The organism is Silvimonas sp. JCM 19000, from assembly GCF_054652575.1.
Genome location: NZ_BAAIHC010000001.1, coordinates 1 through 112,427, shown reverse-complemented (window position 1 = coordinate 112,427; position 112,427 = coordinate 1). Strand labels below are relative to the sequence as shown.

General features: G+C 59.9%; 105 protein-coding genes, 1 other RNA gene and 1 pseudogene (1 of these 107 running past the window's edge). 48 read left to right on the top strand and 59 right to left on the bottom strand.

From position 1 onward, the window contains the following. A protein-coding gene (locus ACYQ1A_RS00535) for a hypothetical protein (protein WP_499359299.1) crosses the window boundary here: on the bottom strand, window positions 1–1,314 show its 5' portion. The gene continues 612 nt to the left of window position 1, outside the view; only the first 1,314 of its 1,926 coding nucleotides appear in the window; its start codon is at window positions 1,312–1,314; its stop codon lies beyond the left edge, outside the window. A gap of 254 nt (window positions 1,315–1,568) precedes the next feature. Between ACYQ1A_RS00535 and ACYQ1A_RS00530 the strand changes: the two genes are divergently transcribed. Both ACYQ1A_RS00530 and ACYQ1A_RS00525 read left to right on the top strand, forming a co-directional pair. Then, window positions 1,569–2,087 (top strand): DUF1993 family protein, encoded by a 519-nt coding sequence (locus tag ACYQ1A_RS00530; protein ID WP_499359297.1) that lies wholly within the window; start codon window positions 1,569–1,571, stop codon window positions 2,085–2,087. A gap of 66 nt (window positions 2,088–2,153) precedes the next feature. Further along, complete coding sequence (locus ACYQ1A_RS00525; RefSeq protein ID WP_499359295.1) at window positions 2,154–2,771, top strand: DJ-1/PfpI family protein; 618 nt, start codon at window positions 2,154–2,156, stop codon at window positions 2,769–2,771. 63 nt (window positions 2,772–2,834) lie between these two features. Here the strand turns inward: ACYQ1A_RS00525 and ACYQ1A_RS00520 are convergent, their stop codons facing one another. Together ACYQ1A_RS00520 and ACYQ1A_RS00515 are read right to left on the bottom strand one after the other, a co-directional pair. Beyond that, window positions 2,835–3,581: an SDR family oxidoreductase gene (locus ACYQ1A_RS00520; RefSeq protein WP_499359293.1), complete on the bottom strand. Its 747-nt coding sequence runs from the start codon at window positions 3,579–3,581 to the stop codon at window positions 2,835–2,837. A gap of 150 nt (window positions 3,582–3,731) precedes the next feature. Next, window positions 3,732–4,478, bottom strand: a complete 747-nt coding sequence (locus ACYQ1A_RS00515) for an SDR family oxidoreductase (RefSeq protein ID WP_062225193.1) — start codon at window positions 4,476–4,478, stop codon at window positions 3,732–3,734. A 100-nt stretch (window positions 4,479–4,578) separates the two neighbouring features. Between ACYQ1A_RS00515 and ACYQ1A_RS00510 the strand changes: the two genes are divergently transcribed. Beyond that, window positions 4,579–5,544, top strand: coding sequence for an AraC family transcriptional regulator (locus tag ACYQ1A_RS00510; protein WP_499359291.1), 966 nt, complete (start codon window positions 4,579–4,581; stop codon window positions 5,542–5,544). On the opposite strand, the gene ypfH is transcribed toward ACYQ1A_RS00510, so the two are convergent. The 4 genes from ypfH to ACYQ1A_RS00490 all read right to left on the bottom strand — a co-directional run bounded on the left by ypfH (window position 5,541) and on the right by ACYQ1A_RS00490 (window position 7,426). Beyond that, complete coding sequence (gene ypfH, locus ACYQ1A_RS00505; RefSeq protein WP_499359289.1) at window positions 5,541–6,167, bottom strand: esterase; 627 nt, start codon at window positions 6,165–6,167, stop codon at window positions 5,541–5,543. The two genes, ACYQ1A_RS00510 and ypfH, sit on opposite strands and share 4 nt — an antisense overlap. A gap of 100 nt (window positions 6,168–6,267) precedes the next feature. Beyond that, window positions 6,268–6,675, bottom strand: a complete 408-nt coding sequence (locus ACYQ1A_RS00500) for a type II toxin-antitoxin system VapC family toxin (RefSeq protein ID WP_499359287.1) — start codon at window positions 6,673–6,675, stop codon at window positions 6,268–6,270. Between the two features lie 8 nt (window positions 6,676–6,683). Further along, window positions 6,684–6,908, bottom strand: coding sequence for a type II toxin-antitoxin system Phd/YefM family antitoxin (locus ACYQ1A_RS00495; RefSeq protein ID WP_062224456.1), 225 nt, complete (start codon window positions 6,906–6,908; stop codon window positions 6,684–6,686). A 113-nt stretch (window positions 6,909–7,021) separates the two neighbouring features. Continuing rightward, entirely contained in the window at window positions 7,022–7,426 is a 405-nt protein-coding gene (locus tag ACYQ1A_RS00490; RefSeq protein ID WP_499359285.1) for a hypothetical protein, read from the bottom strand. 392 nt (window positions 7,427–7,818) lie between these two features. Here ACYQ1A_RS00490 and ACYQ1A_RS00485 point away from each other — a divergent pair, with 392 nt between their 5' ends. Beyond that, window positions 7,819–8,052 carry a SymE family type I addiction module toxin gene (locus tag ACYQ1A_RS00485; protein ID WP_499359284.1) on the top strand — a complete coding sequence of 78 codons (234 nt, stop codon included), beginning with the start codon at window positions 7,819–7,821 and terminating at the stop codon, window positions 8,050–8,052. A gap of 76 nt (window positions 8,053–8,128) precedes the next feature. Here the strand turns inward: ACYQ1A_RS00485 and ACYQ1A_RS00480 are convergent, their stop codons facing one another. The 5 genes from ACYQ1A_RS00480 to ACYQ1A_RS00460 all read right to left on the bottom strand — a co-directional run bounded on the left by ACYQ1A_RS00480 (window position 8,129) and on the right by ACYQ1A_RS00460 (window position 13,207). Beyond that, the gene (locus ACYQ1A_RS00480; RefSeq protein WP_499359282.1) at window positions 8,129–9,775 is read right to left on the bottom strand and encodes a DUF6119 family protein; all 1,647 of its coding nucleotides are present in this window, start codon (window positions 9,773–9,775) and stop codon (window positions 8,129–8,131) included. Between the two features lie 331 nt (window positions 9,776–10,106). Continuing rightward, complete coding sequence (locus ACYQ1A_RS00475; protein ID WP_499359280.1) at window positions 10,107–10,418, bottom strand: hypothetical protein; 312 nt, start codon at window positions 10,416–10,418, stop codon at window positions 10,107–10,109. 102 nt (window positions 10,419–10,520) lie between these two features. Next, the gene (locus ACYQ1A_RS00470; protein WP_499359277.1) at window positions 10,521–10,847 is read right to left on the bottom strand and encodes an ArsR/SmtB family transcription factor; all 327 of its coding nucleotides are present in this window, start codon (window positions 10,845–10,847) and stop codon (window positions 10,521–10,523) included. Between the two features lie 526 nt (window positions 10,848–11,373). After that, a complete protein-coding gene (locus ACYQ1A_RS00465; RefSeq protein WP_499359275.1) occupies window positions 11,374–12,462 on the bottom strand; it encodes a ribonucleotide-diphosphate reductase subunit beta in 1,089 nt (362 codons plus the stop codon). 133 nt (window positions 12,463–12,595) lie between these two features. Then, window positions 12,596–13,207, bottom strand: a complete 612-nt coding sequence (locus ACYQ1A_RS00460; protein WP_499359273.1) for a hypothetical protein — start codon at window positions 13,205–13,207, stop codon at window positions 12,596–12,598. A 396-nt stretch (window positions 13,208–13,603) separates the two neighbouring features. Between ACYQ1A_RS00460 and ACYQ1A_RS00455 the strand changes: the two genes are divergently transcribed. Continuing rightward, a complete protein-coding gene (locus ACYQ1A_RS00455; RefSeq protein WP_499359272.1) occupies window positions 13,604–13,939 on the top strand; it encodes a four-helix bundle copper-binding protein in 336 nt (111 codons plus the stop codon). Between the two features lie 114 nt (window positions 13,940–14,053). Here the strand turns inward: ACYQ1A_RS00455 and ACYQ1A_RS00450 are convergent, their stop codons facing one another. Continuing rightward, complete coding sequence (locus ACYQ1A_RS00450; protein WP_499359270.1) at window positions 14,054–16,987, bottom strand: PAS domain S-box protein; 2,934 nt, start codon at window positions 16,985–16,987, stop codon at window positions 14,054–14,056. A gap of 318 nt (window positions 16,988–17,305) precedes the next feature. On the opposite strand from ACYQ1A_RS00450, the gene ACYQ1A_RS00445 reads away from it, so the two are divergent. Beyond that, on the top strand, window positions 17,306–18,481 hold the full coding sequence (locus ACYQ1A_RS00445) for an AI-2E family transporter (RefSeq protein WP_499359268.1): 1,176 nt from the start codon (window positions 17,306–17,308) through the stop codon (window positions 18,479–18,481). A gap of 12 nt (window positions 18,482–18,493) precedes the next feature. Here the strand turns inward: ACYQ1A_RS00445 and ACYQ1A_RS00440 are convergent, their stop codons facing one another. Together ACYQ1A_RS00440 and ACYQ1A_RS00435 are read right to left on the bottom strand one after the other, a co-directional pair. Further along, on the bottom strand, window positions 18,494–19,927 hold the full coding sequence (locus ACYQ1A_RS00440; protein ID WP_499359266.1) for a HAMP domain-containing sensor histidine kinase: 1,434 nt from the start codon (window positions 19,925–19,927) through the stop codon (window positions 18,494–18,496). Between the two features lie 3 nt (window positions 19,928–19,930). Then, the gene (locus ACYQ1A_RS00435) at window positions 19,931–20,629 is read right to left on the bottom strand and encodes a response regulator (RefSeq protein WP_499359264.1); all 699 of its coding nucleotides are present in this window, start codon (window positions 20,627–20,629) and stop codon (window positions 19,931–19,933) included. A 230-nt stretch (window positions 20,630–20,859) separates the two neighbouring features. Between ACYQ1A_RS00435 and ACYQ1A_RS00430 the strand changes: the two genes are divergently transcribed. The 6 genes from ACYQ1A_RS00430 to ACYQ1A_RS00405 all read left to right on the top strand — a co-directional run bounded on the left by ACYQ1A_RS00430 (window position 20,860) and on the right by ACYQ1A_RS00405 (window position 31,253). Then, window positions 20,860–22,305, top strand: a complete 1,446-nt coding sequence (locus tag ACYQ1A_RS00430) for an efflux transporter outer membrane subunit (protein ID WP_499359262.1) — start codon at window positions 20,860–20,862, stop codon at window positions 22,303–22,305. Next, complete coding sequence (locus tag ACYQ1A_RS00425) at window positions 22,302–23,474, top strand: efflux RND transporter periplasmic adaptor subunit (RefSeq protein WP_499359260.1); 1,173 nt, start codon at window positions 22,302–22,304, stop codon at window positions 23,472–23,474. The genes ACYQ1A_RS00430 and ACYQ1A_RS00425 overlap by 4 nt, the downstream gene beginning before the upstream one ends. After that, window positions 23,471–26,632, top strand: a complete 3,162-nt coding sequence (locus ACYQ1A_RS00420; protein ID WP_499359258.1) for an efflux RND transporter permease subunit — start codon at window positions 23,471–23,473, stop codon at window positions 26,630–26,632. Before ACYQ1A_RS00425 ends, ACYQ1A_RS00420 begins: the two co-directional genes overlap by 4 nt. A gap of 88 nt (window positions 26,633–26,720) precedes the next feature. After that, on the top strand, window positions 26,721–29,348 hold the full coding sequence (locus ACYQ1A_RS00415; RefSeq protein WP_499359257.1) for a pectate lyase-like domain-containing protein: 2,628 nt from the start codon (window positions 26,721–26,723) through the stop codon (window positions 29,346–29,348). Window positions 29,349–29,407: 59 nt separating this feature from the next. Then, entirely contained in the window at window positions 29,408–30,664 is a 1,257-nt protein-coding gene (locus ACYQ1A_RS00410) for an arsenic transporter (RefSeq protein ID WP_062221007.1), read from the top strand. Between the two features lie 88 nt (window positions 30,665–30,752). Continuing rightward, on the top strand, window positions 30,753–31,253 hold the full coding sequence (locus ACYQ1A_RS00405; RefSeq protein WP_499359255.1) for a tetratricopeptide repeat protein: 501 nt from the start codon (window positions 30,753–30,755) through the stop codon (window positions 31,251–31,253). Window positions 31,254–31,297: 44 nt separating this feature from the next. On the opposite strand, the gene ACYQ1A_RS00400 is transcribed toward ACYQ1A_RS00405, so the two are convergent. Then, on the bottom strand, window positions 31,298–32,173 hold the full coding sequence (locus ACYQ1A_RS00400) for a helix-turn-helix domain-containing protein (protein WP_499359254.1): 876 nt from the start codon (window positions 32,171–32,173) through the stop codon (window positions 31,298–31,300). 134 nt (window positions 32,174–32,307) lie between these two features. On the opposite strand from ACYQ1A_RS00400, the gene ACYQ1A_RS00395 reads away from it, so the two are divergent. The 4 genes from ACYQ1A_RS00395 (at window position 32,308) to ACYQ1A_RS00380 (ending at window position 34,964) form a co-directional block, all read left to right on the top strand. Next, a complete protein-coding gene (locus ACYQ1A_RS00395; protein ID WP_499359252.1) occupies window positions 32,308–33,282 on the top strand; it encodes a phytanoyl-CoA dioxygenase family protein in 975 nt (324 codons plus the stop codon). A gap of 424 nt (window positions 33,283–33,706) precedes the next feature. Further along, entirely contained in the window at window positions 33,707–34,207 is a 501-nt protein-coding gene (locus ACYQ1A_RS00390; protein WP_499359250.1) for a CPBP family intramembrane glutamic endopeptidase, read from the top strand. A gap of 56 nt (window positions 34,208–34,263) precedes the next feature. Further along, on the top strand, window positions 34,264–34,497 hold the full coding sequence (locus tag ACYQ1A_RS00385; protein WP_499359248.1) for a hypothetical protein: 234 nt from the start codon (window positions 34,264–34,266) through the stop codon (window positions 34,495–34,497). 53 nt (window positions 34,498–34,550) lie between these two features. After that, window positions 34,551–34,964, top strand: a complete 414-nt coding sequence (locus tag ACYQ1A_RS00380; protein WP_499359246.1) for a hypothetical protein — start codon at window positions 34,551–34,553, stop codon at window positions 34,962–34,964. Window positions 34,965–35,251: 287 nt separating this feature from the next. Here ACYQ1A_RS00380 and ACYQ1A_RS00375 read toward each other — a convergent pair whose 3' ends face one another. Further along, a complete protein-coding gene (locus ACYQ1A_RS00375) occupies window positions 35,252–35,683 on the bottom strand; it encodes an EamA family transporter (RefSeq protein WP_062220998.1) in 432 nt (143 codons plus the stop codon). A gap of 403 nt (window positions 35,684–36,086) precedes the next feature. Here ACYQ1A_RS00375 and ACYQ1A_RS00370 point away from each other — a divergent pair, with 403 nt between their 5' ends. From ACYQ1A_RS00370 to ACYQ1A_RS00345, 6 genes are all read left to right on the top strand, one after another. Continuing rightward, window positions 36,087–36,623 (top strand): hypothetical protein, encoded by a 537-nt coding sequence (locus ACYQ1A_RS00370; RefSeq protein WP_499359244.1) that lies wholly within the window; start codon window positions 36,087–36,089, stop codon window positions 36,621–36,623. Between the two features lie 806 nt (window positions 36,624–37,429). Next, window positions 37,430–37,702, top strand: coding sequence for a hypothetical protein (locus ACYQ1A_RS00365; protein WP_499359242.1), 273 nt, complete (start codon window positions 37,430–37,432; stop codon window positions 37,700–37,702). Between the two features lie 60 nt (window positions 37,703–37,762). Further along, complete coding sequence (locus ACYQ1A_RS00360) at window positions 37,763–38,290, top strand: CPBP family intramembrane glutamic endopeptidase (protein ID WP_499359241.1); 528 nt, start codon at window positions 37,763–37,765, stop codon at window positions 38,288–38,290. Window positions 38,291–38,336: 46 nt separating this feature from the next. Continuing rightward, window positions 38,337–39,605 (top strand): HlyD family secretion protein, encoded by a 1,269-nt coding sequence (locus ACYQ1A_RS00355; protein ID WP_499359239.1) that lies wholly within the window; start codon window positions 38,337–38,339, stop codon window positions 39,603–39,605. Next, window positions 39,602–41,725: a peptidase domain-containing ABC transporter gene (locus tag ACYQ1A_RS00350; RefSeq protein ID WP_499359237.1), complete on the top strand. Its 2,124-nt coding sequence runs from the start codon at window positions 39,602–39,604 to the stop codon at window positions 41,723–41,725. Before ACYQ1A_RS00355 ends, ACYQ1A_RS00350 begins: the two co-directional genes overlap by 4 nt. A gap of 115 nt (window positions 41,726–41,840) precedes the next feature. Beyond that, window positions 41,841–42,596: a PEP-CTERM sorting domain-containing protein gene (locus ACYQ1A_RS00345; RefSeq protein ID WP_062220983.1), complete on the top strand. Its 756-nt coding sequence runs from the start codon at window positions 41,841–41,843 to the stop codon at window positions 42,594–42,596. Window positions 42,597–42,687: 91 nt separating this feature from the next. On the opposite strand, the gene ACYQ1A_RS00340 is transcribed toward ACYQ1A_RS00345, so the two are convergent. From ACYQ1A_RS00340 to ACYQ1A_RS00330, 3 genes are all read right to left on the bottom strand, one after another. After that, the gene (locus tag ACYQ1A_RS00340) at window positions 42,688–45,570 is read right to left on the bottom strand and encodes a ribonucleoside-diphosphate reductase subunit alpha (RefSeq protein WP_499359235.1); all 2,883 of its coding nucleotides are present in this window, start codon (window positions 45,568–45,570) and stop codon (window positions 42,688–42,690) included. An 812-nt stretch (window positions 45,571–46,382) separates the two neighbouring features. Continuing rightward, window positions 46,383–46,862: an FKBP-type peptidyl-prolyl cis-trans isomerase gene (locus ACYQ1A_RS00335; protein ID WP_062221019.1), complete on the bottom strand. Its 480-nt coding sequence runs from the start codon at window positions 46,860–46,862 to the stop codon at window positions 46,383–46,385. Between the two features lie 6 nt (window positions 46,863–46,868). Further along, window positions 46,869–47,339: a peroxiredoxin gene (locus ACYQ1A_RS00330; RefSeq protein ID WP_499359233.1), complete on the bottom strand. Its 471-nt coding sequence runs from the start codon at window positions 47,337–47,339 to the stop codon at window positions 46,869–46,871. Window positions 47,340–47,401: 62 nt separating this feature from the next. Here ACYQ1A_RS00330 and ACYQ1A_RS00325 point away from each other — a divergent pair, with 62 nt between their 5' ends. From ACYQ1A_RS00325 to ACYQ1A_RS00300, 6 genes are all read left to right on the top strand, one after another. Next, on the top strand, window positions 47,402–48,523 hold the full coding sequence (locus tag ACYQ1A_RS00325) for a ribosomal protein uL16 3-hydroxylase (protein WP_499359231.1): 1,122 nt from the start codon (window positions 47,402–47,404) through the stop codon (window positions 48,521–48,523). Next, on the top strand, window positions 48,495–48,977 hold the full coding sequence (locus ACYQ1A_RS00320; protein WP_062220980.1) for a DUF7931 domain-containing protein: 483 nt from the start codon (window positions 48,495–48,497) through the stop codon (window positions 48,975–48,977). Before ACYQ1A_RS00325 ends, ACYQ1A_RS00320 begins: the two co-directional genes overlap by 29 nt. A gap of 265 nt (window positions 48,978–49,242) precedes the next feature. Beyond that, window positions 49,243–49,569, top strand: coding sequence for a hypothetical protein (locus ACYQ1A_RS00315; RefSeq protein WP_499359227.1), 327 nt, complete (start codon window positions 49,243–49,245; stop codon window positions 49,567–49,569). 32 nt (window positions 49,570–49,601) lie between these two features. Continuing rightward, window positions 49,602–50,918: a TRZ/ATZ family hydrolase gene (locus ACYQ1A_RS00310; RefSeq protein WP_499359225.1), complete on the top strand. Its 1,317-nt coding sequence runs from the start codon at window positions 49,602–49,604 to the stop codon at window positions 50,916–50,918. After that, window positions 50,915–51,628, top strand: a complete 714-nt coding sequence (gene ubiG / locus ACYQ1A_RS00305; RefSeq protein ID WP_499359224.1) for a bifunctional 2-polyprenyl-6-hydroxyphenol methylase/3-demethylubiquinol 3-O-methyltransferase UbiG — start codon at window positions 50,915–50,917, stop codon at window positions 51,626–51,628. The genes ACYQ1A_RS00310 and ubiG overlap by 4 nt, the downstream gene beginning before the upstream one ends. A gap of 7 nt (window positions 51,629–51,635) precedes the next feature. After that, a complete protein-coding gene (locus tag ACYQ1A_RS00300) occupies window positions 51,636–52,322 on the top strand; it encodes an HAD family hydrolase (protein ID WP_499359222.1) in 687 nt (228 codons plus the stop codon). Here ACYQ1A_RS00300 and acuI read toward each other — a convergent pair. Beyond that, window positions 52,298–53,281, bottom strand: coding sequence for an acrylyl-CoA reductase (NADPH) (acuI, locus tag ACYQ1A_RS00295; RefSeq protein WP_062220968.1), 984 nt, complete (start codon window positions 53,279–53,281; stop codon window positions 52,298–52,300). The two genes, ACYQ1A_RS00300 and acuI, sit on opposite strands and share 25 nt — an antisense overlap. Before the next feature lie 144 nt (window positions 53,282–53,425). Here acuI and ssrA point away from each other — a divergent pair. After that, window positions 53,426–53,785: a transfer-messenger RNA gene (ssrA, locus tag ACYQ1A_RS00290) on the top strand. A gap of 122 nt (window positions 53,786–53,907) precedes the next feature. On the opposite strand, the gene ACYQ1A_RS00285 is transcribed toward ssrA, so the two are convergent. Continuing rightward, entirely contained in the window at window positions 53,908–54,204 is a 297-nt protein-coding gene (locus tag ACYQ1A_RS00285; RefSeq protein WP_499359890.1) for a terminase small subunit-like protein, read from the bottom strand. Window positions 54,205–54,384: 180 nt separating this feature from the next. Here ACYQ1A_RS00285 and ACYQ1A_RS00280 point away from each other — a divergent pair, with 180 nt between their 5' ends. Continuing rightward, window positions 54,385–54,702, top strand: a complete 318-nt coding sequence (locus ACYQ1A_RS00280) for a hypothetical protein (RefSeq protein WP_499359221.1) — start codon at window positions 54,385–54,387, stop codon at window positions 54,700–54,702. Between the two features lie 373 nt (window positions 54,703–55,075). On the opposite strand, the gene ACYQ1A_RS00275 is transcribed toward ACYQ1A_RS00280, so the two are convergent. From ACYQ1A_RS00275 to ACYQ1A_RS00250, 6 genes and pseudogenes are all read right to left on the bottom strand, one after another. Next, the gene (locus ACYQ1A_RS00275; RefSeq protein ID WP_499359219.1) at window positions 55,076–55,384 is read right to left on the bottom strand and encodes a hypothetical protein; all 309 of its coding nucleotides are present in this window, start codon (window positions 55,382–55,384) and stop codon (window positions 55,076–55,078) included. A gap of 38 nt (window positions 55,385–55,422) precedes the next feature. Then, a pseudogene (locus ACYQ1A_RS00270) lies at window positions 55,423–55,575 on the bottom strand (hypothetical protein); the annotation flags it as partial. A 371-nt stretch (window positions 55,576–55,946) separates the two neighbouring features. Then, window positions 55,947–56,369 (bottom strand): DUF4279 domain-containing protein, encoded by a 423-nt coding sequence (locus ACYQ1A_RS00265; RefSeq protein WP_062220961.1) that lies wholly within the window; start codon window positions 56,367–56,369, stop codon window positions 55,947–55,949. Window positions 56,370–56,418: 49 nt separating this feature from the next. Beyond that, complete coding sequence (locus tag ACYQ1A_RS00260; protein ID WP_499359218.1) at window positions 56,419–57,090, bottom strand: hypothetical protein; 672 nt, start codon at window positions 57,088–57,090, stop codon at window positions 56,419–56,421. 312 nt (window positions 57,091–57,402) lie between these two features. Next, window positions 57,403–57,633, bottom strand: a complete 231-nt coding sequence (locus ACYQ1A_RS00255) for a hypothetical protein (RefSeq protein ID WP_499359216.1) — start codon at window positions 57,631–57,633, stop codon at window positions 57,403–57,405. 1,261 nt (window positions 57,634–58,894) lie between these two features. Continuing rightward, window positions 58,895–59,221, bottom strand: a complete 327-nt coding sequence (locus tag ACYQ1A_RS00250; protein ID WP_062220953.1) for a LysM peptidoglycan-binding domain-containing protein — start codon at window positions 59,219–59,221, stop codon at window positions 58,895–58,897. Here ACYQ1A_RS00250 and ACYQ1A_RS00245 point away from each other — a divergent pair. After that, a complete protein-coding gene (locus ACYQ1A_RS00245) occupies window positions 59,220–59,375 on the top strand; it encodes a hypothetical protein (protein WP_499359213.1) in 156 nt (51 codons plus the stop codon). The two genes, ACYQ1A_RS00250 and ACYQ1A_RS00245, sit on opposite strands and share 2 nt — an antisense overlap. A gap of 108 nt (window positions 59,376–59,483) precedes the next feature. Here the strand turns inward: ACYQ1A_RS00245 and ACYQ1A_RS00240 are convergent, their stop codons facing one another. From ACYQ1A_RS00240 to ACYQ1A_RS00230, 3 genes are all read right to left on the bottom strand, one after another. Continuing rightward, window positions 59,484–59,768 (bottom strand): hypothetical protein, encoded by a 285-nt coding sequence (locus ACYQ1A_RS00240; protein ID WP_499359211.1) that lies wholly within the window; start codon window positions 59,766–59,768, stop codon window positions 59,484–59,486. A gap of 2 nt (window positions 59,769–59,770) precedes the next feature. Then, window positions 59,771–60,604 carry a hypothetical protein gene (locus ACYQ1A_RS00235; protein WP_499359210.1) on the bottom strand — a complete coding sequence of 278 codons (834 nt, stop codon included), beginning with the start codon at window positions 60,602–60,604 and terminating at the stop codon, window positions 59,771–59,773. Between the two features lie 90 nt (window positions 60,605–60,694). Beyond that, a complete protein-coding gene (locus ACYQ1A_RS00230; protein WP_499359207.1) occupies window positions 60,695–61,378 on the bottom strand; it encodes a hypothetical protein in 684 nt (227 codons plus the stop codon). Window positions 61,379–61,411: 33 nt separating this feature from the next. Between ACYQ1A_RS00230 and ACYQ1A_RS00225 the strand changes: the two genes are divergently transcribed. Together ACYQ1A_RS00225 and ACYQ1A_RS00220 are read left to right on the top strand one after the other, a co-directional pair. After that, window positions 61,412–61,780: a type II toxin-antitoxin system HicB family antitoxin gene (locus tag ACYQ1A_RS00225; protein ID WP_499359206.1), complete on the top strand. Its 369-nt coding sequence runs from the start codon at window positions 61,412–61,414 to the stop codon at window positions 61,778–61,780. Window positions 61,781–61,903: 123 nt separating this feature from the next. Next, window positions 61,904–62,173 carry a hypothetical protein gene (locus ACYQ1A_RS00220; protein ID WP_062220939.1) on the top strand — a complete coding sequence of 90 codons (270 nt, stop codon included), beginning with the start codon at window positions 61,904–61,906 and terminating at the stop codon, window positions 62,171–62,173. A gap of 192 nt (window positions 62,174–62,365) precedes the next feature. On the opposite strand, the gene ACYQ1A_RS00215 is transcribed toward ACYQ1A_RS00220, so the two are convergent. From ACYQ1A_RS00215 to ACYQ1A_RS00205, 3 genes are all read right to left on the bottom strand, one after another. Then, entirely contained in the window at window positions 62,366–62,758 is a 393-nt protein-coding gene (locus ACYQ1A_RS00215; RefSeq protein WP_499359204.1) for a hypothetical protein, read from the bottom strand. 490 nt (window positions 62,759–63,248) lie between these two features. Further along, window positions 63,249–64,484: a protein NO VEIN domain-containing protein gene (locus ACYQ1A_RS00210; protein ID WP_499359202.1), complete on the bottom strand. Its 1,236-nt coding sequence runs from the start codon at window positions 64,482–64,484 to the stop codon at window positions 63,249–63,251. Between the two features lie 510 nt (window positions 64,485–64,994). After that, window positions 64,995–65,339, bottom strand: coding sequence for a hypothetical protein (locus ACYQ1A_RS00205; protein ID WP_499359200.1), 345 nt, complete (start codon window positions 65,337–65,339; stop codon window positions 64,995–64,997). 452 nt (window positions 65,340–65,791) lie between these two features. Here ACYQ1A_RS00205 and ACYQ1A_RS00200 point away from each other — a divergent pair, with 452 nt between their 5' ends. Both ACYQ1A_RS00200 and ACYQ1A_RS00195 read left to right on the top strand, forming a co-directional pair. Continuing rightward, window positions 65,792–66,361, top strand: a complete 570-nt coding sequence (locus ACYQ1A_RS00200) for a TetR/AcrR family transcriptional regulator (protein ID WP_499359198.1) — start codon at window positions 65,792–65,794, stop codon at window positions 66,359–66,361. Window positions 66,362–66,470: 109 nt separating this feature from the next. After that, window positions 66,471–67,526, top strand: a complete 1,056-nt coding sequence (locus ACYQ1A_RS00195; protein ID WP_499359196.1) for an MBL fold metallo-hydrolase — start codon at window positions 66,471–66,473, stop codon at window positions 67,524–67,526. 38 nt (window positions 67,527–67,564) lie between these two features. Here ACYQ1A_RS00195 and ACYQ1A_RS00190 read toward each other — a convergent pair whose 3' ends face one another. After that, the gene (locus tag ACYQ1A_RS00190; protein WP_499359195.1) at window positions 67,565–68,005 is read right to left on the bottom strand and encodes a multidrug/biocide efflux PACE transporter; all 441 of its coding nucleotides are present in this window, start codon (window positions 68,003–68,005) and stop codon (window positions 67,565–67,567) included. 89 nt (window positions 68,006–68,094) lie between these two features. Between ACYQ1A_RS00190 and ACYQ1A_RS00185 the strand changes: the two genes are divergently transcribed. Continuing rightward, on the top strand, window positions 68,095–68,961 hold the full coding sequence (locus tag ACYQ1A_RS00185) for a LysR family transcriptional regulator (protein WP_499359193.1): 867 nt from the start codon (window positions 68,095–68,097) through the stop codon (window positions 68,959–68,961). 11 nt (window positions 68,962–68,972) lie between these two features. On the opposite strand, the gene cobF is transcribed toward ACYQ1A_RS00185, so the two are convergent. The 4 genes from cobF to cbiB are packed head-to-tail and all read right to left on the bottom strand — an operon-like array spanning window position 68,973 to window position 72,531. Then, window positions 68,973–69,734, bottom strand: a complete 762-nt coding sequence (gene cobF, locus ACYQ1A_RS00180; RefSeq protein WP_499359191.1) for a precorrin-6A synthase (deacetylating) — start codon at window positions 69,732–69,734, stop codon at window positions 68,973–68,975. A 39-nt stretch (window positions 69,735–69,773) separates the two neighbouring features. Beyond that, window positions 69,774–70,478, bottom strand: coding sequence for an arsenical resistance protein ArsH (gene arsH / locus ACYQ1A_RS00175; protein ID WP_499359189.1), 705 nt, complete (start codon window positions 70,476–70,478; stop codon window positions 69,774–69,776). Window positions 70,479–70,500: 22 nt separating this feature from the next. Beyond that, on the bottom strand, window positions 70,501–71,541 hold the full coding sequence (cobD, locus tag ACYQ1A_RS00170; RefSeq protein ID WP_499359187.1) for a threonine-phosphate decarboxylase CobD: 1,041 nt from the start codon (window positions 71,539–71,541) through the stop codon (window positions 70,501–70,503). 24 nt (window positions 71,542–71,565) lie between these two features. Further along, window positions 71,566–72,531: an adenosylcobinamide-phosphate synthase CbiB gene (cbiB, locus tag ACYQ1A_RS00165; RefSeq protein ID WP_499359185.1), complete on the bottom strand. Its 966-nt coding sequence runs from the start codon at window positions 72,529–72,531 to the stop codon at window positions 71,566–71,568. Window positions 72,532–72,623: 92 nt separating this feature from the next. Between cbiB and ACYQ1A_RS00160 the strand changes: the two genes are divergently transcribed. Next, complete coding sequence (locus ACYQ1A_RS00160; protein WP_499359183.1) at window positions 72,624–74,084, top strand: cobyric acid synthase; 1,461 nt, start codon at window positions 72,624–72,626, stop codon at window positions 74,082–74,084. A gap of 100 nt (window positions 74,085–74,184) precedes the next feature. Here ACYQ1A_RS00160 and ACYQ1A_RS00155 read toward each other — a convergent pair whose 3' ends face one another. From ACYQ1A_RS00155 to ACYQ1A_RS00145, 3 genes are read right to left on the bottom strand one after another with little or no spacing between them, the layout of a single operon-like run. After that, window positions 74,185–75,474 carry a cobyrinic acid a,c-diamide synthase CobB gene (locus ACYQ1A_RS00155; protein ID WP_499359182.1) on the bottom strand — a complete coding sequence of 430 codons (1,290 nt, stop codon included), beginning with the start codon at window positions 75,472–75,474 and terminating at the stop codon, window positions 74,185–74,187. Window positions 75,475–75,477: 3 nt separating this feature from the next. Continuing rightward, on the bottom strand, window positions 75,478–76,080 hold the full coding sequence (gene cobO / locus ACYQ1A_RS00150) for a cob(I)yrinic acid a,c-diamide adenosyltransferase (RefSeq protein ID WP_499359180.1): 603 nt from the start codon (window positions 76,078–76,080) through the stop codon (window positions 75,478–75,480). Then, complete coding sequence (locus ACYQ1A_RS00145; protein WP_062225712.1) at window positions 76,077–76,463, bottom strand: cobalamin biosynthesis protein; 387 nt, start codon at window positions 76,461–76,463, stop codon at window positions 76,077–76,079. The genes cobO and ACYQ1A_RS00145 overlap by 4 nt, the downstream gene beginning before the upstream one ends. 166 nt (window positions 76,464–76,629) lie before the next feature. On the opposite strand from ACYQ1A_RS00145, the gene cobW reads away from it, so the two are divergent. The 4 genes from cobW (at window position 76,630) to ACYQ1A_RS00125 (ending at window position 83,171) form a co-directional block, all read left to right on the top strand. Further along, window positions 76,630–77,703, top strand: a complete 1,074-nt coding sequence (gene cobW / locus ACYQ1A_RS00140) for a cobalamin biosynthesis protein CobW (protein ID WP_499359179.1) — start codon at window positions 76,630–76,632, stop codon at window positions 77,701–77,703. Window positions 77,704–77,707: 4 nt separating this feature from the next. Continuing rightward, a complete protein-coding gene (gene cobN, locus ACYQ1A_RS00135; RefSeq protein ID WP_499359177.1) occupies window positions 77,708–81,502 on the top strand; it encodes a cobaltochelatase subunit CobN in 3,795 nt (1,264 codons plus the stop codon). Continuing rightward, window positions 81,502–82,536: a magnesium chelatase ATPase subunit I gene (locus ACYQ1A_RS00130; protein ID WP_499359175.1), complete on the top strand. Its 1,035-nt coding sequence runs from the start codon at window positions 81,502–81,504 to the stop codon at window positions 82,534–82,536. Before cobN ends, ACYQ1A_RS00130 begins: the two co-directional genes overlap by 1 nt. A gap of 65 nt (window positions 82,537–82,601) precedes the next feature. Continuing rightward, the gene (locus tag ACYQ1A_RS00125; protein WP_499359173.1) at window positions 82,602–83,171 is read left to right on the top strand and encodes a vWA domain-containing protein; all 570 of its coding nucleotides are present in this window, start codon (window positions 82,602–82,604) and stop codon (window positions 83,169–83,171) included. A gap of 122 nt (window positions 83,172–83,293) precedes the next feature. Here ACYQ1A_RS00125 and cobJ read toward each other — a convergent pair whose 3' ends face one another. From cobJ to cobG, 4 genes are read right to left on the bottom strand one after another with little or no spacing between them, the layout of a single operon-like run. Continuing rightward, window positions 83,294–84,985 (bottom strand): precorrin-3B C(17)-methyltransferase, encoded by a 1,692-nt coding sequence (cobJ, locus tag ACYQ1A_RS00120; protein ID WP_499359171.1) that lies wholly within the window; start codon window positions 84,983–84,985, stop codon window positions 83,294–83,296. Next, window positions 84,973–85,710, bottom strand: coding sequence for a precorrin-2 C(20)-methyltransferase (locus ACYQ1A_RS00115; protein WP_499359169.1), 738 nt, complete (start codon window positions 85,708–85,710; stop codon window positions 84,973–84,975). Before ACYQ1A_RS00115 ends, cobJ begins: the two co-directional genes overlap by 13 nt. Continuing rightward, entirely contained in the window at window positions 85,707–86,333 is a 627-nt protein-coding gene (locus tag ACYQ1A_RS00110; protein ID WP_499359168.1) for a precorrin-8X methylmutase, read from the bottom strand. The genes ACYQ1A_RS00115 and ACYQ1A_RS00110 overlap by 4 nt, the downstream gene beginning before the upstream one ends. Next, on the bottom strand, window positions 86,333–87,706 hold the full coding sequence (cobG, locus tag ACYQ1A_RS00105) for a precorrin-3B synthase (protein ID WP_499359166.1): 1,374 nt from the start codon (window positions 87,704–87,706) through the stop codon (window positions 86,333–86,335). The genes ACYQ1A_RS00110 and cobG overlap by 1 nt, the downstream gene beginning before the upstream one ends. Window positions 87,707–87,839: 133 nt before the next feature. On the opposite strand from cobG, the gene cbiE reads away from it, so the two are divergent. The 3 genes from cbiE to cobM are packed head-to-tail and all read left to right on the top strand — an operon-like array spanning window position 87,840 to window position 90,567. Continuing rightward, window positions 87,840–89,117 carry a precorrin-6y C5,15-methyltransferase (decarboxylating) subunit CbiE gene (cbiE, locus tag ACYQ1A_RS00100; RefSeq protein WP_499359164.1) on the top strand — a complete coding sequence of 426 codons (1,278 nt, stop codon included), beginning with the start codon at window positions 87,840–87,842 and terminating at the stop codon, window positions 89,115–89,117. After that, the gene (locus ACYQ1A_RS00095; protein WP_499359163.1) at window positions 89,114–89,848 is read left to right on the top strand and encodes a cobalt-precorrin-6A reductase; all 735 of its coding nucleotides are present in this window, start codon (window positions 89,114–89,116) and stop codon (window positions 89,846–89,848) included. The genes cbiE and ACYQ1A_RS00095 overlap by 4 nt, the downstream gene beginning before the upstream one ends. Beyond that, on the top strand, window positions 89,845–90,567 hold the full coding sequence (gene cobM / locus ACYQ1A_RS00090) for a precorrin-4 C(11)-methyltransferase (protein ID WP_499359162.1): 723 nt from the start codon (window positions 89,845–89,847) through the stop codon (window positions 90,565–90,567). The genes ACYQ1A_RS00095 and cobM overlap by 4 nt, the downstream gene beginning before the upstream one ends. Window positions 90,568–90,646: 79 nt before the next feature. On the opposite strand, the gene ACYQ1A_RS00085 is transcribed toward cobM, so the two are convergent. Continuing rightward, window positions 90,647–91,387 (bottom strand): CbtA family protein, encoded by a 741-nt coding sequence (locus tag ACYQ1A_RS00085; protein ID WP_499359161.1) that lies wholly within the window; start codon window positions 91,385–91,387, stop codon window positions 90,647–90,649. Between the two features lie 12 nt (window positions 91,388–91,399). Beyond that, a complete protein-coding gene (locus ACYQ1A_RS00080; protein ID WP_062225576.1) occupies window positions 91,400–91,612 on the bottom strand; it encodes a CbtB domain-containing protein in 213 nt (70 codons plus the stop codon). Window positions 91,613–91,777: 165 nt separating this feature from the next. On the opposite strand from ACYQ1A_RS00080, the gene ACYQ1A_RS00075 reads away from it, so the two are divergent. Together ACYQ1A_RS00075 and ACYQ1A_RS00070 are read left to right on the top strand one after the other, a co-directional pair. Continuing rightward, window positions 91,778–92,341, top strand: coding sequence for a histidine phosphatase family protein (locus tag ACYQ1A_RS00075; protein WP_499359158.1), 564 nt, complete (start codon window positions 91,778–91,780; stop codon window positions 92,339–92,341). Window positions 92,342–92,492: 151 nt separating this feature from the next. After that, window positions 92,493–92,903: a hypothetical protein gene (locus ACYQ1A_RS00070; RefSeq protein ID WP_499359157.1), complete on the top strand. Its 411-nt coding sequence runs from the start codon at window positions 92,493–92,495 to the stop codon at window positions 92,901–92,903. On the opposite strand, the gene ACYQ1A_RS00065 is transcribed toward ACYQ1A_RS00070, so the two are convergent. From ACYQ1A_RS00065 to ACYQ1A_RS00050, 4 genes are all read right to left on the bottom strand, one after another. Next, on the bottom strand, window positions 92,888–93,577 hold the full coding sequence (locus ACYQ1A_RS00065) for a response regulator (protein WP_062225066.1): 690 nt from the start codon (window positions 93,575–93,577) through the stop codon (window positions 92,888–92,890). The two genes, ACYQ1A_RS00070 and ACYQ1A_RS00065, sit on opposite strands and share 16 nt — an antisense overlap. Further along, window positions 93,570–95,525 carry a type IV pili methyl-accepting chemotaxis transducer N-terminal domain-containing protein gene (locus ACYQ1A_RS00060; RefSeq protein ID WP_499359154.1) on the bottom strand — a complete coding sequence of 652 codons (1,956 nt, stop codon included), beginning with the start codon at window positions 95,523–95,525 and terminating at the stop codon, window positions 93,570–93,572. The genes ACYQ1A_RS00065 and ACYQ1A_RS00060 overlap by 8 nt, the downstream gene beginning before the upstream one ends. A 199-nt stretch (window positions 95,526–95,724) precedes the next feature. Next, on the bottom strand, window positions 95,725–96,741 hold the full coding sequence (moaA, locus tag ACYQ1A_RS00055; RefSeq protein ID WP_499359888.1) for a GTP 3',8-cyclase MoaA: 1,017 nt from the start codon (window positions 96,739–96,741) through the stop codon (window positions 95,725–95,727). A gap of 316 nt (window positions 96,742–97,057) precedes the next feature. Continuing rightward, window positions 97,058–97,753 (bottom strand): TetR/AcrR family transcriptional regulator, encoded by a 696-nt coding sequence (locus tag ACYQ1A_RS00050; RefSeq protein ID WP_499359152.1) that lies wholly within the window; start codon window positions 97,751–97,753, stop codon window positions 97,058–97,060. 109 nt (window positions 97,754–97,862) lie between these two features. Here ACYQ1A_RS00050 and ACYQ1A_RS00045 point away from each other — a divergent pair, with 109 nt between their 5' ends. Continuing rightward, window positions 97,863–98,996 carry an FAD-dependent oxidoreductase gene (locus ACYQ1A_RS00045; protein WP_499359150.1) on the top strand — a complete coding sequence of 378 codons (1,134 nt, stop codon included), beginning with the start codon at window positions 97,863–97,865 and terminating at the stop codon, window positions 98,994–98,996. Between the two features lie 67 nt (window positions 98,997–99,063). On the opposite strand, the gene ACYQ1A_RS00040 is transcribed toward ACYQ1A_RS00045, so the two are convergent. After that, window positions 99,064–99,507, bottom strand: a complete 444-nt coding sequence (locus ACYQ1A_RS00040; protein ID WP_499359149.1) for a bacteriohemerythrin — start codon at window positions 99,505–99,507, stop codon at window positions 99,064–99,066. Between the two features lie 255 nt (window positions 99,508–99,762). On the opposite strand from ACYQ1A_RS00040, the gene ACYQ1A_RS00035 reads away from it, so the two are divergent. Next, on the top strand, window positions 99,763–100,482 hold the full coding sequence (locus ACYQ1A_RS00035) for a PEP-CTERM sorting domain-containing protein (RefSeq protein WP_499359147.1): 720 nt from the start codon (window positions 99,763–99,765) through the stop codon (window positions 100,480–100,482). Window positions 100,483–100,662: 180 nt separating this feature from the next. Here the strand turns inward: ACYQ1A_RS00035 and ACYQ1A_RS00030 are convergent, their stop codons facing one another. From ACYQ1A_RS00030 to ACYQ1A_RS00005, 6 genes are read right to left on the bottom strand one after another with little or no spacing between them, the layout of a single operon-like run. Continuing rightward, a complete protein-coding gene (locus ACYQ1A_RS00030; protein ID WP_499359145.1) occupies window positions 100,663–103,791 on the bottom strand; it encodes a DUF6519 domain-containing protein in 3,129 nt (1,042 codons plus the stop codon). A 37-nt stretch (window positions 103,792–103,828) separates the two neighbouring features. Continuing rightward, a complete protein-coding gene (locus ACYQ1A_RS00025; protein WP_499359143.1) occupies window positions 103,829–105,982 on the bottom strand; it encodes a hypothetical protein in 2,154 nt (717 codons plus the stop codon). Then, window positions 105,979–109,125, bottom strand: a complete 3,147-nt coding sequence (locus ACYQ1A_RS00020; RefSeq protein ID WP_499359142.1) for a putative baseplate assembly protein — start codon at window positions 109,123–109,125, stop codon at window positions 105,979–105,981. Before ACYQ1A_RS00020 ends, ACYQ1A_RS00025 begins: the two co-directional genes overlap by 4 nt. Continuing rightward, window positions 109,122–111,596 carry a putative baseplate assembly protein gene (locus ACYQ1A_RS00015; RefSeq protein ID WP_499359140.1) on the bottom strand — a complete coding sequence of 825 codons (2,475 nt, stop codon included), beginning with the start codon at window positions 111,594–111,596 and terminating at the stop codon, window positions 109,122–109,124. The genes ACYQ1A_RS00020 and ACYQ1A_RS00015 overlap by 4 nt, the downstream gene beginning before the upstream one ends. Next, window positions 111,593–111,952 carry a GPW/gp25 family protein gene (locus ACYQ1A_RS00010; protein ID WP_499359139.1) on the bottom strand — a complete coding sequence of 120 codons (360 nt, stop codon included), beginning with the start codon at window positions 111,950–111,952 and terminating at the stop codon, window positions 111,593–111,595. The genes ACYQ1A_RS00015 and ACYQ1A_RS00010 overlap by 4 nt, the downstream gene beginning before the upstream one ends. A gap of 3 nt (window positions 111,953–111,955) precedes the next feature. Next, on the bottom strand, window positions 111,956–112,279 hold the full coding sequence (locus ACYQ1A_RS00005) for a hypothetical protein (protein ID WP_499359138.1): 324 nt from the start codon (window positions 112,277–112,279) through the stop codon (window positions 111,956–111,958). Window positions 112,280–112,427 lie beyond the last annotated feature (148 nt).

Genomic DNA, 112,427 nt, shown 5'->3' with positions numbered 1-112,427 from the left:
CAATTGCGCCACCGGCACACCGGGCACGCCGTAGACCGACCAGGTAAACGACTGCGCCCCTTCCAGCGCGATCTCGTCCAGATCCGGCACCAGCGTCACCGTACCCAAGCCCGAGGCCGGATTAAACCGGCAAGCCGACACCGTCCCCGCCGCCCGTGCCTTGCGCTCGGCCAGCTCTACCTGGCGTTGCAAGGCCGCCTGGCTAACACCCAATGCGTCTGTGGCATCGGCCAGCACCTGAACCGCACGTTGGGTGGGCGCGTCCACGCCCAGCGTGCTGGCGGCCGATTGCGATTTGACCGGCGTCGGCGCCAACAGCGCACTATTGGTCAACGCCAAGCCGCTGCTGCGCAAATCGTTGCCGACGCCGAGCAGCCGGGTCAGGTCGGGCGTGGTATTCAATACTTCAACATTCACCTGATCCTGGATCAGATTGGTGCGGCCGTTCAAGGCTGTTGCCGCGCCCTGGATATTGGCCTGGATCTGCAAGGCGCGATCAGTCAGCACACTGCCCGCATCGACATTCTGCTGGCCCAGCCCGGCGGCCGTTTCAAGCACGTCGCGGCTATGCGCCAGCACGCCCTGCCCCTTGCTGGCCGCGGCATTGTGGCTACTGCTTTGATTGCTGCAGACCTTGTCCTGCAAGGCGGCGATATCGGCCTGCCAATCGGTGGGCACGCCCGCCACTGGCGTACGCACGCAGCGGGCGGAGGACGGCGCGGCGCTGGCACTGATATGCGCGTCGGCCAGCGCTGTGGCCACATCCACCGCCTGTTGCAGCGCGCGCTGATCTTGCAGATAACGGTCGAGCGCAGTGTCGAGCTGGTCTTGTTCATCTTGCGTATACAGCCACGGTCGCGACGCCTGGATGGCACACAGCAAGGCGCTGGCGCCCGCCATATACAAATGCTGGCGCGTCGGCGAAATAAAGTTCTGCCCATACGCATACGCCGCCGCGCCGGTCAGCCCCATCGCCGCCAACTCCCGCGCCAGGTGATCGCTATTGGAGGTGACGCCTTTGTAGATGCCCGCCGCCGACAAGGCAATCAGCCCGGCCCCGATGGTGTTGTGCAAGGTGGTCTCGTCGGCGGCGGCCTCCAGATAACGCAAGCGCAACAAACTGGATTGGCAAATCTGCAAAGCCAGTTCGCTATCACCTGCCGCGGCACGATCGCAAGCGGGGTCGGTGGGCGGCTGATTCAACACGAGGTCTTTCTGGATGATTTGCGGACGGATCGTGGTGCAACCCGCAACGGCCAACGCCAGGCACACGATCACCGCGCCTGCTTTGCAGCTGCCCGAGTGTGGTGCCATGGCCAGACCTCCTTGCTGCCACACGCGTGACCGCAACCCCGCCTTGCACGGAGCCGTCGATGTAAAAACTACACGCTGATGCAGTTCTGACCAGAATAGAAACAAATTCAGCAAAATGAAGGCGTTAGCGCCGCCGATGCCGGGTTGGGCTGATGAACGTATTGCTCGCAACCAAAGCAATGGGGCTAGGGCAGGCTGGTTTTGCCTGGATGGCCGTAGAATGCAGCGGCCTGCCCCCTCCGATCAGAGCCGCCATGTCGATTAATCTGTATGCCCTCGCCGTCCCCACCTTTCGCCGTTATCTGGCGCAGTTAGCACAGTTGCTCGCGCTGGCGCAGCAACACGCCATCACCCATCCCGCAGCTGATCTGCTGGAGGCCCGTATCGCGCCAGACATGTTGCCGTTTGCCACCCAGATTGAAATTGCCTGCAATTTTGTCGCGCGTACCTGCCTGCCCCTGGCCGGGCAAGCAGTGCCGCCGCATCCGCCCACGGAGCGCAGCTTTGCCGGACTATTGCGGCGTATTGCCCTGGCCCAACAGTTGCTGGACACGCTGGACCCGGCTGATTTCGCCCGCGAGCGCCAAATCCGGGATCAAGCGGGCCAGGCGTGGGTGGAGTTGGCATCTGCCGATTTTTTGCTGCAATACGCTTTGCCCAATTTCATCTTTCACTTCAGCACGGCTTATCTGATTTTGCGTAGCCACGGCGTGGCGCTGGGTAAAGCGCAGTTTGATGGCTTCCACGTTTACCCGCCGGCCGCGGCGCATTAAGACATTGCTTAGCCCCGGCCGCCCCGCTACGCTGGCCGCTCACTCCTTCCCTGCCGAGCAAATGCCATGCACGTTGCCATCCTGACTTTTGAAGGCTTTAACGAACTCGATTCGCTGATTGCGCTAGGCATACTCAATCGCCTTAAAAAGCCGGACTGGCGCGTGTCGATTGCCAGCCCAACGCCGCAGGTTCGCTCGATGAATGGCGTCACGCTGCAAGCGCAAGCCACTTTGGCGGAAGCGGCGCAGGCCGACGCCGTATTGGTCGGCAGCGGCATGCTGACGCGGCAAGTGGTGGCTGACGCCGAATTGATGGCGCAATTGCGCCTGGACCCGGCACGGCAGTTGCTCGGTGCGCAATGCTCGGGCGCGCTGATCCTGGCCAAACTGGGGTTGTTGAATGACGTGCCGGCCTGTACCGATCTGACCACCAAACCGTGGGTGCAAGAAGCGGGCGTGCAGGTGCTGAACCAACCATTTGTGGCGCATGGCAATGTGGCGACGGCGGGCGGCTGCATGGCGTCGCAATATCTGGCGGCATGGATGATTGCCCGCTTGCACGGCGTGGATGAGGCAATCAGCGCCACGCATTACGTTGCGCCGGTGGGCGAGAAAGACGAATACGTGGCGCGTATGTTGAAGAATATCGAGCCGTATTTGCAGACTGCGTCGGTAGCCGCGTGAGTCGGGCGGGCTCATCAAGATTTAAAAGAACCGGGCCGCGCCCGGTTTTTTTTGGGCAAAGGGTTACAGCTCCTGCCGCGTCGGCCGGAACAGCACTTCGTTGATATCCACCTCGGGCGGCTGGCTCATCGCGAATTCCACTACGCGCGCAAACGACTCGGCGGGTATGGCGTATTCGTCGTAAAACTTTTTGATGTTCTCGGCCACATCGGCTTCGCTGATGCTGGTGGGCAGCTCAGTATCGATGGCGCCCGGCGAAATAACCGTGGTGCGGATGTTGTACGGTTTGACTTCCTGGCGCAGCCCTTCCGAGAACATCAGCACCGCCGCCTTGGTGGCCGCATACACGGCGCTGCCCGGTCGCACTTTGTGGCCTGCCACCGACGACACATTAATGATGTGCCCCGCCATTTGCGCCTTCATATGCGGCAGCGCTGCGCCGATGCCATACAGCACACCCTTGATATTGACGTCGACCATCTGGTCCCAGTCCGCCACTTTTTGCCGTTCCAGCGGCGAATGCGGCATCAAGCCCGCGTTGTTAAGCATCACGTCGATGCGGCCATAGGTTTTGACGGCGGTATCGACCAGGTTTTGCACTTGGGCAAATTGCGTGACATCGGTGACGAGGGCCAGCGCTTTGCCGCCTTGGGCATTGATCTCTGCGGCCAGTGTATTGATGCGATCAGCGCGGCGTGCGCCCAGCACCACGGTCGCACCCAAGGCGCTGAGATGCCGCGCGGTCGCCTGGCCCAGGCCTGCGCTGGCGCCGGTTAATACAACCACTTTGCCTGCGATATTGCTGCTCATGCTGCGTGTCCTTTTTTACTGTCGAAAAAAATTCCGGGTTCGACATGCAGTCTAGAAGGCACGCGCTGGCGCAACAATCCCGCAGCCGCTGCACAGACTGATGAGTACCACTCAGCAATCTGACGGCGGCAGCGGCATGGCCTAGCCGCGTCAGGCAAGGGGCAACAGCGCCTGCGCATCCGCCCCACCGGCGATGCGCATCGGGCTACTGGCATCGGTGGCGGCACGCCAGACTGCTTCTGCCACGTCTTTGGCGTAAGTCACCGGACCTTCCGCCTTGGCCCATTCGGCAAAGATGGATTGTGCGAGCGGTGCATACGCGTCAGGAATCGAGCCTTGCATGCGCGGCTGCGCGTTCTGGCCAAAGCTGGTTTCTGGCGCACGGCCTGGCAGCACAATATGCGCGCGGATATTGAAGGGCTGCAGTTCCAGCGCCAGCGATTCGGTAAACGCATTTACCGCCGCTTTGCTGCCCGTGTACACCGCCAGCAAAGGCAGCGATTTAAGCGTGACGCTGGAGGTTACGTTAATCACCACGCCCGACTGACGTTGGCGAAATTGCGGCAGCACGGCCTGCGTCATGGCGATGGTGCCGATGGTGTTGGTCTCAAAGATGTCACGCACATGGTCGATGCGTTGGCCTTCCAGCGCGCCCAGCATGCCAACGCCGGCGTTATTGACCAACACGTCAATCGGGCCTGCCGCTTGCACCGCGGCGGCGATGCTGGCGGCATCCGTTACATCCAGCGCCAATACGCGCAGGCGCTCGGATTGGGGCAGCACGTCGGCGTTGGGTGTGCGCATGGTGGCGATCACATTCCAGTCGCGCTCCAGAAAATAACGCGCGGTTTCCAGGCCAAAGCCGGACGAGCAGCCAGTAATCAAAACGGTCTTCATTGCGGATACTCCAGTGGGTTAGGCAATGACGTAACAATAGCCCCCACTGACCGGATTAACTACAATCAGGAATCCACCATTCTTTAGCCAGAGTCCGACAATGAGCGATCCGCTATCTGATGTCGTGGCGCTATTACAGCCCAGCGCCACTTTCTCAAAAATGGTCAGCGCCAGCGGGCCCTGGCGGGTAAGGCGCGAAGAAAGCGGCCAACCTTTTTATTGCGTGGTGCTGGCAGGCAGTTGTTTGTTGCAGGTGGACGGCCACGCGCCGGTGACCTTGCAAGCCGATGACTTTGTGCTGATTCCGGCCGCGCATGGCTTTAGCAATGGCAGCGTCGAACCCCTGCCCACTGATACGCCCGCCACCGTGCCGATCGCGATGGGCGACGGCAAATTCCGCATCGGCCCCGAGACCGATCAGCCCGACGCCGTGATGTTGATCGGGCATTGCCAACTGGGCTCGCCCGACGCCGCCTTGCTGGTGTCGCTGCTGCCGCAACTCATCCACGTGCGCGCCGAAAAACGCCTGGCCACGCTGGTGCAACTGGTGGGCGAAGAATCACGCCAGGACCGCGCCGCGCGTGAGGTGATCCTGGCGCGGCTATTGGAAGTGCTGTTTATTGAAGCGCTACGCGCCACGCCCACCGCCATGCAACCGGGCCTGGTCAGCGGCCTGGCCGACGCCCGCCTTGGCGCGGCCTTGCGCGCCATGCATCAACATCCGGCGCAAGCATGGACCGTGGCGCAACTGGCCAAAGTGGCCGCGCTGTCGCGCTCCACCTTCTTTGAACGCTTTAGCCGCGCGGTCGGCGTTGCGCCGATGGAATATCTGCTGTCGTGGCGCATGGCGCTGGCCAAGGATTTGCTGCGTAAACACACCCTGGCGATCGCGGAAGTGGCCGAACGAGTGGGTTACAGCTCGGCCAGCACGTTTAGCGTGGCGTTTGCGCGGCACGTGGGTTTGCCGCCGATGCGGTTTGCGCGCGGGCAATTACAAGGTGCGGCGCCTGGCGCCCCTGCTGACGTTGGAGTATGGGATGCCACGCCGCCGCTAACTACGCATTAACCAGCCAGGATTTCCAGCAAACGCTGCAACACGCGGCCATCAATGCCGTGGCCCAAACCGCCAAATACATCCAGCGTCGACACCGCGCCCAGCTTGCGTAATTGCGCATCCGCATCGCGCGCAAACTGCGCCGGGATTACGGGATCGTCGTCGCCATGCAGAAAATGGATCGCGGTGTGTGCGGGCGCATGTTGCGGCAATTGCGCAAACCGCCCCGCCATCGACACCACCCGCGCCGCCAACCCGTCGGCCACCTGCGTGGATTCCAACGCCATGATGGCGCCTTGCGAGAACCCCAGCAGCGTGGTGTTAGCGGCCGAAACGCCAGTGTGCTGCTGCCAGTGCCGCACGACCTTCACAAAATCCGGCATCGCCGCAGCAATGCGCGCCGGCCGCGAGGCCTCATCCACGCCCTGCACCGAAAACCACTGCCAGCCCTGGCCGAAGTCGGATTTGTGCGGCGAACGGAGGCTGATCATCCATGCATCCCGATGGCTCGGCGCCATGGCCTGGCCCAGCGGCACCAGATCTTCGGCGCTACTGCCGATGCCGTGGAACATTAACAAAAGCTCGGAGGCCGCGTTGCCAGCGGCGGGTTGGTGCACGATCAGGGCGTCTTGCATGCGGCGAGGTTCCAACGGGTTAGCGGCACATAAAGAAAGCAGCAGCGTGATGCCAGGCATGCGCACCGTTGGACGCATGGCGCCCTGGCAGGGCATCGGCTTAAAGACCGCAATTGATGACCTTAAAATGTCCTGCAGCGCCGTAGTCCAACAATTTGAGATCCGCTGTCATCAATGGGATTTCAAGCGCTCGTGCGGTCGCTACGATAATTCTATCCGCCGGATCACCGTGGAATTCCCAAGGCAAGCGTGTGCTGGCAATTGCAATTTTTGGATCAAGTGCTGCCAGTCTTATTCCGGGCAGCGCCATCGCATCCGCAACCCAATCACCCACGTCTTTCGCCAGTTTTAAACGGGACTTGCTTACCAACATTCCAATTTCCCACGGCGTAATCGCAGATACGAATAATGAATTTGCTGCTGCGGCATCCTCTAGCAAATCCACCGCGCGACTGCCGAGTTTTTCATCACCGCTTAAAAACCAGATCAGCACATGGGTATCTATCACCAATCCGCTCATTGGGCAGCTTCCCACTCGTCCTCAATAGGCGACACAAGGTCATCGGCCTTTATGACACTATCGCGCAAGGCCCCAAACAATTTCTGCCGCCCGGGCATGGGTACCAGCTTGGCCAAAGGCTTGCCATGCTTGGTGATGATCACAACGTCGCCTTTGGCAACTGCATCAATTGTCTTCAGGCAGTGAGTCTTGAAAACGCCTGCAGCCATAACAGTTTCCATTCCCGATTGCCTCCATGGTCACGAATCATGGTCATATTATCACCTCGCTCTTACGCAAGCGACGCTGGAATGCGCTCGCACAAGATGACCGGCCACCTACCCGTGCGCGAGCATTACAACGCCACGCCCATCGCAAACACCGTCACCACGCGCTCGCCAGCAAACCAAAGCTGCACGCCGTCATCTTCATAGTCATAAACCTGTTGCGCCGGCTGGTCTTCATCCACCACCACCTTGTACGGCGCGCCGTCGGCTTTGCCGAGTACTTTGGTAGCGGTGGCCAGATCCGCGCCGACCAGGTTGACGTCGCGATACCAGAATTCGGCGTCGGACGAGATGCTTTCCACGGCGTCATCGCGCAGATATACCGACAGTGAATCGCGTTCCAGCACCACCAGGCCCACTTCCGGTAGATAGCGTTCGGGGTTTTCGATAAAGCCTTTGGCTTTGAGGCTGGCGGCGTTTTCGCCAAATAAAACATCGGCGTAGCTAACGTCGGGGATGAACTGGGCGGTCATTGCGGTTTTCCTGAGGGTGCCTGCGCGCAGGCGCAAAGGCATCATGATACCGCCAACGACGTGAGGTGGAAGCGCTGTTTAAAGCGCAATCATAAATATAAAAAAGGGATTTCATACAATGAAATCCCTTTGTGCTTTTGTCATTTAGAAACAAAAAACGCTATCGAATTAAATAGATGTGAGATTGAATGTTTACCCAATTCATCTATTTAAATTGAACGTTCGTTCTGTTAGAGTGGTTTATCAATTCCGCTCCAAGACAAATCCGGATTGATATTTTTGTGCGCCCAACCGTATTGCCTAACGCAATACCGCATGAAGAGTAGCGCGAGCCAAACGTGTTCCTAGCACTTTTGACCCGCTAACCACAATCACTTAAGGAGCAAGTAACTATGGCTAAGGACGAGTATAAGTCACCCACCCGCTCGACTCAAAATATGATTCTGGTCACCGTCGAGGCAGAACACCCTGCAACGCTTTATCCCAAACTCGAAATTAAAGGCGGTCCATTACTGCGCGCTGGATTTGCGGTGGGAGATTTAATTCAGGTTTGCGTGCTGAATGGGTCGATTGTTTTGATGCCGCGCAAGGGGCACGCGGCCAATATTACAATTCAACCCGGTTAAAACTTAAAACTCCGCTCAGATCAACCGAGACCACACGGCCACATTAAGTAGCCGTGTTTTCGCTCTGAAAATCAGCTTAGGTTATGGGGGTTGCCATTTTTCTCTTAACCTTCGCCTTTGTCGCGGCGGGCTTAAACACCCAGGAAAATTCATACCGATATCCCAGCGCTTTTAATTCCATTGCAGCTTGACGAAAAGTGACCAAGCTAAAGAATGGCAGCCGCCTGCTTGCACCCGTCTTTCCACTGAGAACCGCCAGTACTATGAGATGCTTTTTTTCATCATAAGGCGTATTTGCATCAACGACTAAATCACGAAATCCGGTCAACGAGAACTCGGCCTCTCGGATTACAATCTTATCTCGCACTCGATCGCGAAAGGCAGCGTCCATTTTCATGACTCGCGCGGATACTGCTGCCTGATTGAAAAGGTGGCTCAGCCGGGATGATGATGTCTGATCTTTAATATGTATAAGAGCACCATCATCAGCAAGAAAATCGCACACTTCAATCGCGTGCGAAGCCCCTGTCGGAAACACAAGCTGCCGATCAAGGCAGAGCATCCCCGAGCCTGCACTGGCGATCCGGCTATTGTATTGCTCTTCGTTTTCATTTAGTAAAGCATCAGGCAAAGCACGCTCATCAACGCTGGCAAAAAAATCGCATACTGCCTCTGCCAAGTTTCGGTCTATTAAGTACCAGCGCCCGGCAGATAATACATATTTCTGTCCATTCAAATCAGTTTCGAATATTAAACATGCCTTTAAGCGCCACCCCAATCCACACTTTTGCCCATCACCATTACATTCGTATACGTAATGGCCATCTAAAAAATCGCTTTCATAGTCAAATACTTCTTTGAACCTTAAGTCTTCAATATAATTAGCGATTTCCATATCTGGATACACATGACTGCTTCGGTAGCCGCCAAATTTAATATACCTAACTTTTTCAGGTTCATAAATAACAGGATATGCGAGATTCATTAATTCTGAAGCCCCTCCTTTCAGATACCCGTCTAGAGCATCGACTATTTTCTCATCAAGCTCAGAAATCAAATTTTTATCTCTTACATGCTTTATTTGATCGATCCATTCAAAACTCGCCTTATAATCTTCCTTCTGGGATTCGGCCAATGCTTCGGCACATACACTAGGCAAATCCTCTACTCGCATTTTCCGAGTAATCGTAAGTCCGTCACTACCAGCAACTTTTGAAGCGAAATTGCTATCTTTAGGCTCCCCCGCAAGACCGCGAACAATATCTCGCTCCACATCAATACTGAAAGCAGTTTGATCCGACCGGCGCGCCGTCTGAGTTCGTCTGGAAGTTGTATTGTCATCTGGCGTTCGGATATCGGCGCTTCGCAATTTATCCGGGTGCACCGCATTCAGGACGATCCTTAGTCCGAAATCATGCTCAAAGGCATCGGGATCGAGCTTGGTATGGCCACAACCAAATGAAATTGCGAACCATCTTTGCGCAGCCGGAACAAAAAGCAACCCAAACGCCATCATGTTCTTCAAACGTGTCAGGTCCTCATCGGCCAACTCAAGAAACGGAGCCCATTTCGGTATCTGTGCCTTACTCGTACCCAAGGAAATTAATGAGTTCTCCAGCTTCGGCCAAGCCGAAAGCGTCAATCCGGAACGAAGGCTATCGGCAGGAGGAACGCCGTCGCGCAGCAGGCGAATGGAAATAGATTGGAAGGTTTTCTTTGCCATTTGGAACCTTAAACCATAGGTTAATTAGCGGAATCCAGTGGAAGGCGAAAACTAAGTGTGGTTTTACGATTATCGTAGGTCGTGTCCTACATTTCTGCAAGCAAGACTCCGCCTCGGATACGAAAAGTCCGAAAGGAGAAACGTTACGCTGCTATCAGACAATCAAGTGGCGCGCTTGGGGAGTGCGACATGGGCACCGATAGACAATCTATTTTATGAACCGCAGCGAAAAGGGCTTATTTAAAGCCTGATTTATAAATACAACAAAGGGGATTCGAAAATACCGAAATCCCCTTCTCGCTTTACCGATGCCCGCCTCAACCCCAACCCCTCACCCCGCAGGCGGCACATAATCCCGGCCATAAATAAACGGCACAAACGCCCGCCCCTGCCCGCGCACAATTGGTTCCATCTTGCGATATCGCGTCACGATTTCATCCAGCGCCGGTGCGTCGACTGAATCCACGCAAAGCAGCACAAATTCTTTGCCCGCGATCCCGCCCAAGGCCGTTAACAACGCGGCACATTCATGCAATTCCGCGCGCTGGTCTGATTGGTCCGGCGAAATGGTCGCTTGGCGCTGGCGTACTGATTGCAATATGTATTCCAGTTGCGGACGGCCAAGATTAATCATTTCCAGCATGGGCTTGCTCCTGCACAGCAATCGTGGCGACCAGTTTGAAGTTGTCGGGTAAGGGTGCGGCTGGGGTAGCGGCAAATGCGTGGGGCGTAGCCCCGTGCAGCCCTAATCCGCAAAGCCGCAAAACACATCCCGAAACATGGCAATCAGATCCACCGTTCTCGGATCACTGATCCGGTAATAGATATGGTTGGCTTCACGCCGGGAAATCAAAACGCCCTTCTCCCGCATGCTGGAAAGATGTTGCGATATATTGGATTGAGTAGAGCCAACCAGATTAACAATGCCCTGCACGTGGATCTCTTCGGTCTCACCCAACATGCACAAGATCTTCAGGCGCAATGGATGTGACATGGCCTGTAGCGCCCGGCTGACCCGATCCAGGTCTATGGGCTCGGCAATTAACTGTTCGGCCTGCGGCATTGGGGGCATGGCGACTCCATAGGCATTGGGCAGCAGCCTGGTGACCCATTAGAATTCGCGTCAATTAGCTCAGTCTGTGCGCTACCGAACATAGCATGTATTTCTTTGCAACTGCCGCACCCAACAATGCGTGGGGCGAATTCCTGCCAGCCCGGACTCGCTGGCGTGATCACGGCGCGGCAAAACGGCCCGTGCAGGTCTCTGTCGCAAGTTACCCAGGTGAATCGAAGATGGGCACTGGTGGCAAGGACGCGCGCAGGCAAGGCCAAAGACACGAGGCAGAGGCAATGGCAGCTAGCCTCTCTCCCACTCTCGATGTCGATCAGCCCAGCGCGGTGCTGGCGCAATGCCTTACCGCACACTAGAGAACCTGATTGATGGCGTGGTGATTACGTTTATGAATATGACTGAGCTGCACCAACTCAAAGCCAAGCTGAGCAGCGAATAAGGCCAGGTTCAGGCGCAAAAAAACCTCGCATTGCTGCGAGGTTTTTTCTTGGCCAGAGCGACATTTCTGCCGCTCAAATTCGACCCCTCAATCCCAGCTCAACGCCCCACCCGTTTGATATTCCGTCACGCGCGTCTCAAAGAAATTCTTCTCTTTCTTCAAGTCAATCATTTCGCTCATCCACGGGAACGGATTGGTCACGCCCGGGAACAATTGGTCCAGACCAATCTGTTGCATACGGCGGTTGGCAATAAAGCGCAGGTATTCCTTGAACTGGCTAGCATTCAAACCCAGCACGCCGCGCGGCATGGTGTCTTCGGCGTAGGCGTATTCCAGGTCGACTGCTTTTTTAAACAGCTCGGTAATCTCAGCCTTGAAGGTTTCAGTCCACAATTCCGGGTTTTCTTGTTTGATGGTGTTGATCAGATCAATACCAAAATTGCAGTGCATCGATTCGTCGCGCAGGATGTATTGATATTGCTCGGCGGCGCCGGTCATTTTGTTCTGACGGCCCAGCGCCAGGATTTGAACAAAGCCGACGTAGAAGAACAGGCCTTCCATGATGCAAGCAAACACGATAATCGAGCGCAACAGGGTCTGGTCGGTTTCCAGCGTGCCGCTCTTGAATTTCGGGTCGGTCAGCACGTCGATAAACGGAATCAGGAATTCGTCTTTATCGCGGATCGACGCCACTTCTTGATAGGCGTTAAATACTTCGCCTTCGTCCAGGCCCAGGCTTTCCACAATGTATTGGTAGGCGTGGGTGTGGATGGCTTCGTCAAACGCCTGGCGCAGCAGAAACTGGCGGCATTCCGGCGAAGTAATCTGGCGATACGTGCCTAGCACGATGTTATTGGCGGCCAGCGAATCGGCAGTCACAAAAAAGCCCAGGTTGCGTTTGACCAGACGGCGTTCGTCTTCGGTCAGGCCGTTCGGGCTTTTCCACAGTTCGATGTCGCGCTGCATGTTTACTTCTTGCGGCATCCAGTGGTTGGCACACTGCGCCAGATATTTTTCCCACGCCCATTTGTGTTTGAACGGCACCAGCTGGTTGACGTCGGTCGTGCCATTGATCACGCGTTTGTCGGCGGCGCGCACGCGATTGCTGGTGTTGACGCCAGCGGGTACGTCGCTGCTGTGTTGCGGGGTGGCGATTTCGTCGTCGAAGTTCAGCATGGTGGTGTTCCTGTTATCTGTTCGGTAGAGAGAGTTCTAAAGTTCGGTATTTCTGTGGAGGGGCGGTGCGCCCTGGTGTTTTGCCAGCGCGCTCACCGGCGCGCTGTTTTCAATTCAATCCATCAGCCGTCGCTCAATGCGCCGCCGTGGCGGGCAGTTGCAGCGGTTGCAGGGGCAGACGCTGGATATTGCTGGTGTCCGGCACTTTCCAGATCGTCTTGATATGGTTCATGTCACGCGCGCTGCTATCAATCACGCTCACGCTGGCCTGGTAATTCAGTTTGGCGTGGATATCGCCCAGGTACACCACCTGGCCCGCGCTCACATCAAATTGCTGGTTCAGCGGAATCTTGATCACATGATTGCTGAAAATAATCGTGTCACTGCCATCGCGCCAGCGGGCCCACACCGAGGGCAGCACATAATGGCCAGGCGTTAGCGTCAGCAAATGCAGCTTGCCGATGCTGTCGGGAATATCGCCGACGTCGCGGATATAGTCCGTGGTCACCTGGGCAAAGTATTCGCCGCTGCTGCCATCCGGGCCTTGCAGCACAAAGCTGACATTGGAGGTGTCCTTGTCCCAGCTATCAAACGTCAACGCAACAATGGCGTAGGCCTTGCCCGGTGGTGGCGTCATCTGGCCGCCGCTGGACATCACCGGCGCGGTGCCACATGCGCCAACCAGCGCCAGCATACTGAGGGCCACTGCGCTCTGGATAATCCGACGGGTGCGTTGCTTCAGCATCGTGCGCTTCCTGGTTGTGCCGACCGGGTTCGACCTGGCGTGGCGGCGTTGGTTTGACGTCTCGTCAGTCCGCAGCGGCCTGGATTGACCTTGCAATGCAGCATGCAACGAGCGTTCACACCGGGGGCAAAGATAGCATATCTAGTGCGACGTGTTAAACCTGAACACTAGATATAGTGATTTGTGCATCACCACCCCGACCCTCACCGCCCACGGGCGGGGCCGTATTATAAGCGGCTTTGCGGCCGCTTGCAGGTCAAATGCCGCCCGCTTGGCGCCCGCGCTTTCAGCCCGCGGCGCGGCGATGGCTGACGCGGCTTTCAGTGACGCTGCGACGGTGATGTCAGCGCGAATATCCAAAAATAGCGTGAGTTTGCCGGAGCAAGGAGCAGCACCATGACCATCACCAGCTACGCCGCGTGTATTTCTGCGTGCTACGGCTGCGCACAGGCGTGCGATCAGTGCGCACAGGCCTGCCTTGATGAGCAAGACGTGGGGATGATGGCCGATTGCATCCGGCACGATATCGATTGCGCCGAGGCTTGTCGCTTTGCCGCCGCTTTGTTGGCACGACACAGCGGCTTTGCCGTGGAAGCGTGTGAATTGTGTGCGGCGGTATGCGACGCCTGCGCCGCAGTGTGCGGACAGCATCAAGTGGCACATTGCCAGGTCTGTGCGGCGGCTTGCTCGGTGTGCGCCGAGGCTTGCCGCAGCATGACGGTGGGCGGCTGATGTTGCCGCGCCAGTTGGCATGGCGCCGGGACGGCTCGCCACGCACGGCCCCCAGCGTAAGCACCCCCGCCCCGGCGGCCACGCGGCCCGGGGCTGATTCCGACGCGGCGGCTGTTAGCGCAGCAGACGACCGAGCGGTTCCGGCCGGTGATACAAATAGCCCTGGGCGTAATCGATGCCCATATCACGCAGCATGGCGGCGGTCTCTGCGGTCTCAACAAATTCCGCAACCGTCGCTTTGCCGACCGCACTGGCGATCTCGCGGATACAACGCACGGTGGCTTGATCGACCGCGTCGCTGGCCAGTTCTTTAATAAATTGGCCGTCAATCTTGAGCACATCCACCGCCAACGATTTCAGATAACCAAAACTGGCCGCGCCGCTGCCAAAGTCATCCAGCGCAAAGCGGATGCCGCGCGCCTGCATGGCCGCGATAAAGTCAGTGGCCTCGCGCAGATTGGTGATGGCGGTGGTTTCGGTAATCTCAAAGCACAGCTTGCTGGTATCCACCTGATTCCGGTCCAGGTATTCCACCACAAAGCGGTGGAAGGCCCGGTCGCCGATCGATTGGCCCGACAAATTGACCGACAGCGTATCCACCTGGCTTAAATCGGCCACGGCCATGGCTTCGCAGACTTTACGCACTACCCAGCGATCGATCCGGCTGGCCATATGAAAGCGTTCTGCTGCCGGCAAAAAAGCCCCCGGCGGCACGATGCTGCCGTCGTGTTCGCGCAGGCGCAGCAAGACCTCGCAATACAGTTTGCCGGTGGGCGAACTCAGCGGCGTCAGCCGTTGCGCGTACAACTCAAAATGGTCTTCGTCGATGGCTTGTTCCAGCCGCGCCGCCCAATGCGTTTCGCCCTGGCGGCTTTGCAGGCTCTGGTCGTTGTCCAGCCACATCTGCACGCGGTTACGCCCGGCCTCTTTGGCGGTGTAGCACGCGGTATCGGCCGCATGCATGATGGCGGCGGCACTGGCCCAGTTGGGGTCGATGCGCACCAGGCCGATGCTGGCGCCTATGCGAAAGCGTTGGCCATCGTGCATAAAGCGGAACTGGTCAATCTGATCCACCATCTGCTGAGCAATGCGCATGGCCTTGTCCACCGCACAGAATTGCAGGATGACGCCAAATTCATCACCCCCCAGCCGCGCCAGTGTATCGGTCGCGCGCACGCAGCCTTGCAACATGGTGCTGACCTGATGCAGCAACTGGTCGCCCACGCCGTGACCACAGGCGTCGTTCACCACCTTGAACTGATCCAGATCGATATACAGCGCCACATGTTCGCCCTCGCCGGCTTTGGCGTCGTGCAAGGCGCGATGCAAACGCACGTCGTATTCGCCACGATTGAGCAAGCCAGTCAGCGGATCGTGCGAGGCGCGATAAGACATTTCGCTGCTCATTTGCCGTTGCCGTGTGACATCGCGAAACACCAGTACCATGCCGATTGCTTCCTGCTGGTCATTCAGCAAGGGCGCCATGGTTTCTTCGATATCGTATTCGCTGCCGTCGCGCGCAATCAGCACGGTGCCTTCACGGGGCACGCCGGGCAAGGCGTAGCGTTTGCTGTGCTCAGCGGCCAGCTTGAACAACTGGCTAAGGTGCTGTCCGCGCGCATCGGCGTTGGGCCAGCCGGTCAGGCGCTCGGCCACCGGATTCAGATATTCAATCTTGCCGTCGACATCGGTGGTAATCACCCCATCGCCGATCGATTGCAAGGTCACCCGCAGGCGTTCGTTCTGCTCGGCCAGCTCGCGCTCAAAGCGTTTTTTCTCGGTGACGTCCTGCATGATGGCGAGCGAATGCCAGGCCTTGCCTTCAACGTCACGTTCCAGCCGCGCACTGAGCAAAACATCAATAATGCCGCCGTCTTTGCGCTGATATTGATAATGCACATCGTCGCAGCGGCCGGTTTCAAACAAGCGGGGTATCACCTGCTCGCGCGCATCCCGGCGTGAGGTCGGCGTCAGAAATTCCCAGGTATAGCGCCCTATCACCTCGTCACGCGCATAGCCCATACGGGCCAGCCAGGTGTCGCTCACGGTAATCAGTCTGGCGTCGGCGTCCATGGTGTGCATCATGGCTGGCGCAATGTGATACAGCATTTGATGCCGCGCCAGGGTGCGATTCAATTCTTTATCAATGCGTTTGCGCTCACCCACATCGCGCGCAATCTTGGAAACGCCAATAACCCGGCCCATCGCATCCCGAATTGCCGAAAGCGTAATGGCCACGTCCAGCCGGTGCCCGTCTTTATGCAGACGCACCGTTTCAAATTGCGAAATCGAGCCATGCTGCAATACATGGCGGATCAGCATGCATTCTTCCTGCACGCCATCATTGGGAAACAGCATCGAGATATGTTGGCCCACCGCTTCTTGCGCGGAATAGCCAAACAGTTTTTCGGCGGCCTTATTCCAGTTATGGATGATGCCGTCCAGCGATTTGCTGATGATGGCATCGCTACTGAAATCAACAATGGCGCGGTAACGGTCTTCGCTATCCATCAGATCGCGGCTCAAGGCCACGCAACGTTCGCGCTCTTGCAGGCAATCGCTAACGATCTGCGCCAGGCATTGCAGGGTATGGCGTTGGCTGTCGCTTAATTGATGGGCTTGTCGGTCAATAACGCACAGCGTGCCGGGACGGGTGCCATCGCGCAGCGTAATCGGCGCACCGGCATAAAAGCGGATGCCGAGCGAGCCGGTCACCAGTTCATTGTCAACAAACCGCGGATCTTGCGTGGCGTCGTTAATTTCAAACAAGCCGCCTTGCGCGATGGCATGCGCGCAAAACGAAATATCGCGCGCGGTTTCGCTAACGCCTTCCAGACCATAGGTGGATTTAAACCATTGCCGCTCTTCGTCCACCAGGCTGATCAAACTGATCGGCGTGCCGCAGATTTGCGCCGCCATGCGCGTGACGCTATCGAACAGCGCTTCGGGCGCGCTATCCAGAATGTCGAGCTGGTTTAATCGCGCCAACCGGATTGCTTCGGTCATCGCCTGATCTACCACCGTGGAATAAGTTGGGGGAGCACCCATTATTCAGCCCCGCGCACCGAGCGCTTATAGGTTTGATTAGGCGCAAGGATACTGACCGGACGGATGGACCACTACGCGTAGCACTCCTGGGGCAATGCGCCAGCCTGCGGTGGCGTGGCCTTGCCGCGTGGGTACGGACGTCCCGTCCCAACCCTGCCATGCCGCGCTGCAAAACGCGGCGCCATCCTACGTGCTTGCAAGACGCGCGCGCACAGCGCTGGCGCGGCCTGGCGGCTATTGTCAGGGTGCGGCTCGTGCCAGACGGGTTCGCACTTTGCCGAAGCCCCATTCGCTACAAAACCAACGGAAAACCGCGCCATGTTCGGCTTTGATGTACGCACCGCCCGTATCGTCTGGACCATCCTGCTGATCGCACTGCTGGTCTATATCGTCTATGCCGTTTCCACCACGCTGCTGGTGGTGGTCTTTGCTGTCTTTTTCAGTTATCTGATTTACCCGTTGATTGATCTGGTGGACCGCATCCGGCCAGATCGGGTGCCGCGTACGGTTTCAATTGCAGTGGTCTTTGCCGCGGTCATCAGCATTATCGCCACCCTGGGCGCAGTATTCGGCACCCAGATTCAGGACGAAGCCGTGCATTTAAGCCAGCAATTGCCTGGCCTGCTTAATTCCAACCATATTTTTGAACGCATCCCGCTGCCGGATTTTCTCAAGCCGGTGCGTGGCCGCATCTTTGCGTTTATTCAAAGCCATATCACCGAAGGCGGCGATAACGTTTCCACCGCCAAACAATTCGGTATCGGCGTGATGCACGTAGCCAGCAATCTCATCTATCTGGTTCTGGTGCCCATCCTGAGTTTTTTGCTGATCAAGGAAGGCCCGGATATCCGTAATACCGTCTTGCTGTGGCTGGATCGAAAACAACGCAAATTGTGGGCCGGCATTATTGAAGATCTGGATGTGCTGCTGTCACGCTATGTGCGCGCCCTGCTATTGCTGGCCATTGCCACCTGCATTTCGTACAGCATCGGCTATTCCTTGCTCGGTGTGCCGTATGCCTTGTTGCTGGCGAGTGCGGCCGCGATGCTGGAATTCATTCCTTTTGCCGGGCCGCTGGCAGCGGCGGGCCTGGCCATCGTGGTGGCGGGGTTCAGTGGCTACGCGCATATGTGGTGGCTGATCGTGTTTATTGGCTGCTATCGCATGTTTCAGGATTACGTGCTCAACCCGTTCTTGATGAGCGAGGGGGTTGAAGTCAGCCCGCTGATGGTGATTATTGGTTTGTTGGCAGGTGATCAATTAGGCGGCGTAGCGGGTATCTTTTTGTCAGTGCCGTTAATGGCGGCGCTCAAGATCATCTTTATTCGCGCCAGTGCTGCGCAAAAAACCCGACTTGAGGTCATGCGCAAAAAAGATGAAGAAGCGCTGGCCCGCGCCACCTTGCCCGCTGAATTGCCGCCGGATCTACCAGCCGAATTAAAAGACGATATGCGCGATGTTGAGGCGCCGGTGCCGAGCCCCTTGCGCCAGTAACAACGGCAAGTTCTAGGACGCGCCGCCGCCGCGTTGGGTCCACGCCACCCATGCGCCCCACCACGGTCGCGGCGCATCGAGCGTACGCCCCAGCACCTGATGTTTGCGCACCAGCGCGGCGCGACTTAGCGTCAGGGTAAAACTCAAACCCCCGGCGGCATTGCGCTCCACCTGAATGGCCCCGCCATGGGCTTCCATCGCGCGTTGCGCAATCGCCAGCCCCAAGCCAAAGCCACTGATTTCCGGATCAGTCTCAAAACGGCGGAACGGCTCGAAGATGGCCTGCAACACATCGTCCGGCAGGCCCGGGCCATGGTCGACAACGGTCACCACCATTTCCGCCGCCGTCGCCACCGCCGATACCTGCACCGCCGTATCCGGCCGGGTGTATTTGACGGCGTTGCGGATGACGTTTTCAAAGGCCCGATACAACAATTCGGCGCTGACACTGGCGACAAACTCGCCCTGCGTCTGCAACAGTACATCGCGACCTTTGCTGCGCGCTTCAAACTGCGCGTCATCGGCAATGGCCACCACCAGTTCCATCACATCAACCCGCGCGCGTTTGATGGTTTCGATGCCATTCTCCAGCCGCGCCAGCAACAGCAGTTCGCCCACCAGCATATTCAGGCGCTGCGCTTCGCGAGTAATACGGGCCATTTCAGGTTCGGTCTCGGCATTGCCACGCCGGCGTTCAGCCAGTTCGATGGCGGCTTCCAGCCGCGCCAGCGGTGAGCGCAATTCATGCGAAACGTCATGCAACAGCCGCCGTTGCGCATCAACCAGCAATTCCAGCCGCTGCGCCATGCTGTCGAAGTCCTCGCCCAGGCGGCCGAGTTCATCGCGGCGCTTGCCCATGCGCGGCATGACCCGGGTGTCGAGGTGGCCCTTGGCGATATTGTGCAAAGCCCAACGTAGCGCCCGCAGCGGCCGCGCCCAGTGCCAGGCCAGCAAGGCGCTGAAGAACAGCCCGACCAGCGAAGCAATCGCCACCAGCCACTGCCACGTCAGCCGGATGCCGGTGTGGTACGACATATACATGGCGCGCGTTACATGCGTGGTCACCGCATAGCGATCGCCATCGGGCGTGCTTAACCATTGCACAAACGGTTCGGCTTGCTGATCGGCGTGGCGGGCAAAGGCCAGATCGTCGGGCGACAGCGGCCGGTTGAGCAGTTCGGCACCCGCTTCATCAATTACAAATACTTCGGGATCAAGCCCCTGATTGCGCCAGTGTTGCAGCAGGGCCTGCGCAGCCCGGATATCCTCGCGCGCTAGCAGCGTGCTGACCTGTTTGACCCGTTCGCCCAAGGCATCGGTCTCGGCGTTTTGCTCCGGAATATGCTCCATGCGCCGCACCAGATCCGAACCCACCACCAGCGTCAGCGCCACCGCAAACATGGCCAGCCAGAAGGCAAACAGAAATTTCCAGAACAGCCGCCCCATGGCTCAGTCCTCGCGCAGCAACTGATAGCCGACGCCGCGCACCGTCAGGATCACCGTGCGCGCCGGGTTGGGGTGCACCAGCTTTTGCCGGATGCTGCTGATATGCACATCGATATTGCGATCAAAGCGCGTCAGCGGCCGGCCCAGCGCTTGTTCGGACAAAGCTTGCTTGCCCACCACACGGCCGGCATTGCGCGCCAGCTCGGCCAGCAGGCTGAATTCGGTACTGGTCAGATCCAGCGCCTGCCCGGCCCAACTGGCGCTGCGATCACCCGGGTTCATGCTGAGCAATCCAGCCACGATCAGGCGGGCGCTGGCGTTACCGCCACTGGACTCATCCGGCTGCAAGCGCCGCAGAATCGCACGTAACCGCGCGGTCAGCTCACGCGGCGAGCAGGGTTTGGGCACATAATCATCGGCGCCCAGCTCCAGCCCCAGAATGCGGTCGATATCGTCACCGCGCGCGGTCAACATCAGCACCGGGATCCGGCTGTGCTGGCGGATTTGCCGCAACACTTCAACGCCATTCAGCCCTGGCATCATTACATCCAGCACCACCATGTCGTGCGCGCCGCTCAAGGCGGCTGCGGCGCCCGCCTGGCCGTCTGCGGCAAAGGCCACGGCAAAGCCCTCTTGCTCCAGGTATTCACCCAGCAAGGCGGACAGCGCGGTGTCGTCGTCGATCAATAGCACTCGGGTCATCTGGGATTCTGCAATCAAGGAGGTGGCACGGCCTGAGTATAAAAGCGCCCGCACGCGAGCTGGCAGGGTTTACCTGAATTTACCTGGCATTAACCACCCCCCGGGCGCAATCAGCGGTATCGGTTTGTAGCGTCTACGTCATCTTTACGCGTTTTTACATTCGGTTTACTGCGGTTAACCTGACCACACGACAGAATCCTGCCGTAGACAAACACCGGATTGCTGCTGCCATGTTCAAGCGTTGTTTCTGCCGACTCAGCCCCCCGCTGCTGGCCTTGCTGCTGGCGGGCTGTGCCGTCGGCCCGGATTATCACGCACCGCAGCCCGCCATGCCGCCGGGCTGGCAGGCCACATTGCCGCATGCGGGCAATACACAACAGTTGCTGGCGTGGTGGCAACAAGCGGGCGATCGCGTGCTGACGCAATTGATTGCCACGGCAGAAGCTGACAGCCCGACGCTGGATCAGGCTTGGGCCAATATCGAAAACGCCCGCGCCACGCTCGCCAGCGATAACGCCGCTTTGTGGCCGCAAATCAGCGGCAACGCCAGCGTGACGCGAGCGGGCGATAAACGCAGCGAGGCAGTGCCCGCCAGCACCAATCGCAGCGTCGGCGCCGATGCCTCGTGGGAGCTTGATCTGTTCGGCAAAATCAAGCGCAACCAGCAAGCCGCCAACGCCCGGATTACCGCCCGCGTGGCGGACTGGCACGATGCGCGGATCAGCCTGGCCGCTGAAGTTGCCACCGATTATGTCGACTATCGTGCTTGTCAGTTGCAGGTCGACGTGTATGCGCGCAGCGTCAAGTCGTATCAAGAAACCGTGCGCCTGACCGGTGTCAATACCGCCGCCGGTTTGCAACCGCCTTCCGAACTGGCTCAGGCCCGCGCCAACGCCGCCGCCGTCAGCATTGCCCTGACCAGCACCCGCGCCAGTTGCGATCTGACGGTTAAATCGCTGGTGCGGCTCACCGGCATGGACGAACCGCAATTGCGCACCTTGCTGGGGGCGGCGCCGGATGCCCTGCCCGCGCTGGGCGAGGTGGCGGTAAATAGTGTACCGGCGCAATTGCTGCAACAACGGCCGGATCTGGCCTCGGCCGAACGTGAACTCGCTGCCGCCAGCGCCGAGATTGGCGCTGCGCAAGCGGCCAAATACCCCGACCTGACTTTAACCGGCTCGATCTCACTGTCGTCTTTATTGCAAGCCGGTACGCGCAGCACCTTGCTGCCGTGGTCGATTGCCCCCGCGCTCACGCTGCCGCTGATTGATGGCGGCGCCAATGACGCGGCCGAACGCGCTGCCATTGCCCGTTACAACCTGGCGCTGGCCAGCTGGCGCGGCAAAGTGCGTAGCGCGGTGCAAGAGGTGGAACAAGCCATGGTCAAGCTCAATAGCGCGGCGCTGCAGCAGAACGATTACGCCGTCAGCGTGCAGGGCTATCAGGATTACGAAGACGCCGCCACCACCAACAACAAGGCTGGCCTTGGTAGTGCGCTGACGCTGGAACTGGCGCGGCGCGACACGCTTAACGCCCGCGTCAATCTGATCGGCGTGCAGCGAGATCGAATCGAAGACTGGATTGCCCTCTACAAAGCGCTGGGTGGCGGCTGGACCGCCGACAGCGAGGCCACCGCGCCGACACACAACACCGTTACACCCGGAGCCGCACTATGAAGCCCGCCGTTAAATATCTGATCGTTGCGGTGGTGGTTGTCGCCGCTGGCGCTGCCACTGTTTTATTAAAGCGCTCGCATGCCGAGGCCAAGCCCGAGCCCAGCAGCGCCACGGCCAAAACCGCGCTGACCGTGCAACTGGTACGGCCGCAGCAACGCGACTGGAACAGCGCCATCCGTGCCACCGGCGTTTTGGCCGCATGGCAAGAAGCAGTGATTGCGGCCGAGACCGGTTCGCTACGCATCACCACCGTGCAGGCCGATGTCGGCAGTCAGGTTAAACGCGGCCAGGTACTGGCCACGCTGGATACCGCCGCCATCGGCGCCGACATCGCCAAGCACGAAGCGGTGGTGGCGCAAATGCAGGCGGCCTTGTCACAGGCCAGATCAGATGCCGACCGGGCGCGGGTGGTCAAAACCACGGGTTCTTTATCAGAACAAGCGATCACGCAATATCTGGTGGCGGAACAAACCGCGCAGGCCAATCTGGCTTCGGCCCAGGCCGATTTGCAGAATGACCGTATCCGCTTGCAGCAAACCGAAGTGCGCGCCGTGGATGATGGTGTGATTTCGTCGCGCAGCGCCCTGCTGGGCAATGTGGTGTCCACCGGCTCGGAATTGTTCCGCATGGTGCGGCAGAACCGCATCGAGTGGCGGGCCGAAGTGGCGCCCAGCGAGCTGCCCGGCATCGCCAGCGGCCAGGCCGCCGTGGTCACCCTGCCCGGCGGCGTGAACGTGCACGGCAAAGTGCGCATCGTCAGCCCCACCTTGAGCAACGACACCCGGCTGGCTCTGGTCTATGTCGATCTGGAACGCGCTCCCGGTGTTAAAGCCGGCCTTTATAGCAGCGGCAGCATCACCACCGGCCAGCGCAACGCGCTCACCCTGCCCGCCAGCGCCGTCACCGCGCGCGATGGTCAGCATTATGTGTTTACCCTGCTCCCGCGTACCGATGCCAACAAACCGGCACAGGTACGGCAGACGCTGGTCAGCACCGGCCGCCAGCAAGGTGATCTGATCGAAATTACGCATGGCCTGCCGGCCGATGCCCAGGTCGTCGCCAGTGGCGGCGCTTTCCTTGGCGATGGCGATCTGGTGACGCTGGCGGGGTCCGCACCCGCGGCCGCCGCGCTGCAAACCAAAGCCGCCACCACCGGTAAAGCATCATGAATATTTCCGCCTGGTCCATCCGCAACCCGGTGCCCGCCATCCTGCTGTTTGTGATGCTGACATTGGTGGGTATATACGGCCTCAAGATGATCGACGTCGCCGAAATGCCCGACGTCAATCTGCCTATCATTCTGGTCAGCGCCACGCTGGAAGGCGCCGCGCCCGAACAACTGGAAAACGAAGTCGCGCGCAAGCTGGAAGACAAACTGGCCACGGTCGGCGGCATCGACCATATGAGCAGCAGCATCAGCGATGGCAACGTCAGCGTGCGCGTGTCGTTTGATATCGAAAAGAACTCCGAAGAAGCGCTCAGCGAAGTGCGCAACGCGGTCGACGCCGCGCGCGCCGATCTGCCCAGCACGGTGGAGCCACCCACGGTCTCCAAGATCACCACCAGCGGCGAAGTATTGCTGGCCTACACGGTGAGCGCGCCTCATATGAGCGAGGCCGATGTGTCGTGGCTGATCGACAACGACATCTCCAAGGCCTTGCTGGCAGTCAAAGGCATTAACGCCATCACCCGTACCGGCGGCGTACAGCGTGAAATCCAGGTCAGCCTGGATCCGGCGCAACTGGCCGGGCTGGGCATTACCGCCGCCGACGTCAGCAATCAGATTGCGCAAATCCAGAAAGATGATTCGGGTGGGCGCGGCACCGTCAGCGGGCAAAACCAGTCGCTGCGCACGCTGGGTGCATTGAGCATGCCGGAGCAACTGGGCGCGTTGAGCATCCCGGTTACCGTCACTGGCACCGCCAACAGCAGCAGCAATCTGGTGCTGTCCAGCGCCACGCATTTGCGCCTTGATCAGATTGCCAAAGTCAGCGACACCCAGGCCGACCGCTTTGCCTGGGCGGCACTGGATGGCAAGCCAGTGGTGGGTTTCCAGGTGACGGCGCTACTGGGCTCCAGCGAAGTGGAAGTCGCCAAAGGCGTGCGCAAAGCCGTCGCCAAATTCAACCAGACGCATCCGCAAACGCAGATCCACGAAATCTGGAACTGGGTACAGCCCACCGAGGACAACTACACCGGCTCGATGCACTTGCTGTACGAAGGCGCATTGCTGGCGGTGCTGGTGGTGTGGTGGTTTCTGCGCGACAACCGCGCCACGCTGGTGTCCGCCGCCGCCCTGCCGCTCTCCATCATTCCGACCTTTGGCGTGATGTACTTTGCCGGCTTCACGCTCAACATCCTTACCTTGCTGAGCCTGAGTCTGGTGGTGGGCGTGCTGGTCGATGACGCCATTGTGGAAGTGGAAAACATCGTGCGGCACTTGCGTATGGGCAAATCGCCGATGCAGGCCGCGACCGACGCCGCCAATGAAATCGGCCTGGCCGTGGTGGCGACGACACTGACGCTGGTGGCGGTTTTTTTGCCGACCGCGTTTATGAGCGGGATTATCGGGCGCTACTTTATCCAGTTTGGTTTGACCGTCTCGGTAGCCGTGGTGGCCTCGCTGATGGTGGCGCGCCTGCTGACGCCGATGATGGCGGCCTATGTGCTGAAGAACAACCCCAAGCCCGAGACCGACAGCTGGCTGATGCAGCGCTATCTGAAAGCCGTGGCGGCGTGTCTTAAATATCGCGGCCGCACCGCCGCGGCCGCCATCCTGTTTGTGATTGGCTCGTTGGCGCTGGTGCCGTTGCTGCCGACCGGCTTTATTTCGCCCAGCGATGACAGCATGACCACGGTCTCGCTCAAGCTCGCCCCCGGCAGCAAACTGGAAGAAACCGAAGCCGCCGTGCTCGAAGCCACACGCCGTCTGCAAAAGGTCAACCACGTCACCCAGGTGTATGCGGTAATCGGCGATGCCACCAGCGACGCGGCCTCCAGCGCGGTGAATGAAGCGACCTTGACGGTCAGCCTGACCCCGCGCGCTGATCGCTCGCGTAGTCAGTCTCAAATTGAAGGCGACATCCGGCAGGCCTTGTGGACGCTACCCGGCGTGCAAGTGGCCATCGCGGCCGAAAGCAATGGCCAGGTGATGGAAGTGACCATTACCAGCGATGACTCGACCGCACTGGCCACCGCCGCCAACAACATCACGCGCGATCTGCGCAGCCTGAAAGACCTGGGCAATGTCAGCAGTAGCAGCAGCGTGGTGCGCCCGGAAATCCATATCACGCCCGACCCGGAAAAAATGGCCGAGCAAGGCGTGACCACCGAAGCACTGGCCAGCACCATCCGCATTGCCACGTATGGGGATTTTTCCACCAGCCTGGCCAAGCTGAACCTGCCACAACGCCAGTTGCCGGTGCGGGTACAGGTGGACCCGGCCGTGCGCAACGATCTGGAAGCGTTAGGGCAACTGCGCGTCACCGGGCGCGCCGGCGGCGTGCCGTTGTCTTCGGTAGCCACGCTGAGCATGGATAGCGGCCCGACCGAAATCCATCGCCGCAATCGCCAGCGTTACGTCACGCTGAGCGTGGAAACCAATGGCCGGCCGATAGGCGATGTGGCGGCAGAAGTTAAAGCGCTGCCTTCCATTCGCAATCTGCCTGCAGGCGTTACCCGTCTGGCCACCGGCGATGACGAGCAAATGGCCAAGCTGGCGGTGAGCTTTGGTCTGGCGCTGCTGATTGGCTTGATGTGTATTTATGCGGTGCTGGCGCTGCTGTTCCATGACTTTTTGCAGCCGTTTACCATTCTGGCCGCGCTACCGCTGTCGATCGGCGGCGCCATGCTGGCTTTGCTGATTACGCATAACGCGATTGGTTTGTCCTCGCTGATCGGCATTTTGATGTTGACCGGCATCGTCACCAAAAACTCGATTTTGCTGGTGGAATACGCGGTGATGGCGCGCAAACATTACGGCCTGAGCCGCTATGACGCGCTGATGGACGCCTGCCACAAACGCGCCCGGCCAGTGCTGATGACCACGCTGGCCATGGGCGCGGGCATGATGCCGGTGGCGATGGGCATCGGCACCGATCCGTCGTTTCGCGCGCCGATGGCGATTGTGGTGGTGGGCGGCTTGATTACCTCGACCTTCCTCAGCTTGCTGGTCATTCCCGTCATCTATACGTTTGTTGACGGACTGGGCGTGCGCCTGCGCAAATTGCTGGGGCGTGATGCCACGGGCCCTTATCTGCATGACGCCGCCGCTGGCCATGGCGACGGTCTGGGCGTGGACCCGCCCAAACCGCTAACGCTGGACTAAGCGTGGTGGCCGCCGCCCGGCTTGCAAAAGCAGTGGGCGGCGGCCTAACCTACGGGGCGCCCGTGTGGGCGAGCCGGGATCGCGATTGATGAACTGGGGTTTGAAGCTGCCATCCACTGACTGGATTACGAGCACGCGCCGCGGCTTGCTGCTGCTGACGTTTACCGGCTTGAGCGCCACGGCAGGTTTGTTGTCGGCAGCCCCCGCCGCCCCCACCAGCAAAAAACCCATCCCTGCGGCGCCGCTAGCCACGGCCATCGAACCCGGCGCCGCCGGGCAATTGCGCTTTGTGGTCGCCGACGCCTCCGCCGTCGCCAGCCTGACCTGGCGCATCAATAACGGCCCCAGCCAGACCCGCAAACTGAATGCCGATGGCGCGCGCCAGAGCCTGCTGCTCACTGATCTCAAAGACGGTGCGCGCATTCAATACAGTTTTAGCGTGACGCGGACAGACGCCAACAACAAGGTCACCACCCGCCGCACGCCACGCCAGAATTTGATCGTAACCACGCCGGCCCTGCTTGCCGACCCCGCCAGCCTTGCCCATATCGACAGTGGCGCGCAACAACTGGCCAATGGCGCCGTGGCCTTCTACGCCAATGGCACGCCGTGGGCCGAGCTGGATTACCGCATCAACGCCAGTGCGCCGCATAAAGTGCGGATGCGCCGCGACGGCAAAACCAATACCTGGCAGATTGCGGGCGTGCCCAGCGGCGCTACGGTGCAGTATTCGTTTACCTTTGGCGTGGCCGGATCACCGCGCGCCACCCCGGCGCAGCAACTGGTTTATGGCACGCCAGACGCGGCCACCACGCCCGCGCCGGTCAGCGTAGCCGCCGCGCCCGCCGCCACTTACACGCAAGTCTCAACCTATGTACGCCCGGCGCCCACTTATACGCCGCCGGTATCCGGCGGCGGAGGCGGTGGCGGTGCTGCCGGCAATGCGGGCGGCACTGCCTCGGCCCCCACCAGCGCCGATGGCAGCAACAACAGCAACGTCAACAACGGCGCCACCGCGTCCAGCCCGGCCAGCATCAATAGCGGCGGCGGCGATGGCACCACCACGGTGGTCGACCTCGGCCCCAATGTGACGGTGATCGACCCCAGCGCCAACACCGCCACGCTGCAAACCCAACTCGACGCGCTGTACGCCCAGCAAAAAACCAATGAATTCGGCACCCAGCGCTATGCCATCCTGTTCAAACCCGGCACGTACGCGCTGAACGTCAATGTGGGTTATTACACCACGGTGCATGGCCTTGGCATGACCCCGGATGAGGTCACCGTCAACGGTAGCGTCCAGCTCAAAGCCGATGCCGCCAGTGGGCTGGACCCGGCCCGTGGCAACTGGCGCGCGGTGGAAAACATGGCCGTCGCCCCCACCGCCGGCATCGCGCGCTGGGTGGCCGCGCCGGGAGCGCCGTGGCGTCGCATCCACGTTAAAGGCGGCCTGGATTTATGCGGCAACAATTGCGCCAACAGCGGCAGCGGCTACATCAGTGACAGCCGCATCGACAACCAGATGATTGCCGGACCGGGCCAGCAATGGTTGAGCCGCAATTCCTTGTGGGGCGCGTGGCCGAATATGAGCGGCAATGTGGTGTTTGTCGGCAATGTGTCGCCGCCGACCACGCCGGTGTGGCCTGCCGCGTTGTACACCAGCGTGACGCGCACCCCGGTCATGCGGGAAAAACCATTTCTGACCATCGATACCAGCGGCAATTACAGCGTGTTTGTGCCGCCACTGAGCAGCAACAGCAGCGGCACCAGTTGGGCCTCGGGCACGCCGCAAGGCACCGCCATCCCCATTGCCAATTTCTTTGTCGCCCTGCCTGGCGTGACGGCCGCGCAACTGAATGGCGCGCTGGCGCAAGGGCTGCATCTGCTGTTTACGCCGGGCGTGTACCACCTGAACCAGACGCTGCATGTGAGCAAAGCCGATACCGTCATCCTTGGCCTCGGCCTGGCCACGCTGGTACCGGATACCGGGCTGGATGCGATGGATGTCGATGATGTGGATGGCGTCAAGATCGCTGGCTTGTTGTTTGATGCCGGGCCGGGCAATTCGCCCGTGTTGCTGAAACTGGGCAGCACCAGTCTGGGCCACTCGGCCGACCCCACCTCTTTGCATGATGTGTATTTTCGCGTGGGTGGCACGGCCAATGCAGCCGCCACCACCAGCCTGACCATCAACAGCGGCAACGTCATCGGTGACAACGTCTGGCTCTGGCGCGCCGACCACGGCACCGCCGCCAATATCACCGGCTGGACCAGCAACACCGCCGCCAATGGCGTGATCGTTAACGGCGCCGACGTCAGCCTGTATGGGCTGAACGTCGCCAACTACCAGCAATATCCCGTCCAGTGGAATGGCGCGCGCGGCCATGTGTACGGTTATCGCGGCGAAAGTCCCACCGACATGCCGGACCAGGCATCATGGCAAGACGGTGAGCAAAATGGGTACGCGGATTACACGGTGGCCAGTAGCGTGCTGACGCACGAGCTGTGGGGCGGCAGCGTATATTGCGCATTCGCGGCCGACACGCCCATCAAACAGGCCATGGCATTCAAAACGCCCAACAATTCGGGCGTGACGTTCAAACACTTGAGCACGCAATGCCAGAACACCAAGGGCGAGATCAGCCACATCGTTAACAGCAGCGGCGATAGCGCCAACACGGCCAAACCACTGGCGACGCTGACGCAATTTCCGTAACGCGCGCGCCGATCTGCCCGGGCCGCCGCTGCACATAACAACAACATCGAGACCTTGCTGTGACCGCATCTCATCTGGCCTGGCTGATCTGCCTGATTGCCACTGCCGGCGTCATCCTGCGCCCGCTGCGCTGGCCCGAAGCCGTATGGGCTTGCGGCGGTGCGGCGCTGATTGTGCTGCTGGGCTTGCTGCCCATTCCCGCGGCCCTGCATGCCATTGGCGAAGGCACCGATGTGTACTTGTTTCTGATCGGCATGATGCTGTTATCAGAAATCGCCCGGCGCGAAGGTCTGTTTGACTGGATTGCCGCCTATGCCGTCAACCACGCGCGCGGCTCCACGACGCGCCTGTTTGTGCTGGTGTATGTGCTGGGCGTGGGCGTCACCGCTTTGCTTTCCAACGATGCCACGGCGGTGGTGATGACACCGGCCGTATTTGCCGTGGCGCGCAAAGCCAACGCGCCCGCCTTGCCGTTGCTGTTGATCTGCGCTTTGGTGGCCAACGCCGCCAGCTTTGTGTTGCCGATTTCCAATCCCGCCAACCTGGTTTTATACGGCAACCATATGCCGCCGCTGGGGGCGTGGTTGCGCAGCTTTGCGCTGCCGTCCTTGCTCGCCATCGTGGCGACATTTGCCTTGCTGTGGTTAACGCAGCGGCGGCAACTGGGCGGACGCTGCAATCAGGCGCCGCAGATTCCACCACTGAGCAGCCACGGCCGGGTGGCACTGGCCAGCATCGTGGTCACTGCACTGGTGTTGCTGGCAGTGTCGGCGCTGGATATGCGATTGGGCCTACCCACAGCCATCCTTGGCTTGCTGACTTTAGTGTTTGTGTGCACGCAACAACGCAGCGCGCCATGGCCGATATTGCGTGATATTTCGTGGAGCGTTTTGCCCTTGGTGGCCGGTTTGTTTGTGCTGGTGCAGGTGCTCGACCATACCGGCGTTATTCAGGCCCTTGCCTCCTGGCTAGTCACACAAACCCAGACCAACGCCCCACGCGCCGCCGCCTTCGCCGCCGCCGCCGTAGGCTTGGGCAGCAATGCAATCAATAACTTACCGGCAGGATTGATAGCCAGTTCTAGCTTGACGCAAGCGCACAGCCTGTCCGCCGTGGTGGATGCAGTGCTGATTGCAGTCGACCTGGGGCCCAATCTTTCAGTCACCGGTTCGCTGGCGACCATTTTGTGGCTAGGCGCGTTAAGGCGAGAAGGCATGAGCGTCAGCTTCTGGCAGTTCTTTAAAGTGGGCGTGGTGGTGATGCCACCCGCGCTACTGCTGGCGGTGGGCGCGCGATTGTGGCTCGGCCAGTTTTGAGGAGCACACGGTAGCGGAACAATCCGCTTTGCCGCGCCGCCCCGCGCTTCTACACTGATCGCCCTTCACTATTGCGCGAGTCCGACTTATGGCCTCTCTCGAATTGCCGCACCAACTTGCGGCCGCCGTCGCATTACGCGAAAGCGGTGCAACTGCGGCCGCGAATCAGGCGCTGGTCGAACTGGCGGCGCAATACCCCGATCACGCTACCGTGCAGTACCAATGCGCGTGGAGCTTTGATGTTCTGGGACTGGAAAGCCAAGCGGTGCCGTACTACCAACGCGCGCTGGCCGGCACCTTGACTGCGCCCGACCGGCACGGCGCATTCATCGGTCTGGGCAGCACCTTGCGCACACTGGGGCGCTATGCCGAATCGGCCACCGTCTTTGAGAATGCGCTAGTCGAATTTCCCGACAACGCGGCACTGCGCGCGTTTTACGCGATGACGCTGCACAACCTGGGACGGCATGCGCAGGCGATACAGCTGTTGCTGCACACGCTGGCCGATACCAGCGCCGACGCGGAAGTCATGCAATATTGCAAGGCGCTGCATTTTTACGCGCCGCAACTGGATCGAATCTGGTCCTGACCCGCGCGCAACCCGGCAGTGACGCCCGTTATTGCCCTGCCCGATCACTGTCCCGCCAACACGGCCTGATGCCGCTTCCGGAAGGCGCTGGGCGCCTCGCCTTTGACGCGCGCAAATTGGCGATTGAATAAAGACAAGTTGCTATAGCCCACCGCATTGGCTACAAGCGCAATCGGCCGCGCGCTGGAAATCAATAACGAACAGGCGCGGCCGATGCGCAAGCGGGTGACGTAATCCACCAGCGTCGTGCGGGTATGACGCTTGAACATACGATGCAAACCCGACGTGCTGACACAGGCCAGTTGCGCCATCGCCGTGGCGCTGATCGGCTCGGCAAAATGTGTGTGCAGATGCTGCAACACGCGCGCAATGCGCGGCTCGGCCGACAACTGGGCGGGATCATCGCGCGCGATATTCGAGAGCGGCGTGGCAGCATGGTCCAGCGACAGCGCGTGCAAGACTTCCAGCAGCAATAACAATCGCGCTGCGGGTGTCGCGCCGCGCATCTTGATCATTGCCTGCGCCACCGCCATTCGGGTGGCTTCACCGAAGCTGAGCCCCTGCGCGGCACGCGCCAGGATGCCTTGCACCGGCTGCAATTCCGGCAATGAGCGCGTTAGATTACTGATCCACTCTCGCGTAAACCACACCACTAAAGCCACATGCGGCTGACTGCCATCAATGGCCTCACGCGATAACCAGCTGTGCGGCATACCCGGCCCCACCAACACCAGATCGCCATCGTCGTAAGGTTCCACGTCATCGCCAATATAACGATAGCCACGGCTGTTGAGCGTCAACGTTAATTCGTATTCCGGATGGTGATGCCATTCGAACGGGATGCCGTCGTCCAGACGCCGGTCCAGAAACGCCCACGACGCACCGGGGTCGGGAATGATGGCTTCAAAAAATGCACGCATGGCGGCCCCGTTGTTGATGCGATATCACTACAAACGCCCGAATAGTATCAGTGCCAGCGCCTACCTGTACGTGCCGCAAGTCAGCGCCATCCGCAGAATAGTGCTTCCACAACAAGGCGTTGGAGACACACATAATGAATATCTACGCACCGGCCATCGCGCCCGCCACCGACGCGGACGGCCATGGCAGCCACCCTGGCGCCCGCGGCGCCACCACCCAGTTGAAAGACATCAAAAAGACCCGCCCACTGCGCGTGTTAAGCGCAGCCGATTGGCAGCACTGGATCAGCAAAGGCTATGTGATCGTGCGCCAGGCAGTGCCGCAAGACCAGGTCGATGCCGTGGTCGAGATGCTGTGGCAATTCCAGGAAATGGACCCGAACGATGACAGCACCTGGTACAAGCCGCAGCTGCGTGATCACAAAATGAAAGAGCTGAACAATACCGGCATGGTCGAGGTGTACAACCACCCGTCCATGTGGGCCACGCGCCAGCATCCGCGCGTTTACGACGCCTTTGTCGATATCTGGGATCGCGAAGATCTATGGGTGGCGGTCGACCGCGCCAACCTCAATCCGCCCAACAAAGGCGCGCGCGCCGCGGGCAAGATCAATGGCTTTGTGCACTTTGACGTAGATGTGTCGCAGCGCCCCCTGCCGGTGGCCGTGCAAGGCGTGCTGTCGCTGAAAAAACAGGACGCAGAGACCGGCGGCTTTCAATGCCTGCCCAGCATTTTTGCCGAAATTGAAGACTGGTGGAGCAAGCAGCCGCCGGGCTCGAACCCGTTTGCACCCGACATCACCGGCCATGAGCTGGTCAATACAGAAATGGAACCCGGCGACTTACTGATTTTTAATAGCTTGCTGGCACATGGCGTGCGCCCGAACCGTTCTGAGAATCGCGTGCGCATGGCCCAGTACATTTCGATGTTCCCCGCGGATTACGATAACGAGCCGCTACGCCAGGCGCGCATTCATACCTGGGCTGCGCAAACGCATCCGCTGGGCGATGCCTTTCCGGGCGATCCGCGAGAATGGGAGAAACACCATTCCGCCGTGGCGCAGCTGAATCCGCTGGGCCGCAAATTATTGGGGCTGGATCGCTGGTAATCGCCCCCACGCGGGCCGTGGCCTGCCCGTGAGCCAACGTTTTCCTGCGCCCAAGGAAACATTTACGCCGACCGATCTGTTTACAGGCTTGGTCGGCGTTTTTTTATTCCGCAGGGCATATCTGCAAGGCGCGGGCATCTTTATCAGATAAGACCAATTTCGATGATCGTAATCTCCAACCCGAATATCCCCAATTAAAAACCTGCAACACCTGAAATGCGGCAATTATTCCAGCAAATAAGGAATCATACTCATCTCCAACTGGTGTAGATTTTTTTAAGACACGGCAATGCGATTGCCCACAAATTGCGATCGGGGCTGAAGCCACATTCGACCCGCTACCAGAAGAAGGCGCTGTTAAATACTGAACCAAACTGAACCTGTTATCACCATGACAAAACGCTCTCTATCAAAGATAAACAGAATGAAGCTGGCGTTGGTAAGGGCATGGTGTTATCTGCAACCGCGAAATGAAAAAATATCGGCATTCCTTATTCAATGGACACTCATAGGATTTTTGCTGCAGATTTTGGCCCTGACGCCATTTTTGATAAGCGGCACATTAGATGTGGGCAATAACGCTCTCGACATGTCGAAGAAAGAAATTATCGATGACGCATTCTATATTTTGCTGTGGGCGCCTTTGGTGGAAACCATTGTTTTTCAATTAGCCTGCTACGAATTGAGTAAAAAATTCCTGCGCAAATTTCAATACTGCGTGCTATCGGCTTTGCTGTTTGGCATGGCCCACCTTGCAACAGGAATGCAATCAGCGATAAGTGCAACGGCGGCTGGAATGGTGTGGGCATATAGCTATGCCACCTGGCGAGATGCCTCGGTATTCAAAAGCTTGTGCATAACCTGGGCGCTGCACGCGATCAGAAACGGCCTTGCCCTGACTATCGGCTTTTTAGCAGCAGATTGATAGCTGATCTGTGCAAATCGGGCAGCGCGAATCCGCTGCATTTCAGGAGAACCACCATGCGGGAATTAAGCAAAGAAGAAATCACAAAAATGGGCGGGGGTGGCATTGCCTGGCAACGCATGCGCTCCAGTGCCTATATCGAAGATTGCCGTTATGCGCGCAGGCCCGGCAAATCGCCGGGCTATAACGGTGGCAGTGGTCGCAGTTTACTTAATGGTGCGGGACCGGGTTTTGGCGGATATGGCGGGAACGTGACAGGCGCCGGTGGAATTAACGGACGGGCGTGCTAATGCGCAGAAGGCGGGCCTTTTGCGAACGCAAATGGCCGCTGCGCCATGAAAATATGAGAAAGCTAATTCTTGTAATTATGGTGATTTCTACATACACATATGCAATCCCGCAGCGTGACGACCCGGACAAGATTGCGGCTGCCCTCTCTGGCGTAACGCTATATGGCATGTCGTTGTCGGGCTTTATTGCGCATGAACTACCAGGAAAAATCATCTACGACAGAATCATGAAAAACAAAAACGCCCTCGCCGTTTTCAGCGCTGTCATGCAAGATAAAAACGCCACGCCTGAGGCAAAAGCATTTGCATTGTGCGGCATGCAGGCATTGCACGCCCCTCAGTTCGGTCAATATCTGGCAAAACTAAAACAATCTGGCGATAAAATTTCCGTAATGCAAGGCGATGTGATGCTGCAAATGCGCGCCAGCGATTTCGCCACAGTCATCATTAACCATGGGTGCTTTTGACATATTCCAGCGCACTGCAAGTACAGGAAAGCGAGCAATCCGCATTTCCTGCAAGCGCCAGGCATATATAGCCCGCGCCAGCACGCCCTGTCGGCCCGCCGCGCTGCTCGCTTTCATCACGCCTGGCCGCGACATCCGTAAATCGCGGCTAGCCGGATGGGTTGTGTGATTAGCAGGCGTCATCGGAGCAATGGCGCAAGCCGAGAGGCGCGTTGAACTATTGTTTCGTTTGCCCAAGGGGGTATCGCGCCGCGCCAGTCTGTGCGCTGATTCCGTCGCACACGCAATCAGAACACGATAATCACGATAGACCCGGCCACAATCAGCCCGCCGCCCACCGCCACCGGCCACGTCAACTTCTCCCCCACAACAAGCACGCCCAACAAGATCGCGATCGCCACGCTCAATTTGTCGATGGGCGCCACCTTGCTCATCGGGCCGATCTGCAAGGCGCGGTAATAACACAGCCACGACAAACCGGTGGCTACGCCCGACAACAGCAGAAACACCCAGCTATAGGCCGGAATGGCCCCCGGCTTTTGCCACTCGGCGCGTAAGGACAGAATGCCGGCGGTGACGATCAGAATCACGATGGTGCGAATAAAGGTGGCGAAGTTCGAGTTGACGCCAGTTACGCCCAACTTGCCGAACAAGGCCGTCAAAGCGGCAAAGAAGGCTGAGCCCAAGGCAAACCAGACCCAGGCGGGGAAGAGTTTCATGCAAGGCTCCCTGGTGTAATGCGCGGCCACTGCGATCCGGCATCGTGTCACCGACAGCGTGCGCTGGTCTGCATTATTGATGCAGCAGCTTTGCCGATACTTAGCAGCTGGAACATTTTGCTGCGCGGCTGACTGCGCTGCCTTTACCAGAGGGGCCTCGTTTCGGATGAGAATTTTCTCGATTTCTAATTAATATAATTGCGCATTTCTGCAATCGAAATCCAATACCGCTGCTTGCGGAAATTGGCGCAGTTCAATAACAGATTCGTCCAAATATTCCCGCAAATTAAAAAACCAAGTACCGCAAAAGTAGGTGTAAATTTTTTGCCGAAGCAATCGATGCGATTGCTCCGAAAAGACTTTATCGTTCACGACGATCGGCCCGCCTCGGAAAAAACCGTCCATGCCTAATGCAAGCCTACCTTCCCACAGCAGCGAGAAACCACCGGGTTGGCGCGATGTTATGCGCACTTTGGGTAATTACATTATCGCGACCGTGATGTGCTATATGGTGGTCCAGAATTTTTTTCGCGCGCTCGATTATTTCTACCCGCAACCCGAACAACAAGTGGGCGAAGCGAATAAACAGAAATTCGACTCCGCACTCATTGATCAATTGGCCAAAGTCACGATCTATAGCATGTCAGATATTGGCTTTGCCTCGCAGCCTTCGGCCGGCAAGAAAATCTACGATCAGATTTTTCGCCGGGAGCAAGCATTCCAGTCCTTTAAAGCAATTCTCGACAGCAATATAGCGACGCTGGAAGCTAAAGCCTTTGCCCTGTGCGGCGTAAAAGAATTGCGCTTCGACCATTACCTTGTTTATCGAGACATATACGCTTCATCCAGGGGCAGTGTGTCCTATATGCATGGCGACGTAATGGAGTGGATTCCGGCAATAAAGCTGGCATCAAATATAGATGAGCACGGCTGCGTTTAATGGCGAATGGCGCAGCACCACCGAGAGGAGGAATTATGCGCGAATTGAGTCGTGACGAAATTCAACAAATAGGCGGTGGCGGCGCCCAGGCGTGGCTGGACCCACTAATGGGCGTGACCAAACAGGCCCGTCGTGTCGCCCGCTCCACAATCAATAAAGCCAGGGCGCAGAAAGGTCCAGCACATCATTTGGCGGCAAATTCAAATCGGCTGCACCAACGCGCTTCGAAACATTAAAAACCAACCCAAAGTGTTTGCTATTCGCCCACGACAAGAAGCATTTCAGAGGCAGCAGCATAGATGAATGAAAACACCACCCCTGCCGTGGAGGCATCAACTGCACTCAGCACAAAAGCTTGCGCAGCTCTCAACGCGTTTGCCCGTGCCGGTCTTGCGTTTATCGGATTGTGGTTTTTGGCACAGGGAGCCTATGACCGCTGGCGGCCGGAACCACCTGCGGCACAAAGCACCGATTACTGCGGGCCACCGGCCTACTACGGGACTAATCGCGGCACAGGGGCTGGCCCGGGGCATGGTGGCTATGGCAGTGATGTGACCGGTGCTGGCGGGGTTAATGGTAGTCGTTGAATTGATAAAACGGGCTTAAGCGGGGAGTCCATGTTTTTTAATAATTGCTATCGACCCGGCTCTTGCGCGGTTCAGAAAAGCAGCGGCAATGATCTTACCCGGGCGACTCCTCGACTTGTGTATGGCGTTTCAGCAACGACGGTCGCGTGGATGCCGCTAGGCTCTTAATGAGCAATTAGATCGGGCAGCGCGAATCCGCTGCATTTCAGGAGAATCACCATGCGTGAATTGACTCATGTGGAAGTATTGCAAATTGGCGGCGGAGGAAATGTAGCCAGAGTAGCAATAGGACTCGTACGAGGGGGAGTTCGCCTGCTGGATAATAGCAGTCGCGGAATCACGGCATATCAAATTGGCAAATGGATAGCCTCAGGGTACAAAAATCATACCCCGCATAACGGCCTGCCGAAGGCGACGCTCGGCTCGGGTTATGGCGGCTATGGCCAGAACAGCGGGCGGATTCAAGTCCATATCCACGGGCAAAGCAAATAGCTGAAATGAGGGGGCGCTACCGCCCCTTTACCTTGTTGTTTTGGCATTTTCTGATTAGAAATGAAAGCACTTTACAGCGCTAAACTTATACAAAATTCAATCTGGGACAAGCTCTATTCATGGCGCGGACGATCAAAATCTATTTTCTTGATCAAATGCATCATAGCCGCCCTGATTCTCAGATTTATATTCGCAATTTTTGCCGATCTTATAGGCATTCCAGCGGAGATAGGGCGGGGTAATATGACCACGCTATCAGATGAAGAACTCAAGTCCGAGCTCTTCGATATTGTTATTTTTGCGCCGGTCATCGAGACCCTACTCACTCAGCAATTAATCTATGAGGCGTTAAAAAGATATTTAAATATCTCTTTCATCCTTCTAATCTCTGCGGCCATTTTCGGAGCCATCCATTTTCAGTATGGACTCTATTTCATGATTGAAGCGTCCGGCACCGGCGCGGTGTTGAGTTACACCTATATCGCATGGCGCCCCGAATCTAAAAGCCAGGCGTTCTGGATGACGGTAGCGCTGCACGCCTTATTAAACGGGATCGCCGTTACCGTGGGCCTTTGCTTTAACGATTAGTGCACGCAGCCATTTTCAAGTCCCGCGTAATCCAGATGGGAACGCTATGTCCGCGCCCGAAACACCTCTCTATCGCCAAGGTTATCTCGACGCTCAGCGCGCCCGATTGGACGGCGTCATTTTGATCCCCGCCAGTCTGCCCATCATTGCCCTGGCGTGGGCCAGCATCACGCTGCTCGCCGCCTTGATCGCTTTTATCACCCTGGGCACTTATACCCGCAAAGCCAGACTGGATGGATTGGTCATGCCCTCGGCTGGCGTCATCAAAATCACGGCGCAAACCGAAGGCCGCATCGAGCAGCTATTTGCGGCTGAGGGCCAGACGCTCGCTAAAGGCGCCCCGCTCTATCAATTAAGCGGGGAGAAATACGACGGCAATCGCGTGGGGGCGTTGGCGGAATTGCGTTTATCGTTGGCGCGACAGCAAGAGATGTTGCGCGCTCAGCAACAGCAGCAAGCGGCATCGGTAAATGCGCAATTAACGGGTGCCGCGCTGCGCCTGGTCAGTCTCAAGACTCAATTCGATAGCGCCGTTACTGCGCATGGACTAGCCGGACGGCAGGCCGAATTATTGCGCGCGTCGCAAGCGCCCTATGCCGAATTAGCTGAAAAAGGATTTATCTCGGCACAGGATTGGCGGCAAAAGCAGATCGACCTGGCCGGCGCCGATGCGCGGGTGGAAGAAACCGCGCAATTGCGGCAACGGCTGGAACAGGAAATCAGCAGCGTACGCACTGAGCAAACCCGTCTGCAGCAAGATGGCCTGGTGCAGCAAACCGAACTGGCGCGCCAGTTGCAAAGTATCGGCCAGCAGCAAACCGAACTCGCCAGTCGCGCCCATAGCACGGTTACCGCGCCGATTGCCGGCACACTGGCTGCCGTCATGGCGCGGCCGGGGCAGATGGCTGCGGCAGGCGAGGCATTGGCCATCGTGGTCCCGGCTGGCGCGCAGATGCAGGTGGAACTGTATGCACCAAGCAAATCCGTCGGCTTTATCAAGATCGGCGCCCGCGTCGGGCTGCGCTTTGCGGCGTATCCGCATGAAAAATTTGGCGTGCAATACGGCAAAGTGCGGTCGATATCGCGGGTAGCGCTCACCCCTGCCGACGTCGTTTTACGCGCCCCGTTTTCCTGGCAAAGCCAGGAGGCGCACTACCGTGTGGTGATCGCGCTGGAAAAACCTGGCGTCACCGCCTATGGCCGCGAGGAACCATTGACTGCCGGCATGGCGGTGGCTGGTGATGTCGCGCTCGATACGCGCCGCCTGTATGAATGGGCGCTGGAGCCGCTGTGGAGCTTGCGCGGCAAATTATGAGCGAAGCGGAAAGCGTGGCACTGAACTGGAGCTGGCGGCGGCAACTGCCTGTGATCCGCCAGACCGAGGCAGCCGAATGCGGCGTGGCCTGCCTTGCCATGGTCGCGAGCTGGCACGGCTACCGGGTTGACTTGTCCAGCTTGCGCACGCGCTTTGGCGTCACCCAACGCGGCATGACCTTCGCCCGTCTGGTCGATTGCGCGGCGCAATTGAATCTGGCGGCCCGACCACTACGGCTGGAGATCGACGATCTGCCGCAACTCGCCACGCCATGCGTGCTGTATTGGGATCTCAACCATTTTGTGGTGCTGAAGCAGGTGCGCGGCCAACGCGTGGAGATCCACGACCCCGCGCGCGGCTGCGTCAAGCTGTCGCTGGCCGAGGTCAGCAAGCACTTCACCGGCATTGCGCTCGAACTGACGCCCACGCAAACCTTTGTGGCGCAGGACCAGCGACGGCGTATTCGCCTGCGCGAATTGATCGGCCGCACTGCGGGCCTTAAAGCCGCGCTGGCGCGCATCTTTGTGTTTGCCCTGGTACTGGAAGCGCTGGCACTGCTGGCGCCATTTCTCAATCAGATCGTGATTGATGAAGTGTTGGTCGCGCATGATCAAAATCTGCTGGTATTGATTCTGATCGGCATGGCCTTGTTGACCGCAACACAAACCCTGATCGGGCTGGTGCGGGAATGGGCCACGCTCTCGATGGCCGTCAATTTCAATATGCAGTGGACCGCCAACGTCCTGCATCATCTGCTGCGGCTGCCACTGGCGTGGTTTGAGAAACGCCATGTCGGCGATATCAGTGCCCGCTTCGATGCGGTCGACACCATACAGCACACCCTCACCCACAGCAGCATGCAGGCGCTGCTCGACGTGCTGCTCGCGCTCGGCACGCTTGCCATGATGTTGCTATACAGCCCGAAACTGGCGGCCATCGCGCTGCTGGCGGCCGCGCTGTATGCGCTGTTGCGGGCGCTCTGCTTTGGCCCTTTGCGCCGGGCTGCGGATGCAACCTGGCAGGCCAGCACGCAGGAATCCAGCCATTTTCTGGAAAGCTTGCGCGGCATGCTAAGCCTGCGTGTCAACGCCGCGATTGCCCGCCGCGAAATGGCGTGGCGCAATCTGAATGTGGCGCGGCGCAATGCCCAACTGCATCAGAACAAGCTAGAGATGGCCTATCACGTCATCGATACGCTGCTGGCCAGCGTGGTCGCGGCCGCCACCACCTGGTGGGGCGCGCAAGCGGTGCTGAGCAATGCGTTTTCGGTGGGCATGCTGGTGGCGTATATGTCTTTTCAAGGACGGTTTACCGCCAGCATCAACTCGCTGATCGACAAAGTCGCCGAATTCAAGATGCTGGCCGTCTACAACGAGCGACTGGCGGATATTGTGCTGACGCCGGTCTCAGCCCTGGAATATGGCGACGCCCTGCCCGACTCCGCCCATCTGGCGACGGATGCCGTGTTGGTCGATGTGAGCGCGGTCAGCTTTCGCTACGGTCCCGGCGAGCCCGACATTCTGCAAAACGTTAACCTGCAATTACGCGCCAACGAAATCGTCGCCCTGGTCGGCAGCTCGGGCGGCGGCAAAACCACCCTGCTCAAGCTCATCCTGGGCCTGTATCAGCCCGATCAAGGCAGCATCCGCGTACTCGGCCATGACAGCCGCCACGGCTATGCCAGCATTCGCGCGCAAATCGGCACAGTATTACAAGACGACGCGTTGTTCAGCGGCTCCATTCTCGACAACATCACCTTGTTTGCCGCCGACAGTGATGTGGCCTGGGTTCAGCAATGCGCAGCCCGCGCCCGCTTGCATGCCGAAGTCAGCGCCTTGCCGATGGGTTACCAAACCATGGTCGCCGAGTACGGCGCCAGTTTGTCCGGCGGACAGAAACAGCGCCTGCTCTTGGCGCGTGCCTTGTACAAGCGGCCGCGCTTGTTATTGCTGGACGAGGCCACCAGCCATCTCGATACCGATAAGGAGCGGCAGATCAATCAGATGCTGCGCGAGTTGGGCGTTCCAGTTTTGTTGATCGCACACCGGCCGCAGACCATCGCTTCTGCCGATCGGGTGCTGCAGCTTGCGCATGGGCAGATTGTGCAACAGCAGATTTAAATCCCGGCAGAATCCCCCGCCCAACCATCCGTCGGAAGCCGTTTACTGACGCGAGCATAAGACAATATCTGTTCTAAATTGACCGTACACTTAAATAAAACTTAAGGACGGTACTATGTCTTACTTTGTTCGCACCCTGTTTTCTGCGGCCTTGTTAAGCGCTTCGGCGTTGGCGAGTGCCAGTGTGCACTCGGCCCATATCGGCTTTGATATCACTTACGAGAACGGCGTCACCGCTGGCGCAACCACATATTACGGCGGCGGCAACGCCCAAGATGCTTCCAGCGACGTCGTTAATGGCCAATATGCGGCCTACGGCGGCGACGGCTCGTCCAGCACACGCGTAGAAACGTTAAGCAGCAGCGGCGTGCACACCGATATCGATGCAATCTCATATGGAAATGCAAGCTCTGCGGCCGGTGGCTCGCTGTTTATCCAGGCATTTACCGTGGGCACAGCAGGCGGCTGGGTGGACTTCAGTTATCAACAATCTATTTACTCGGATGCCAAAACCTGGCCCACGGGCAATCAATTTGTTGATACAGACCTGCACTTTGACATTCAGGCAGCCGGCAGCAGCGAATCAACGGGCTATCTGTTCGAGCCCAGCATTCCGCTGCTATCGGACCCGCCTGCCGGGCAAACTTTGTCCGACAGCAATTCGTTTCGCTACTTTATTGCCGGCAATGATGCGCCCACCACCTATTACGTTTATATCAATGCCATCCTGAATGCCAGCGAATACACCTACGACACCAACCCGCCCACTGGCCCGACCGATCCTCTGCCGGTGCCAGAACCCGAAACCTGGGCGCTGATGGGTATCGGTGCGGTAGCGCTGGTCGTGCGTGGGCGTAAACGCAGCCAGTGACGGTTCAGGTTTGACACCGATTTCCACACATAAAAAAGCCCGACCGGTTTAACCCGGTCGGGCTTTTTGCTGGATGACTTAACGCTGCCGCTTACTGGCAGGCCTCGCAATCCGGATTGTCAATCGAGCAAAATTTGGCGTCGGTGGCGGGTTCAGCCATCACCGGCTCGTAGGCTTGAGTCTGGGCGCTGGCCACCACGGCCGGAGCAGCGGCGCTGGCGGCGGCGATGCCACCATCAACCGGCACCGAGTTCAGTTCGCCACCGCGGCCGGTCGATTTCTCAGCGCTGGAAGCCGACAAGGTGCGGAGATAGTAGGTGGTCTTCAGGCCACGCAACCATGCCAGCTTGTACAGATCGTCCAGCTTTTTGCCCGAGGCGCCAGCCATGTAGATGTTCAGGCTTTGCGCCTGGTCCAGCCACTTCTGACGACGCGACGCGGCTTCAACCAGCCACTTCGGTTCCATTTCGAACGCAGTGGCGTACTGTTCGCGCAGATCTTGCGGGATGCGATCGATGCGGGCCACCGAGCCATCAAAGTACTTGAGGTCGGAGATCATCACTTCATCCCACAGGCCGCGTTCTTTCAGGTCGTGCACCAGATGTTCGTTGATAACCGTGAACTCGCCCGACAGGTTCGATTTAACAAACAGGTTCTGATAGGTCGGTTCGATCGAAGCATCCACGCCCACGATGTTGGAAATGGTCGCGGTCGGCGCAATCGCCAGGCAGTTGCTGTTGCGCATGCCGTACTTGGCGATGCGTTCGCGCAGCGGCGCCCAGTCCAGTTTTTCGCTGGTATCCACTTCCAGATAACCACCGCGCTCTTCCGCCAGCAACTGGTTGGAATCTTGCGGCAGGATGCCACGATCCCACAGGCTGCCCTTGTAGCTCGGGTAGGTGCCGCGCTCTTCCGCCAGCTCGGTCGAAGCCCAGTAAGCGTGGTAAGCGATCAACTCCATCGATTCATCAGCAAACTGCACGGCAGCGTCGGATGCGTACGGAATGCGCAGCGTGTGCAGGCAATCCTGGAACGCCATCAGACCCATACCCACCGGACGATGCTTGAGGTTGGAATTACGCGCCTTGCGTACGGCGTAGTAATTGATGTCGATCACGTTATCGAGCATGCGCATCGCGGTCTTGACGGTGCGGCCGATCTTTTCAGCGTCCAGCTTGCCATCCTTAAGATGGTTAGCCAGGTTCACCGAACCGAGGTTACATACCGCGATTTCGCTATCGTTGGTGTTGAGCGTGATTTCGGTGCACAGGTTGGAGCTGTGGACCACGCCGATATGCTGTTGCGGGCTGCGGATGTTGCACGGGTCTTTAAACGTGATCCACGGGTGGCCGGTTTCAAACAGCATGGTCAGCATCTTGCGCCACAGCGTCAGCGCCGGCAGCTTTTTGGCTACGCGCATTTCGCCACGAGCAGCCTTGGCTTCGTATGCGGTGTAAGCCTCAGCAAATTCTTTACCGTATTTGTCGTGCAGATCCGGGGCTTCAGCGGGCGAGAACAAAGTCCATTCGCCAGCTTCCATCACACGCTGCATAAACAGATCGGGAATCCAGTTGGCGGTGTTCATGTCGTGGGTACGACGACGATCATCACCAGTGTTCTTGCGCAGTTCGAGGAATTCTTCGATGTCCGCGTGCCAGGTTTCCAGGTAAGCGCAGACCGCGCCCTTGCGCTTGCCGCCCTGGTTTACTGCAACGGCGGTATCGTTCACTACCTTCAGGAACGGCACCACACCTTGCGACTTGCCATTGGTGCCCTTGATATGGCTACCCAGCGAGCGCACCGGCGTCCAGTCATTGCCCAGACCACCGGCAAATTTCGACAACAAGGCGTTTTCTTTCAGCGCCTCGTAAATGCCTTCCAGGTCATCGGCCACGGTGGTCAGATAGCAGCTGGACAGCTGGCTACGACGCGTGCCGGAGTTGAACAGGGTCGGCGTGCTCGACATAAAGTCGAAGGTCGACAGCACGTTATAGAACTCGATGGCGCGCGCTTCGCGATCTACTTCGTTCAGCGACAGACCCATCGCCACGCGCATAAAGAACACCTGCGGCAGTTCGATGCGGGTGCCGTGCACATGCAGGAAATAACGGTCGTACAGGGTTTGCAGACCCAGATAGCCAAACTTGAAGTCACGGCTGTGGTCCAGCGCTGCGCCCAGACGGGCCAGATCAAACTGGGCCAGCTTTTCGTCCAGCAGTTCGTTCTCGATCCCCTTCTTGATCAGCTTGGGGAAGGCTTCGGCATAACGAGTGGCCATGTCTTCATGGCTGGTTTCTTCACCCAGTACTTCGCGGCGTGCGGTATCAAGCAACAGACGCGCAGTTACAAAGCTGTAGGCCGGATCGTTTTCGATGCGACCACGCGCTGCCAGAATGGCGGACTTGCGCACTTCTTCTGCCGGTACGCCGTCGTACAGGTTCTTCAGCGTTTCGGCCAGAATGGCGGCGGCGTTGGTTTCTTTTTCCAGACCCTGGCAAGAAGACGCAATCAGCGCCTTCAACCGCGCCACATCCAGCGGACGACGCGTGCCGTCTTCGTACACCACATTGATGGCCGCGCCCGGGGCTTCGGCGGCATCGGCCGGCTTGGTCGAAGCGCGCTCTTCTTTACGCGATTCGCGATACAGCACATAGGCGCGTGCAATGTCGTGCTCGCCCGAACGCATCAGGGCCAGTTCAACCTGGTCCTGAATGTCTTCGATATGGATGGCGCCGCCTTCCGGCTTGCGCCGCATCAGCGCGCTCACAACCTGCTCGGTCAGCGCTTCAACGCGCTCACGCACGGCCGCGCTGGCCGCTGCCTGGTTGCCATGAACGGCGATATACGCCTTCGTTACCGCCACCGAGATTTTCGACGGCTCAAACGGCACCACCGCGCCATTGCGGCGGATGGTTTTGTATTGCGCGAAGCGGCTGTAGTCGGTGGTCACAGTGGGGTCGAGGGTATCGTTCATACGGCTTCCTGCAGTGCTTTCCAGCGTGGCATACATTGCGCGAAATTCCTTCTGGTCAGGGATATTTGCCGCTCTTTTCCCCGCAAATCAAGGGTTTGAACTGGTGTCAGAGCGGTTGTGAATAACTTGGGGGCGGTTTGTGCATAACCACTACATCTTGTGGTCAGCCCGCCTGATGGACACAAATACTAGGGTAAAGCGCCCCGCTAGCGCAACTGTGAATCGCTGTGATATGCCATGCACCGAGACGATAAACGGATGCGCCAGACCAGGGCATCCGCTAAGTTCTTGTTTTGCGCGGGATAGCGCCAGATGACCCCTTTACGACAGCCCGCCGAAAGGCAAAAACGTGTCGCGAAAGTGCAAACCCACCCCAATCAAGACACCCCCACCCATCGCCCCCGGCACGCTTTATGCAAGCCCCGCCAAAAACCCGCAACAGCGAAGCGCATTGCAGCAACCACCTACTGCCCCGGGCAACAGCGAAGCGCCTTGCCCAACCCGCACCACCACCCCGGCAACAGCGAAGCGCATTGCCAAAACCCGCACCACCACCCCGGCAACAGCGAAGCGCCTTGCCAAAACCCGCACCACCACCCCGGCAACAGCGAAGCGCCTTGCCGCAGCAGCAGCCCAAAAAGAACAAAGCCCCGAGCAGACAGTGGTTTTACCCAAAGCCGCGTCGGGGCTGGTGCAGTGCGGTCAGTTTGCGGACCGCCGGAACGGAGCAAGCGCAGTGGGCTCAATGCCCATGAGCATTGCGAGTACCGCCGGGCCGCGAAATGACCGTGCTGCGGCAGACCAACAGCTAATTAATGGTGGTGGCCGTGTTCGCCGTGGACATGCCCATGCGTCACTTCTTCAGAAGAAGCCTCACGCACATCCTCAACCTTGCCCACAAAACGAATCTTCACGCCCGCAAACGGGTGGTTCGCATCCACGGTAACCTGATCGCCTTCGATCTTGGTCACGCGGAACAACAGCACGTCGCCGGTCTCAGGATCATCGGCTTCAAACATCATGCCTTCCTCGACTTCCATCGGGAACACATCACGCGCTTCAGTACGGACCAGTTCGGCTTCAAATTCGCCGAACGCATCTTCGGGTTCCATCGTCACATCGATGGAATCGCCAACGCCCTTGCCCTGCAGCGCTTCTTCAACCAGCGGCAGGATGTTGTCGTAGCCACCGTGCAGGTAAGCGATAGGCTGCTCGGTTTTGTCGAGCTGCTTGCCATCCATGTCGAACATTTCGTAGTGCAGTGTTACGACAGTATCTTTAGCGATTTGCATCAGGGTTCATCCTAGCTGTTTGACAAGAGTGAGAATTTCTTCGGCGTGCCCTTTCGGGGACACGTGATAGAACGCATGGCGTATTACGCCGTCGCGGTCGATTACAAACGTCGATCGTTCGATGCCGGATTTTATCACGCCATTGCGCTCCCATTGGCGTACGACGCGATAAAGCTTGCAGACTTGTTCGTCCGCGTCAGATAGCAACTCGAATTCCAGACCGTGTTCGTCGATAAACGCCTCATGGGCCAGACAATCGTCCGGACTGATGCCCAGCACCACTGCACCATACTGGCGGAAGGCCGCCACGCGTTCGCTGAATTCAACGGCTTCGGTCACGCCACCCGGGGTGTGATCGCCATTAAAGAAGTAGACCACGACGATCATTTTCTGCGCTGCGTAACCGGACAGGCTGACCGTCTCCATTCCTGCCGTCGGTAGTGAAAATTCCGGAGCCAGCTCCCCTTCTTTCAGCATGTGTATTCCTCGTCGCGGTGGGATAATGCGGCCTCTGCTTTTTTAACGTTATAGCCAGGCTTATGCACAAACAACTTCTCGGCGGCTTGTCGGCACACCAGTTTCTGACTGAGTACTGGCAGAAAAAACCTTTGCTGATCCGCCAGGCGTGGACTGATTTTCCGGAGCTGATCGACCTGCCGCGCCTGATCGAACTGGCCGCGCGTGAAGACGTCGAATCACGCCTGATCGAATATCGCCAGGGCAAATGGCTGGTCGAGCGCGGCCCCATACGCCCCAGCCGGTTTGATCGTCTGCCTGAAACCGACTGGACTGTGCTGGTGCAAAGCGTTAACCAGCATGTGCCGCATATTGCCGACTTGTTATATCAGTTCAATTTCCTGCCGTGGACGCGACTGGACGACCTGATGATTTCGTACGCACCGCCGGGCGGCACGGTCGGCCCTCACTACGACTCATACGACGTGTTTTTGTTGCAGGTGGGGGGGCGCAAACGCTGGCAGATTTCCAGCGACGATGCCGGCAACTTTGTCGAAGACGCGCCTATCCGTGTATTGCGTGATTTTGAGAGCCAGCAAGAATGGGTGCTCGAACACGGCGACATGCTGTATTTGCCGCCCAAATACGCGCATTACGGTGTGGCGCTGGATGAAGGCATGACCTATTCGATCGGTTTTCGCGCGCCCACCAGCCAGGAAATCGTCGGCAAGTTTCTGGAGCATTTGCAGGACGAGCTCAAGCTGGAAGGCATGTACAGCGACCCCGAGCGTTTGCCGGCCGAGCATCCGGGTGAAATCGACCAGATGTTTGTCGACAAGATCAGCGCATTGATCGATCAGTTGCGCTGGAATGAAGGCGATATCCGCCAGTTTATTGGCCGCTATTTCAGCGAACCCAAAACCCATGTGTTCTATGAAGCGCCGGAAGACCCGCTTGATTACGATGAATTTGCCGACGCCGTCGCGACGCGCGGCGTGGTGCTCGACCTTAAATCGATCATGCTGTACGAAGGCGCGCATATATATATCAATGGCGAAACGTTAGAAGTCGCTGATTCGGCGCTGCCCACTTTGCGCCAGCTGGCCGATGCGCGCAGCCTGCCCGCCGGTGACTATAACGACGAAGTGATCGCAACATTGTTTGACTGCTATGACTATGGCTACCTGGCTCCCGCACAAATTTGATCGCTACCCCGAATACCAGAATGCCTGGCTGGCCCTGTTTGAAACCGCCGGCCAGCATCTGGTTTTGTATGAAGACGATTATTCCGTTACCGGACTGGACAGCCGCGCTGCTTATGATGCATTGGTGGCGTTTTTAGTACGAAATCCAGCGGCAACGGTGCGCTTGCTGGCGCGGCGGGCAGGCTGGATAAGCAACCACTGCCCGCGTCTGCTGCAATTACGCGAAAGCCGTGGACATCAGTTTTCAATGCGACTTATGTCAGAGAATTCATCGCCATTGCCTTGGCCGTTTGCCATGGCTGATATGCAACGAATTGTAAGAAGAAACCACTTTGATTGGGCGCGCGGAGAAACGGCGGATGATGCCCGGGAATGTGCAAGGGCATTGCAAGCTTTTGAAATTGCTTGGGAAACCGCTATTCTGGATAGTAGTTGGCAACGTCTGAGCTTATGACGTCTATATTGATGTTGCGAAAATCTCTATGTGTACTGCAAGCGGCGTTCCGCGGGTCTATCTTTTTGTTTGAATCGTGCTAGAATTTCGCCCGTCGGTCGTCAATGATGTAACTGGTTCCAAAATAGCCATCGATCAACGGTCGATTGCGATATATTGCTTTCAATTACTTGTCCAACCATTCTGCTAAAGGTAAGAAGAATGAAACAGTCTCTGCTCGTTGCTGCCCTGCTGGCCCTGGCCCTCACCGCTTGCGGCAAGAAAGATGAAGCTCCTGCTGATGCTTCCGCTCCTGCTGTTGCTTCCGAAGCTGCTGCTGCTCCGGCCGCTTCTGACGCTGCTGCTGCTCCGGCTTCGGACGCTGCTTCCGATGCTGCTGCTGCTCCGGCATCCGACGCTGCTGCTGCATCCGACGCTTCCGCTGCCAAGTAATTCGCAGCTCAAGCATCAAAAAGCCGACCTTCTGGTCGGCTTTTTGTTTTTCCGGCGCCCAGAAATTGACCATCTGGTCCAGACCATTCACGCATCAATCAACACCGCCACCTCAATCAATACGTGCCCCACGGTTTGCCACCGCGCCTGTTGCACGTAAAATCACGGCATCCTCTCTTTTGCGATCCCCGCATGCCGACTTCCGTACTCCTGCCCCGCTGGTTAATCCCGATCGAGCCGCGCGCGCGCGTTTTGACTGATCACGCCCTCGTTATCGAAGGCGACCACATCGCCGCCATCCTGCCCGCCGCCGAGGCTTTGCAACGTTATGCCACGGCCGAAGTCATCCACTTGCCCGATCACGCCCTGCTGCCCGGCTTGATCAATCTGCACGCCCACTCAGCCATGACCTTGCTGCGCGGCTATGCCGATGACCTGGCGCTGATGACGTGGCTCAACAACCATATCTGGCCGGCGGAAGCCAAACATGTTTCCGATGGCTTTGTATACGACGGTAGCGCGCTGGCCATCGCCGAGATGATTGCGGGCGGCACCACCTGCGCCAACGATATGTATTTCCACCATGGCGCCGTCGCCCGCGCCGCCATCGATGGCCATTTCCGCATGATGGTGGGTTGCTCGATTCTCGAATTCCCCACCCCCTACGCTAACAACGCGCAGGACTATATCGACAAGGCCTTAAGTTGCATCGACGAATATCGAGGCGAAACACGGGTGGGTTTCACCCTCGCACCGCATGCACCCTACACCGTTAGTGACGACACTTTCCGCCTGGTAATTGAACACGCCGACGCACTCGGCATCGGTCTGCATTGCCACATCCACGAAACGCAGGATGAAATCGATGCTAGCCTGAAAAACCACGGCGTACGCCCACTGCAACGGCTGCACGAACTGGGCTTGCTGCAACAAAAGTTGGTCGCGGCCCACATGGTGCACACCACCGACGCCGAGATTGCGTTGCTGGCCCGCCAGGGCGTCAATGTTTCGCATAATCCAGCCTCCAATCTGAAGCTGGCTTCCGGATTTGCCCGCATTGCCGATCAAGTTGCGGCGGGCATCAATGTTGGCATCGGCACCGATGGCGCCGCCAGCAATAACAAACTGGATATGTTTGCCGAACTGCGCCTGGCGGCGTTGGTTGCAAAAGCCCAAAGCAGCAATCCCGAAGCGCTGCCCGCGTTGCAAGCGCTGGAAATGGCCACCATCAACGGCGCCAAAGCCCTGGGTTGGCAAGATCGCATTGGCAGCCTGGCCGTCGGCAAACAAGCGGATCTGATCGCCGTCAATCTGGCCAGCGCGGGCACACAGCCTTGTTATGATCCGGTGTCGCACCTGGTTTATGCCGCCGATCGCACCCAGGTCAGCGATGTCTGGATTGCCGGCCAGCCCGTGTACCGTCAGCACGCTCACATCGGCGCCTTTGCTGCCACCGCCCTCGCGCGCGCCCATCATTGGCAAAAGCAGATACAGGAAACCAACGCATGAATGAATCGACCGTATTGAACGCAGACGCCTCCGAAATCGCCAAGTTCTCGGCGCTGGCGCACAAATGGTGGGACAAGGACAGCGAGTTCAAACCCTTGCACCAGATCAATCCTTTGCGGCTGGGTTTTATTGATGAGATCGCAGGTCTGGCCGGCAAAAGTGTGCTGGATGTGGGCTGCGGCGGCGGGATTTTGTCGGAAGGCATGGCCAGCCACGGCGCGCAGGTCACAGGCATTGATCTGGCCGAACGCTCGCTCAAGATTGCGCGTCTACATCTGCACGAATCCGGCCTTAAAGTGGATTACCGCTTGATCGCGGTCGAAGATCTGGCGGCCGAAGCACCGGGCAGTTTTGATGTGGTCACCTGCATGGAAATGCTGGAACACGTGCCCACGCCTGCCAGCATTATCGAAGCCTGCTCACGTCTGGTTAAGCCGGGTGGCTGGGTGTTTTTCAGCACGCTCAATCGCAATGTCAAAAGCTATGCCCTGGCGGTGGTCGGCGCCGAATACATCATGGGCATGCTGCCGCGCGGCACCCATGATTACACCCGCTTTATCAAGCCGTCTGAATTGTCACGCATGGCGCGCAATGTCGGTCTGGAAACCGTTACGCTCACCGGCATGAGCTACAACCCGCTTACCAAGGTGTATGCGCTGGGCGCTGATAGCGACGTTAACTACATGATTGCTTGCCATAAACCCGCCTGAGCCCCCCATGACCCATCACGCACCGCGCGCCGTATTGTTTGATCTGGACGGCACTCTGGCGGACACCGCCCCCGACCTCGGCGCAGCCCTTAACCGCTTGCTGGCGGCCGAAGGCATGGCGCCGCAGCCCTACTCCGCCATCCGCCCGATTGCATCGCACGGTGCACGCGGGCTGATAGGCCTGGGCTTTGGCGTGACGCCGCAACAACCTGGCTTTGTCGAGCTACGTAACCGCTTCCTCGATTTCTACGAACAGCATTTGTGCGAAGAAACGCGTTTGTTCGACGGCATCGCGCCCTTGCTCGAAGGCCTTGTCGCGCGCGGCTGGCTGTGGGGCATCGTCACCAACAAACCGATGCGCTTTACCGATCCGCTGGTGGCGCAACTGGTCATGCCAAGCCGCCCTGGTGTCGTGGTTTCCGGCGATACCGTGGGCGTGCCCAAGCCTGATCCGCGCCCCATGCGCCATGCGGCAGCGCAATTGGGCGTCGACCCCGCGCACTGTATTTATGTGGGCGATGCCGCCCGTGATATCGAAGCGGGCCGCGTGGTGGGCATGCAGACCGTGCTGGCAAATTATGGCTATATCAGCAGCAATGACGACCCAGCCAGCTGGGGCGCCGATCTGAGCATCAACACCCCGCTGGAACTGCTGGATTTGCTACCCGACTACGCGTTGACGTCCACCACATAACGCCCTTGATGCTGGCCCGCCATCATGCGGCCAGCCGCTTCGATCACGTCTCCCAGGCCGATCCGCTCGGTCATCTGCGCCAGTCTTGCCCGGTCCAGCGTGTCGGCCAGGCGCTGCCAGGCTTTAATACGCAACGCCTTGTTTGCCATCACGCTGTCGACGCCGCGCAAGGTGACCGCGCGCAAAATAAACGGCGCCACCGAGCCCGGCAATTCCAGCCCTTGCGCCATGCCGCACGCTGCAATTACACCGCCGTAACGCGTCTGCGCGCACGCGTTTGCCAGCGTATGGCTGCCGACGGTATCGATTACGCCAGCCCACTGTTCTTTCTGCAGCGGCTTGCCCGCAACGGCAAAGGGCGCGCGATCAATCACAATAGATGCACCGAGTGCACGCAGATAGTCAGCTGATGCCGATTTGCCCGTCATCGCCGCCACCTGATACCCCGCCTGCGCCAGCAGGGTCACCGCCACTGAGCCCACGCCGCCGGTAGCACCGGTCACCAGAACCGGCCCGGCACCCGGTGTCAAACCACTCTCTTCCAGCGCCATCACACACAACATCGCGGTATAACCGGCAGTGCCCAAAGCCATCGCTTGTTCCGGCGTAAACGTAGAGGGCAATGGCACCAGCCAATCCGCCTGCAAACGCGCCTGTTGCGCCAGGCAGCCCCAATGCTTTTCGCCCACGCCCCAACCGTTAAGGATGACCTGATCGCCCGGGCGGAAATCGGGATGCGCCGAATCCAGCACGGTACCGCAGCCATCCACGCCCGGCACCAACGGCCATTGCCGCACAATCGGGCCCTTGTTGGTAATGGCCAGCGCGTCTTTGTAATTGATGGTGGAATAAGCGACTTGCAGACGGACTTCGCCAGCGGGTAAATCGGATTCGGCGAGCTGGGTGACACGGGCGTCAAAGCTGTCGTTGTCTTTATTGAGCAGGATAGCGTTAAACATTGCGGACCTCTTTTTGCAGGAGATTGCCCGCTAGCCTTACACCCCCGCCGCCTGATTGCAAATGCGCGCTACTACACGCGCCGCTTGAAAAACCGTTCGCCGGGCCATAGCTGCTTGTGTATACTCGCTTCTGCTTCATCTTCTGGGTCCGCCATGGTTTCGACGGGGGTTACAAAGCGGATGGGGGCATGCCGGGTTCTCAGTTACCCGTAAAACACTGAACCAAGATAGTCGCAAACGACGAAACTTACGCCCTAGCCGCCTAATCGCGCTAGGCTCTGCGCCACTTCTCCTCTCGGGTGGGCCTGGCAACAGGTAGCAGAGTCATTTAGAGAGGATCGCGCTGCGTAGGGTCACTTTACGTAGTGTCAAAAATAGGTGACTCGCTGGAGACAAGCCTGCCCGTCGGCTCGTTGAAGGTTAAATCCAGTAGACACGGCTAAGCATGTAGAACTCTTCGTAGAGGGCTTCCGGACGCGGGTTCGACTCCCGCCGGATCCACCACACACTTGAAAGCGCTCGGCGCCCCTAAGCGGCTCCGGGCGCTTTGTTTTTGCGTGTTTGCGTCGTTATTACGTCGCCTGCTGCCGCCACGCTCCGCCCACCATATCGCACAGAATTTGCACTCAATTCGCACAAAATCCGCAGACGCCGATTAGACCAACTCGCATAGTCACTCCTGCACCACAGCGCGCCCGTCCTGGGTGAGCTGATATCCCATCCACTTCATTCGCGTTGATGTCATCCGCGATATCAAGTATCTCGTCGGCTAAAGTGTCAGCCTGGACCTCGCGCACCTGCGCGTACTGCTTTCGGAACCCTTCGTTCTGGTTAAGCCAGCGAAACACGGTCGTTTTTCCGGGCATGGATTGGTCTAAGCAAATCTTGCGTAAGCTGGATCCAGCCATCAGCCGCTTGCAGATGCGCTCATCTTAGGCGGTTGTATAGCGGGTAGGACGACCCATTTGTTTTTTGCTCTCAATCACTCGAATTTAGATGCCATGGACAACATCCAGAATTTCAACAGAACGGTCGGGACTGTTTTGGCGGAACTATTCAAACGTTTTCCGCAACGCTGGCGACTAGCCGTGACGGACATATGCATGAACTTCGATTTCAGCGTCGAGCGCTACGATGCGCTGACCGATCATGAACGAAGCTTTACATACGACACGCTTCTTTGGCTCGTCGACTTCGGCTTTATTACTGGCGACAAGATGGGTTGGGGCTTGTCCGAGTCCACACTCACGCCAACCGGCCTTGCACTAATGAACACAACGATTTCGACGGAGACAAGGGGCCTACAAACCGGCAGTTATGGTAAGTCACTGCTTAGAGCATTTGCAGACAACGCGCAGGATCAACTGGCAGAACTCGGCGGCAAGGCGCTGGCTGAATACACAAAAGCAGTAATGCGATGACTGACTCCGAGGTAACCATGCAAGATACCTTCTCGTTCTTGATAAATGGAATACAACGCAGCGAGCAATCCGGGTGCATTACCTTCAGTGCTAAACTGCGCAGCACTCGCTAGCAAGCGTTTTTTGTGTTGCTATCGTCATGAAGTGCTGCATAGGTAACTATGCTAGTTACAAGACGCGATCCGGCCCCTGCTCCTTCGGCAGTTCCTCGGGATTGCAACGTATACGAGCCCAGGAAAACGTACGCACTCTGATGGGTCAATGTTCAAAGCAAATTAGCACACTCTCCTGACCTGCCGGCGAGCCCTCAGGATTGCGACGTTCACAAGTCTGCAAAGTGTCTCGCATTCCCTTGGCTCAGCTCAGATTTAAATCAACCAAATACGGACCGATACCAATATTTTTCCGGATTATTAAACCATTCGCTAAATGATTCGTCGTCAAATTTTCTTAATTGACCCATTTCTATACCGTAGCGATGAAACAATGCGATAAGATCGCGCAGCATATCTTCATCAAGCAAGTCCCGTTTTACATACAAGAATAATGTATCCCCGCGACCTGAATACTCCTCAACGCAAGGGATCTTTTTAATCCATTCAAAGAAAGATTGTTCATCATGAGTGGAGTAAAAAATTATTTCACGGGCGGCCAACTCAACAATATTTTTAGATTCGGTCACCTTTGCTTGCCTCCCGGATAACATTTACATAGCCGCCATTAGGCCTCTGAACATCCCGATGGGGCCTCCATGAGCATAACCACGCCCCGGTGTTTAAGGTCCCGTGAAACCCGCACATTTCCTTTCGAATCCTTCCAGCCGCTTCCTCGGCCATCGGGATTCTTAAGCCAGTCCTCCCCGCCCTTCGGATCTACAAACCCTTCCGCCTAACCCGGTTCTCCCAGGGCTTTCGCTCTATCGGGATCATGAGCGTCAACTGGGGGCTTGGAGAATATGAGATTTTTCATCTTATCAAATCCTTCCGCCGCCCCTTGCAAAAGTCCTGCCATTACTGCGGAATCGATTCAGGAGGATTAACGAATCTATTGGATCGCTGGTGCATCGATAAGCAATCCCCAAGGGAAAAGCAATCCACTGGCAACTCAATCCACCAGGGTCTATCGCGGAAATCGGATTCCCGCCCACATAAGCGTAGATGTTGATGCCGACAGCCAACTCGATGGCGTCCGATTGAACACACATGTTGTCGTTGGCTTTATAAGGCTGCGGCATGCCGTCGTATCTATGGTTTGCCCATTGCGACCGTGACTCGAACCGGCAAACCATACGTCGATAAGGCATTCACCTGCCCCACTGGCAGTTCTAGCGAACAGGTCCCATCTCCATCTTCGTCAGACACGCCGGCTACGAAGACGTCGAAGTACGCTTCTTCAACATGCGGCAATGTCGCCATTCCGGGTTGTGGACCAAGAGCTTGAAGTAATTCGTAAATAACCGCCGAAACGTCCACCGAATCCCTTTCCACAACTACAGCCCAAAGCCCGGTCTTAACAGTAAACGCGGTGCCTGATGAAGTGACACGCGCTTCTCCGCGTACCTGCGACGTCGTCGGCAGGATACCCAACGCTGCACTGACATCCTGCGGCATTAGCTTGTCGCCCTTGATGTACAGGGCAGCTATGACTTTCATATCAGATTCTGTCATTTCGACTTCATATCCCCAAGGTTTCCAACGATGTCTCCATTCGGGTCAACTACATCGCCTGCCTCGGGATTAACACCGAACACGTCAGTGGCCCTACTGCCCGGGCAACCTTGCTTGATGCCATGGAAACGCCCTCTGCCTTCTCGGGCACCGACGCCGTTTCGGCTGCCCTCTGGCCGATCCAGTTTAAACAGCGGCACCCCACCATTTTGCCGGTAGAAGAAGCACATTTTTGCACCTCCGGCCTGATGCTGTACAAACGAAACAGCAGCAAGCTGTGCATCAAGAATGCGCCTGCTTTCCTCTTGCGGTGAGCTTTGCCATGCATCAAACACCAGTCGTTCATAAGGCAGTAGCTTTTTTGCCGGCGAACTGGCGATTCCACAAGCCCGCCACCCAATTCAGAATTGATCCACTCGTCATTTGCACAACCATTCATAGCAGCGCCGCCCGTGCCAACAGCAATACCGGCAGCTGCGCCCTTATAGCCGTACGGAACCCGATCAAGTTGTTGTAGCCACGCGGGATATTTAGAACCCGAATCGCGCCAACCGCGCGGATACCGGTGTGGATTGTGATAGTAGTGCTGAGCTGGCGTCACAAAATTGCCATTCCACTTCAAACGCGGCCCACTCATGCGATTTGGAATCCAGTGAGAGAACTCCTTCCCCGCACCTTTGGCCCCAGCAGCGAAAGGCACGCCAACGCTGATTTTTATCATGCCGCCCGCTTAAATGGTTGCCAACCCTCAAACAATAGAAACAACAACGCCCGTGCAAGACGGGCGCCGAATATCTTCAAAAAGGGGGTTAGCCTATTCCGAAAAGAGAGTCCCATATGTTTTTCAACCACGCCTTTATGTCGGACCAAGTCATTTTCTTCTTTTTAAAAGAAGATACCAGCAATGATCCGGTAAACCACACAACCAGGCCCAAACCCACGATGATTGTTATGAATTCATACACCGACATTAGAACCCCAAAGTTCCCGGTTTACGCAGAAGCTCGCCAAGCCTGGAGAGCGGAGCCTATGCTTATAAGTCGCTGCTAAATTTTCTGATCTCGTCGGCTGTCAGTTCGCTCTGGGATACGCACATATGCTTTTCGCCTGAAGCGGTTACAAAGTTATAAATATAGCAATCGTCATAGGGGCTATATCCGCCGCTGCTAAAAGTTACGGCATCTCCTGTATTGAATGCACAATTTCCAATCCTGATGTTTTCTGTCAGTCGATAGGCGACGCCAGGAATTAGGGAGATAGTCATCGTTCAATGTCCTGAAGGCTGAAATACATTGCGGTTGTTCGAAAAGAATCGGGTGTCCCCACCAGCGCTACGGGCATTCTTCGGAAGACTAAGATTTGTGGACATATCAGCCGCAGTAGAACGCAGAACGGAGACATCCTCTATCGTCACATGGCGTTGTTGTATCAACGATATTCGGAGCCAAACCGCCTTGATTCAAAGGATTGGCTCGATAGAAGTCCTGGGAAAGCGCATTTTCCTGGATAAATGATCCAGCCACGACGGGATGTCAAACGAGGTCACCGTGCTGTGGGGCGCAACGACTGGAAATACTCTGCATGCGACGCATCCCCAATACTGATGTTCAGCATCCCATTCTGAATAATCGGGTTGCCGCTAGCATCAAGCGTGATCAGCGTCTTACTTGCGTTAGGCATCACGCCGCCCTGCACACGGTACACAGTCGAAGTGCCGCTGCTGGCCGCAGCGTCAGCAACACTATTTGGCGCGACACTAAATCCCGAGACCTTTCAATGCCGACTTCTCCCTAATCGCATATTCCGCTCGAAAGATATCAACTTCAGAAAATAGCCCTGCTCTGTGGGACAACAGGAACACTAGAAGCTGTTCAATAGCTAACGTAACGTAAGCAAGAAGACCTTCTTCTCGCAATCGCGGATCGGCACTTGGATCATCAATCCCGTACCGCTTCTTCAGAACCTCTAATTCTGCCGAATCTCTCTTAAGCTGATCGGGCGCCAAAATCTCTCGAATAATTCTTACCGAATACTTCCTGCCGAGGTCATCTATAACGCGCGTAATTAGCGCTTGGGTAGTAGTGTTTTTCTATGGCGATTTCGATGGAATTTCTGCCGTCTGAAAAAATCACAGAATAGTCAGATTCTTGCAACTTCGCAAAACCAATTTTCGAGAACTCATTAAGAGCCGAGTTCACCGTTGTAGCATATGGTTCGATCATTATGTTCACCATTATGTTCACCATTAGTTGTGGGCCATCTTGCCCGTTGCCGGATCATAGTGATCGCCGTTTTCTGTGAGATGCTGAACTTCCCTACCGAAACCAGTGAGTGAGCCATCATCTCGATACAAAACATCAGCGGTTGGCTTGGTTGCGAGAGGAATCTCGCTAGCCCTTTACCGGAATAGCCACTAAACATGTTGATATAAATCTCAACTTTCTTCATTTGTAGATATGGGCGAGCGCGCCTATCGCCGACCTCATATCTACTTATGTCCTCTTGGCACATTTGAATCGTGGCCTTTACGTGCCGACGTTGTTGTGGATGTTGGTGACCTTGTTGGGGATCACCAGGGTGGTGTTGGGCTTGAGTTCTTCATTGCCCAGCAGGCCGTTCACATCGGCAATCAGGTACCACATGTCGCCATCGCCCCACAGGCGCAGGGCAATCAGGCGCAGGGTGTCGCCCTGCTGCACGGTGTAGGTGCCAGGGGCGGTGCCGGGATACAGGCTGTTGATGGGCCGATAGTTCTCGTCAAAGTCCGCCACGGCCACCGGGGCGAAGCGTTTATGGCTGTTGTCGCTGTTATTGCTGGCGGCATGCTGGGCCAGATCGGTGGCGTAATCCATGTTGTTTGAAACCGGTGTAACACTGCACTTGTTAGTGCAATTGCTGGAACACTACGACATGCCAGAAGTGTCAACGCTGGCTATCCATGGTTTGCTGGCACCATTGCAAACACAGCTTCATCAGGCCAGCCGGGGGATTGGGGCGTTGCTGTGAATGTGAAAAAAACCGGGGTGGGTGCCCCGGTTTTTGTTTGCCATGTCTGGCTGAGATCAGGTGGAATGGCACTAACGCGCCGAATCCACCATAGGTGTGCTACAGGCGTTATCGTAATTTCTCAATTTGAGAATTATAAATTTCTAGTGCTATTTTCTTTCCAAGCGCTTTATCTCCCGTATTAAAAGCGATAAGCATGTCCTTGATCTTGTGCTCTACCCATTCTGCTTTCTCTAAATCTCGTTTCAAGTTTACTTTGATTTCTGGCCATAGATCCATGATGTCTTGTGTCCAAGACACATAGCTGCGCCATGATGGAAATTCATCAGGAGCATAGTTAATTGCAGATACAATTGAACCGGCTAAATCTTCCAGTTTTTCTTTCAGGTTCATTGTCAATAGCTCCTGGTTTTTGGTTGTGGCATATAAGGCAAAATACTTGTGCGTGGAATCGCGTACGCGCCACCCAGCGAGGTTGGTCTGATGATCATCATGTTGCCTTCAGGGATGATGGTATTCCACTTTCTGATTTGCTCCGTATAGCCGTTCTTTCTTGCCAACGTTGTATCATGGAACAAGTTAGAACCCATCATTGCATCGGAAATACCATAGCCATCAACCTTGTTACTGGCAATGCGGCGATTAACTGCCCAGATACTAGAAGCTGTACTATCAGGGATGCCCTGTATTTTTGCAAAGACACGGAGATCATCTCTTACTTGCCTGTCAATAAATGAACCCAAGTCGCGAGCATAATTGCCTTTGCTCGTGGCCAAATCACCGGATGCGATCAGCTCAACGCCTTTTGTGTAAGCCGTATCCGTAGCTTTCTGGTGAATATCCAGCACCGTCTTCTCAAAATCCTGCACCGTCATCTGTGACTTGCCAATTCGGATGTCCTTGTAGTTGGCACCCCAAGTGTCGGTCAAGCGTTGGTCCTCAATGAAACCAGCAGACACCTTGTCCAGCCTGTCCATAGTGGCGCGGTAGTCGGGTACTTCCATACCGTTGCTGTTGAGTGCTGTGATGTAGCCTGGTACATCTTTTACCCCGGCTTTGGTCATCTGCTTTTGCCAGTCAGCGATTTTAGCTTCGGTTTGTAGCTGGTTGAGTTTGGCCAGGTCTTCCATGACGCCCGGGATTTCGCCCAGCAGGCCAAGCGGGTCGGCTGCTGCATTGAGTGCGGCATCCCAGTTGCCATTGGTGACCATCTGTACGGGTGCACGCATGGGGCCGCGTGCCGGGCCGCCGGCCTGGAACCATTCAGCACCTTCAACAGAGTCCGCCTGGGCTTGCTGGGTTTGCAGTTCCCAAGCCAGCTAGGCTTTGACTTCATCAATCTTGTTTTGATCAATTGTTGAAGCCGTCGTTGGCGCCGGATTACTACTGGCCATCCCCTCCGCAATCTGGTTCGACTCAGGACTCGAAGCCCCACTCCACCATGCAGGTCGGGGTGACGACAGTGATGGTTCAGGCATCAGCGTGGCTGTATCCGGCGGAGCATACGTTAACTCTCCGGTTGTTTGATCAATCTGGAATCCACCGACCGAATAAGGTTTTTCCAGATCGCTTTTACCCGTCGATGACTTCATGTTCATGCTGCTTTTGCCGTCACCACCGGCCTGCGCGTCTCCATCTGAAGTGACCTGTCCCGCAATCGCATTACCCAGCGCGCTTTGCACCAGTTGGTCCGTGCCGGGCCGATGCCCGGCTACCACACCCGCAGTCTCACCCGAAGCCACGCCAGCTATAAAACTACGCGCCAAGGGGTCACCGACGATCTTGGTCAGGGCCCCACCCACGGTCGACCCCACGTACGCTCCCGCGCCTGCTGCCGCTACGCCACGCCAGTCGAAGTGGCTCTGCAAACCGGTTGCCACCTCAAGCCCCTGCGTAATGGCGCTATCGGCCATGGCCATCACGATGGCCTGTTTTGCTGTCGCCTTCGCCGCGATATCTGCGAAGCTGGTAAAGCTTTGTGTCTCATGCAATACCCAGCCCATTTCGCGCCAGGCGACGGCGGCCAAGGCTTTGTGGTGACCTTCCGCGATATTGCGGAGGCGATCACCCAGGGCGACGATGAGGCCGACGCGCTCGATATGGCAGCCGACGTGCTGCTATCCGCGATGGATTTCTACTTTGACGACAAGCGCCCAGTGCCGATGCCGTCTGCGGCACTGCCTGGCGAACGTTTGATCGAGTTGCCGCCAAGCGCGGCAGCCAAAGTGCTGTTGCTCAATGAAATGCTGGCGCAGAAGGTCAGCAATTCAGAGCTGGGGCGGCGCATTGGCGCATCGCCGCAGGAGATGAACCGGGTCATCGACCTGAAGCACACAACCAAGATCGATACGATCTGGCGGGCGATGGCGGCATTGGGAAAAAAGCTGGAAGTCATTGCAAAATAGGCGGCATTTCGATGCATGCCGCTTTTAGCCTGAACGGCAATGACGGTCAGCCGATATGTCGTTGAGCGTGCCCTTTACTCATACCTTGATTAACTCAGAGTCCCCGCAAAAGCGGGTCTTCTTATGAAACAAATAAAAAACTACGTCGCCCCCTCCCCGGCCGATTTGCAGGCGCTCAAGGAAAAGTTGGGATTTACCGGTGAGCAAATGGCGGAGATGGCCGGGCTGGCTGGCAACAACCAGTGGCGCAAATACACCGGCGGCAACTCGCCGCGCGAGATGAGCCAGCACATGCTGTTCTATATGGCGGCGCTCAGTGTGCTGCCAGACCAGCAGCTTGAGGATGTTTTGCAAGCGATGCGCAGTATTGGCGCCACTTTCGATGGCACCTGATTGGCATACCCAACAATTTCGCTTTTGCTTCAAAAAAAACTACTTCATTTGCCCCTTGGAAATACAAGCGCCCGGTTCTGTGCAGCGCCGGTGCGAGGACAATTCCGCAAAACAACAGTCCCGGTTTTAGCCGGCAGCGTTCTAGCTATGCAAGCGCTCTACAACACCCTGGGTAATCAAATTGGGTTGCTATCAAGGCGTGGATGCTACGCCCCACTGCCTGGAAAACGACAATGCCTCTTTGTGTTGATTTGGATCGGGGCTTTGATTGAGCGCGTCCAGCACATAATGCTGCGCGCTCTTATCTCCCAGTGCGGCAGCTTTTTTCATCCAGGGGAGGGCAGAAATCTCGTCATTCCTGGCAATCAGGTAATACCCAGCCAAACGCTTCGTTGCATTCAGATCGCCTTTATTGGCCTGTGCGATTACCGCAGGAAGTTCGGTGGAGGGTATTTCATGAGTAATGCCAGGGCTAACTTCAGCCCGTACCGGCCGCAGATATCGCTCCCCTGTCACAAAGACGAGCAACAAAGAAACCGAAGCCAACAGAAGGATGCTCGCACGTTTGACACCAGATTCAGTCATTTCAAATCGCTCCAGTCGCCGAACTGACGCCATTCACCGAGTTCCGGGATATCCAATGTCTATTAGAGATGTCCGGGGATATTTCTGTTTTTTAAATGCCGCGTTTTCTGGCCTTCGGATGACTACCAAAGCTGGGGCTTAGGTAAGAGAACCGGGTGGGCCTAATGCACAGCAAAGTGAGAAGCGAACGGATTGTCTGCTCCCCCGTAATGCATCTTCAAGAATAACCGGCGCCCCGGGTTTCCATACAGCCTTGCGTGAAATGGCAGGCAACGTAGAGGCAAAGTCTGAAACCATCGCTGCCTTCCAGTTGTGGCCGCCAGAATCCCGCCTCACTCGGAGCGAGTTATCGGTAAACGCCGTAGAGAGTTTGCCCTTCCCGACCCCGCAGCCATGCGTATACACCGTGCGCAATTCCCCCGCGGTGAACAAGCCAATATTTGCCACCGTAACTACGCAAGCGTGAATCGCGCGCTAGCGGGCTGCTACATCAGTAATGATCGCGCTGCACCGCGTCGTGTCGCGGGGATGCAACTTCCGAATCCTCATCGTTTTGGTCGGATTCATCATCGACGACAGAGGATGCCGAGCCACGTCGAAGACCCAGGTTAACAACATAGGCCGCTGGCTTTAGCGTCTCGAGCTGATATACCTCAGATGCAAGTATGGGCAGCAAATACTCGGGGCCCGTTTGACCAAAAACGACCAGATAGAAATAGTAGGCGCTGGCCTTCTCTTTCGAACGTGACGTTTGATATTCGTTGTCCGAAAGGAAAAAGCGGAAGTCTTCGCTATTTGGCACTCGTCCAACAGCTTTTACTTCGATATATCGCTCTTCGCCAAGTCTGGTGTGCGAAAGAAAGTCGTATCCATAGCCCGGCCGATCGGTCCTGTTCTGCATTTCCGGCACAAGCGCGCTCTTGCCGTCTCTCTGCAGGCGCTCAACCTCCCAATTCCATGCAAATTCCTCAGCTTTACCCCCTATTATCCGCCGTGCCGCTTCGATCATTTCAAAATCAATCCGCCGCGGCTGCCGTGTTTTTGGTGGCTCGACAGCGACTGGCGGTTTCCCCAACGCTGGGCCAAAGGCCCAATACAGAAAGGACATGAATTTGGGATTACTCCAGGCGGCAGTGAGAGAGTTCTCCTTCTTGACGGTCAGCAAAAGGTGCTGCATTTGGGCGGTAGATTTCAACCCAGTCAATCCCATGACTTGCGCGAAACCCGAAATATTTTCGCTACTGCAAACGTTGACGAATTTGTCTGGAAAATAAAGGCTAAGGATCTTTGCCTTAAACATTTGTGTTAGCGGATTAGCATCAATCGCAGCAAAATCCAGAAGGTGAACAGGCGCGGCGCCTAATTGCGTCAATTCCAGCAAGCTATGACGAATGTTTTCCCATGCCTCTGGCAAAGTTGTGCCCCACCTTTTCACGAAGCGATACTTCGGCTCCATGTCTTTGCCCAGCGTTCCGAAATACACGCCGAACTTGCTTGACGTTGCCCCCTGAATGTTTGCCCAGTCTCTGGTTCGGCTCTCGACCCAATTACAGAAGCCATCCTTGGCGACCATTCCGACCACATATTGATCGAGGTCCAGCGTAGTGAGACTTCCCATGGGGAATCGCTGCAGGAATTGTTCTCGCACCGAGTTGCTTTTAGCTTCATTCTCTGTCGAATACTCTTCATTGAATGCGGTGACGAGTGCCGCGAAATCTAAAGGCATGCTTCGCTCCAAAGCGATAAGTGCTAAATATGTGTGTCGGGCTTATCTGGCAGATAAGGGATTTTTTGACGTCGGTACTGCGCTACCGAGCTGGCATCTTCGGCGCGCTCTGACGATGGAAATGCGATTGTAGGACTACACCTACCTTTCGTCTTCCATAAGTAACCGGTTACTTCTTTTTCGCAACATCACGATGGGCTGATGCCGTGGTGGGCAGTCGAGGAAAGCAAAATGTGGCGCGTATTGCTTTAAAGGGACTTCGATAGAATCCCCACCTAGATGGCGGCTTTCGGATGGGTGCCTTGATGCCGGGCATCGTAAAACAGACCGGCAAGCCGCAACCTCATCCGTGCGATGCAGGGAAAAGTATTAGCGAACAGGCAATCGGATCTAAATCCCGGCTAAATGCTTGAACGCTCTGCCCCCGCCCCCTCGCTGGTCGATGCGGCTGTCGACGGCGAGCAAATTCAGGTGCTGTTTCCAGCCCTTGGCCGCAGGCGCGGCAGCGCCCTAGGGTGCCGCAGCGTCCGGAGCCGCGGCAGCGTCTGCGTCGCGCTCGCGCTCGCGGCTTTCCAGCAACATGCGCACCAGATGTTCCGACCATGGGCGCGCGCCATTAAAGCCACCCAAGGTATCGGCTAGACCAATTTGCAATAGCGCGAATTTGCCGCCATCAACCCGGCTTTCCGGAATATTGGAATCGGGCCACCTTACGCAAATTTCATGGCAGCCATAGCGCTCGTTGCCTTTGATGCAAGAGACTTCGCAGCCGTTGTAAAGACTCACCGCGACATTGCGCGCGCCGTCGAATTCGAACTGGGGCAATAGCCCCAGGAAGTTGATATAAACTTGCATACAAATCTCCAGGTAATGACCTGGTGTACGCGCTTTAATCCGGATTAGATGCCAGTGTTTCGGCATTCTGATTAGCGGTTAAATAATCCCCGCATCGATCACGGCCAGGGCGGCCAGAATAGCGGTGCTCATTGCGCAAAAACCCCATCCCAGCAAGGCGCCCGCCCACCCCATTACTTCGTCAGATTCGTCGCTCATATAGTTATGATTCGTTGTGTTGACCCGAGTGAATTGTCGTCTGGCGCAATCCATTACAAAACCAGGTCGGGTCCCGAGGAGGCCGCCTGGGCTGGCTCTCCGGGCGCGGTCATTGCTGGCTTTTGCTCGGGATTTCGTTCTCAAACTGCGCGCCGTTGCCGTTACCTGCCCGGCCGACGCGATAGCCTACGCTTGTAATCGGGCCCGACCGCCCCTATTATTGAGCGACCACTCACTCATCGGTTTTGCCAACCATGGCGCGCCCACTTAGCGAAGACAAACAATTTGCCCTGCTCGACGCTGCAACGGAACTCGTTGCACAACAAGGCGTTGGCGCGCCGACGGCGCAGATTGCCAGGCAAGCTGGCGTGGCGGAAGGGACCTTGTTTCGCTATTTCGCCACCAAAGACGAGTTACTTAATCAGCTCTATCTCCATCTTAAAACCGGGCTATGCGCTGCCATTGCCAACAGCGATGTGACGACGGGATCGCTCAAGCAGCGCACGCATGCCTTATGGGATTTGTATATCGATTGGGGCATAGCGCATCCGCTGGCCAGCCGGGCGATGAGCCAATTGCATGTCTCCGACAAAATCCGCCCGGAAACGCGTGCCCAGGCACATGCGATGTTTCCGGATATCAGCGAGATTGTCGGCAAAGTATTTGCCGGGCTTTCCGCCGAACAATCGACGGCGTTTTCTGAAATGCTATTGGGCAATCTGGCCGAGGCCACCATGAATTTCGCTGCAAACAATCCGGCAGAAGCCCAGCACTACAAGGCGGCTGGATTTGCTTTTTTATGGGACGGTTTGTCGCATCTTTAAAAACCTGATGGCGCCCTATGAGTGGCGCCAAAAATGCATGTTTTAAATGAGTGAGTAGGCGCTTAACAATGGCCGCAAGCGCTATTCTCCGCCACCTGGAGCCTTAACAATGAACGCCCGTAACCCTGTCCAAGCCACCAGAACATCGCCGCGTTTCCAGAATGCCGAGCCAGCGCGTCCGATCAAATTCAGTTTTACCGATGTGTTTGATGTCATCCACAAATTGTTTTTCGATGCCAGCACACGCCCACCGGCGCCATTGCCGGTGGCATCCGTAGATTGGAGCGAATTTACCCAACGCGCGCCCACGCTCAAATTGATCTGGCTGGGGCATTCGACGTTTGTTTTGCATATGGCGGGCCGCACGATTTTGCTGGATCCGGTTTTCTCCGATTCGGTCTCGCCGATGGGTTTTGGCTGGAAGCGTTTTCAGGCGGCACCAGTGGCATTAGCTGACTTGCCGCAGATCGATTTCATCGTGATTTCGCATGACCACTACGATCATCTTGATGAAAAAACCGTGCGTTGTTTCGCCGACAAAAGCGCCGAATTTATTGTGCCCTTGGGCCTGGCAGACGTATTGCAGCGCTGGGGCATCGCATCCACGCGTATCAGCGAATTAAATTGGCATGACAGCGTGCAACGCGGTGATTTGCATTTTGTCGCTACGCCGGCACGGCACGAATCCGGCCGCGGTCTGTTTGATCGCGCACGCACGCTTTGGGCATCGTGGATTATCTCCACCGAACAAGAAAAACTGTTTTATAGCGGCGATTCTTCGTATGGCAAACACTTTGCCGATATCGGCGAGCGCTACGGCCCGTTCGACATTAGCCTGATCGAGAATGGGCAATATGATCTGCGCTGGGCCGATTCGCATATGCAACCGGAAGAAACCATTCAGGCCGCCATTGATTTGCGCAGCAAGCTATTTGTGCCCGCGCATTGGGGCATGTTTCAGCTTTCGACCCACGCCTGGGATGAACCGGTGCGGCGCAGCTTTGCCTTGGCACAACAGCGTGGATTGCCGATGGCGACGCCGAAATTGGGCGAGGTATTCAGCGCGGGCCAATTCCCGGTCTCGGCGTGGTGGCAAGCCGTCAAGCGGCCGGAAACCGCTGCACGCGGCTGCGCTTTATGGCGTTGCGCCGGGCAAAACGGTTAACGCCGCCCAGTCGGCACAGCGGTGAAAAGCGGCGCCCATCATGCCGCCGCTTTCCTGCGCCGACTCCACCATACTTCTCTCAGCCGGTCGTAGCCCAGGTTATACAAATAGGCATACGGCAAAAAGAACAGCAGCAATCCAACTTCCATCGCCAGCGCCTGCAGCAAAGTAATCGACAGCCACCACGCCGCCATAGGCAATACCACCGCCATCAAACCAGCCTCAAAGCCCAGCGTATGCCACACCCGCACCCACCAGGTCCGCTTGAAGCCCCAGCGCTGTTGCAGGCGATCAAATAGCGTGTTGTACGTCATATTCCACAGCGTTGCGGTCAGCGAAATTGCCAGAGTCAGCGTGCCCAACGCCAATGGCGGCTGGTCCATCAGCAGCGTGAGCGCAGGGACGCAGATCACCAGCGCGATCGCCTCAAAACAAACGGCATGCAGCACGCGCTCCAGCATACTTTTGTCATTCGACATCACAAAAACCCTACTTATTTGCAACGCTGGACTATAGGGCTTACATTTATGTCGATCAACCACCAATATCAAGCCACCGGGTTTCATATATGCAACGCGTCGACTGGGACAATATTCGGGTACTGCTGGCGGTAGTGCGCGCGGGCAACTTGCGCATTGCGGCAGAGCGCCTGCGCCTGAGTAGCGCCACCTTGTCGCGGCGGCTGGATACGCTGGAAGAACAGCTCGGTGGCAAGCTGGTGGAACGCACGTCCACCGGCTGTGAAGCCACCTCCTTGGGCCTGCGCATCGCGGCGTGGGCGGAACAAATGGAAGGCTCTGCCAACGAAATCCTGCGCGAGGCCGATACGCCGGAAGAAATCGAAGGCACGGTCCGGATTAATGCGGATGAGTGGCTGTGCTTTTTACTGACCTCGTTAATTCCGAGCATCCACCAGCGTCATCCAGCATTGCATCTGGAGATATTGGCCTCGCAATACCCATTTAATCTGGCCAAACGCGAAGCGGATATCCTGTTGCGCTATGGTCCGCCGGAAACTGGCGATTTACTGGGTAAACGGCTGGGGCAAATCGAATTTGGCTTGTATGCCAATCAGACTTATGTCGATGCCCATGCCGACGCCATTGCCCGGCGGCAATGGCAGGCGCTGGATTTTATCGGGCTGGATGAATCGCGCGCCGACCAGATGATGGATAGCTGGCTGAATGCCCTGCCCGGTGCGCCGCAGCCATGGTTGCGCGGCAATAACGCATTGAGCATTTATGACGGAGTGCATGCCGGCGCAGGATTAGGCTTGATGGCGGAATTTACCGCGCATATCAGCCCCTCGTTTTGCCGGGTGCTGGATGCGCCCGAATTAGCGCGCGAAGTCTGGTTATGCCAGCACCGCTCGCTGCGCGATAACCCACGGGTGAATGCGGTGATTGCCTTTCTGGAAGAAGTCTGGCCGGGATAAGGGCTGTACCCTTACTGTTTGATACGCTTCAATAAATACGTATCCATAATCCAGCCGTGCTGCGCGCGCGCAGCGTTTCTGACTTGTTCAATTTGCGCGGCAACGTCCTTCACCCGGCCGTGGATCAGAATTTCATCGGGCGTACCGATATACGCGCCCCAATAAATTTCATATTCGTCGCCTGGCACTTTGGTATAGCTGTTTTCAGCATCCAGCATCACCACCATGGCCGAACCATAGCCGACCATGCCGTCGGATAATCTGCGCCCGGTGGTAATTTCCACGGCACCGCCAATTTCGTTCAAAGGCACTTTATGTTGGGCGGTCAAAGCCTGAATGCTGGTAATACCGGGGATGACTTCATATTCCAGCTGCAGGCCACGACGCTGGATCAGTTGGTTCAGGATACGGATTGTGCTGTCGTATAAGGCCGGATCGCCCCAGACCAGGAATGCGCCGCATTGCCCGTCCGCTAATTCATCATTGATCAGTTGTTCAAACAATTCTTCTTTGGCCAGATTCAGATCAACCACCGCGCCGTGATAGTCGGGCACGCCGCGCGTGCGTTCCGGCAGGGTGGCCTCCACCAGGCGGTAGTCATGCTGCTGGATATAACGCTCGCAAATCTCTTTGCGTAACTGGGTCAACTTTTCTTTGGCGCTGCCTTTATCGAGGATAAAAAACACATCGGTGCGATTAAGCGCCTTTACCGCCTGCATGGTGATGTATTCCGGATTGCCCGCACCGATGCCGATGACCAGTATCTTTTTCATTTTGTTGTCCTGCTGCCAATCGGGCGTGGGCCCGCGGATTTAATCGGTTTTAGCCGCTTTTTCGGCGCGTTTTTTACGCTCGCTATAGCGGTCGGTCAAATACGGCGAGACCGCACGCGTCAACAAAGTAAATTTAAGCAATTCTTCCATCACATCCACGGTGCGATCGTAATACTCGCCCGGCAGCATGCGGCCAGCCTCATCAAATTCATTAAACGCGGCGGGCACCGAAACCTGATTCGGCACCGCCAGCATGCGCATCCAGCGGCCCTGCTGGCGCATCTGGTTAACGGCGTTAAACGAATGCACGCCGCCGCAGACTTCCATCACCGCCAGCGTTTTGCCTTGCGTGGGCCGCGTGCCACCGGCAAACAACGGAATCCAGTCGATTTGCGCTTTCATCACCCCGGTCAAGGCGCCGTGGCGCTCAGGCGAACACCAGACCATGCCTTCACACCAGCGCGCCAGTTCGCGCAATTCCAGCACTTTCGGGTGGTTTTCTGAAGCCTCGTCCGGCAACGGCAAGCCGCTAGGGTTGAACACGCGCACCTCAGCACCCATGGCGCTGAGCAAACGGGCGGCTTCTTCGCTCAACAAACGGCTGTAGGAACGCTCGCGCAATGAGCCATACAACATCAGAATGCGCGGCGCACGCGTGCTTGCGCCGGGCAGCAGCAAGGCGGCGTGCTCGGGGGCGGCAAAATGGTTCAGATCAAGGTGTGGCGGCAGTTCGGAATGGGTCACGGTCGGGCCTGAAGATCAACAATCAAAGAGGGAAAGCAGCCAGCGCCTGCGCCAGCCGTTGCCAGCCCGCTGCATCGGGCGGCAGACCAAAGCGCAGACTGGGTACGTGGTCAAAGCGGCGTACCCAGATGCCCTGCTCGGCCAGAAGGTGTTGCCAGGCGGCAGCGTCCGGCGTGCGCGTCCAGGCAAACAACGGCGTGGCGGCCACAGGCCAGCCACGTGCGGCCAGCAATTGCGCCAGGCGGGCGCCGCTCGCGCGCAATTGCACGGCGGTTGCAGTGTGCCAGGCATCATCCAGTAGCGCCTGGCGCACGATGGCGCGGGCCGGACCGGAAATCGTCCATGGCCCACGCAGCAAAGCCAGGCGTTGCAACACATCGCCCGAGGCCAGCACAAAGCCCACACGCGCGCCCGCCAGGCCGTAAAACTTGCCCACCGAGCGCAACACAATCAAGCCTTCCAGCGCGCTGTGGGCCGCCATGCTGCTGGCGTCCAGCGCATCGAAAAAAGCTTCATCGATAATCAAGCTACCGCCGCGCGCGCGCAGTTGCGCATGCCAATCCAGCAGTACGGCGCTGGGGTAAAGCTCGGCAGTGGGATTATTGGGATGGACCAGCACCAGGTGGCGCAGCGCGCTGGGCAATGCGCTGCCGGGTCGCAACACAAAGTCGGCATCGGCGGCACAATCAAGCACGGCAGCGCTTACAAAACGCTGCACCGCAAAGCCAGCGGCGGCGAATGCAGGTGCATATTCGCCATAGGTCAGCAGGCCAATGCCAACGGCACCCACCGGCAGAACGAACGGCAGCATCCGAATGGCCGCTTGCGTGCCCGCTACGGCCAGGGCTTGCGCTGCGCCATAATGCGCGGCGGCGATTTGCTCCAGATCATCGCCGTCGTCGGGCAAGCGCAACCATGCTGCGGCATCCAGCGCGGGCACTGGATAGCCGTGCGGATTGATGCCGGTGGACAAATCCAGCCACTGTGCGCGCGGGCGGCCGTACTGCGCGATGGCAGCGCCAAGATTGCCGCCATGCGCTACGGGGAAAACGGGTTGCAACATCGCGTCCTTTAACGGGGTCTGCATTTAGCGGGTGATTACAACAACAGCCAGCGCCAGCACGGTTTGCAGCGCCAACCACAGCAGAACCGCGCGTTTTACCAGATTTATCGCCCGAACTACATCCTGCGCTTGCGGTGGCTGGCCTTCTCCCAGCGTGGGCCGGGCTTCGATGGCACCGTGATACCACGCTGCGCCACCGCATAAAACCTGCAAACTCCCCGCCCCGCTTGCCATCACCGGCCCCGCATTCGGGCTGTCCCAGAGCGGCGCCTGTGCCTGCCAGCAACGCCAGGCGCTGCGCGCATTGCCGCACAAGGCATACGCCGCCGCCGTCAGCCGTGCTGGCACCCAGTTAAGCGCGTCGTCGATGCGCGCGGCGGCCCAGCCGAAGTGCAGCAAGCGTGGTGTGCGATAGCCCCACATTGCGTCCAACGTGTTGGCCAGCCGGAACGCCAGCGCGCCCGGTCCTCCGGCAAGCGCAAACCAGAACAGGGCGGCAAAAATCGCGTCATTGCCGTTTTCCAGCGCGGATTCGATGGCAGCGCGAGCTACGGCTGGCGTATCGGCCTGGCTGAGATCGCGGCTGACAATGCGTGCAGTCAGGCGGCGCGATTCGGCCAGATCGCCCGCCAGCAAGGCGGTGGCAATCGGGCGGATATGTTCGTCCAGGCTGCGTGCGCCCAGCGCAAACCACAGCAACAGTGCATGTAACAACCACGCCAGCGGCCACGGCAACAGCCAGACCAGCGCGCTGGCCAGCGCCACCGGCAACATCACCATAACCGCCCATGCGCCCACACCCGCTATCCGCGCCCTGACCTTCGCGCGCGCAGCGGGCTGCACCCGGTCCGGATTTGCGCTGCGTTCCAGTTTTTGCGCCAGCCCGCCAAAGCCCACCAGCGGATGCCAACGGCGCGGCTCGCCCAGCATGCGGTCTATGGCTACGCCCGCCCAGGTCAGGGCGCACAGGCTGAGCAGGTCAGGCCACATGGCGGACGGCCTCACGCGGGCGGATTAAATGAGGGATGGCATAATGCCGCAGGTTTTTACGCATTGCTTGATCTGAACGAAGGAAAGTCGAAATGTCCGGCGCGTTGATGATACAGGGTACGAGCTCCGATTCCGGCAAAAGCACGCTGGTGGGCGCTTTGTGTCGATTGGCGCACCGACGCGGCTGGCAGGTGGCGCCGTTCAAGCCACAAAACATGTCACTCAACAGTGCCGTCACCGTAGACGGCGGCGAAATCGGCCGCGCTCAGGCGTGGCAGGCGTTGGCAGCGGGTATCGCGCCCGAGGTCGATATGAACCCGGTGTTGCTCAAGCCCAATAGCGATATCGGGGCGCAAGTGATTATCCACGGCCATGCGGTCGGCAATTACAACGCGGTGGCGTATCACGCGTTCAAACCCAAGGCGTTGCAAGCGGTACTGGCCTCGTTCGGGCGTCTGCAGCAGCGCATGGATTGCGTGCTGATCGAAGGCGCGGGCAGCCCGGCCGAGGTTAATCTACGCGCCAACGACATCGCCAATATGGGCTTTGCCGAGGCCGCCGATGTGCCGGTGATACTGGTCGCCGATATTGATCGCGGCGGCGTGTTTGCGCAAATAATCGGCACGCTGGCGTGCTTGTCGGAGGCCGAGCGCGCCCGCATCAAAGGCGTCGTCATCAACAAGTTTCGCGGCGATGTGGCCTTGCTCAAACCGGGGCTGGATTGGGTAGAAGCGCAAACCGGCAAACGCGTGCTGGGCGTGGTGCCGTTTGTGCCGGGGCTGTGGCTGGATGGCGAAGACATGCTGCCCAGCGCGCGCCGTGCTGCCGCCAGCACGGCGCATGCGCTACGCGTGGTGGTGCCCGCGCTGCCGCGCATTTCCAACCACACCGACTTCGATGCGCTGCGGGCGCACCCGCAAGTGGACTTCAGCTATGTGCGAGCGGGCGAGTCGATCCCCCCGGCCGATCTGGTGATCCTGCCGGGCAGCAAAAGCGTGCAGCGCGATCTGGCCTGGTTGCGCGCCAATGGCTGGGACGCTTATCTGCAGCGGCATTTGCGCTATCAGGGCAAGGTAATCGGCGTGTGCGGCGGCATGCAGATGCTGGGGCGCGAACTGCATGATCCGCATGGCATCGAGAGCGAGGTGGTCACAACGGCGGGTCTGGGCTTGCTGGATTATGTGACGACGCTGGAGCCGGAAAAGCAGCTGATCAACACCACGGGCCAGCTGGCGTTTGCGGCAGCACCGGTGCGCGGTTATGAAATCCATATGGGCGTTACCCACGGCCCGGCGCTGGCCAACCCGGCGCTGTATCTGGGCGAGCCACCACGGCCCGAAGGCGCGCTGTCGGCCGATGGACAAGTGCTGGCGACTTATCTGCATGGTCTGTTCGATGCGCCCGCAGCGTGCGCCGCGCTGTTGCGCTGGGCTGGGCTGAACGACGTAGCGCAGATAGACCACGACGCGCGGCGCGAGCAATCGATCGACCAACTGGCCGACGCGGTCGAGGCGGCGCTGGATATGGATGCGATCTGGGCGCTGCTGGGTTAAGCCCCTGGCTTATGGGTGGGTCTCGACCCACCACGCAAAGTGGCATCTTGAGCCATCGCACTCCGAACTATCGGCTTTGAATGGTGGGTCGAGACCCACCCTATGAAAATAGCGCGGCGGTGAATTCGGGGTTGGAGGGCCAGTACGCGTGCATATACGACGCGGTGATCGGGCCATGCCGGTACCACGCCTCGCCCGCTTTGCCGCTGTCCGGGTTGGCGGCCACGCGCCACGGCAGCAGCGGCGTGGCGAAAGTGGAATAGTGAAAAGTATGCCCGCGCAGCACGCCATGCTCGCTGTCCACCACCTGCATCCCCAGCGCCGCAAAGCGCGTTTGCATGCGCGCCTGGCCGGGCAACAAGCCCAGCATGGCAACGCGATTTCCGGCCACATCGGTCAGCGCATCGGCCAGATACAGCATGCCGCCGCACTCCGCCAGCAACGGCCGCCCCGCCGCCACGTGTGCGCGCAGCGAGGCTGCGGTGCTGTGATGGCTGGCCAGCGTCGCCGCATGCAATTCCGGATAACCGCCCGGCAAGTACACCGCATCGCACGCGTCGGGCAGCGCTTCATTATGCAGCGGCGCAAAGAACGCCAGTTCGGCGCCCATGGCCCGCAGCAAATCCAGGTTGGCTGGATAGATAAACGAGAACGCCGCATCGCGCGCAATGGCGATGCGTTTGCCCGCCAGCAATGGGGGCACACGCGTCATCGCCGCGGGCGTGGCAAATTCCACCTGCGGCGGCAATTGCGCCAGCGCGGTCGTGGCAATGGCATCGGCGGCACGTTCAAGCCGCGCTTCCAGGTCATCGATTTCGGCCGGTTGCTGCAAGCCCAGATGACGTTCAGGCAGGCTTAACGCCGTCTCCGCCGCCACATGCCCCAGCCAGCGCAAATCTGCTGGCATGGCCTGTTGCAGCAATTCGGCATGGCGGGCCGAGCCCACCCGATTAGCCAGCACGCCATAAAACGGCAGGTCATCCCGAAAGTGCGCCAGACCGTAGGCGATTGCGGCAAAGCTTTGCGCCATACCCTTGGCGCTGATCACGGCCAGCACCGGCACGCCCAACGCGATGGCCAGATTAGCGCTGCTGGGCGTGCCATCGTACAAACCCATCACCCCTTCGATCAGGATCAGATCGGCCTCGGCCGCCGCTTGCGCCAACAACTGGCGGCAACCGTCCGCGCCCACCATGCCCAGGTCGAGGTTATAAACCGGCTGGCCGCTGGCGCTTTGCAGCCATTGCGGATCAAGAAAATCCGGCCCGGTCTTGAACACGCGCACGCGGCGGCCCATGCGGCGGTGATAGCGCGCCAGGCCCGCCGTGATGGTGGTCTTGCCCGAGCCCGAAGCAGGCGCGCTGATCAGCAAGGCGGCACAGCGGCTCATGCTTTAGAACTCCACGCCACGCTGCGCCTTGACGTGTTGTTCACGATAGGGATGTTTGACCAGCGTCATCTCGGTGACCAGGTCGGCCGCTTCGATCAGCGCTTCCGGCGCGTGGCGGCCGGTGACCACGATATGCAGCATCTCGGGCCGCGCGGCAAACACGCTCAGCACTTCGTCCAGCGGCAGATATTCGTATTTGAGTACCGTGTTCAGCTCATCAAGTATCACCATCTGATAGTCACCGCTGGCTATCATGCGGCGCGCTTCGTCCCAGCCTTTGCGCGCGGTGGCGATGTCTTTGCTGCGGTCTTGCGTATTCCAGGTGTAGCCATCGCCCATGGTGACAAAATCACAGGTGGCTACCGCGCCCAGAAAGTCGCGTTCAGCGGTATGCAACGCGCCTTTAATAAACTGCACCACGCCCAGTTTCATGCCATGGCCCAACACGCGCACCGCCATGCCAAAAGCGGCGGTGGATTTGCCTTTGCCGGTGCCGGTGTTCACCATCAGCAAGCCTTTTTCAATGGTGGCTTCGGCCTGTTTTTTTTCATGGCCGGCTTTACGGCGCTCCGTCATACGCTGATGCGCGGCGGGGTCGGTTTTCATTGCGAACTTCCTGTTTGAGCGATGGCAACAGTCACGCCATCAAGTCGAAATCGAGGTAACACCAAAGCGGCGCCGCCTGCCGCCAGCAAAGCACACGGCTCGCTGACGCCGTTAACACCCAGTTGCGTCAGCGCTGCGGCGGAGGGTATCCAGCTAACGGGTACGGCGTTGATTTGCGCGGCGCTAAACACCTGCAACGGCAGCGCGTGCTCGCGGCAAAATGCCAGCAAACCGGGGTGATGGCGTTTGCGTTCCAGCGTGGCTATTACGGCAATGTGCTCAACGCGAGCGTGCACGGCGGATAAGGCAGCGTGTACCGCCGCGGCAATCTGCTGTGCCGTGGCTGCCTGCCTGCAGCCGATGCCTACCGCCCATTTCCGCATATCGCGCCACACCCGCTGATGAAAAATTCTGCGCGCTGGCATGAATGGCGCTAGATACCCGCCCGCGCCAGCGCTGGTAGAATCATACCGTAACTATTACCAGACACGCCCGGCGCCCCGCCTGCGCCCGTCCCAGCGTGCCCCACCCCATCCCGGAGCTTTATTCATGCAACTGCGCAAAATTCCCGTCACCGTTGTCACCGGCTTTCTCGGCAGCGGCAAAACCACGCTGCTGCGCCACATCCTGCAACACGCGCAAGGCCAACGCATTGCGGTCATCGTCAATGAATTTGGCGAACTGGGCATCGATGGCGAAATCCTCAAAGGCTGCGGCATCGGCTGCGATGAGGCGGGCAACGAAACCGCAGGCCAGCTGTATGAACTCGCCAACGGCTGCCTGTGTTGCACGGTGCAAGAAGAGTTCTATCCGGTGATGGAAGCGCTGAATGAACGCCGCGAGCAGATCGACCACGTGCTGATCGAGACCTCCGGCCTGGCCCTGCCCAAGCCGCTGGTGCAGGCGTTTAACTGGCCGTCAATCAAGAACAGTTTTACCGTCGACGCCGTCATCACCGTGGTGGACGGCCCCGCCACCGCGGCCGGCCAGTTTGCCGAGAACCCGCAGGCGGTGGATGAGCAACGCCAGGCCGACCCCAATCTGGACCACGAATCGCCGCTGCACGAGTTGTTTGCCGACCAGCTTTCGGCGGCTGATCTGGTCATCCTTAACAAAATGGATCAGCTTGACCCGGCGCATGTGGCTGCGGTAGAGGCCACCATCCGCGAAGACATCCCCGCCCACGTCAAAATCGTGCGTGCGCAAAACGGCCAACTGGATCTGGCCACGCTGCTGGGGCTGGAAGCGCGCTCAGAAGACGGCATCGAGCAACGCCATGGCCATCACGGCTCGGCCGATGATCCGGACCATCATCACGATGATTTTGATTCGGTGGTGGTGCACGCCGAAACCCGTTCGCGCGATGCCACCATTGCTGCTTTGCGCAGCCTGGTCGAAGCGCACGACATCTATCGCGTAAAAGGCTTTGCCGCCCTGCCCGATGCGCCGATGCGCCTGGTCATCCAGGGCGTGGGCACGCGCTTTGACAGCTATTTTGATCGGCGCTGGCAAGCGGGCGAAAACCAGAGCAGCCGCTTTGTATTGATTGGCGCCGAGCTGGACCAGGCCACCTTGCAACAAGCGCTGACCGACGCGCTGGCCCACGCCACGCAAGCGGCCTGATCGCATGCATTTGCTGCGTACCACGCCAGGCGGTTTTGTTGATGACAGCGCGGGCGTCATCCGCATCGAGCAAGCGCCGGCGCAGATTGTGGTGCTGAGTTCGGCCGACACCACGCTGGCCCTGCTGGCTGGCGCGGTGGCGCGGCTGGGGCCGGATTTCCCCAGCGTACGGCTGGCTAACGTGACCTTTCTGCGGCAACCGGCTTCGGTCGATTTCTATATCGATGACGTGCTGCAACACGCCCAGGCCGTGGTGATTGATCATCTCGGCGGCGAGAGTTACTGGCCCTATGGCATCGAGCAAGCCATGGCGCTGGCGCGGCGCAAAACGCAGGCACTGGCGATGTTCTCCGGCGACTTGCAAGAAGACCCGAATCTGATCGCCAAAAGCAGCGTGCCCGCGGCGTTGTGCCAGCAACTGTGGCGCTATTTGCGCGAAGGCGGCGCGCAGAATGCCGAGGCGTTTTTGCGCGCGATTGCCTTCCATACCCTGGGCTGGGGCAGCGAACCGGCTGCGCCACGCGCCTTGCCCGCCGCGTCTATCTATCTGCCCGGTGTGCAGCAAGCCAGTGTGGCCGACTGGCAAACGCGCTGGCACGCCCACGCGCCGACCGTGGCGCTGGTGTTTTACAAAGCGCATCTGCAAGCGGCCAATACCGCCGTGTTTGATGCGCTGATTGATGCGCTGCTGGCGGCCGGCCTCAACCCGCTGCCGCTGGCGGTCACCTCGTTGAAGGATGCGATCAGCCAGCAAGTCAAGCGCCAGCTGTGCAATGAGCAGAATGTGGCGCTGGTGCTGAATACCACCGCCTTCGCGGCCGGTGCGTTGCAAACCGGGCCAGGCCACGATGACCCCGCCCCGCTGGATCTGTTTGGCGACGCGCCGGTGCTGCAAGTCATCCTGTCCGGCAGCAACCGCGAAGCGTGGCAAACCGACAACCATGGCCTGAACTCGCGCGATATCGCCATGCATGTGGCGCTGCCCGAAGTCGATGGCCGCATCATCACGCGGGCCATCAGCTTTAAAGGCCTGGCCTACCATTGCCCGCACACCCAGGTTGATGTGGTGCAGTACCAGCCCGACCTGGAGCGCATCGATTTTGTGGTGGCGCTGGCGCAGCGTTGGTGTCGGCTGCGCACCCAGCCCAATGCCGAAAAAAAACTCGCGCTGATCCTCGCCAACTACCCGATGAGCGAAGGCCGCATCGGTAACGGCGTCGGGCTGGATACGCCCGCTTCGGCGCTGGGCGTATTGCAGATGCTGGCGGACCAGGGCTATCAGATCGGTGACTTGCCACGTGATGGCGACGCGCTGATTGCGCAGCTTACCCAAGGCGTTACCAACGACCCCGACACCCGCGCCCTGCGCCCGGCATTGCAAAGCTATGCGCTCAGTGATTACCTGGCACAACTGGCGCTGCTGCCGCCAGAGATCAAAGCCGCCATCGACGCGCGCTGGGGCGAGCCCCACGCCGACCCCAGCTTGCGCCAGAACCGCTTTGTGATTGCCGGTTGGCGCTGCGGGCATGTGTTTGTCGGCATCCAGCCGTCGCGTTCCCGGGGCGAGGCCGATTACGCCAGCTACCACGATGCCGAGCTGGTGCCGCCGCATGCCTATCTGGCCTTCTATTTCTGGTTGCGGCAGCACTGGCAAATCGATGCCGTCATCCACTTGGGCAAGCACGGCAATCTGGAATGGCTGCCGGGCAAAAGCGTCGCGCTCAGCCCCGTTTGCTGGCCCGATCTCATCCTCGGCCCTTTGCCACATCTGTACCCGTTTATCGTCAACGATCCGGGCGAAGGCTGCCAGGCCAAACGGCGCGCACAGGCGGTCATCATCGACCATCTGATGCCGCCGCTGACTCGCGCCGAAAACTATGGCCCGCTGCAGGATCTGGAACGTCAGGTCGACGAATATTACGAAGCCTTGATGGTCGACCCGCGCCGCGCCCGCTTGCTGCGCCAGACCATCCTGCAGGCCATCAAGCACAACAAGCTGCACGAAGAACTGAGCATGGCTGCGCCGGACGCGGATGAGGATGCGCTACTGACCCGCGTCGACGCCTGGTTGTGCGAGCTGAAAGAAGCGCAAATCCGCGATGGTCTGCATATCTTTGGCGTATCGCCGCAGGGGCGGCAGCGGCGCGATACCTTGCAGGCTTTGGCGCGTTTTCCGGTGGGCGATGGCCAGGGCGCCAACGCCGGTTTGATCGCCGCCCTGGCGCACGATCTACAGCTGGGCGCGCAGTTTGATCCGCTACAGGCGGACTGGGCCGCACCATGGCACGGGCCGCGCCCCGCCATCCTGAGCAATATCCTGCCCGATGCCTGGCGCCATACCGGCGACACGCGCGAGCGCCTCGAAGCGCTGGCCAGCCACCTGCTGCAACAGCTAGCCGCAGGCGCGCCGGTCGACGTGATCGGGGCACAATCCAGCGCGGTTCTGGCCCGCGTACAAAGCACGCTGGCACCGGCGCTGGACGCCTGCGGCCCACAAGAAGCGCTACAGCTGCAACGTGGCCTGGCCGGGCGGTTTGTGCCGGCTGGCCCCAGTGGCTCGCCCACGCGCGGGCGGCCCGATGTGCTGCCCACCGGGCGCAACTTCTATGCCGTCGATACCCGCGCCCTGCCCACCCCTGCGGCATGGTCGCTCGGGGTTAAATCGGCGCAGCAATTGCTGGAACGCCACCTGCAAGATCACGGTGATTTTCCGCGTGCAGTGGGGCTGTCGGTATGGGGCACCGCCACCATGCGCACCGGCGGCGATGATATTGCGCAGGCTTTGGCCTTGCTGGGCGTACGGCCCAAATGGGCGCAAGGCAGCCATCGTGTTACCGACTTTGAAATCCTGCCGCTAGAGATCTTTGACCGCCCGCGCATCGACGTCACGCTGCGCGTATCCGGCTTTTTTCGCGATGCCTTTGCCAATCTGATCCATCTGTTCGACGCCGCCGTGCAAGCCGTGGCGGCGCTGGATGAACCCGAAGCGGTTAACCCGATCCGCGCCCGCATCCTGCGGGAACGCGATGCGCTGCAAGCGCAAGGCATGGCCGCGGATGAAGCGCGGCGCCAGGCCGGATGGCGCGTGTTTGGCGCGCGGCCAGGCAGTTATGGCGCCGGGCTGCAAGAACTGATCGATCAGCGCCAGTGGCACAGCGATGCCGATCTGGCCGCGGCCTATCAACACAGCGGCGGTTACGCCTATGCGCAACACAGCGACGGCGAAGCCGCGCATGCGCGGTTTGGCCAGCGCCTGGCGCAACTGGATGTGGTGCTGCAAAACCAGGACAGCCGCGAACACGATGTGCTCGATTCCAACGATTACTATCAGTTTCAGGGCGGCATGACGGCGGCGGTGCGGCATTTGTCCGGGCAGCAACCCAGCATTTATCACGGCGACCACAGTAATCCGGCCGCACCCCGCATCCGCACCTTGCAGGAAGAAATTGCCCGCGTTATCCGCTCGCGCGTGGTCAATCCCAAATGGCTGGATGGGGTAAAACGCCACGGCTACAAAGGCGCGGCCGAAATCGCCGCCACCGTTGATTATCTGTACGGTTACGACGCCACCGCGCGCGTGCTGGCTGACCATCAATATGCGCTGGTCACCGACGCTTATCTTAACGACGCCGCCACCCGCGAATTTTTGCAGCAGCACAATCCCCATGCTTTGCACGGCATTTGCGAGCGTTTGCTCGAAGCCATGCAACGCGGTTTGTGGCAACAGCCGGGCGCGTATCGCGACCAGGTTGAACAGCATTTACTGGCCAGCGAACAACAGCTGGAAGGACGCCTCTGATGACACTTTCCCCGGCCACCGTGGCCGCACCGCTGGCGTTTCCGTTTGCGGCCCTGATCGGCCAGACCGAGTTGCAACAAGCCTTGTTGCTGGCGGCAATCGACCCGGGCCTGGGTGGCGTGCTGGTGAGTGGCCCGCGCGGCACGGCCAAATCAACCGCTGCGCGCGCACTGGCCGAACTGCTGCCCGAAGGCCAACTGGTGACGCTGCCCTTGGCCGCCAGCGAGGATCGCGTGACCGGCTCGCTCGATCTGAATGCGGCGCTGCAAGATAACGCCGTGCGTTTTGCCCCCGGCTTGCTGGCGCGCGCGCATCAGGGCGTGCTGTATGTGGACGAAATCAATCTGCTGCCCGACGCGCTGGTCGATACCCTGCTCGACGCCGCCGCCAGCGGCATCAATACGGTGGAGCGTGACGGCGTGTCGTACAGCCACGCCGCGCGCTTTGCCTTGATTGGCACCATGAATCCGGAAGAAGGCGAATTGCGGCCGCAATTGCTGGATCGCTTCGGCCTGATGGTGCAGCTGGAAAACTGTTTTGATGCGGGCGTGCGACAACAAATCGTCAAAGCGCGCCTGCAGTTTGAACTGGACCCGGTGGCGTTTCGCGCTGGTTACGCCGAACTGCAACGTGCACTGACCGAGCAAATCCACGCCGCACGCGCACGGCTGAATACGCTGGCGTTTAGCGATGCGGTGCATGCGCACGTCAGCGCGCTGTGCATCGCCGCCCAGGTGGACGGCTTGCGCGCCGATCTGGTGATGTTGCGCGCGGCGCGGGCGCTGGCGGCGCTGGAAGGCGCGGCGGCGATGACGCTGGCGCATGTTGATACGGTGGCGCCGGCGGTGCTGCGGCATCGGCGTGGTCATGACAGCGCACCACCGCCGCCTGCGTCATCGCGGCCACCGGCTAGCGCGGCCGCCACGCCCACTGAGCCGGCTGCGGCTGAAGGCGATTGGGGCTATCTGCCGCCGCAGAACACCGGGCTTACCGCCGTTAAAGCGGTGCTACCGCTGTCGGCAAAAAAAACCTGAGCCATCGAAGCAAAGCCGCCGCTACGGTGCGTAGCGGTGCCCGGTGGCAACAAGGCAAAGGTAGCGTGCGCGCGGCATATGGCGCGGCCGGCCCACGCCTGCACTGGCCACGCACCTTGCAGGCCAAGGCGGGTGCGATGCTGGCGGCCGAACACTTGCGCTATCAAGCGCAACGCGCGCCTGCAGGCGTGCTGCATTGTTTTGTGCTGGATTGTTCGGCGTCGATGTTGCGCGGCGAACAACTGGCGCTGGCTAAAGGTTGGTTGGCGTCGATGTTCGATCAGGCGGCGCAACAACGCGCGATGGCAGCGCTGATCTGTTTTGGCGGACAACAGGCCGACCTTCGCTTTGGCCCGGCCGTGCCGCGCTGGTGGAACGAACGCTGGCTTGCGCCGTTGACGGGCGGCGGCGGCACACCTTTGCGGCTGGCGCTGCACAAGGCCGACGCGCTACTCGCCCGCGCCGCCCGGCTGCACCCGGCGCAACAACGGCATCTGTGGCTGCTGACCGACGGCCGCAGCACCGAAACGCCCAGCCGCCCCAGCCACGCCGATGAAATCCACATTGTGGACTTCGAAACCGGCCCGCTGCGGCTGGGCCGCTGCGCCACGCTGCGCACAGCGTGGAAGTTGTAATTCAGCCACCGCGCTTCATAGGGTGGGACTCGGCGTCCCCGTCATGACCCACCATTCAAAGCCGCGAAGAAGAACATGCCCTCTCCTGCTTGACGGCTTTAGGTGGTGGGTCATGACCCACCCTATGCATCGGGGTTGGGGTACCAGCGGGGGGTGTAGGTCCATTCGGGGCTGTGGCCGAGCTGAAAACGGCGGGTCATGGATGAACCGATCAACACCATGGTGCGCATATCCACGTCGCTGGCTTGCAGTTCGCCCAGCGTAAGCGTGCGCAGCGTGCCGCCGGGGCGGCCGATGTCGCGGCCCAGTACCACCACGGTTTCGGGGCGACGATGGCCGCGCACGATGTCGAGCGCGCGCTCCAGTTGCCACGGGCGCGCCCGCGAAATCGGGTTGTAAAACGCCAGCGCCAGATCGGCCGCTGCCGCGTGCGCCAGCCGCTGTTCGATCACCGCCCACGGCTTGAGATTGTCCGACAAAGACAGCATGCAGAAGTCATGCCCCAATGGCGCGCCCGCCACCGCCGCGGTAGCCAGCGCTGCCGAAATGCCGGGGATGATTTCCAGCTCGATGCCACCCCAGCGTGCGTCCTCACTGGCTTCCAGCGCTTCCAGTACCGCGGCCGCCATGGCAAACACGCCGGGATCGCCCGACGACACCATCACCACCCGCTTGCCCGCCAGCGCCAGTTCAAAGGCATGGCGTGCGCGCTGCATTTCTTCGCGGTTGTCCGTGCCATGCACAATCTGCCCGGCACCAAACGGCCCGGCCATTTTGACGTAGGTGTCATAGCCCAGCACATCGGTGGCCTGATCCAGCGCCAGGCGCGCGGCGGGGGCCAGCAGATCAGCACGGCCGGGGCCGAGGCCCAGCACGCTGAGGCGGCCGCGCGGGCGGCCGATCTGCTCGATGTCGATGGCACGCTCGGCCAGTAGCACGGTGACCGTGGCATCGGTCGGGGTCAGCGTCTGCATGCTTGCCAGCGGCAGCACATCGGCGTCATCGAGCAAACGTAAGGGCACGCCCAGGGCTTGCGCCGCTGCGGCGGCCAATGTGCTCGACAAATGCAAAGGCAGCACCAGCGCCGCCAAGGCCTGCGCCGCCAAGCCGTGCGTCGCCAGCGCCGCTTGCACGCGCGCCACCATATCTTCTGTTGAAGTCAGTACGGCCAGCACGCAACGTGGATGGATCACCAGCTCATTGCGCGCGCCTTGCCATAGATAGGGGCTCAGGCGGATGGCGTGATCTGCGGCATCCTGCAGCGGCAATTGCGCCGCAGCCAGCCACGGCATGTCGCCCTCAACCCGTGTAGCCGCACCAGCCAGCAGATCGGACACAAAACGTTTGCCCTGTTCCAGATCCGCCAGTGCATAGCCCGTTGGCGGGTTGAGCAAACACGTGCCAAAGCGCAGTTCGCCGCTGGTAGTAATCGCGGGCGCCACCGCCAGCGCCGCCGCCACCCGGCGTGCCAGCACATTGGCACCGGTCAGCCCACCCAGCAAAGGCACCACGGCGCTGCCGTCCTCCGCCACCGCCAACACCGGCGGCTCGCTGCCTTTGTTGGCCAGCAACGGCGCAATGCAGCGTATGACTATGCCCGCCGCGCACAAGGCGATGATGGGCACGTTGCGCGCATACAGCGCACGCAAGTGGCCACTCAGATCGGCATACGCCACATCGGCCTGCACGCGCCCGCTGAGCGCATGCACCTGCGCACCCGGCAACGCCGCCTGGATACGCCGTGCAGTGGCCAGCGCGCCGCTACCCAGAATCAGCACGGCGGCGCCAGCGAAGTCCTGTTCTAACCGCGCCATTTCTGCCCCGGCACCACCAGCAAGGAAAAATACGGTGACGCCATCGGCTCCACTTCATCAATCGGCACGATGCGTTGATTGGCCATGGTGGCGCGTTCTACATAAAGCGCGCGTTCGGCCAGGCCCAGGTCCTGCAGCACGCGGCGCACTTTGTCGAAATTGCGCCCCAGCTTCATGATGACCGCCGCTTCGGCATCAGCCAGACGCCGCTTGAGTTCCGCTTCGGGCAGCACGCCCGACAGCACGCTCAAGCTCTGATTGCGATACACCAGCGGCACGCCCAGCACCGCCGCGCCGCCGAGCATGGAACACACGCCCGGCACCACTTCGGCCGGATAGCGCGCGGCGAGCCGGTCGTGCAGATACATATACGAGCCGTAGAAAAACGGATCGCCTTCGCAAATCACCGCCACATCGCGGCCCGCATCCAGCTGCAGCGCCAGCTGTGCGGCCACGGTGTCATAGAAATCGGCAATCACGCTTTCATAATCCAGCGGCGGGGCCAGCGCTTCGGTGGTCACCGGATACACCAGCGGCACTTGCTGCTGCGTGGCGGTCAGATGTTGTTCGATGATGCTGAAGGCATTGCCTTTTTTGCCTTTGGCAACGAAATACGCCACCACCGGCGCGGACTGCAGCAAACGCAGGGCTTTGACGGTGATCAGCTCCGGATCACCGGGCCCGACGCCGAGGCCGAGCAGACGGCCCAACTGAGGTGTGCTCATTCCGCCTCCGTCGCCAGCGCGTTGACGGCGGCAGCGGCCATGGCACTGCCGCCACGGCGGCCCTGCACCACTACAAACGGCACGCCACGGCTGTTGGCGGCCAACGCGGCTTTGGATTCGGCCGCGCCGATAAAGCCCACCGGAAAACCGAGGATCAGCGCCGGTTTGGGCGCACCGGCATCCAGCATTTCCAGCAGATAAAACAAAGCGGTGGGCGCATTGCCAATCACCACCACGCTGCCCGCCAGATGGGGCCGCCATAGTTCCAGTGCGGCGGCGGAACGCGTATTGCCCAGCTCGCTGGCCAGGCCCGCCACTTGCGGCTGATTCAGCGTACAGATCACCGCGTTATCCGCGGGCAAGCGCGCGCGGGTAATGCCTTCGGCCACCATGCGGGCATCGCATAAAATTGGCACGCCCGCGCGCAAAGCCGCGCGGCCCGCGGTACCGGCGCCTGCAGAAAACGCCAGGTCTTGCACCACGTCGGTCATGCCGCAGGCGTGGATCACGCGTACGGCCAGTTTTTCCAGATCGGGCGGGATGGCGCCAAGGTCCGCTTCGGCGCGGATGGTGGCAAACGAGCGGCGATAGATTTCCTGGCCGTCGCGAAGGTAATCGAGCATTAAATCAATCCGGGTTGGGTGGGCTGCGCATTCAGCATTTGCGCGGCCTGGGCTAACGTTATGGTTGTTGCATACGGCGCGCCAAAACCGGCAGCTCCGTTGTATTGATAGAGGTCGTAATGACCGTCCGCCACGGCCAGTAGCGTCCACGGCGCGCAATGTGCGGCGGCGCAAGAACGAACACAGCCAGTCAGATGCACCGCGTGCGGCTGGTCCAGCCAGCCCGCCAGCGTGACGGCATCGGCTTTGACGTCGGCCAGCGCGCGCTTGCAGCCGCTGCGCCCGGCACAGGCAATCAGATGCGCCAGCGGCGCGCTGCGCTCGGTGAGCAAGCCCAGCGCTTGCCACTGGCGCTGCAGCTGCCGCGCGCGTGGCGCGCTCAGATCGGGCAGCAGCACGCCTTGCCATGGGGTCAGATGCAGAATGCCGTCGCTGGCATCGGCCAGTTGCCGCAATTGCGCCGGGTTCAAGCGCCCCAGCGGCCATTGCGCGCCGAGATAGTACATCGGCGCTGCGGTCAGCGTGTGCGCTTGTGCATGGATGCCGATGCGGGCCTGAGCAGGCGTGGCCGGGCGTTGCCATCGCGGCGGCATGGCGGCGGCGTCCAGCGCAAACGGCAGCTGCGCTTGCACTTGCTGCAACAGCGCCGCGCCGCCGTGGGTGGCCAGCACATCGCGCATGCGATGTTGCTGCGGCGTCGCCAGCGCCAGAAAAGCGCGCAGCAGCGCCAGCACCACCGTCACGGCCTGTTCGGCCGGCACCACGGCCCATACCGGCGCGCCATGGGCGGCATCCGCCGGGCAACCCGCCAGCCCGAGCGCCATGCGCGCCGCGCCGCGCTCGCCAGGCAAGGCGGCCAGCCAGACGTCGTGCGGATGATCGATGGCGGACAGGGCCTCGCCGCCATCCAGCAGCACACAGAACTTGGGCGACAGCGCGGCAAATTGCGGCTCAGCTTGCAGCGCTGCCAGCAATTGCGCCGCCAGCGGGCGCGTATCGAGCATGGCGGCCGCATCGCGTCCAGCCAGCGGGCTGATCATCACATTGCGCACACCGTCGCGCTCGGCCAGCGAACCGGCGCCGTCTTGCGGCCCCAGCCCGGCCGCCAGCAAGGCTTCGATCAAGGCGCTTTCTGCGCCGGGCCGCACGCCCCGGATTTGCAGATTGGCGCGGTTGGTGGCCTCGATCACGCCACTGGCAAATTGCGCCGCCGCGTCGGCCACCGCGTGGGCCTGGCGGGCCTGCAACACGCCCGCCGGCAAACGAATACGACACAGGCCGCCATCGCCGGTGGGCACGATATTAAGCAAGCCCGGGCAGGCGGACACACGGGGTGCGGGCGGAGCAGCAGAAACAGCAGGCGATGAGTTCAAGAAAGCACCGGATTGAACATGAAAACGCAAGCGCAGCGCGGGCTGGCGGCGGGCGATACGATATACTTGCGGCCTGATTTGCAGCGGCAGTCAGGCTGCGGTCGGGCTGGCTTGCTATGTTATGCAATTTTGTATGTCACGTCATCGCAGTGCCGCCAGCCCGGCGCCGCAAAACAAGGAAAAACAAGGCATGAGTGCGTGGTTAACCGTGGTGGGCATCGGTGCTGACGGCTACGTCGAACTGCCGCGCAGTGCCCGCCGCGCTTTATGGCAGGCCGAGCTGATCATCGGGTCCGAGCGCCAGCTGGCCTTGTTGCCATCGCGTTTGCCCGCGCAACGGCTGAGCTGGCCGACGCCGTTTGATCTGGCGCCCGTGCTGGCGCGGCGCGGCACTGCGCTGTGTGTGCTGGCCAGCGGCGATCCGATGTTTTATGGCGTGGGCGCCAGCCTGGCGCAACACGTCGCCGCCGACGAGATGCGGATTATCTCGGCGCCCTCTTCCGTGGCGCTGGCAGCGGCCCGGCTGGGTTGGCCGCTGCAGCATTGCACGGTGCTCTCGCTGCTGACGCAACCCCTCGCCAGCCTCAATCGCAATCTGTACGCCGGGCAGCGTTTATTGCTGTTGAGCGCCGACGGCCATACCCCGGCCGCCATCGCGCGTCATCTGCACGCGCTCGGCTTTGGCCCCAGCCGCATGACCGTGCTGGAACAACTGGGCGCAGCGCAGGAACGCCGTATCGATGCCCAGGCGGCGGACTGGTCGCTGGCCTGCACCGCCAAACTCAATCTGGTTGCGGTCGAACTGATCGCAGAAGGCGACGCGCGCAGCTTGCCGCTGACGCCGGGCCTGCCCGACGAGGCCTATCGCCATGATGGCCAACTGACCAAGCGTGATGCCCGCGCGATCGCGCTGGCGCGCCTGGCGCCGCGGCCCGGCGAATTGCTATGGGACGTGGGCGCGGGCTGTGGTTCGATCGGCATCGAGTGGATGCGCAGCCACGCCAGTTGCGCCGCCATCGCCATCGAAGCCGACCCGGGCCGCCAGGCTTTGATCGCGCACAATCGTGAGCAGCTCGGCGTGCCTGCACTGAAACTGGTGTGTGGCCATGCGCCAGCGGCCCTGGCCGGGCTGGCCGCGCCCGACGCGATTTTTATTGGTGGCGGCGGCAGTGGTGCTGGCGTGTTGGCCGCGTGCTGGCAGGCGCTCAAACCGGGCGGGCGGCTGGTCGCCAATGCCGTCACGCTGCAAGCCGAAGCGGCGCTGCTGGCGTGGCGGGAACAGCATGGCGGTAGCGTCACCCGGCTTGCCCTGGCACAGGCGCACCCGCTCGGCGGCTTTGATACCTGGCGGCCCGCTTTGCCGCTACTGCTGTACGAAGTGCACAAGCCGCACCCGGATGTGACCGCATGAATATCCTTTTGCTGGGTGGCACCGGCGACGCCTTGCAACTGGCGCGCCAACTGGACCCGCGCACCCTCTACAGCCTGGCCGGGCTGGGCCGCGTGCCGCAGGATTTGCCGTGCCGGGTGCGCGTCGGCGGCTTTGGCGGCGCCGCTGGCATGGCGGCATTGATCGCCAGCCACGCCATCGGCCTGGTGTTCGATGCAACACATCCCTATGCCGCCCAGATCAGCGCCAATGCGGCGGCGGCGTGCGCGCAAACACAAACGCCGTATTGGGCCTTGCGGCGCGCGCCGTGGCAGCCCGGCCCCGGCGATGACTGGCGTGAAGTGGACACCTGGGCCGAGCTGATGCAGGCGCTGGCGCGCTTTCGCCGACCGCTGTTTACCTCGGGCCGCGAGCCGCTGGCCCATCTACACGACATCCCGCCGCACCAGCACTGGTGGGTGCGCTGCCTCGACCCCCATCCCGGCACCGCGCGCGCCGACATCCTCGCCGTACGCGGACCATTTACGCTGGCAGGCGAACGCGCCCTGCTACAGGCGCATGGCATTGACGTCATCGTCAGCAAAAACAGCGGCGGCAGCGCCACCGAAGCCAAGCTCCAAGCGGCACGCGAACTGGGTTTGCCAGTGCTGATGAGCCGTCGGCCGGCCCTGCCCCCGGCCGAGCGCGAGTTTGTTGATGTGCCGGGCGCCCGCCAGGCGTTGACTGAATTTCTGAACGAGCATTCCGCATGACTGTTTACTTTATTGGCGCCGGCCCCGGCGACCCCGATCTGATCACCGTCAAAGGCCAGCGCCTGGTACGCAGTTGCCCGGTGATTCTGTACGCCGGCTCGCTGGTGCCGGCCGAAATCCTTGCGGGTCATCAAGCGCATCAAGTGGTCAACACCGCCGAGCTGACGCTGGACGCCATCATAGATCTGCTGGCTGCGGCGCATGCGCGGGGCGAAGACGTGGCGCGCGTGCATTCAGGCGATCCGGCCTTGTATGGCGCCATCGGCGAGCAAATCCGCCGCCTCAAAGCGCTGGATATCCCCTACCAGATCATCCCCGGCGTCACCGCTACTGCCGCCTGCGCCGCAACGCTGGGCGTGGAACTAACGCTGCCGGGCGTCTCGCAAACGCTGATCCTGACCCGTTACGGCAGCAAATCAAAACTGCCACCAGGCGAGCAGTTGGGCGACCTGGCGCGGCATCAGGCCACGCTGGCCATCCACCTGGGCGTGCGCCACCTGGCCGCCATCGTGCAAGAGTTGTTACCGCACTACGGCGCGGCTGGCACGATTGCGGTGGTCTACCGCGCCAGTTGGCCGGACGAAACGCGGGTAGTCGGTACGCTGAGCACCATCGTTGACCAGATTGCAGCAAGCGATATCGAGCGTACTGCGCTGATTCTGGTCGGACGCGTGCTGGATGCGACTGATTTTGCCGATTCGACCCTGTATGCGGGCTGAAATCCTGCGCTGTCATTGCCCATAAAAAAACGGGCCCGATCCAGCTGGATCGGGCCCGTTCTGATCTACGCGCAGACGGTTAATGCGCCACCGCTGGCGCGCGCAATTCGCGCATTTTCTGCTCAGCCAAAACGCCAAACAGCAAGCCCAGCGTGGTCCACATCAGGGCCTGCATGCCCAGTGCAGCAATCCGGAATTTCCACAGCAGCACGGCCGGGAAAGCCGCGGGTACTTCGTTGAAATCGGGCAGCAGCGCCTGCGCCACGCCGATGATCACAACGAATAACAGCCCTGCCAGCAGCGAGGCATTCCACCAGCCCAAGGCCTGGGCCAGCGCCTTGCGCACGCTGAGCGCCGTCACCATGGCCGCCAGCGAAATCGCGATCAGCGCAAAGAACAAGGCGGTGCGCATGCCGATGGTGTCGGGATCGCCTACCGCTGGCGGATTGGCGGGATATTTGAGATTGGGCACGATGGTGAGCGCAACAAACCCAGCCAGCGCCATCCACGCCGCCAGTGGCCGCGCCTGCAATTTGCTGCCGCGGCCGTAAATCAAAGCAAAGGTCAGCGCAAACAAACCGCCAAAGGCCGCGCCATACGTCACCACGCCGGTGAGCAAACCGACGCCGGCCTGGGTTGCGCGGCTAACCAGTTCCGGTTCATCGGCTTCGCCGTCGTGATGATGTGAGTGCGCGTGCGCTTCTTCAAACGCGATGGCCTGGTTGACTTGCGGTTCGCCCGCAACACGCGCAAAGCCAAACGTCAGCAAGCCTGCGACCACGCCCGCGAGCATGCCGCGCAGCAATAATTGACCGACCATGATGTCCTCGGCTTAGTGGCAGGGAAAGCCGAGCAAATGGCGACCGTCGTGCACAAACTCGTGAATATAGGTGCCCTGGAACAGCGCCGTGGCACCTTGCTCGCTGCCGACAAAATACAGCGCTAACAAGGCCAGCAGGCCGCCAAACACGGCCCAGGGCAGCCAGGCGCCCAGCGGAATCGGGGTGGGCTCGACCACGGCCGGATTGAGGATGGCTTCGCTCATAAATCTCTCCTGAATTGCAAGCTGGGTAAACATCACGTCATTGTAGTGATACGAAAGACGTTTGCCTTTTGATTTTGCGGGCATTCTAATGGCGCGCGAAACTTATCGGAACTGAATTCTTTTCACACGGCAACGCGCCGCTTTCACCTTGTCCGGAACCGCCTTATGTCCACGCGTTTGCACCTGTTCAGCCTTGCCGCCAGCGCCGCCGTCCGCACTGCTTGTTTTCCGGCCGATGAGCCGCTGGACGAACGCGGCCTGCGCGAGACGCGCGCCAGTGGCCTGATCGAGTGGGTGCCCGCCGCAGCCCGCGTGGTGTGCGCGCCGTCCGCACTGGCCGTGGCCACCGCCGCGGTATTGCCACACGCGGTGCACATCGAACCCGCCCTGGCCGACGCCGACTATGGCCGCTGGCGCGGTCTAAGCCTGGGCGAGGTCGCGCAGCGCGAGCCCACAGCCCTGGCGGCATGGCTACGCGACCCGGACGCACGGGCTGGCGGTGGCGATTGCTTTGGCGATGTGCTGAGCCGGGTCGGGACATGGCTGGACGGGCTGGAGCCGGAAGCGGCTGATATCGTCGCGCTGACCCATCCGGCGGTAATCCGCGCCGCGCTGCTCCACGCGCTGCAAGCGCCTGCGCACGCTTTTGCCCGCATCCAGATTCCGCCCTTGCGGCGGTTTGAACTGCGCCGCGCGGATCAGGGCTGGCATTGGTGGCCCGCCGCATGAATAGGGCAGCGCGTCGCTCACCGCCATGATATGCAGATCGCGACGCAGCAAGTCGCGCTGCGGCATCGGGATGGCGTGGATTGGTCTAGGTTTCAGGTAAGCCGCGTGGTGCAACTACTAGCGGATAGCCCGATCAACCGCCGAGACCATCATGCTGCCACGTCAGATATACACCGCCCTTGCCCTTGCTCTGCCCGTGCTCGCCCACGCCGGACCGCGGCTGGATGACAACCAGGTCAAGGCGCTCAAATATACGCAGCGCCTGCTGGTGCTGGAGCAGAACGCACATTTTGTGCTGGTGGAAAACCAGAGCGACCCGGCCGACCATGACAAATCCTGCGCCTGGAAAAACGTCGCCAACCAGCGCGCCTATGTGGAACTGCAGGCGCAGCTGTATACCCATCTGGCCAAACCCAGCGCGGCCTTCTTGCGCTCCTTGCGGCCCTTGCAACAGCAACTGGCATCCAGCCGCGCCGAATTTGCGGCACAGCCCATCCCGGTGCGCGCCGATGTCAAACCTGATCTTTGTCTGGATGTGGATCCGATCTATCTGGATGTCTGAAGCGGTGGCGAGCTGGCATCGCCCGCCGTCAAACCATGTTCCACCGCATACACCGCAGCCTGTACCCGGCTGCTCAAACCCAGTTTCTTCAGGATGTTCTGCACGTGAATCTTGATGGTGCTTTCGGCCAGATCAAAACGGCGAGCGATCAGCTTGTTGCTGGCGCCCAGGGCCAGACAGGACAGGATTTCGCGTTCGCGCGGCGTGAGTTTTTCGTCGCCGCGCAGCGCGACGCCTGGCGCCGGGTTGACGCGTAATTGCTGCACCAGCTTGGCCGTCATCGCCTGCGCCACCACGGCCTCCCCGGCATGTGCACGGTGGATGGCGTTGATCAGGTAATCGGCATCGATATTCTTCAGCAAATAGCCACAGGCGCCCGCACGCAAGGCGGTGGCCAGGTCGTTAGCGTCTTCAGACACAGTCAGCATCAGCACGGCCAGCGTGGGCGTGGCTTGTAACATCAGCTTGAGCGCCTCCACGCCGGACAGGCCCGGCATGTTCAGATCAAGCAGTACCACGTCGGGCTGCAAGCCATGCGCCAGTTTGATGGCCTCCGCGCCATCCCCGGCCTCGCCCACCACGCTCAGATCGGGGTGGCGGCCGAGCAACAAGCGCATGCCGCTACGAAACAAGGTGTGATCATCCACCAGCAAAATGCGGATCGCTTCAGTCATGCCGATACGCTTCCGGGAGCGGCGCAGGGGTTGGGGCGGCACTGCTGCCGGGCAGGGTCAGCGCCACCGTTACGCCAGCGTCGTTGAATACATCCAGTTGCGCGCCCAGCCGCTCGGCCCGTTCCTGCATGATATGCAGGCCGACGTGGTGCGCAGCGGGTTCGCCCCGCCGTGCCGGGCTCAGGCCGCGGCCGTTGTCCTTGACCACCAGGCGCAGCGGACTGTCGTTATGCAAGCGCACCTCTACCGCCGTGGCATGGGCGTGCTTGCGCACATTCGAGAGTGCTTCCTGCACGATAAACAGCAGCTGCAACTGCGCGTCGGCCAACAAGGGGCGGCCCTGCCCGCTCAGTGTCAGCGTGCTGGCGATGCCGGTTTGCTGCCGAAACTTATCGAGCACCGTGCGCAAGGTGCTGACCAGATCGCCCGCCTGCAAGCGCGTGCGAAAGTTGAGCAGCAGTTCGCGCACATCTTCGTAACTTTCGGTCACCCCGGCGCGCAACAGCGGGACAGCGGCCTGGGCCTCATGCAGCGCGCCCCGCTGCAGCGAGTCGTCCAGCATCTGCACTTGCAGATTCAGAAACGTCAGGCCCTGGGCGATGCTGTCGTGCAAGCCTTGTGCCATCAAATTACGTTCTTCCGAGACCGCCAGCTCGCGTTCCCGCGCGGCCAGGCGCAGGTTTTCCAGGGCGATACCCAGATGCTGCCCCAGCGTGCTGAGCAGTTGTTTCTCGCGTTCCGGTAGCGCGCGCTGCTGGGCAAAATGCAGCGTAATCAGGCCCAGCTCGGTGCCCCCTGCTGCCACCGGCACGGCATACACCTGAGCAAAGCCGGCTTCGGCACAGGGCAATTGCGGCTGTACCGGGTTAAAGCGCATATACACGCTGATGGGCTGGCCGCCTTGCGCCGCACCGCAATGGCAGTCTTGCGGATGCCGACACCGTTCGGCATCGCGCAAGGCATCCGGCAGGCCGATGCTGCTGGCCAGCCATGCGCTGTGTTGCAAAGGATCAAGTACGCGCACGCTGCCGGCAGCGGCATCGAATCCGCTCAACAATCGTTCCAGCACACCACGGCACAGCGCGTGCGCGGTTTGCGGGCGATATACAAAAGCGACCACCTCATACAACAAGGACAGCTCGCGATTCTGCGCATGCAAGGCGGCGGTTTTGTCGAGCACGCGCCGCTCCAGCGTGCCGTAGGCATCGGCAAGGCGGTCGGCCATATGGTTAAAGCTTTGCTGTACTTCGCCAAACTCATCGCGCGTTTCCACCGGCAGCCGCACGGTAAAGTCCTGCGCTGCCATGCGGGCAATGCCGTCACGCAAGCGCGCCAGTGGCCGGAAAATAAGCAGAAACATCAGATAGATTTGCGTCAGCGCACCGACGATGGCCAGCGCGATCAAAAACATTTGCGACACACGCAGCCACAGGGTGCGCCGCGCACTGAATTGTTCGATGGACAAAACCAGTTGGTTAACCCGCTCAACAAAGGGCTCCAGCTCGGCTGCAAAATCACCATCCTGCGGCACGGGGTGCCCATTGAGCACCGGCACGATCCAGCGCGTGGACCAGCGCTGGTAGTCGGCATCGATCCGCTCAAACTGCTGCCGTACGCCCGGGGTTGCTGGCAAATACAGCGGGCGCGCCGGGTCTCCCGCACGCAGCAGGTGCAAGGTCTGCTGGAATTGCTGGTGTTCTGCGCGCAGCGCGGCGATGTGCGCGGGGTCTGGCGCATTAAGGTACTGCTGCAACAACAGCGCCACATGATAGCTGCGCATGCGCAAACTACCGGCGGTGTTGATAGCCGCCCCCGCGCCTTCCAGCTGTCGCGACAGATACAAGGTAAAGCAGATGGCAGCCAGCCCCACCACCAGTGCGCTCAGCAAGACAGCCAATACCCGTGCCGACAGCGGTCGACGGCGCGGCGCAGCGCGGGATGCGGGCATGAGGTGAGGCGGCGTGAGCATGCGAGGAGTCTGGTCCAACCGGGCGTGGGCGCAATCTGTGGCGCGAAGGTCTGCCAGCATAGCGGCGCTGGCGCCCGGTTTTATTGTCCGTTCGCAAAGCATTGCGTTACCGCGCCAGAAAACGCGCCGGACGGCGCGCCCGCGCTATCGGGACGATATGGCGCGGCCGCTTGCGCTTTCAGCCGCCGGTTTGCGACATAAAACGCATGACCTGGTGCGGCGCGGCGTTGAAATCATGGTTCTCCGGCTTTAGCGCAATCGCCTGATGGATGGCCGCGTCCAGCTCGGCATCGGACACGTTATCACGCAACAAAGGCGCGAAGTCGAATGTCGCGCTTTGGCCCAGACACAGATACAGCGTGCCCTCCACCCCTAACCGCACCCGATTGCAACTGGCACAAAAGCATTGTGATAACGCGGTGATAAAACCGATCTGGCCTGCGCCATCCGGCGTCATCCAGTAACGCGCCGGGCCTCCCCCCAACTCCTGCGCCACGGCGTGCAGATCGAAGCGACGAATCAGGCGCTCGCGCACCGGCTGCAGGTCAAGAAACTGCGCGCTGCGACCGGTATCGCCCATCGGCATGGCCTCTATCAAACGCAGGACCAGGCGCTGCGCCAGGGCAAACTCAGCCATGCGTTCAATTTCGTGCTCATTCACGCCCTTCATGGCCACCATATTCAACTTGATCGGGGCAAACCCGGCGGCCACCGCGCTATCAATGCCGCGCAGCACGGTATCGAGCGTTGAACGGCCGGTGATGCGGGCGTTACAGGCGCTATCCAGACTATCGAGGCTGATATTGAGCCGATCCACGCCCGCCTGGCGCAAAGCCAGCGCATGGCGCGCCAGTTGCGTGGCATTAGTGGATAAAGACAGGTCATTCAAGCCGGGCAAGGCTTTAAGCCGCGCCGCCAGCTCGGGCAGATTGCGCCGCAGCAGTGGCTCGCCACCGGTCAAACGTACGCGCCCCACACCAAGCCGGACAAAAGCGCCGACCACACGCTCGATCTGTTCGAAACTCAGCCAGTTGGCGGGTTCTTCAAAACCGCTAAAGCCACGCGGCATGCAGTAAGAACAGCGCAGGTCGCAGCGATCCGTGACCGAAACGCGCAAGTAATCGATACGCCGTCCAAATGCATCGGTCAGCGCCGGTGGGCGGATGAGAGCGGGCACGGGGGACGGCCCTGGCATGGCAGGCATGGCTTTGCTCCGGAGTGAGTGACGGGAATGTGACCAGTTGTTGCAGTTCACAGGGTGCGCCGAGCGCACTGGTTTGCCCGGTGCTCAACGATCGCGGTCCCGTTGCCCGTTGCATTACCCACCGCGTCATGGCCGTTGGCCAACGCTGGGCGTAGAAGCGGTCGGGTAAGGCACATATGCCTACCCCTGTGAGCATCTTGCGTGCGCTGATCAGCCGCAGCGCGAATGCAACGATGCTAGGTGGCGGCAGCGGCGCCCGGTATTAGTCAGTGGGGCCGCCGTGGCGCGAAAAACGGTCTAGCGCAGACTAGTCCTTGTGGGCAGGTTGCGCCGCCATGCTGCGTATGCCCGCCAGGATGAGTTCCAGTCCGCTGAGAAAATCGGCGCGGTCGTCGTGGTTGCGCAGCTGCGCTGCCACGCTGCGGGTAAACGGAAATTCGACGGCGTCCAGCTGCGACCAGGTGGTCGCCATTGCATCCAGAAAATGCGTGCGATCGTGCTGTTGCGCCTCGGCCTGCTGGGCGTTGGCCGCGTTCTGGCCGCCCACGCCAAAGATGTAATTGAGCAGCGTGCAAGTCACCACCCAATGCGCCGCGGGCGGCACGCCCATGGCGCTGACCTGCTGGCCCAGCCGTTCCAGAATGCGCACGCCCGGCAGTTGGCCCGGCGCTTGCGCCAGCGCGGAACCCACCCAGGGATGGGCGTCGATGGCGTCAAACAGGCCGGACGCCACTGCACGGATATGCGCGGCCGGATCCGCACCCACCGGCGCGGCATACAGCGTGCGCGCAATCACGCCATCACACGCGGCGGTGAGCAGATCGCTCTTGTTGGCGATATGCCAGTACAGGGCGCCCGCGCCAGTGGCCAGCTGTTCGGCCAGGGCGCGGAAGGTCAGGCCGCTTTCACCGTGCCGATCCAGCAAGTCGATGGCGGCTTCGATGATGCGTTCCCGCGAGAGCGATGCATCGCGTTTGGCGGAGGAGCGTGGGGTTTTTTCCATGGCGCATCTTGACACAACTAGAACAACGTTCCAAGAATAGTAATGGAATGACGTTCCACAACAGCAATGCCGCCTGTGGTGGGCAACGTCGACGCGACAAGGATCAATAATGAGTACTTCCATTGCAATTATCGGCGCCGGCCTCGGCGGCCTGACGCTGGCCCGGGTGCTGCATGTGCACGGTATCGCCAGCACCATCTACGAAGCGGATGCGTCGCCTGAAGCGCGAACCCAGGGCGGCTTGCTCGACATCCATGATTTCAATGGCCAGATCGCGCTCAAGGCGGCCGGTGTGTATGACGCGTTTACCGCAAAAATCCATGCCGGCGGCCAAGCCACGCGCGTGCTGGACGCGCAGGGCACCGTGCTGTTTGAACAGGCCGATGACGGTAGCGGCGGGCGGCCGGAAATCTTGCGCGGGGATTTGCGGCAGATCTTGCTAGATTCCCTGCCCGAGGGTTGCGTGCGCTGGGGCCACAAGCTGGTGGCGATCGAGTCTTTGCCGGGCGGCCGCCATGCGCTGCGTTTTGCGCATGGCGCCAGTGCGACCACCGATTTGCTGGTGGGGGCGGATGGGGCCTGGTCGAAAGTGCGGCCCTTGCTCTCGACCCAGCAGCCGGTGTACTCCGGGCTCACCTTTGTCGAAACCCGGCTGGACGACGTCGAGCAGCGTCATGCTGCCACGGCCGCAGCGGCGGGTCGGGGCTCGCTGTTTGCGCTGGCGCCCGGCAAAGGCATTCTTGCTCATCGTGAGCCGGGCAATATTTTGCACGCCTATATCGCATTGCAGCGACCCGAGTCCTGGTTTACCCAGCTTGCAACAGCGGATGGCCCCGGCGTACGCAACTGGCTCGCCGCCGAATTCAAGGACTGGGCACCGGCGCTGACCGCCTTGATCACCGACAGCGTACACACCCCGGTACTGCGCCCCGCTTACACCCTGCCCGTGCTCCATCGCTGGTCGCGCGTACCCGGCGTGACCTTGCTGGGCGATGCGGCGCATTTGATGGTGCCGTCGGGCGAAGGCGCCAATCTGGCGCTGTACGACGGGGCCGAACTGGCACGGGCGCTGATCGCCAGCCTGGACGATGTAGAAGCCGCGCTGGCCGCCTACGAAAGCGATATGTTCAGCCGCAGTGCCGAAGTTGCGCGCGAGGCGGAAGAACTGGTGCAGGCACTGTTTGGCCCCGATACGCCGCGCAGCCTGGTCGGCATGTTCAGCCAGGCCATGGGCCTGGTCTAAACCAACAGCGGGCTGTGGCGCCAGCGCCGCGCGGTGCCACAGCCGTGCTCGCTGTCTGGCGCCAGCCTTATTGCAGCAAGCGCGCCAGCCAACTGCGTTTGTGCAGGCGCGGTTGCACGCCGCGCGCCAGAAAGAAATCGGTATAGCGTGCGTCGCCTTCCTGGATATGGTGGGTCAGCCAGTTGCGCAAGAAATGCAGCAGCTCAAACGTCACCGCCTGCCCTTCGGCCACGCGCTGCTGAAAGCCATGCAATTGCTCGATCAGCGCTTCGTGCTGGGCTTTATGCGCGTCGTAATCGGGATAGCCCATGATGCGCATCAGGCTTTCTTCCACGGTGAAGTGGATGCGGGTGTAGTCGGCCAGTTGGGTCAAGGTGGCTTCGACCACTTCGCGGCCGTGGTGGCTGCGGATGGCGTCGTGCAAGTCATTCAGCAGACTGACCAGCACTTTGTGCTGCTCGTCGATTTCTTCGATCCCGACCGAGAGGGAGTCGTCCCAGACTATCAGCATGTAGGCAGCCCTAAGAAAATGCCTATTCTGGCATTCATGCCGGTGGCATTTTTTGCGCTGGATCAAAGCGCGTCAGTTTGGTGATGGTCCGTGCTTACGGCCGCCAGCCCAATGCCGACGCGGCTGTAGGTGCAAGCTGGACAAATGTGTAACCAGATGTCGGTTGATACAAAATTACCGCTCGTGTCACAAACATTTCTTTTTTTGTAATCTAAAGTTAGTGGTGCCTCATTACCTTTCCGGAGCACCAAAAACATGCGTCCCCTACTACTAACATTGCTTGCCGCGCTGGCTGCCAGTCCGGCGATGGCCAGCATCAGCGAAGTTTATCAAGGCACCGGCTACACCATTACGCTGACGGCCAGTGACTTCAACACCGACGCCAACTTCACCGACCAGGATCTCAGCACCAATTCATCGGGCTCGCTGGTGCTGACGCACGCAGACTTTAGCGGCAATACCTTCTCCGACAGCGTGCAACTGAGCATCAGCATTGCCGCCGGTTACAGCCTGGTCTCGGCCAGCTATGCCGATATCTCGCTGGATGCCTCGCCCATCGCGGCAACAGCCGAACAACCCACCCTCACCGGTTCGCACACCTATAGCGCAGCGGGCGCGGCCAATGACAACGTCAGTTTTTCGGATAACTCCCTGATCACGACTTATGGCGGCTTTGGCAATACCGTCGGCTCCAGTTATGTACTCGGCGCTAACCTGGTCACAAATGACTGGACCAGCAGCAACGGGATTACCGGGCTGACCTTGAACACCAATTACCTGATTGCCGTGCAGACGCCGGGCCAGGTGTTGACTGACAACACCGGTTATAGCGAATTTGATTTCCTGGTATTACCCACCACGCCAGTGCCGGAGCCCGAAACCTGGGCCTTGATGGGTCTGGGTTGCGTGGGCGTGCTGGCGCGTCTGCGTCGGCGCAAGGCGGCGCAAGCGCCTGATGTGCTGCGCATGGCCTGAGGCATACGCCCACATCAAACGCGCGGGGCCTGCGGGCCTCGCGTTTTTTATGTCGATGCGGGTACGCGGCCAGCGGCAGGGATCGAAGCCTGCACCCTTGCACGCAAGGGACGACTGGCGTCGTGCGTGTACCATTCCGCGACGCTGGCGGCGCTTATTCTGCCACACGCAGCCGCGCGGTCAGGACGTTATATTCAGTGCGCCATTGGCAAACGCTTCCGGGTTATGCCCCACCGCTTGCACACTGATGGAGTACGCGGCCAGGTTGCCCAGATATTTGCCCTGACTGGCCACCACCTGGCCCAGATTGCTACTGAGTGGCTCCAGCAGATTGGTGGTCAGCGCCACGTTCCACGCACAAAACTGGCAGGCGGCTCCGGCAAAGACATTGTCGGTGACGCTCATGCTGCGGAAGGTATCCGCCACCTGATGCGTTTGTTCCAGCACGTGTTTGCTATTGGCCAGAAAATCCGCGCTCAGCGCCATTTGCCAGACGCGGCAATTGCGCAGCCGCAACAGACCGCGCGCCGGCAACCACGAGAGCGAACCCGCACGCATCAGTTTGTCGTATTGGTTGAGCACCTGAGCCATGCTGTTGGCACCACCCACCGTATCGCCATACAACACCACCGAGCCCGCAATGTCGCTATCCGCCAGCAAGACATTGGCTAGCCCATCCAGCAGCGCCAGTGCCACGCCGGCTTGCGAAACAAACACCGCGTAGCGCAGAAAATCCACCGCCTTGATCAGCAACTCAGTGGGGGCTGGCACGCCGAGCGAACTGCGCAAGAACAAGGCGGTGCTCAGCTCGTTCAATGCACCGATCACCTTGAGCGGCACCACCGCATGATCCGCGCGGATGGTCTCGTTAATCTGGCTCTGCAGCGCCGGTGACTGGTTGTTGGCATCCAGTGCGATATCTTGCAGCGGCTTGACCATCTCGGCGGTCACCGGCAGCCACGGTTTGTTATCAGCGACCGTTGCCTTGAACGCTTCCAGCAAAGGCATTTTGCCCAGCATGATATCGATCAACGCGTAGCCGCTGCTTTGCCACGGGCGCAAGTTGCAGCCTTGCACAGTGATCTGCGACGCCCCCGCTACGCTGATCAGGGCACTGGCGCTCGATTTGACGCCGTTTACGCTCACCTGCTCCAGCCGCACCTGGTCGCAATCGACAAAGGTCCACGGCACACCATCGCCACTGCAGCTTGCGTCAAAATCTTCCAGCCCGACCGAGGCGTAGCCGCTAAATTGCATACCCAGCGCATCCATCTGCAATTGCGAGCCCGGGCCAATGCCGTGGATGGCCAGATGGGTTTTGTTATCCCCGGTCAGCGCCACCGGTTTGCTCAGTACATGCAGGCCGGGCAGCAAGCACAGGCAGACATCGCTGCCAGGCTTGCTCAGTTCATTCAGCGCCACCTGCAGATCGCCATATTGCCCGCCTAATCCTACCGTGACGCAGCAGCCGCCGCCGCCACCGCCGCCTTTGGCGCACAGCGCATCGATGGCGGCTTGTACCGTGTTGATTTTGGCGGCGGTCATATCCGGGCATTTAGCCGGGTCATACGCCACTTGGGCCGCGACGGCTAACTGCGCATTAAAGTGGATCTGGTTGTATTTGCCCGCGACGGGCGCGCCCGAGGCCAGCAAGGTGGCGACGCAGGTTTGCGTCAGATTGGCCGAATTGGCCAGCGACCATTGCGTGCTGGCAATGCCGTCGCTATTGGTGGTGGCCGTTGCGGTCAGGCCACCACCAGTCACACTGCCTTCAGTGACACTAAAGCGCACCGCCGCATTCGCCACCGGAAACTGCCCGTTGAACACCGCCACTTCCAGTGGCTTGAGCAGCGGCACCGCCGTGCCGGTATTCAAAGGATCAGGCAAACCGCTCTGGCCATCACCGCCCACATAAAACAGATTGGTCAACTGACTGAGCGCAGGAAACAGCGCGCGGCAATCGTCCAGCCTGGCCCAGGTGCCCGCGGTGCAACTGAACAGCGCCAGCTTGCCAAAGGCGCGCAACGGCCCTTCCGGCAGCTGGAACACGGCGTGCCCGCTGGCGTCCTTGGGCCATTGCACGTCGGAGGTGGCGGTGCGCGCCGGAATGGTCCAGTAATCGCCCACCCGGAAGCCGCCCTCCACCAGCCGCACCTGCACGCCGTTTTCCAGCGCGGTCCAGCCGTCGTTGTACGCGGCCGCCGCCGTCTGCGCTTTCAGCTCGACCAGATCATCCCAGCGCCGTACGCGCGGATTACTGGCAAACAGGCCCTGGTCCAGCGCGCCGGTGGCGCTGGTCAAATCCACGGTAACCACATTGCCCGCCGTACGCGTCACTTTGACCAGGGTGCCGGCCAGGCCGAGCAACTCGTGCGTGTCGTCAAAAAATTCCACCCAGCAGCCAGCGCTGATACTCAGATAAGCATCGCGGCCGATGCTGGCCACTTCAAATTCATTGGCGGTAGGGTCATTCAGCCAGCGCACCACCGTGCTGACGATGCAGCCGTTGTCGCGCGACCACTTGAAGCGTGCCTTGCCCCCGCTGCTGCCATCGTCATGAATTTCCACGCGATACAACTGGTTTTCCAGGCTGCGATAGCCCGCCTCGGGCGTGAGCAGACACAGGTCGGTGCTGGTGGCACCGGGCTCGGCGCGCGCGCCCAGCGTGCCAGCGGGGGCTTTGATCAGCGCGTCCCACGCTGGTAAAGCGCTGGCGCAAGTGGGCGGCGCGGCGCTGGCGCCGAGGCCGAGCAATTTGATTTGCCAAACCAGTTGATCGCGCGTCGCCGAATCGGGCCCGCCCAGCGCCACCTCGCGAATCAGCGGGTCTTCCAGCGCAGTGATATGGCGTAACCAGGCTTCGATATACGCCACATAAACCCCATCCGCCGGTGCGGTGAGTGCGCCGCCGCTGCCGTAATTCTGGATACTGCCCAGCGCGGCGGCGCCTGCCGGCGGCAAGGCCAGATGGTTGCTACTGGCCACGAGGATGGGCGAGACATTGCCAGGCAGGCCGGGCTGCTTGATCAAGGTGGCGGGGGCGCTGTTTTCGCAGAGCAAGCCGTCCAGATAAATACGACCGGGGCTGATACTGATATTGCCGGCGGTGCCGACCAGTTCAAACCCGTCCAGCGCCAGCGGCACCGCCAGCGCGCCCAGGGTATCGCGCGTTTCGGTCTCCAGACGGCGACTTGTAATGGCGTTCTGTTCGTTCCAGTCGGCGTCCAGTTGCACCCGGCCTTGTTGCATCCGCACGCTGCGATAGTGCTGCGCCGGTTGGTCGGTAGAGCGTGTCAGATCAGCTTTCATGGTGTTCGTCCCAAGGCAGAGTGTGGCCCGATTGCAATCAGTTCACGTAGATCACGCCGGCTTCCAGGCCAAAACGCAGATATTCATCCAGCGCCTGGCTCAGATTGGCCTCGCGCTGTGGTTGCTGCAGCAAATTCCACACGCCCATTTCGGCGCCATCCTCCGCCCCGGTACGGATCTCGGATGCGGTGGCCAGCCGCAACTGCGTATAGGCGGCATGTCCATAACTGGTTGAAGTGAACGCGGGCGTAACGCGGATGCTTTCCACCAGCGCGGCGGCATTGCTCAGGCCTTGCTTGACCAGATCGGGCTGGCAGCGATAGCGGCTGGGTGTTTTGGAGCCGAGCGGGATATAGCAGAAACGCACGCAGCCATCCTGCTTGCGCAAGATATCCAGCGTGTCGGTAAACAGACTGTTGCCCGCCGCCAGTTGCGTGGCCACGGTGGTGCCAAACACGGTGCAGCGGTCCAGGCTGAGCGCGGTATCGGGCAGCGCAAAAGCCACCCCGCCCAGGCCATCGATGATCGAGTAACTGGCGCTCACCCCACCCAGCGCTTTATTGGCCTGGATGGCACCACAAATGCAGGCGTTGAGCGTGATCTGCACATTGCTGCCGCTGCTGCCGCCATGGCTGATGCCGCCGCGCCCGGGTACCAGCGTGCAATGGCGCAAGTCGATCTGGTCGAGTGCACCTTCCAGCGTGAGTTTGCCGTCCAGCAAAATGCCCGACAGCGTCAGATGGGTACTGGCATTGCCTTTCAGTTTCCAGTCGCCATACAGCACCGGACGCCGCCCGTTGTCGGCTTCGATCGCCAGCCAGGTATCGGGTATGTCCAGGTCGGGCGTCAGCGCCTCGGTATGATCGACCGCGTCGTCGTGCAGATAAATCAGCGTGCGGCTGCCACTGGCCAGCGCGGTCAGGGCGGCGCTCAGGCTGGCGTGATCGCCCGGCACATGCCACACCACCTGAAAGCGGGCAGGATCAAGCAAGCCCAGCGTCGCATCGTCTTCGCCCACCCCGGGGCGACGGTCATACGGCCCGGCACCGACATCGCCAGGAAAACCATAGGCGTACGACACTTCAATCCGGGTCGCACTTTTGCCACTGGGCAAAGCCACGCGGCCCAGCACCGGGTCAAAGCCAATGGCAAACTGCCCCGCCGCCACTGCGGCCGCTTCCGGAAATTGCTGCGTGCTGCCATCAGCCCGCGTCACCGTCAGTTGCGCGGGCGGCCGCTGCCAATCATCCGGATCGGCGGAACTGGCTTTGCTGAGCAAGGCCAGGTCGCACACCACCAGCCATTCTGCCGGCACTTCCACCCCATCGCGCCAGATGCGCAGCACCGGCTGTTCTGGATCAAAGTAGCTGCGCGTCAGCGTTTGCCCATCGGCCAACGCCTGGCGCAAGGCCGTCAGCTCGGCATGCAGCACCCGGCGCGACAAGGGCTCGGGCACGCTCACCGGCTGAGCCAGCTGCGTGATATTGGCCTCGGTTTGCGGCCGGTTATAGAGCTGGCCTTGCGCTACGGTGGCGTTGTCGGCCGGGCCGTAGCGCAGGGCATCAAAGTAATAGCGCCCGGCAGCGCCCACCGCTGGCGCTGCGGCAATCCGTTGCAGCGCATAGGCCTGCAGGCGCCACAAATACAGGCCGATATTGGGCAAGTTGTAACGCCCGGCCGAAAGCGGCCGCACCTCGACACTATGTGCCGCCGAGTCAAACGGCCCGTCGATGCGTTCCAGTGGCAGCGCATTGCGGATATCGGGCGTGCGCAGATTTTGCAAGCGGGTGTGATTCAGATATTGCGTGGTGCCCAACAGCTGAAAAAACTCCACCGCCCGCGCGCGCCAGCCGGTGCAATCAAAGGCCAGTTCTTCCAGCACCGGCACCGTGCCTTTGCGCCGCCGCAAACGCAGCGTGTTGGCCACCAGCGCGCGCTGGCCAAAGCTGTGCGTGCCACTGACCGCGTACAGCCCGCGCACGCCGAGCAAGTCGCCGATATAGGGAATCAGCCAATCGTCGCAAGTCTCGATAAACCAGTTGTCGTAGAGCCGCGCAATGTCCTGGTCCAGCAAATCGCCTTGCGCCGCGATGATGTCGAGCAAGGCACGCAAAGGCCCGCCCATGGCCGCATCGCGTTCGGCATAAAACGCCGGCAGGCGCGCAAACAGAAAATCGGCATCGATCGTCATACGCTCAGCTCCGTCAACACGATGTCGGTGGGGTCAATCAACAGCAATTGCGCGGCGACGATCGCATCGCCTTCACGATGTGCGCCGCGGGCGCGCAAACGGCCATCCGGCCCGGCCACGCTGGTGCTGCCCTGGCGCAGGCTGTTCAGATCAATCCGCTGCACCCCGGTCACGTTCTGCATCGCCGCAACCACTTCGCTGCCACTCAAGGATTGGCCGTAACTGCGTGCGGCAAAACCGAACTGCGTTTGCAAGGCGGTTTTGATCGCGGCCAGTACCGCGGCGCTGTCGTAATCGGCTAGCACGCGCACACCGGCACTCAAGCCAAACGGCAATTGCGTGCCAGGGGCCACCCGCAAAGCCTGGCCCGCTGGCCGCACCGCATCGATGGCGGCGGTCAGGTTCAGATACAGCGCCGAATCGGCCGCAATATCAGCGCCGTCGCTGCCCATCACCGTCAGATGCACCAGGCGGCCTTCGCCATTCCACAGCCACACGGCTTGCGCCTTGCCTATGCCGGCAAAGGCGGCGGCAAAATTCTCGAAGTCGGTCAGCGACACGATGCGATCCAGCGCCAGCACCGTCAACGGCGCATTGGCGCGGGCTTGTTCGCCTTGTTCCGGATCGGTGCCGCCGCTGGCCGCAATCGGGTTGACCACACCCTTGACGCCAAGCGCCCGGCTTAACAGCAGATTGATCTGGCCAGGCTTGAGATTGCCTGGCGTACCGATGCCGACGCGGTAAGTGGCCTGCACATTCATCTGGCCACTGGGCAAACGGCTACCGTGGACGCCGTCGCCAAACTGCAAAGTAACGGCCCCGTCGTCACCACGCCGCACCAGATAAGCGCGATCAGTGGGGCTTAGCTCGCCCAGATGCGCGGCCTCGTGCCAGAGCAAATCATCCACCCGTACTTGCAGGCTGCTGGCGATGCCGGCGGCGGTGCTGGCCGAGATATAAGTCAGCGGTGCCTGGCGCAGATTAAAGCGCTGGAAGGCACTGCCGCCATCGCCGCTACCCACCACTTCGGGCTGGATTTGCATCTGTTTGCTGTCGCCGTGGCTGGCGGGCGCCACATTGGCATTGATGCTCACGCTGAGCGGCAGATAGGCATAGAGCAGATCGGCCGCCAACGTCAGTTGCGTTACGCCATTGGCCACAGCCACGCTTTGCAGTTGCTGAACTTCGCTGGCGGCCGTCAGCGCCACGTCGGCCACCTGGCCATCGGCAAAAGTTAGCGTGGCAGAGACGCCATCGCGCTTGAACTCCACCGCCGCCAAGGCATCGCCGGCCAGCAAGCGCGTACGCGCAGCGGTGTTGCCCGGTGCAGCGCTCAAGGTCTGGCCGCTGATGGCCAACCACGCCCCCGCGGCCAGATCCGCTTGCAGACTTTGCAGCTTGAGCACATGCCCGCGCACCAGCCCCGACAGCGGTTGCTGCGCCCACGGCAAGGGCACTGATTCGCCAAACACGGCGGTATCGCGGATGCGGTTGTTGAACACCGCGTCCAGGTTTTCCCCGCTCAACGTCAGCCGACTGGTTTTGCTGCTCAGCGTAAACGCGGTGCGCGCCGATTCGGCGTTTTCAACAATCTGATACAGCTCCTGGTACTCCGGCACGGCCAGCACGGCCCAACTGCCCGGCACCCATTTGGGATAGCTGGCGTCCAGATGCACCGAGTGCACATCGCTGGGGTACAAGCGGTTGGCCGGAATCACCGCGCGCGCGGTCAGCGGGCCGGACCATTCCAGCACCAGCGTGCTGGGGCCGCCACCCTGAAAGTACTCGACCACAATCGGCACCTTCTGCCCCGCGCTCAGATTATTGGCGGTGCCGCTATAGGTAATCGGCGATTGCGACTGCCACGCGTTGACCAGCAAGCTGCCGTTGACCCACAGGCGCACACCATCATCCGAGGTCACAAAAAACATGAAACTACCGCCGTGCGGCATCTGCACCCAGCCGGTCCAGCGCGCGCTGAAATTGCTGGCTGGCACGCCACTCGGCCACGGCAAGGCGGGCGTAGCGCCGGTATTGAAATTGAGCTGTGCATCTACGCGCGCAAACAGCTGCGTCTGGAAATGCGTCACGCCGTCGTCCGAGTAATACGTGCCCTGCAAGCCGGTGCCCGCCGCCGTGGTATCGCCGGGCGGATCCGAGATTTCGCCGAGGCTGAAGCCGGGCCATTGCGGATGTTCGGCTATCGGCACATTGGGGGCCGGCGTGCCGGCGGGCGCGGTATCGATGCCCAGGTAGGTGGCGCGCAGGCTGGCTGGCATGGCACGCCAGTCGGGCGCGCTCTGGCCAAACAGCGCGGCGCGCGTGCGCAAGGCGTAGCAACGCGGGTTGGTATGCGCCGGTTCCACATGCGGCGTGACCGAGCCTAACGGTCGATCCAGCATCACTACCGAATACCCCGCCAACGGATCAGCCGAGGCCACGGCGGGCGGCACCACTTTTACGCTGCTCACGCGCCGGATATCCCAGTTTTCGCTGCCGGCGTTGTTCAGGCGCTCGTCCCCCACAATCAGCACCATATCGCCGCGCGCCAGGCCGGTGTTTTGCCCTTGCAGATACAGCGTGCTGCCGCCCCATTGCGGCAAGGCGTCCTGCCATGCCTGCACCGCCAGCGCATTCCACGCGGCATACGCTTGCAACGGCGCCAGCGTCTCGAACACCTGCGCTTGCTGATCTTGCTCGGGCACGCTTTGCGCCTTGGTGCCAGCGTCGATGCGGGTGCTTGCTGGCGCGCCCGGTGCGGTTTCCAGCGTAAAGGCCAGATAGGTGGATGCCGCCACGCCAGGGCGCAGTTCGTAGCCTATCTCGCGGCCCAGTTCCAGCACCGAGCGGCGCTCGGTGGCGGTGCGCAAAAAGCCCTCGTTGATGATGCGTTCCTGATAAAAACTCAGCACATCCAGCACCGCCGCCCACGCGCCGAGCAGCGCCAGCGCCGGGTCATCACTGGCGCGCGTGCTCAAGCCTTGCAAGGCCGCCGGGCCGCTGAGTTGGGCGCGCTGGCTGGCCAGAAAGCGCCCCTGGGTGCCCACGCGATACAGCAGCGCGGTCTGGCCCGGTGGGTTGAGCTCATCAACGGGCGTCAGCGCCTTCACGCCACTGCAGCAACCACAATCGGTATCGCTCACAGGCCACCTCGCATATCCAGCGTCAGCCGACCGTTTTCGGGAAAGTTGGGGTCGTTATCCAGCCGCAAGACTTCCAGCGGCTCCACCAGAATCTGCCCCGCCGCAATCTCGCCCGCCGCCACCTTGCCCCAGCGCTGGAACTTGAGCACGCTGATCGACGCCACCCCGGTCACCGCCTGCACGCTGGCCAACAAGGCGGACAAAGCCAGCGCCTGGCCAAAGCTGAAGCGATCCGGATCAAAAAAGCCGGGCTGATTGCGATCATCCAGCCCGGTGCCCAGGCGCTTGAGGATGGTGGCTTTGACCGAGGCGGCAAAGTAGCCCGGCAACACGCAAATCTGCAGCGAAATATCCAGCGGCACGTAGACCGGATCACGCAGATCAAGGTCATAGCCCGCCAGGCGAAACCCTTCCAGAAACGCCAGCAGATCGGTCCGAAACGTCTCATCCAGGGCCACACCGCCCACGCGGTCGACGCTGATAAACACCGTGTACCAGCTGCCCGTCCAGCGCAGGCGGGCGGCGGCGCGTTGGACTTGCGGATGTTGCTCGGCGGCGCGGGCGTAATCGTCTGTGGTGACCGCGCGCTGCTGGGTGCGGAATGCTTCGGGCGCGTACAACTTGATGGCATCGGCGCTCTCGGCTTCGGTGCCGCCGCTGGCCGCCAGCGGATTACGCACTGCATGCACATACGGCACCAGCGCGGCGTTATCGCTGACCAGGCGGGTGATGCTGTCGGCGCCCACGTTGCCCGGCATGCCGCCGCCGAGGCGATAGCTGGCCAGCAAGCGCAGACCGCTGGCGGGCAACTGGCCATTGCGGCCATCACCAAAGCGCAACCAGGCGGTGCCATCGGCTTCGGTTTCCAGCACAAATTGCTGGGCAAAGCGGTCGCTGCCGAGCAGATCCAGTTGCGGCACCCACGGCAGCGCGCCGGGCGCGGCCTGGTCGCCCGCGCTGGCCGCATCATCGGCCCGCAATTCCATGCCAGCAGGCAGCGCGCTACGCGGATCTTGCTGCAAGGCGCGGGCGGCGGACCAACCTGCGGCCAGTGCGCTGGCCTGGCTATACGGCTCGGCCCAGGCAATGCCGGTTTCTTGCAAACGCGGGCGGTAACGGCCGCTTACGGGCACCGCGTCGGGCACCAGCGCCTGCCATGCTTGCGTCATGCCGTGGTCAGCCAGCACCACATTGCCACGCGCGACGGCGATGGTGCGCACATCGGTGGCGCCGCCCTCGGCAAACTCGGCGCGTACGCACAAGGGGAATGCCAGCGCATCGTCGCTATGCCAACTCACCAGCAGCAATTGCTGCCCCCCCAGCGGGTCCGCGCCCACCTCCACCCGGGTTAACCGCACCGCGCAGCGATGCGAGGGATCGGCGTCGGCAGCGATCCCGGTGGTGGGGCTGCAGATTTCTTCAAGTACCAGCACCATGCCCGGCGCCAACGCCAGTTTGGTCGGCGGCGGCGTAGCCGGCGCAGGCACTGCCACCTGCACCAGCGCGGCGCTGGTGCTGCCCTTGGCCAGGCAGAAATGCGGATCGCCCCAGTCGTGAATTTCAATGCGGCTCTGTGCGGTTTGCAGCTTGATCGCTTCCAGCGTTTCGAACACCTGGGTGCTGCCATCCGGCAAGCTTTCGAGCGCTTTGCGCGCAACAAAGGCGGCGCTGCTGTCCCCGCGCGACAACAAGGGGGTGCCGGCGGGCAGGCTCAGGCCATCGGCGTTATTGGCAATATCAAAGGTGACAAACACGCGGCTGTTGCAGCCTTCGTGCACGCCGTAATCCAGCAAGCGCGCATGGCGGCGCAGCGAGGTACGGCGGCGCGCAGTGCCCAGATAGGCTTCGGTGCCGACGGCATCCTGGGCATAGCTGAGCTGATCGCCGACGTGCGCCAGCATTTCCACCAGCGCAACGGTGAAATCGGCTGGATGCGTTTCGTTAAAACCGGGAATCAACTGGCCCATGCGATCCAGCATCAGGCGGCGGAAACTTCCGTAATCCTTGGCCAGGTAATCCAGCAACGGCTCGGGCGGCACCACCGGGCTGCAGACGTGGTCGCTGGTGCAATCAAATTCGTTGGGGCATTGCACCTTGAAGCTGAAGCGGATGCTGGACAGCAGCGGATCAAACGGTGGGGTAAAGCCCGCGGGCACGTCATCGGGCGCGGCTGGGTCTTGCAGGACGAACTGATACCACGAATAGTCACCGGCCTTGTCGACCGTTACTTTCAATTCGTTGCCGGTTACTTTGACATCGATGACCTTGATGCCACTGATGCGCACACCGCCATCGATGCGGCAATGCGCTTTGCTTAGATCAGGTGACGCCGGGTAGACCAGCACCACTTTGAGCACGGTCTGATCAGCGCTCGTCACTTCAAGGTAATCAATGCCGGTGAGCGTGGGCGACGGCAGGTCCTTGAGCAGCTGCAGACGCGTGCCATGGTCGGGGCGGAATTCGCGTTTCATGCCAGCTCCCTCGCATAGCGTGCCAGTTGCCGATCGCGGTCTATGCGGGTGATGTATTGCACGGTGACGTTGAGGGTGGCGTCGTCGCATTGCACGCTGACGGCTTCGACCTCGATCAGCTCGCCCAGCCATTGTTGCAGCGCGCCTTGCACGGTCATCTGCACGGCAGCGCTGAGGGCGTCATTGTTGGGGGCGAAGGTCAGTTGCAGCAGGCCGCAGCCAAAGTCAGGGCGGTTGACGCGTTCGCCGGGCACGGTAAACAGCACTTGTTCGATCATGTCGCGGATGTGGTCGTCGCCAAAGACTTCGGCGGAGCGGCCGCGAGTGTCGATGCGAAATGGAAAGGCGAGCGACATGGTTCAGGTTCCTGTAACGCGCATTTGCGCGACCACGGGCATCAGCGGCGTGCCGGTGGGGGTGCAGAGCGAGGTGCCGCTGAACAGCAGCACGGGTTGGCCCCCGGCCAGCACGCGGGTTGCGCCGACCAGCCATTGCGCGGTGACGCAGGGGCCGTTGCCAGCGGGCGGCGGCGGCATGGCGCAGCCCGCCACCACCCATGGTGCGGTGAGCGTGGTCACCGGCTGGCCCGAGACGGTAACGCGCGGGAATGGCGAGGTGGGGGTGGCCTGGCCGCCGTGGGCGCAGAGGACGGTGGCGCCGGTGTGGAGGATGAAGCCGGGCATGATGTGTCCTTTTTTTGTGGTGCTGGGAGAGCTTGACCGCTTGTGCTTGCGGCGGATGTTTTGGTGTTCGACTTTGCCTGACCTGAAACCCTTAACCGCTTGAGCCTGCGGCGCATGTTTTGATGTTCAGCTTGCGCTGAACAAACCC

Coding starts and splice junctions, on each gene's coding strand:
- ACYQ1A_RS00530 (WP_499359297.1), top strand. CDS start 1,569: ATGTCGATTAATCTGTATGCCCTCGCCGTCCCCACCTTTCGCCGTTAT.
- ACYQ1A_RS00525 (WP_499359295.1), top strand. CDS start 2,154: ATGCACGTTGCCATCCTGACTTTTGAAGGCTTTAACGAACTCGATTCG.
- ACYQ1A_RS00520 (WP_499359293.1), bottom strand. CDS start 3,581: ATGAGCAGCAATATCGCAGGCAAAGTGGTTGTATTAACCGGCGCCAGC.
- ACYQ1A_RS00515 (WP_062225193.1), bottom strand. CDS start 4,478: ATGAAGACCGTTTTGATTACTGGCTGCTCGTCCGGCTTTGGCCTGGAA.
- ACYQ1A_RS00510 (WP_499359291.1), top strand. CDS start 4,579: ATGAGCGATCCGCTATCTGATGTCGTGGCGCTATTACAGCCCAGCGCC.
- ypfH (WP_499359289.1), bottom strand. CDS start 6,167: ATGCAAGACGCCCTGATCGTGCACCAACCCGCCGCTGGCAACGCGGCC.
- ACYQ1A_RS00495 (WP_062224456.1), bottom strand. CDS start 6,908: ATGGAAACTGTTATGGCTGCAGGCGTTTTCAAGACTCACTGCCTGAAG.
- ACYQ1A_RS00490 (WP_499359285.1), bottom strand. CDS start 7,426: ATGACCGCCCAGTTCATCCCCGACGTTAGCTACGCCGATGTTTTATTT.
- ACYQ1A_RS00485 (WP_499359284.1), top strand. CDS start 7,819: ATGGCTAAGGACGAGTATAAGTCACCCACCCGCTCGACTCAAAATATG.
- ACYQ1A_RS00480 (WP_499359282.1), bottom strand. CDS start 9,775: ATGGCAAAGAAAACCTTCCAATCTATTTCCATTCGCCTGCTGCGCGAC.
- ACYQ1A_RS00475 (WP_499359280.1), bottom strand. CDS start 10,418: ATGCTGGAAATGATTAATCTTGGCCGTCCGCAACTGGAATACATATTG.
- ACYQ1A_RS00470 (WP_499359277.1), bottom strand. CDS start 10,847: ATGCCCCCAATGCCGCAGGCCGAACAGTTAATTGCCGAGCCCATAGAC.
- ACYQ1A_RS00465 (WP_499359275.1), bottom strand. CDS start 12,462: ATGCTGAACTTCGACGACGAAATCGCCACCCCGCAACACAGCAGCGAC.
- ACYQ1A_RS00460 (WP_499359273.1), bottom strand. CDS start 13,207: ATGCTGAAGCAACGCACCCGTCGGATTATCCAGAGCGCAGTGGCCCTC.
- ACYQ1A_RS00455 (WP_499359272.1), top strand. CDS start 13,604: ATGACCATCACCAGCTACGCCGCGTGTATTTCTGCGTGCTACGGCTGC.
- ACYQ1A_RS00450 (WP_499359270.1), bottom strand. CDS start 16,987: ATGGGTGCTCCCCCAACTTATTCCACGGTGGTAGATCAGGCGATGACC.
- ACYQ1A_RS00445 (WP_499359268.1), top strand. CDS start 17,306: ATGTTCGGCTTTGATGTACGCACCGCCCGTATCGTCTGGACCATCCTG.
- ACYQ1A_RS00440 (WP_499359266.1), bottom strand. CDS start 19,927: ATGGGGCGGCTGTTCTGGAAATTTCTGTTTGCCTTCTGGCTGGCCATG.
- ACYQ1A_RS00435 (WP_499359264.1), bottom strand. CDS start 20,629: ATGACCCGAGTGCTATTGATCGACGACGACACCGCGCTGTCCGCCTTG.
- ACYQ1A_RS00430 (WP_499359262.1), top strand. CDS start 20,860: ATGTTCAAGCGTTGTTTCTGCCGACTCAGCCCCCCGCTGCTGGCCTTG.
- ACYQ1A_RS00425 (WP_499359260.1), top strand. CDS start 22,302: ATGAAGCCCGCCGTTAAATATCTGATCGTTGCGGTGGTGGTTGTCGCC.
- ACYQ1A_RS00420 (WP_499359258.1), top strand. CDS start 23,471: ATGAATATTTCCGCCTGGTCCATCCGCAACCCGGTGCCCGCCATCCTG.
- ACYQ1A_RS00415 (WP_499359257.1), top strand. CDS start 26,721: ATGAACTGGGGTTTGAAGCTGCCATCCACTGACTGGATTACGAGCACG.
- ACYQ1A_RS00405 (WP_499359255.1), top strand. CDS start 30,753: ATGGCCTCTCTCGAATTGCCGCACCAACTTGCGGCCGCCGTCGCATTA.
- ACYQ1A_RS00400 (WP_499359254.1), bottom strand. CDS start 32,173: ATGCGTGCATTTTTTGAAGCCATCATTCCCGACCCCGGTGCGTCGTGG.
- ACYQ1A_RS00395 (WP_499359252.1), top strand. CDS start 32,308: ATGAATATCTACGCACCGGCCATCGCGCCCGCCACCGACGCGGACGGC.
- ACYQ1A_RS00390 (WP_499359250.1), top strand. CDS start 33,707: ATGAAGCTGGCGTTGGTAAGGGCATGGTGTTATCTGCAACCGCGAAAT.
- ACYQ1A_RS00385 (WP_499359248.1), top strand. CDS start 34,264: ATGCGGGAATTAAGCAAAGAAGAAATCACAAAAATGGGCGGGGGTGGC.
- ACYQ1A_RS00380 (WP_499359246.1), top strand. CDS start 34,551: ATGAGAAAGCTAATTCTTGTAATTATGGTGATTTCTACATACACATAT.
- ACYQ1A_RS00375 (WP_062220998.1), bottom strand. CDS start 35,683: ATGAAACTCTTCCCCGCCTGGGTCTGGTTTGCCTTGGGCTCAGCCTTC.
- ACYQ1A_RS00370 (WP_499359244.1), top strand. CDS start 36,087: ATGCCTAATGCAAGCCTACCTTCCCACAGCAGCGAGAAACCACCGGGT.
- ACYQ1A_RS00365 (WP_499359242.1), top strand. CDS start 37,430: ATGCGTGAATTGACTCATGTGGAAGTATTGCAAATTGGCGGCGGAGGA.
- ACYQ1A_RS00360 (WP_499359241.1), top strand. CDS start 37,763: ATGAAAGCACTTTACAGCGCTAAACTTATACAAAATTCAATCTGGGAC.
- ACYQ1A_RS00355 (WP_499359239.1), top strand. CDS start 38,337: ATGTCCGCGCCCGAAACACCTCTCTATCGCCAAGGTTATCTCGACGCT.
- ACYQ1A_RS00350 (WP_499359237.1), top strand. CDS start 39,602: ATGAGCGAAGCGGAAAGCGTGGCACTGAACTGGAGCTGGCGGCGGCAA.
- ACYQ1A_RS00345 (WP_062220983.1), top strand. CDS start 41,841: ATGTCTTACTTTGTTCGCACCCTGTTTTCTGCGGCCTTGTTAAGCGCT.
- ACYQ1A_RS00340 (WP_499359235.1), bottom strand. CDS start 45,570: ATGAACGATACCCTCGACCCCACTGTGACCACCGACTACAGCCGCTTC.
- ACYQ1A_RS00335 (WP_062221019.1), bottom strand. CDS start 46,862: ATGCAAATCGCTAAAGATACTGTCGTAACACTGCACTACGAAATGTTC.
- ACYQ1A_RS00330 (WP_499359233.1), bottom strand. CDS start 47,339: ATGCTGAAAGAAGGGGAGCTGGCTCCGGAATTTTCACTACCGACGGCA.
- ACYQ1A_RS00325 (WP_499359231.1), top strand. CDS start 47,402: ATGCACAAACAACTTCTCGGCGGCTTGTCGGCACACCAGTTTCTGACT.
- ACYQ1A_RS00320 (WP_062220980.1), top strand. CDS start 48,495: ATGGCTACCTGGCTCCCGCACAAATTTGATCGCTACCCCGAATACCAG.
- ACYQ1A_RS00315 (WP_499359227.1), top strand. CDS start 49,243: ATGAAGCTCCTGCTGATGCTTCCGCTCCTGCTGTTGCTTCCGAAGCTG.
- ACYQ1A_RS00310 (WP_499359225.1), top strand. CDS start 49,602: ATGCCGACTTCCGTACTCCTGCCCCGCTGGTTAATCCCGATCGAGCCG.
- ubiG (WP_499359224.1), top strand. CDS start 50,915: ATGAATGAATCGACCGTATTGAACGCAGACGCCTCCGAAATCGCCAAG.
- ACYQ1A_RS00300 (WP_499359222.1), top strand. CDS start 51,636: ATGACCCATCACGCACCGCGCGCCGTATTGTTTGATCTGGACGGCACT.
- acuI (WP_062220968.1), bottom strand. CDS start 53,281: ATGTTTAACGCTATCCTGCTCAATAAAGACAACGACAGCTTTGACGCC.
- ACYQ1A_RS00280 (WP_499359221.1), top strand. CDS start 54,385: ATGAACTTCGATTTCAGCGTCGAGCGCTACGATGCGCTGACCGATCAT.
- ACYQ1A_RS00265 (WP_062220961.1), bottom strand. CDS start 56,369: ATGACAGAATCTGATATGAAAGTCATAGCTGCCCTGTACATCAAGGGC.
- ACYQ1A_RS00260 (WP_499359218.1), bottom strand. CDS start 57,090: ATGATAAAAATCAGCGTTGGCGTGCCTTTCGCTGCTGGGGCCAAAGGT.
- ACYQ1A_RS00255 (WP_499359216.1), bottom strand. CDS start 57,633: ATGACTATCTCCCTAATTCCTGGCGTCGCCTATCGACTGACAGAAAAC.
- ACYQ1A_RS00245 (WP_499359213.1), top strand. CDS start 59,220: ATGTTGTTTGAAACCGGTGTAACACTGCACTTGTTAGTGCAATTGCTG.
- ACYQ1A_RS00250 (WP_062220953.1), bottom strand. CDS start 59,221: ATGGATTACGCCACCGATCTGGCCCAGCATGCCGCCAGCAATAACAGC.
- ACYQ1A_RS00240 (WP_499359211.1), bottom strand. CDS start 59,768: ATGAACCTGAAAGAAAAACTGGAAGATTTAGCCGGTTCAATTGTATCT.
- ACYQ1A_RS00235 (WP_499359210.1), bottom strand. CDS start 60,604: ATGCGTGCACCCGTACAGATGGTCACCAATGGCAACTGGGATGCCGCA.
- ACYQ1A_RS00230 (WP_499359207.1), bottom strand. CDS start 61,378: ATGGGCTGGGTATTGCATGAGACACAAAGCTTTACCAGCTTCGCAGAT.
- ACYQ1A_RS00220 (WP_062220939.1), top strand. CDS start 61,904: ATGAAACAAATAAAAAACTACGTCGCCCCCTCCCCGGCCGATTTGCAG.
- ACYQ1A_RS00215 (WP_499359204.1), bottom strand. CDS start 62,758: ATGACTGAATCTGGTGTCAAACGTGCGAGCATCCTTCTGTTGGCTTCG.
- ACYQ1A_RS00210 (WP_499359202.1), bottom strand. CDS start 64,484: ATGCCTTTAGATTTCGCGGCACTCGTCACCGCATTCAATGAAGAGTAT.
- ACYQ1A_RS00205 (WP_499359200.1), bottom strand. CDS start 65,339: ATGCAAGTTTATATCAACTTCCTGGGGCTATTGCCCCAGTTCGAATTC.
- ACYQ1A_RS00200 (WP_499359198.1), top strand. CDS start 65,792: ATGGCGCGCCCACTTAGCGAAGACAAACAATTTGCCCTGCTCGACGCT.
- ACYQ1A_RS00195 (WP_499359196.1), top strand. CDS start 66,471: ATGAACGCCCGTAACCCTGTCCAAGCCACCAGAACATCGCCGCGTTTC.
- ACYQ1A_RS00190 (WP_499359195.1), bottom strand. CDS start 68,005: ATGTCGAATGACAAAAGTATGCTGGAGCGCGTGCTGCATGCCGTTTGT.
- ACYQ1A_RS00185 (WP_499359193.1), top strand. CDS start 68,095: ATGCAACGCGTCGACTGGGACAATATTCGGGTACTGCTGGCGGTAGTG.
- cobF (WP_499359191.1), bottom strand. CDS start 69,734: ATGAAAAAGATACTGGTCATCGGCATCGGTGCGGGCAATCCGGAATAC.
- cobD (WP_499359187.1), bottom strand. CDS start 71,541: ATGTTGCAACCCGTTTTCCCCGTAGCGCATGGCGGCAATCTTGGCGCT.
- cbiB (WP_499359185.1), bottom strand. CDS start 72,531: ATGTGGCCTGACCTGCTCAGCCTGTGCGCCCTGACCTGGGCGGGCGTA.
- ACYQ1A_RS00160 (WP_499359183.1), top strand. CDS start 72,624: ATGTCCGGCGCGTTGATGATACAGGGTACGAGCTCCGATTCCGGCAAA.
- ACYQ1A_RS00155 (WP_499359182.1), bottom strand. CDS start 75,474: ATGAGCCGCTGTGCCGCCTTGCTGATCAGCGCGCCTGCTTCGGGCTCG.
- cobO (WP_499359180.1), bottom strand. CDS start 76,080: ATGAAAACCGACCCCGCCGCGCATCAGCGTATGACGGAGCGCCGTAAA.
- ACYQ1A_RS00145 (WP_062225712.1), bottom strand. CDS start 76,463: ATGCGGAAATGGGCGGTAGGCATCGGCTGCAGGCAGGCAGCCACGGCA.
- cobW (WP_499359179.1), top strand. CDS start 76,630: ATGCAACTGCGCAAAATTCCCGTCACCGTTGTCACCGGCTTTCTCGGC.
- cobN (WP_499359177.1), top strand. CDS start 77,708: ATGCATTTGCTGCGTACCACGCCAGGCGGTTTTGTTGATGACAGCGCG.
- ACYQ1A_RS00130 (WP_499359175.1), top strand. CDS start 81,502: ATGACACTTTCCCCGGCCACCGTGGCCGCACCGCTGGCGTTTCCGTTT.
- cobJ (WP_499359171.1), bottom strand. CDS start 84,985: ATGGCGCGGTTAGAACAGGACTTCGCTGGCGCCGCCGTGCTGATTCTG.
- ACYQ1A_RS00115 (WP_499359169.1), bottom strand. CDS start 85,710: ATGAGCACACCTCAGTTGGGCCGTCTGCTCGGCCTCGGCGTCGGGCCC.
- ACYQ1A_RS00110 (WP_499359168.1), bottom strand. CDS start 86,333: ATGCTCGATTACCTTCGCGACGGCCAGGAAATCTATCGCCGCTCGTTT.
- cbiE (WP_499359164.1), top strand. CDS start 87,840: ATGTCACGTCATCGCAGTGCCGCCAGCCCGGCGCCGCAAAACAAGGAA.
- ACYQ1A_RS00095 (WP_499359163.1), top strand. CDS start 89,114: ATGAATATCCTTTTGCTGGGTGGCACCGGCGACGCCTTGCAACTGGCG.
- cobM (WP_499359162.1), top strand. CDS start 89,845: ATGACTGTTTACTTTATTGGCGCCGGCCCCGGCGACCCCGATCTGATC.
- ACYQ1A_RS00085 (WP_499359161.1), bottom strand. CDS start 91,387: ATGGTCGGTCAATTATTGCTGCGCGGCATGCTCGCGGGCGTGGTCGCA.
- ACYQ1A_RS00080 (WP_062225576.1), bottom strand. CDS start 91,612: ATGAGCGAAGCCATCCTCAATCCGGCCGTGGTCGAGCCCACCCCGATT.
- ACYQ1A_RS00075 (WP_499359158.1), top strand. CDS start 91,778: ATGTCCACGCGTTTGCACCTGTTCAGCCTTGCCGCCAGCGCCGCCGTC.
- ACYQ1A_RS00070 (WP_499359157.1), top strand. CDS start 92,493: ATGCTGCCACGTCAGATATACACCGCCCTTGCCCTTGCTCTGCCCGTG.
- ACYQ1A_RS00065 (WP_062225066.1), bottom strand. CDS start 93,577: ATGACTGAAGCGATCCGCATTTTGCTGGTGGATGATCACACCTTGTTT.
- ACYQ1A_RS00060 (WP_499359154.1), bottom strand. CDS start 95,525: ATGCCCGCATCCCGCGCTGCGCCGCGCCGTCGACCGCTGTCGGCACGG.
- moaA (WP_499359888.1), bottom strand. CDS start 96,741: ATGCCAGGGCCGTCCCCCGTGCCCGCTCTCATCCGCCCACCGGCGCTG.
- ACYQ1A_RS00050 (WP_499359152.1), bottom strand. CDS start 97,753: ATGGAAAAAACCCCACGCTCCTCCGCCAAACGCGATGCATCGCTCTCG.
- ACYQ1A_RS00045 (WP_499359150.1), top strand. CDS start 97,863: ATGAGTACTTCCATTGCAATTATCGGCGCCGGCCTCGGCGGCCTGACG.
- ACYQ1A_RS00040 (WP_499359149.1), bottom strand. CDS start 99,507: ATGCTGATAGTCTGGGACGACTCCCTCTCGGTCGGGATCGAAGAAATC.
- ACYQ1A_RS00035 (WP_499359147.1), top strand. CDS start 99,763: ATGCGTCCCCTACTACTAACATTGCTTGCCGCGCTGGCTGCCAGTCCG.
- ACYQ1A_RS00030 (WP_499359145.1), bottom strand. CDS start 103,791: ATGAAAGCTGATCTGACACGCTCTACCGACCAACCGGCGCAGCACTAT.
- ACYQ1A_RS00025 (WP_499359143.1), bottom strand. CDS start 105,982: ATGACGATCGATGCCGATTTTCTGTTTGCGCGCCTGCCGGCGTTTTAT.
- ACYQ1A_RS00015 (WP_499359140.1), bottom strand. CDS start 111,596: ATGAAACGCGAATTCCGCCCCGACCATGGCACGCGTCTGCAGCTGCTC.
- ACYQ1A_RS00010 (WP_499359139.1), bottom strand. CDS start 111,952: ATGTCGCTCGCCTTTCCATTTCGCATCGACACTCGCGGCCGCTCCGCC.
- ACYQ1A_RS00005 (WP_499359138.1), bottom strand. CDS start 112,279: ATGCCCGGCTTCATCCTCCACACCGGCGCCACCGTCCTCTGCGCCCAC.